This is a genomic window from Tenacibaculum halocynthiae, assembly GCF_964512825.1.
In the GTDB taxonomy this organism is placed as follows: Bacteria; Bacteroidota; Bacteroidia; order Flavobacteriales; family Flavobacteriaceae; genus Polaribacter; species Polaribacter halocynthiae.
Genome location: NZ_CAZELG010000028.1, coordinates 1 through 115,343, shown reverse-complemented (window position 1 = coordinate 115,343; position 115,343 = coordinate 1). Strand labels below are relative to the sequence as shown.

At 28.6% G+C, this 115,343-nt stretch carries 98 protein-coding genes (1 of these 98 running past the window's edge); 42 read left to right on the top strand and 56 right to left on the bottom strand.

Annotated features, from left to right (window positions below; genetic code table 11):
* On the bottom strand, nt 1–848 hold the 5' portion of the coding sequence (locus ACKTTQ_RS09775; protein WP_113787234.1) for a DUF4856 domain-containing protein. 340 nt of this gene lie to the left of the window's left edge; the window shows 848 of its 1,188 coding nt (coding positions 1–848); it begins with the start codon at nt 846–848; its stop codon lies beyond the left edge, outside the window.
* Nucleotides 849–1,064: 216 nt separating this feature from the next.
* Between ACKTTQ_RS09775 and ACKTTQ_RS09770 the strand changes: the two genes are divergently transcribed.
* From ACKTTQ_RS09770 to ACKTTQ_RS09755, 4 genes are all read left to right on the top strand, one after another.
* A complete protein-coding gene (locus ACKTTQ_RS09770; RefSeq protein WP_408049087.1) occupies nt 1,065–1,475 on the top strand; it encodes a DUF1842 domain-containing protein in 411 nt (136 codons plus the stop codon).
* A gap of 154 nt (nt 1,476–1,629) precedes the next feature.
* Nucleotides 1,630–2,382 (top strand): hypothetical protein, encoded by a 753-nt coding sequence (locus ACKTTQ_RS09765; protein WP_093871313.1) that lies wholly within the window; start codon nt 1,630–1,632, stop codon nt 2,380–2,382.
* A gap of 124 nt (nt 2,383–2,506) precedes the next feature.
* Nucleotides 2,507–3,094: a hypothetical protein gene (locus ACKTTQ_RS09760; RefSeq protein WP_408049086.1), complete on the top strand. Its 588-nt coding sequence runs from the start codon at nt 2,507–2,509 to the stop codon at nt 3,092–3,094.
* A gap of 4 nt (nt 3,095–3,098) precedes the next feature.
* Nucleotides 3,099–3,368, top strand: a complete 270-nt coding sequence (locus tag ACKTTQ_RS09755; RefSeq protein ID WP_408049085.1) for a hypothetical protein — start codon at nt 3,099–3,101, stop codon at nt 3,366–3,368.
* Nucleotides 3,369–3,416: 48 nt separating this feature from the next.
* Here the strand turns inward: ACKTTQ_RS09755 and ACKTTQ_RS09750 are convergent, their stop codons facing one another.
* The gene (locus ACKTTQ_RS09750; RefSeq protein ID WP_408049295.1) at nt 3,417–4,754 is read right to left on the bottom strand and encodes a retropepsin-like aspartic protease; all 1,338 of its coding nucleotides are present in this window, start codon (nt 4,752–4,754) and stop codon (nt 3,417–3,419) included.
* A gap of 147 nt (nt 4,755–4,901) precedes the next feature.
* Here ACKTTQ_RS09750 and ACKTTQ_RS09745 point away from each other — a divergent pair, with 147 nt between their 5' ends.
* Together ACKTTQ_RS09745 and murB are read left to right on the top strand one after the other, a co-directional pair.
* Nucleotides 4,902–6,092 (top strand): pyridoxal phosphate-dependent aminotransferase, encoded by a 1,191-nt coding sequence (locus ACKTTQ_RS09745; RefSeq protein ID WP_299134162.1) that lies wholly within the window; start codon nt 4,902–4,904, stop codon nt 6,090–6,092.
* Nucleotides 6,093–7,100: a UDP-N-acetylmuramate dehydrogenase gene (gene murB, locus ACKTTQ_RS09740; protein WP_408049084.1), complete on the top strand. Its 1,008-nt coding sequence runs from the start codon at nt 6,093–6,095 to the stop codon at nt 7,098–7,100.
* A 179-nt stretch (nt 7,101–7,279) separates the two neighbouring features.
* Here murB and ACKTTQ_RS09735 read toward each other — a convergent pair whose 3' ends face one another.
* Genes ACKTTQ_RS09735 through ACKTTQ_RS09720 form a run of 4 tightly spaced genes read right to left on the bottom strand, consistent with a single transcriptional unit; the run spans nt 7,280 to nt 10,612 of the window.
* Nucleotides 7,280–7,966, bottom strand: coding sequence for an SCO family protein (locus tag ACKTTQ_RS09735; protein ID WP_176974415.1), 687 nt, complete (start codon nt 7,964–7,966; stop codon nt 7,280–7,282).
* The gene (locus ACKTTQ_RS09730) at nt 7,950–8,519 is read right to left on the bottom strand and encodes a toxin-antitoxin system YwqK family antitoxin (RefSeq protein WP_113787240.1); all 570 of its coding nucleotides are present in this window, start codon (nt 8,517–8,519) and stop codon (nt 7,950–7,952) included. The genes ACKTTQ_RS09735 and ACKTTQ_RS09730 overlap by 17 nt, the downstream gene beginning before the upstream one ends.
* An 11-nt stretch (nt 8,520–8,530) precedes the next feature.
* Complete coding sequence (locus ACKTTQ_RS09725; RefSeq protein ID WP_299134172.1) at nt 8,531–9,298, bottom strand: YHYH protein; 768 nt, start codon at nt 9,296–9,298, stop codon at nt 8,531–8,533.
* Nucleotides 9,299–9,304: 6 nt separating this feature from the next.
* The gene (locus tag ACKTTQ_RS09720) at nt 9,305–10,612 is read right to left on the bottom strand and encodes a sulfatase-like hydrolase/transferase (protein ID WP_408049083.1); all 1,308 of its coding nucleotides are present in this window, start codon (nt 10,610–10,612) and stop codon (nt 9,305–9,307) included.
* A gap of 114 nt (nt 10,613–10,726) precedes the next feature.
* On the opposite strand from ACKTTQ_RS09720, the gene ACKTTQ_RS09715 reads away from it, so the two are divergent.
* From ACKTTQ_RS09715 to lipA, 5 genes are read left to right on the top strand one after another with little or no spacing between them, the layout of a single operon-like run.
* Nucleotides 10,727–10,930 (top strand): membrane or secreted protein, encoded by a 204-nt coding sequence (locus tag ACKTTQ_RS09715; RefSeq protein ID WP_093871321.1) that lies wholly within the window; start codon nt 10,727–10,729, stop codon nt 10,928–10,930.
* A gap of 15 nt (nt 10,931–10,945) precedes the next feature.
* Nucleotides 10,946–12,049: a glycosyltransferase gene (locus ACKTTQ_RS09710; RefSeq protein ID WP_408049082.1), complete on the top strand. Its 1,104-nt coding sequence runs from the start codon at nt 10,946–10,948 to the stop codon at nt 12,047–12,049.
* Nucleotides 12,040–12,603 carry an RNA polymerase sigma factor gene (locus ACKTTQ_RS09705; RefSeq protein ID WP_408049081.1) on the top strand — a complete coding sequence of 188 codons (564 nt, stop codon included), beginning with the start codon at nt 12,040–12,042 and terminating at the stop codon, nt 12,601–12,603. The genes ACKTTQ_RS09710 and ACKTTQ_RS09705 overlap by 10 nt, the downstream gene beginning before the upstream one ends.
* 56 nt (nt 12,604–12,659) lie before the next feature.
* A complete protein-coding gene (locus ACKTTQ_RS09700; protein WP_093871324.1) occupies nt 12,660–13,877 on the top strand; it encodes an Nramp family divalent metal transporter in 1,218 nt (405 codons plus the stop codon).
* A gap of 44 nt (nt 13,878–13,921) precedes the next feature.
* The gene (gene lipA, locus ACKTTQ_RS09695; protein WP_093871325.1) at nt 13,922–14,791 is read left to right on the top strand and encodes a lipoyl synthase; all 870 of its coding nucleotides are present in this window, start codon (nt 13,922–13,924) and stop codon (nt 14,789–14,791) included.
* 242 nt (nt 14,792–15,033) lie between these two features.
* Here the strand turns inward: lipA and ACKTTQ_RS09690 are convergent, their stop codons facing one another.
* Nucleotides 15,034–16,392 carry a pyridoxal-phosphate dependent enzyme gene (locus ACKTTQ_RS09690; RefSeq protein ID WP_093871326.1) on the bottom strand — a complete coding sequence of 453 codons (1,359 nt, stop codon included), beginning with the start codon at nt 16,390–16,392 and terminating at the stop codon, nt 15,034–15,036.
* A 49-nt stretch (nt 16,393–16,441) separates the two neighbouring features.
* Entirely contained in the window at nt 16,442–17,677 is a 1,236-nt protein-coding gene (locus ACKTTQ_RS09685) for an ABC transporter permease (protein WP_093871327.1), read from the bottom strand.
* A 248-nt stretch (nt 17,678–17,925) separates the two neighbouring features.
* On the opposite strand from ACKTTQ_RS09685, the gene ACKTTQ_RS09680 reads away from it, so the two are divergent.
* Entirely contained in the window at nt 17,926–19,167 is a 1,242-nt protein-coding gene (locus tag ACKTTQ_RS09680; RefSeq protein WP_408049080.1) for an exo-beta-N-acetylmuramidase NamZ family protein, read from the top strand.
* A gap of 336 nt (nt 19,168–19,503) precedes the next feature.
* Nucleotides 19,504–20,148 carry a hypothetical protein gene (locus ACKTTQ_RS09675; RefSeq protein WP_408049079.1) on the top strand — a complete coding sequence of 215 codons (645 nt, stop codon included), beginning with the start codon at nt 19,504–19,506 and terminating at the stop codon, nt 20,146–20,148.
* 47 nt (nt 20,149–20,195) lie between these two features.
* On the opposite strand, the gene ACKTTQ_RS09670 is transcribed toward ACKTTQ_RS09675, so the two are convergent.
* The 3 genes from ACKTTQ_RS09670 to ACKTTQ_RS09660 all read right to left on the bottom strand — a co-directional run bounded on the left by ACKTTQ_RS09670 (nt 20,196) and on the right by ACKTTQ_RS09660 (nt 24,340).
* The gene (locus tag ACKTTQ_RS09670; RefSeq protein ID WP_093871330.1) at nt 20,196–20,921 is read right to left on the bottom strand and encodes a DUF6503 family protein; all 726 of its coding nucleotides are present in this window, start codon (nt 20,919–20,921) and stop codon (nt 20,196–20,198) included.
* Between the two features lie 113 nt (nt 20,922–21,034).
* Entirely contained in the window at nt 21,035–22,813 is a 1,779-nt protein-coding gene (locus ACKTTQ_RS09665) for a cytochrome-c peroxidase (RefSeq protein WP_408049078.1), read from the bottom strand.
* A 6-nt stretch (nt 22,814–22,819) separates the two neighbouring features.
* Complete coding sequence (locus tag ACKTTQ_RS09660; protein ID WP_408049077.1) at nt 22,820–24,340, bottom strand: PhoX family protein; 1,521 nt, start codon at nt 24,338–24,340, stop codon at nt 22,820–22,822.
* A 559-nt stretch (nt 24,341–24,899) separates the two neighbouring features.
* On the opposite strand from ACKTTQ_RS09660, the gene ACKTTQ_RS09655 reads away from it, so the two are divergent.
* The 4 genes from ACKTTQ_RS09655 to ACKTTQ_RS09640 all read left to right on the top strand — a co-directional run bounded on the left by ACKTTQ_RS09655 (nt 24,900) and on the right by ACKTTQ_RS09640 (nt 29,002).
* Nucleotides 24,900–25,022 carry a hypothetical protein gene (locus ACKTTQ_RS09655; protein WP_255405213.1) on the top strand — a complete coding sequence of 41 codons (123 nt, stop codon included), beginning with the start codon at nt 24,900–24,902 and terminating at the stop codon, nt 25,020–25,022.
* Between the two features lie 1,006 nt (nt 25,023–26,028).
* Nucleotides 26,029–26,259, top strand: a complete 231-nt coding sequence (locus tag ACKTTQ_RS09650; RefSeq protein ID WP_408049076.1) for a hypothetical protein — start codon at nt 26,029–26,031, stop codon at nt 26,257–26,259.
* 72 nt (nt 26,260–26,331) lie between these two features.
* Nucleotides 26,332–28,353 (top strand): tetratricopeptide repeat-containing sensor histidine kinase, encoded by a 2,022-nt coding sequence (locus ACKTTQ_RS09645; RefSeq protein WP_408049075.1) that lies wholly within the window; start codon nt 26,332–26,334, stop codon nt 28,351–28,353.
* On the top strand, nt 28,319–29,002 hold the full coding sequence (locus ACKTTQ_RS09640) for a response regulator (protein WP_093871334.1): 684 nt from the start codon (nt 28,319–28,321) through the stop codon (nt 29,000–29,002). Before ACKTTQ_RS09645 ends, ACKTTQ_RS09640 begins: the two co-directional genes overlap by 35 nt.
* Nucleotides 29,003–29,075: 73 nt before the next feature.
* Here ACKTTQ_RS09640 and ACKTTQ_RS09635 read toward each other — a convergent pair whose 3' ends face one another.
* The 5 genes from ACKTTQ_RS09635 to lon all read right to left on the bottom strand — a co-directional run bounded on the left by ACKTTQ_RS09635 (nt 29,076) and on the right by lon (nt 34,331).
* Nucleotides 29,076–29,663, bottom strand: a complete 588-nt coding sequence (locus tag ACKTTQ_RS09635) for a porin family protein (RefSeq protein WP_408049074.1) — start codon at nt 29,661–29,663, stop codon at nt 29,076–29,078.
* A 123-nt stretch (nt 29,664–29,786) separates the two neighbouring features.
* Complete coding sequence (locus ACKTTQ_RS09630; protein ID WP_093871336.1) at nt 29,787–30,296, bottom strand: hypothetical protein; 510 nt, start codon at nt 30,294–30,296, stop codon at nt 29,787–29,789.
* Nucleotides 30,297–30,475: 179 nt separating this feature from the next.
* Nucleotides 30,476–30,958, bottom strand: coding sequence for an outer membrane beta-barrel protein (locus tag ACKTTQ_RS09625; protein WP_408049073.1), 483 nt, complete (start codon nt 30,956–30,958; stop codon nt 30,476–30,478).
* Between the two features lie 172 nt (nt 30,959–31,130).
* Nucleotides 31,131–31,628, bottom strand: a complete 498-nt coding sequence (locus ACKTTQ_RS09620; protein WP_408049072.1) for a hypothetical protein — start codon at nt 31,626–31,628, stop codon at nt 31,131–31,133.
* A gap of 231 nt (nt 31,629–31,859) precedes the next feature.
* Nucleotides 31,860–34,331 carry an endopeptidase La gene (gene lon / locus ACKTTQ_RS09615; protein WP_093871339.1) on the bottom strand — a complete coding sequence of 824 codons (2,472 nt, stop codon included), beginning with the start codon at nt 34,329–34,331 and terminating at the stop codon, nt 31,860–31,862.
* Between the two features lie 222 nt (nt 34,332–34,553).
* Here lon and ACKTTQ_RS09610 point away from each other — a divergent pair, with 222 nt between their 5' ends.
* Nucleotides 34,554–35,234: a tetratricopeptide repeat protein gene (locus ACKTTQ_RS09610; protein WP_113787253.1), complete on the top strand. Its 681-nt coding sequence runs from the start codon at nt 34,554–34,556 to the stop codon at nt 35,232–35,234.
* 25 nt (nt 35,235–35,259) lie between these two features.
* On the opposite strand, the gene ACKTTQ_RS09605 is transcribed toward ACKTTQ_RS09610, so the two are convergent.
* The 4 genes from ACKTTQ_RS09605 to pheT form a co-directional block, all read right to left on the bottom strand.
* Entirely contained in the window at nt 35,260–35,874 is a 615-nt protein-coding gene (locus ACKTTQ_RS09605; RefSeq protein WP_113787257.1) for a LysE family translocator, read from the bottom strand.
* Nucleotides 35,875–35,917: 43 nt separating this feature from the next.
* Nucleotides 35,918–37,393: a malate dehydrogenase (quinone) gene (mqo, locus tag ACKTTQ_RS09600; RefSeq protein WP_408049071.1), complete on the bottom strand. Its 1,476-nt coding sequence runs from the start codon at nt 37,391–37,393 to the stop codon at nt 35,918–35,920.
* Between the two features lie 141 nt (nt 37,394–37,534).
* Complete coding sequence (locus tag ACKTTQ_RS09595) at nt 37,535–38,569, bottom strand: quinone-dependent dihydroorotate dehydrogenase (protein WP_093871343.1); 1,035 nt, start codon at nt 38,567–38,569, stop codon at nt 37,535–37,537.
* A 93-nt stretch (nt 38,570–38,662) separates the two neighbouring features.
* Complete coding sequence (pheT, locus tag ACKTTQ_RS09590) at nt 38,663–41,089, bottom strand: phenylalanine--tRNA ligase subunit beta (RefSeq protein ID WP_299134219.1); 2,427 nt, start codon at nt 41,087–41,089, stop codon at nt 38,663–38,665.
* Nucleotides 41,090–41,259: 170 nt separating this feature from the next.
* On the opposite strand from pheT, the gene ACKTTQ_RS09585 reads away from it, so the two are divergent.
* Entirely contained in the window at nt 41,260–43,824 is a 2,565-nt protein-coding gene (locus ACKTTQ_RS09585) for an endonuclease (protein WP_408049070.1), read from the top strand.
* Nucleotides 43,825–43,859: 35 nt separating this feature from the next.
* Here the strand turns inward: ACKTTQ_RS09585 and ACKTTQ_RS09580 are convergent, their stop codons facing one another.
* The gene (locus tag ACKTTQ_RS09580) at nt 43,860–44,681 is read right to left on the bottom strand and encodes a DMT family transporter (RefSeq protein ID WP_408049069.1); all 822 of its coding nucleotides are present in this window, start codon (nt 44,679–44,681) and stop codon (nt 43,860–43,862) included.
* A 288-nt stretch (nt 44,682–44,969) separates the two neighbouring features.
* Between ACKTTQ_RS09580 and ACKTTQ_RS09575 the strand changes: the two genes are divergently transcribed.
* The 3 genes from ACKTTQ_RS09575 to ACKTTQ_RS09565 all read left to right on the top strand — a co-directional run bounded on the left by ACKTTQ_RS09575 (nt 44,970) and on the right by ACKTTQ_RS09565 (nt 49,016).
* A complete protein-coding gene (locus ACKTTQ_RS09575; RefSeq protein ID WP_408049068.1) occupies nt 44,970–47,186 on the top strand; it encodes a RelA/SpoT family protein in 2,217 nt (738 codons plus the stop codon).
* 72 nt (nt 47,187–47,258) lie between these two features.
* Nucleotides 47,259–47,708 (top strand): Fur family transcriptional regulator, encoded by a 450-nt coding sequence (locus tag ACKTTQ_RS09570; protein ID WP_093871348.1) that lies wholly within the window; start codon nt 47,259–47,261, stop codon nt 47,706–47,708.
* Nucleotides 47,709–47,744: 36 nt separating this feature from the next.
* Nucleotides 47,745–49,016: an adenylosuccinate synthase gene (locus tag ACKTTQ_RS09565; protein ID WP_093871349.1), complete on the top strand. Its 1,272-nt coding sequence runs from the start codon at nt 47,745–47,747 to the stop codon at nt 49,014–49,016.
* A 32-nt stretch (nt 49,017–49,048) separates the two neighbouring features.
* Here ACKTTQ_RS09565 and ACKTTQ_RS09560 read toward each other — a convergent pair whose 3' ends face one another.
* The 3 genes from ACKTTQ_RS09560 to ACKTTQ_RS09550 form a co-directional block, all read right to left on the bottom strand.
* Nucleotides 49,049–50,479, bottom strand: a complete 1,431-nt coding sequence (locus ACKTTQ_RS09560; protein ID WP_408049067.1) for a pyridoxal phosphate-dependent decarboxylase family protein — start codon at nt 50,477–50,479, stop codon at nt 49,049–49,051.
* A 113-nt stretch (nt 50,480–50,592) separates the two neighbouring features.
* The gene (locus ACKTTQ_RS09555) at nt 50,593–51,381 is read right to left on the bottom strand and encodes a HesA/MoeB/ThiF family protein (RefSeq protein ID WP_408049066.1); all 789 of its coding nucleotides are present in this window, start codon (nt 51,379–51,381) and stop codon (nt 50,593–50,595) included.
* A 42-nt stretch (nt 51,382–51,423) separates the two neighbouring features.
* Complete coding sequence (locus tag ACKTTQ_RS09550) at nt 51,424–52,095, bottom strand: hypothetical protein (RefSeq protein WP_408049065.1); 672 nt, start codon at nt 52,093–52,095, stop codon at nt 51,424–51,426.
* 169 nt (nt 52,096–52,264) lie between these two features.
* Between ACKTTQ_RS09550 and ACKTTQ_RS09545 the strand changes: the two genes are divergently transcribed.
* The 6 genes from ACKTTQ_RS09545 to ACKTTQ_RS09520 all read left to right on the top strand — a co-directional run bounded on the left by ACKTTQ_RS09545 (nt 52,265) and on the right by ACKTTQ_RS09520 (nt 61,651).
* Nucleotides 52,265–53,896 carry an OstA-like protein gene (locus ACKTTQ_RS09545; protein ID WP_113787265.1) on the top strand — a complete coding sequence of 544 codons (1,632 nt, stop codon included), beginning with the start codon at nt 52,265–52,267 and terminating at the stop codon, nt 53,894–53,896.
* Between the two features lie 9 nt (nt 53,897–53,905).
* A complete protein-coding gene (locus tag ACKTTQ_RS09540) occupies nt 53,906–55,081 on the top strand; it encodes an aspartate aminotransferase family protein (protein ID WP_408049064.1) in 1,176 nt (391 codons plus the stop codon).
* A 37-nt stretch (nt 55,082–55,118) separates the two neighbouring features.
* Nucleotides 55,119–56,891: an AMP-dependent synthetase/ligase gene (locus ACKTTQ_RS09535; protein WP_408049063.1), complete on the top strand. Its 1,773-nt coding sequence runs from the start codon at nt 55,119–55,121 to the stop codon at nt 56,889–56,891.
* A gap of 71 nt (nt 56,892–56,962) precedes the next feature.
* Nucleotides 56,963–58,735: an AMP-dependent synthetase/ligase gene (locus tag ACKTTQ_RS09530; RefSeq protein WP_093871356.1), complete on the top strand. Its 1,773-nt coding sequence runs from the start codon at nt 56,963–56,965 to the stop codon at nt 58,733–58,735.
* A gap of 77 nt (nt 58,736–58,812) precedes the next feature.
* Nucleotides 58,813–60,429 (top strand): RluA family pseudouridine synthase, encoded by a 1,617-nt coding sequence (locus tag ACKTTQ_RS09525; protein WP_093871357.1) that lies wholly within the window; start codon nt 58,813–58,815, stop codon nt 60,427–60,429.
* A gap of 496 nt (nt 60,430–60,925) precedes the next feature.
* Nucleotides 60,926–61,651, top strand: coding sequence for a (S)-benzoin forming benzil reductase (locus ACKTTQ_RS09520; protein ID WP_408049062.1), 726 nt, complete (start codon nt 60,926–60,928; stop codon nt 61,649–61,651).
* Nucleotides 61,652–61,833: 182 nt separating this feature from the next.
* Here the strand turns inward: ACKTTQ_RS09520 and ACKTTQ_RS09515 are convergent, their stop codons facing one another.
* The 4 genes from ACKTTQ_RS09515 to ACKTTQ_RS09500 form a co-directional block, all read right to left on the bottom strand.
* Nucleotides 61,834–62,577 carry a LytR/AlgR family response regulator transcription factor gene (locus tag ACKTTQ_RS09515; protein WP_093871359.1) on the bottom strand — a complete coding sequence of 248 codons (744 nt, stop codon included), beginning with the start codon at nt 62,575–62,577 and terminating at the stop codon, nt 61,834–61,836.
* 678 nt (nt 62,578–63,255) lie between these two features.
* Entirely contained in the window at nt 63,256–64,962 is a 1,707-nt protein-coding gene (locus ACKTTQ_RS09510; RefSeq protein WP_408049061.1) for an ATP-binding protein, read from the bottom strand.
* Complete coding sequence (locus ACKTTQ_RS09505; RefSeq protein ID WP_408049060.1) at nt 64,949–65,434, bottom strand: hypothetical protein; 486 nt, start codon at nt 65,432–65,434, stop codon at nt 64,949–64,951. Before ACKTTQ_RS09505 ends, ACKTTQ_RS09510 begins: the two co-directional genes overlap by 14 nt.
* 88 nt (nt 65,435–65,522) lie before the next feature.
* A complete protein-coding gene (locus tag ACKTTQ_RS09500; protein ID WP_093871362.1) occupies nt 65,523–66,131 on the bottom strand; it encodes an alpha-ketoglutarate-dependent dioxygenase AlkB family protein in 609 nt (202 codons plus the stop codon).
* Between the two features lie 288 nt (nt 66,132–66,419).
* On the opposite strand from ACKTTQ_RS09500, the gene dnaX reads away from it, so the two are divergent.
* A complete protein-coding gene (gene dnaX, locus ACKTTQ_RS09495; RefSeq protein ID WP_113787274.1) occupies nt 66,420–68,132 on the top strand; it encodes a DNA polymerase III subunit gamma/tau in 1,713 nt (570 codons plus the stop codon).
* Between the two features lie 76 nt (nt 68,133–68,208).
* Nucleotides 68,209–69,858, top strand: a complete 1,650-nt coding sequence (locus tag ACKTTQ_RS09490; RefSeq protein ID WP_408049059.1) for a MutS-related protein — start codon at nt 68,209–68,211, stop codon at nt 69,856–69,858.
* Nucleotides 69,859–69,881: 23 nt separating this feature from the next.
* Here the strand turns inward: ACKTTQ_RS09490 and porD are convergent, their stop codons facing one another.
* From porD to ACKTTQ_RS09450, 8 genes are all read right to left on the bottom strand, one after another.
* Entirely contained in the window at nt 69,882–70,772 is an 891-nt protein-coding gene (porD, locus tag ACKTTQ_RS09485; protein ID WP_093871365.1) for a type IX secretion system protein PorD, read from the bottom strand.
* The gene (coaBC, locus tag ACKTTQ_RS09480; protein WP_093871366.1) at nt 70,765–71,979 is read right to left on the bottom strand and encodes a bifunctional phosphopantothenoylcysteine decarboxylase/phosphopantothenate--cysteine ligase CoaBC; all 1,215 of its coding nucleotides are present in this window, start codon (nt 71,977–71,979) and stop codon (nt 70,765–70,767) included. Before coaBC ends, porD begins: the two co-directional genes overlap by 8 nt.
* A gap of 1 nt (nt 71,980) precedes the next feature.
* Nucleotides 71,981–72,301 (bottom strand): DNA-directed RNA polymerase subunit omega, encoded by a 321-nt coding sequence (locus ACKTTQ_RS09475; RefSeq protein WP_093871367.1) that lies wholly within the window; start codon nt 72,299–72,301, stop codon nt 71,981–71,983.
* A gap of 3 nt (nt 72,302–72,304) precedes the next feature.
* Nucleotides 72,305–73,126 carry an outer membrane protein assembly factor BamD gene (locus tag ACKTTQ_RS09470; RefSeq protein WP_093871368.1) on the bottom strand — a complete coding sequence of 274 codons (822 nt, stop codon included), beginning with the start codon at nt 73,124–73,126 and terminating at the stop codon, nt 72,305–72,307.
* A 122-nt stretch (nt 73,127–73,248) separates the two neighbouring features.
* Nucleotides 73,249–73,761 (bottom strand): ferritin, encoded by a 513-nt coding sequence (locus ACKTTQ_RS09465; protein ID WP_093871369.1) that lies wholly within the window; start codon nt 73,759–73,761, stop codon nt 73,249–73,251.
* A gap of 96 nt (nt 73,762–73,857) precedes the next feature.
* The gene (dapA, locus tag ACKTTQ_RS09460; RefSeq protein ID WP_299134266.1) at nt 73,858–74,733 is read right to left on the bottom strand and encodes a 4-hydroxy-tetrahydrodipicolinate synthase; all 876 of its coding nucleotides are present in this window, start codon (nt 74,731–74,733) and stop codon (nt 73,858–73,860) included.
* The gene (locus ACKTTQ_RS09455) at nt 74,733–75,245 is read right to left on the bottom strand and encodes a DUF6913 domain-containing protein (RefSeq protein ID WP_299134268.1); all 513 of its coding nucleotides are present in this window, start codon (nt 75,243–75,245) and stop codon (nt 74,733–74,735) included. The genes dapA and ACKTTQ_RS09455 overlap by 1 nt, the downstream gene beginning before the upstream one ends.
* 28 nt (nt 75,246–75,273) lie before the next feature.
* Nucleotides 75,274–76,353, bottom strand: coding sequence for an esterase-like activity of phytase family protein (locus ACKTTQ_RS09450; protein WP_093871372.1), 1,080 nt, complete (start codon nt 76,351–76,353; stop codon nt 75,274–75,276).
* 105 nt (nt 76,354–76,458) lie between these two features.
* Here ACKTTQ_RS09450 and ACKTTQ_RS09445 point away from each other — a divergent pair, with 105 nt between their 5' ends.
* Nucleotides 76,459–76,839: a DoxX family membrane protein gene (locus ACKTTQ_RS09445; protein WP_093871373.1), complete on the top strand. Its 381-nt coding sequence runs from the start codon at nt 76,459–76,461 to the stop codon at nt 76,837–76,839.
* 72 nt (nt 76,840–76,911) lie between these two features.
* On the opposite strand, the gene ACKTTQ_RS09440 is transcribed toward ACKTTQ_RS09445, so the two are convergent.
* The 11 genes from ACKTTQ_RS09440 to ACKTTQ_RS09390 all read right to left on the bottom strand — a co-directional run bounded on the left by ACKTTQ_RS09440 (nt 76,912) and on the right by ACKTTQ_RS09390 (nt 86,132).
* Entirely contained in the window at nt 76,912–77,256 is a 345-nt protein-coding gene (locus ACKTTQ_RS09440) for a DUF1801 domain-containing protein (protein ID WP_299134273.1), read from the bottom strand.
* Between the two features lie 8 nt (nt 77,257–77,264).
* Nucleotides 77,265–77,603, bottom strand: coding sequence for a DUF1801 domain-containing protein (locus tag ACKTTQ_RS09435; RefSeq protein WP_408049058.1), 339 nt, complete (start codon nt 77,601–77,603; stop codon nt 77,265–77,267).
* A gap of 2 nt (nt 77,604–77,605) precedes the next feature.
* Nucleotides 77,606–78,064, bottom strand: coding sequence for a GyrI-like domain-containing protein (locus ACKTTQ_RS09430; RefSeq protein ID WP_093871376.1), 459 nt, complete (start codon nt 78,062–78,064; stop codon nt 77,606–77,608).
* Between the two features lie 39 nt (nt 78,065–78,103).
* A complete protein-coding gene (locus ACKTTQ_RS09425; RefSeq protein ID WP_093871377.1) occupies nt 78,104–78,829 on the bottom strand; it encodes a helix-turn-helix transcriptional regulator in 726 nt (241 codons plus the stop codon).
* Nucleotides 78,826–79,482: a lysoplasmalogenase gene (locus tag ACKTTQ_RS09420; protein WP_093871378.1), complete on the bottom strand. Its 657-nt coding sequence runs from the start codon at nt 79,480–79,482 to the stop codon at nt 78,826–78,828. The genes ACKTTQ_RS09425 and ACKTTQ_RS09420 overlap by 4 nt, the downstream gene beginning before the upstream one ends.
* Nucleotides 79,483–79,532: 50 nt before the next feature.
* Nucleotides 79,533–81,527 (bottom strand): NAD-dependent DNA ligase LigA, encoded by a 1,995-nt coding sequence (ligA, locus tag ACKTTQ_RS09415; protein ID WP_299134281.1) that lies wholly within the window; start codon nt 81,525–81,527, stop codon nt 79,533–79,535.
* Entirely contained in the window at nt 81,528–81,992 is a 465-nt protein-coding gene (locus ACKTTQ_RS09410; protein WP_113787287.1) for a DinB family protein, read from the bottom strand.
* A 3-nt stretch (nt 81,993–81,995) separates the two neighbouring features.
* Entirely contained in the window at nt 81,996–82,571 is a 576-nt protein-coding gene (locus tag ACKTTQ_RS09405; protein WP_408049057.1) for a DinB family protein, read from the bottom strand.
* 119 nt (nt 82,572–82,690) lie between these two features.
* Complete coding sequence (locus tag ACKTTQ_RS09400; protein ID WP_408049056.1) at nt 82,691–83,068, bottom strand: lipocalin family protein; 378 nt, start codon at nt 83,066–83,068, stop codon at nt 82,691–82,693.
* A gap of 98 nt (nt 83,069–83,166) precedes the next feature.
* On the bottom strand, nt 83,167–84,609 hold the full coding sequence (locus ACKTTQ_RS09395; protein ID WP_093871382.1) for a glyceraldehyde-3-phosphate dehydrogenase: 1,443 nt from the start codon (nt 84,607–84,609) through the stop codon (nt 83,167–83,169).
* 143 nt (nt 84,610–84,752) lie between these two features.
* Complete coding sequence (locus ACKTTQ_RS09390; protein WP_093871383.1) at nt 84,753–86,132, bottom strand: trypsin-like peptidase domain-containing protein; 1,380 nt, start codon at nt 86,130–86,132, stop codon at nt 84,753–84,755.
* A 136-nt stretch (nt 86,133–86,268) separates the two neighbouring features.
* Here ACKTTQ_RS09390 and dapF point away from each other — a divergent pair, with 136 nt between their 5' ends.
* Genes dapF through mltG form a run of 3 tightly spaced genes read left to right on the top strand, consistent with a single transcriptional unit; the run spans nt 86,269 to nt 88,590 of the window.
* Entirely contained in the window at nt 86,269–87,045 is a 777-nt protein-coding gene (gene dapF / locus ACKTTQ_RS09385; RefSeq protein ID WP_113787289.1) for a diaminopimelate epimerase, read from the top strand.
* Nucleotides 87,045–87,569: a GNAT family N-acetyltransferase gene (locus ACKTTQ_RS09380; RefSeq protein WP_113787290.1), complete on the top strand. Its 525-nt coding sequence runs from the start codon at nt 87,045–87,047 to the stop codon at nt 87,567–87,569. The genes dapF and ACKTTQ_RS09380 overlap by 1 nt, the downstream gene beginning before the upstream one ends.
* Nucleotides 87,562–88,590 (top strand): endolytic transglycosylase MltG, encoded by a 1,029-nt coding sequence (gene mltG / locus ACKTTQ_RS09375; protein ID WP_113787291.1) that lies wholly within the window; start codon nt 87,562–87,564, stop codon nt 88,588–88,590. The genes ACKTTQ_RS09380 and mltG overlap by 8 nt, the downstream gene beginning before the upstream one ends.
* 481 nt (nt 88,591–89,071) lie before the next feature.
* Here the strand turns inward: mltG and ACKTTQ_RS09370 are convergent, their stop codons facing one another.
* The 4 genes from ACKTTQ_RS09370 to dnaA are packed head-to-tail and all read right to left on the bottom strand — an operon-like array spanning nt 89,072 to nt 91,988.
* The gene (locus ACKTTQ_RS09370; RefSeq protein ID WP_158530849.1) at nt 89,072–89,353 is read right to left on the bottom strand and encodes a hypothetical protein; all 282 of its coding nucleotides are present in this window, start codon (nt 89,351–89,353) and stop codon (nt 89,072–89,074) included.
* Between the two features lie 40 nt (nt 89,354–89,393).
* Complete coding sequence (locus tag ACKTTQ_RS09365; RefSeq protein WP_093871387.1) at nt 89,394–90,098, bottom strand: SAM-dependent methyltransferase; 705 nt, start codon at nt 90,096–90,098, stop codon at nt 89,394–89,396.
* Nucleotides 90,098–90,550: a low molecular weight protein-tyrosine-phosphatase gene (locus ACKTTQ_RS09360; protein WP_233487164.1), complete on the bottom strand. Its 453-nt coding sequence runs from the start codon at nt 90,548–90,550 to the stop codon at nt 90,098–90,100. Before ACKTTQ_RS09360 ends, ACKTTQ_RS09365 begins: the two co-directional genes overlap by 1 nt.
* 13 nt (nt 90,551–90,563) lie before the next feature.
* Entirely contained in the window at nt 90,564–91,988 is a 1,425-nt protein-coding gene (gene dnaA, locus ACKTTQ_RS09355) for a chromosomal replication initiator protein DnaA (RefSeq protein ID WP_093871388.1), read from the bottom strand.
* Between the two features lie 169 nt (nt 91,989–92,157).
* Between dnaA and ACKTTQ_RS09350 the strand changes: the two genes are divergently transcribed.
* The 6 genes from ACKTTQ_RS09350 (at nt 92,158) to ACKTTQ_RS09325 (ending at nt 99,042) form a co-directional block, all read left to right on the top strand.
* A complete protein-coding gene (locus ACKTTQ_RS09350) occupies nt 92,158–92,556 on the top strand; it encodes an acyl-CoA thioesterase (RefSeq protein ID WP_299134306.1) in 399 nt (132 codons plus the stop codon).
* Nucleotides 92,557–92,576: 20 nt separating this feature from the next.
* On the top strand, nt 92,577–93,149 hold the full coding sequence (locus ACKTTQ_RS09345) for a cob(I)yrinic acid a,c-diamide adenosyltransferase (protein ID WP_093871390.1): 573 nt from the start codon (nt 92,577–92,579) through the stop codon (nt 93,147–93,149).
* Between the two features lie 102 nt (nt 93,150–93,251).
* Nucleotides 93,252–93,473 carry a DUF2795 domain-containing protein gene (locus ACKTTQ_RS09340; protein ID WP_047789198.1) on the top strand — a complete coding sequence of 74 codons (222 nt, stop codon included), beginning with the start codon at nt 93,252–93,254 and terminating at the stop codon, nt 93,471–93,473.
* 122 nt (nt 93,474–93,595) lie between these two features.
* Nucleotides 93,596–96,946, top strand: coding sequence for a preprotein translocase subunit SecA (secA, locus tag ACKTTQ_RS09335; protein ID WP_408049055.1), 3,351 nt, complete (start codon nt 93,596–93,598; stop codon nt 96,944–96,946).
* A 199-nt stretch (nt 96,947–97,145) separates the two neighbouring features.
* The gene (locus ACKTTQ_RS09330; RefSeq protein WP_093871392.1) at nt 97,146–98,024 is read left to right on the top strand and encodes a UDP-2,3-diacylglucosamine diphosphatase; all 879 of its coding nucleotides are present in this window, start codon (nt 97,146–97,148) and stop codon (nt 98,022–98,024) included.
* Between the two features lie 7 nt (nt 98,025–98,031).
* Nucleotides 98,032–99,042, top strand: coding sequence for a glycosyltransferase family protein (locus tag ACKTTQ_RS09325; protein WP_408049054.1), 1,011 nt, complete (start codon nt 98,032–98,034; stop codon nt 99,040–99,042).
* Here ACKTTQ_RS09325 and ung read toward each other — a convergent pair.
* Nucleotides 99,029–99,694 carry a uracil-DNA glycosylase gene (ung, locus tag ACKTTQ_RS09320; protein WP_408049053.1) on the bottom strand — a complete coding sequence of 222 codons (666 nt, stop codon included), beginning with the start codon at nt 99,692–99,694 and terminating at the stop codon, nt 99,029–99,031. The two genes, ACKTTQ_RS09325 and ung, sit on opposite strands and share 14 nt — an antisense overlap.
* An 81-nt stretch (nt 99,695–99,775) precedes the next feature.
* On the opposite strand from ung, the gene ACKTTQ_RS09315 reads away from it, so the two are divergent.
* Nucleotides 99,776–101,983 (top strand): endonuclease MutS2, encoded by a 2,208-nt coding sequence (locus ACKTTQ_RS09315; protein ID WP_093871395.1) that lies wholly within the window; start codon nt 99,776–99,778, stop codon nt 101,981–101,983.
* 192 nt (nt 101,984–102,175) lie between these two features.
* On the opposite strand, the gene ACKTTQ_RS09310 is transcribed toward ACKTTQ_RS09315, so the two are convergent.
* The 3 genes from ACKTTQ_RS09310 to ACKTTQ_RS09300 form a co-directional block, all read right to left on the bottom strand.
* Nucleotides 102,176–105,556 carry a VIT domain-containing protein gene (locus ACKTTQ_RS09310; protein WP_408049052.1) on the bottom strand — a complete coding sequence of 1,127 codons (3,381 nt, stop codon included), beginning with the start codon at nt 105,554–105,556 and terminating at the stop codon, nt 102,176–102,178.
* Between the two features lie 131 nt (nt 105,557–105,687).
* Nucleotides 105,688–107,805, bottom strand: coding sequence for an ATP-dependent DNA helicase RecG (gene recG, locus ACKTTQ_RS09305; protein WP_093871397.1), 2,118 nt, complete (start codon nt 107,803–107,805; stop codon nt 105,688–105,690).
* A gap of 15 nt (nt 107,806–107,820) precedes the next feature.
* On the bottom strand, nt 107,821–108,624 hold the full coding sequence (locus ACKTTQ_RS09300) for an SH3 domain-containing protein (protein ID WP_408049051.1): 804 nt from the start codon (nt 108,622–108,624) through the stop codon (nt 107,821–107,823).
* A gap of 86 nt (nt 108,625–108,710) precedes the next feature.
* Between ACKTTQ_RS09300 and ACKTTQ_RS09295 the strand changes: the two genes are divergently transcribed.
* Complete coding sequence (locus ACKTTQ_RS09295; RefSeq protein WP_093871399.1) at nt 108,711–109,922, top strand: RsmB/NOP family class I SAM-dependent RNA methyltransferase; 1,212 nt, start codon at nt 108,711–108,713, stop codon at nt 109,920–109,922.
* Nucleotides 109,923–110,014: 92 nt separating this feature from the next.
* On the opposite strand, the gene ACKTTQ_RS09290 is transcribed toward ACKTTQ_RS09295, so the two are convergent.
* Nucleotides 110,015–115,343: T9SS type A sorting domain-containing protein (locus tag ACKTTQ_RS09290; RefSeq protein WP_408049050.1), on the bottom strand; the 5,329-nt coding region annotated here is incomplete at its 5' end.

Genomic DNA, 115,343 nt, shown 5'->3' with positions numbered 1-115,343 from the left:
TTTTTTGCAACAATTGCAGCTCTTCCTAATTTAAAAGCTTCATAAATTTCTTTAGCAATACCTTTAAAATTAGAATTTCCATCAACTTTAGCTAAATACTTGTTTAAAAAGCTATCTGCACCTAATTTTGGAGATGCACCATCAACTTCTGCACCATATAAATATCCATAAGCTTCATCCCACTTATGCTCCATGGTAGTATAATTTTTACCTGTAGCTAAAGTTCCCGCATCATTATCAGCTACATTAGTAGCTTCATCTAACACTTTCTTACTTAAATAATTATTCAACATTTGATCTACCATTAATGCACCTATTAATGATTTAGCAAATGCTTGATTATATTCTAATCCTTTAGCATTAACATAACGAGTAGATCCTCCTCCAGCTTCTTGAATTTTACCGGCAGTTCCTGCTACTGCATTTGTTGCCCAATTAGGGAATACTTCAGATACTTGACTAGAAATATAACCGTCAAATTTAGCTTTAATAGCATTTGCCTCCGTAGTATTCGACGCAAAATAATCAGCAGAAGCAGCAGTTTTACTCCTAACATTTTTAGAAGAAGTGTTTAAAGTTGCATCAGTAAAATCATTATTTCCTGCTGCATGTGTAAACATTCCATCTAACTTAGCCTTTGTATTAGTTGATACTTTTAATGCACTAACCAATTCTTCAGCCATTTTAATTCTAGTTGTTTGACCCGAATAACTAACACTCGTATTCCCTCCCCTATTGAATACATAAGTTGCAGGAGCTTCTACTGGTGGTGTTACTACTTCATCACTTGAACATGAAGAAAACATAATAGCAAAAATAGCTACTGCTGAAAATATAACCCTTTTCATCTTTATTTAGATTTAGTTTTAATAAATATTTGACGACAAAAATACAATACTAAGCAAAACATACAAAGTTTAATTAGATTTATTTTAAATAAAAACAACAAAGGTTCTATCACTCATACTTATTTTACTGACGTTCATAACATTAAACCTATTAATTAAAACTAAAAAAAGTATATTTAGAATACATTATTAACTAACTAAATGTTTTTTAAAGCTATGAATACTTCTAACGACATCTTCATTAAAAGAAAAGCTATAGTAAAAACATATAAAATAAAAGGAACCATTGGTGAAGTTAACAATCCAAAAGCTTTTGTTATACACTTTTCATTAACGGTATCCCCTTCTAAAAATATAGTTTCAGGTATAGTAAAGATTAGGCAAGAAATAAACAAACAATGTATTAAACTTAATGTTGTAGGAAAGATAGAATCATCTAATTATTATACAAATAATAACGTTGTTCATTTATTTGGTGAGTATTTAGTATCTCTCCCCCCTTTAACTATAGGATGTTATTTAGAAAAGTTTACTGCTTGCTTAGAAGTTGACAATAATTGGAATGGTATAGGTAGTTTTATTAGTGGGGCAAAAAATGAAAATAATATCCCTGTAAAGTCAATTTGATTTTTATTGCTATAAAACGATATCCACCTTTTGTTAATCAATCTTTTATAACCTTTAAAATTACGCTTGCCATTGTTTTTATATCACTTAAGGTAAAATTACAGCTATAACTAGCTATTAATTATACTTTTATATTAACGTTTAACCTACTCAAATGACTACAGTAAAAACTGATCAAAAAAAAGTACCCAAAGAAAATACTGAAGGTATTTCTCCGAAAGTTATTAGCGAATTAAGCAAAGAAATTAATAATATGCTATCTTATGCTATATACAATGGCATAATAATTAATACCCAAATAAATAATTTAATACAAAACAGTAGCGTTGATGATTTAATTAATGCTCATAATTTATTATCCAAAAATATAGCGCCAGCTACGCCAAAATCTATAGAATTTACAAAAAAACTACGTTCATCAGAAAGTGGAAAATCAATATTCAATAAACTACCTTTAGTACGTAATTTAATTTTACTAGCTCTTTTATTTTTAATTCTTTTCATTATTACTGGCTTGTCTCCTAAAGTAAATAATCACTCACTTGATGAAGGAATAATGAATAACAATGGTTTTTCATTACTACTAAATTTAACTTTTCTTTCATCAATATCTGGTTTAGGAGTCTTATTCTTTCTATTAAAAAAGGTTAGTGACTCAATTAAAAACACAACTCTTGTTGCCGAAGAATCAATATCATATATAGCTCAAATAACATTAGGAATAATCGCAGGATTAATTATGTCAGAAATTATTTCTTTTTATTCCACCGATCCAAAAAACATTGATCTTTTTAGTAAAAGTATTTTAGCTTTAATTGGAGGCTTTTCATCTGATGCAATTTTCAGCGTTTTACAAGGAATAATTGATAGGATTAAATCAATTTTCACCTCTCCAATCATTAAATAAACTTATAAAAAATTTTAGGGGAAATTGGGTAGATACAAACTAAGAACTACTTCAATTTTAAAAGTTTTCTTTATACTTTTAGTTATGATATCTACCCTTATTTTTTTATTAAAAAACTTAAAAAATGAAACTATCTATTTTAAAACTTTCTTTTACCTGCCTATTACTTACTGCATGTGCAACTGTGCCTAAATCAACCGTTACGCTAACTAAACAAGTAATTGACGAAGCAAATAGTATGCATAATTTAAATATCAGTTTAGTAAAACAACTTTTTAGTGAGCGTAAAGCACGGTTAAGTAATTTTATTGAAACTAAATATACTCCTACATTAATTAATAAATACAAAAAACTTTTGCCAGATTCAGTAAATTATAAAAACGAATTAAGCAACATTATAAAAAGTATTTTACCTGTTATTGAAACTAAAAAAGATTCTTTAAATAATTTATTAGATGCACAAGAAAAAGTAATTATTTCTAAACTAACCAATAACTATAAAACATATAGTAAAGCATCAACTTCTTTACAAAATTTAATCAATTCTATTGCAAAAGTAAATGCTACAGAAAAAGACGCTTTATTAGCTATAGATAATTTAACTGGCAACAAAATTGACGTAACAAAAGTAGAAGATAATTTGAATGATTTTTTAAACAAAACATCGACTATTTTGAATAAACTAACTCCTATTGAAAAATTATTAAAATAATATTATGAGCACAATTAACTGGAATAAAATAGCGAACGAAGCAGCCTCACAAACTGACTCTGAATTCAATACACAAATAACAAGTTTAACTAATTTAAATATTACAGAAGTAGATACATTTATTCAAGAAAGTAATATTTCTAATGCTAATGCATTAAAAGTATTAAAAATAATAGGCAATGCTACCGATAATAACAACAGTAAGGCTACTGCTATTTCTACAATTGAAAATGGTGTTAATTTCTTAGTCAAATTAGCTTCAAAAATAGTTTAATCTCTATGAAGAAAACTCCTTAAAACTTAAAAAACCTTAGAAACTTAACTATATTTTTTGTTCTAATCTAAATTCATATTTCAATTCAAACACACCTCTTTTTACTGTAATTTTAATTTTTCTATTTGGCTTTGTGCGAAACAAATTTGCTATATCATTAAAAGAATATTCATAAGCTGCTTTACCATTAAGTCTCTTTATGACATCTCCTTCAATCAAACCTACTTTTTCAGCAGGAGACCCTTTTACAACTTTATCTATTTTATACGAAGACTTAAATCTATATCTATAACTAGTTACTAGCGAAATAACTTTATTTTCAAACCCTTTTTTTTCTATACTTTGAGGAGTATTCAATCTTTCTTTCTGTTTAACTTTAACCAACTCTTCACCGTTATAAATAATTTGTAATCCACTCATATTATAATAAAAACCTTTCTTTAGTGAGCTGCTCTTTTTTAATATTATTTTTTTATTAGGGTAATCAATCCAAACTTTAAATCTTTTTAATATATTTCCTCCAATACTTCCATCTCTTTTTTTAAAATTTCTAGCATTAGTCGATGCAACAGAATCTAAAAATGAAACAGTAGGTTCCTCAATAACATATTTTCCTATTTCAAGTTTAGGTACCCTGCTTCTCTTTCCATAAATAGTTCCACTTAAACCTTCTCCAAGAATATCAACAAAAAATTTTTCAGGAACCTTTATTTCTTCTTTTGAGCCTTCAAATAACCATAAAGCATCACTTCCTCCAGAATCTATAAGCATTTTTACAGGTATATTATTTCCTGCACTATCTATTTTTATACTAACATTTATATAAGGTTTATTCCTATAAAACTCTAAATCTAATTTTTCACAAGAACGACACTTAGGTTCTTTATACTTTTCAGGTTTATAGAAATATAATTTTTTAGATGAATAATTTATTTTAACTATAACATCTTTTAATAAATCGTATCCTATAACCCCATGAATTGTTACTCCCATTTTTGAAGATAACTTAAAAGTATCATCAACAACAACATAAATATCCTGGCTTGTTCCTAAGATATTATTAACTCTAAAGTTATTATTTCTTGATAAAATAGCTTCAACAGGGTCTCCTACTCCAAGCCCTCTAATAAATACTTTTTTTGTATTATTTAAGGTTAAGCTATCTGTTTTATTTAAATTAAAAAGTATCGTTTTATTTACACCTGTATCAAGTATAAAAGAAAGCTTAACACCATTAACTTCTAATGGAAAAACAATTAAGTTATTAAACAATTCAAACTTAACAACCTGTTTTTTACTTCCTTTAAGAAACTGGAATTTTGATTGTGATTGAATATTTATAGTACATAAAATTAGTAGACATAGTAGAAATTTCTTCAAAAGCATATATTTAGGGATAACTAAATATACAATCATATTTTTACAATAAATAATTTTTGGGATTTTTTTAACCTTATTTTTTCGTGGTAAACAAGCATATATTGTCAAAATAATTTTGCAAATTTGCCCAGTAAACAACTAATTAAATTAAAAATGCCATCTATTTCTATTAAGGGAGGTTCAATGCCTCAATCACCAATCAGAAAACTGGTTCCTTTTGCTGAGGCAGCTAAAAAAAATGGAACAAAAGTATTTCATTTAAATATCGGTCAACCTGATATAAAAACACCTCAAGTTGCCTTAGATGCAGTAAAAAATAATACTATAGAAGTGTTATCATATGCTAGATCTGAAGGCTCTGAACAGTACAGAGAAAAATTAGCGAATTATTATATAAATAATGATATTCATGTATCTGCTAATAATATTATAGCAACAACAGGAGGTTCTGAAGCTTTATTATTTACTATTGGTAGTATTACTGATCCAGGTGATGAAATTATTATACCTGAACCTTTTTACGCAAACTATAATGGTTTTTCAACAGCTTCTGGTGTAAATGTAGTACCAGTAATTTCAAAAATTGAAGATAATTTTGCCTTACCAGCTATTGAAGATTTTGAAAAATTAATTACTTCAAAAACTAAAGCTATTTTAATTTGTAATCCTGGAAACCCAACAGGTTATTTATATAGTGAGGCTGAAATTGAAAAATTAAAACAAATTGTATTAAAACACGATTTATTTTTAATTGCCGATGAAGTGTATCGTGAATTTACTTATGATGGTGAAAAACATAATTCTGTAATGTCTTTAGAAGGTTTAGAGCAACATTCAATCATGATTGACTCAGTTTCTAAACGCTATAGCATGTGTGGAGCTAGAATTGGATGTATTGTTTCTAAAAATGAAGAATTTATTAGCACTGCTATTAAGTTTGCACAAGCAAGATTAAGTCCGCCAACATATGCTTTACTAGCTAGTGAAGCAGCTTTAGACACTCCACAAAGTTATTTCGATGAAGTTATTGAAGAATATCAAGATAGAAGAAATACATTAATAACTGAATTACAAAAAATTCAAGGTGTTAAAGTAGCAAACCCTAAAGGAGCTTTTTATTGTATTGCGGAATTACCTGTAGAAAATTCAGAAGATTTTGCTCAATGGATTTTAGAGAAGTTTAATCATAACAATGAAACGGTTATGGTAGCTCCTGCTGGTGGATTTTATTCTACTGAAGATGAAGGTAAAAATCAAGTACGTATTGCATATGTTTTAAATAAATCAGATTTAAAGCGATGTGTAGAAATATTAAAAGTAGCTTTAGAAAAATATAATAGTTAATTGAATATTCAAGAAAATATATCATTAAAAAAGTACAATACGTTTGGCATAAATGTAAATGCCAAACGTTTTGTTTCTGTTAATTCATTATATGAATTAAAAAATATTTTAAAAGAAGAACAAAATGTTTTTATTATTAGTGGAGGTAGTAACATGCTACTCACTAAAGATATTGAAGAATTAGTAATTCATTTAAATTTAAAAGGAATTTCTATTGATCGTGAAAATGATAACTCAGTATATTTAACTGTTAATACTGGTGAAAATTGGCATGATTTTGTTCTTTGGTGTATTTCTTTAAATTATGGTGGTCTTGAAAATTTATCTTTGATTCCGGGTAATGTAGGTACTTGTCCTATTCAAAATATTGGAGCCTATGGTGTAGAGGTTAAAGACACTATTACCAAAGTTGAAGCTCTTGAAATTGAAACTGGAAAATTAGTTATCTTTTCAAATGAAGAGTGTGAATTTGGATATAGAAATTCGATTTTTAAAAATCAGGCTAAAGGAAAATATATAATAACTTCTGTTAGTTTTGAACTTACCAAAAAAAATCATGCTCTAAATACTTCTTATGGAGCTATTGAACAAGAATTAGCTTCAAAAAATATTACTAAACCTAATATTAAAAATATTTCTGATGCTATAATTTCAATTCGACAATCAAAATTACCAGATCCAAAAAAAATTGGAAACAGTGGTAGTTTTTTCAAAAATCCAGTTATTTCTTTATGTCATTTTGAAAAACTTAAAAGTAAGTTTCCTGAAATTCCTCATTATATTATATCAGAAAGCAGTATAAAAATACCTGCAGGCTGGTTAATAGAACAAAGTGGATTTAAAGGTAAACGCTTGGGTGATTATGGCGTACACGAAAAACAAGCTTTAGTTCTAGTTAACTATGGAAACGCAACTGGTAAAAACATATACCAGCTGGCTCAAAGTATTCAAAATACTATAAAAAGTAAATTTTCTATTAATTTAGAAATTGAAGTAAATATAATCTAATACTTAATACCTTTTCTATTATTTTCAACCTTAATTTTGATAGGTTGTAAATTTCTATTTGTAAAAAAAGAGTTGAAAAAAGTTTTAATATTTTTAATTAAGATATTCATTATGCTATTTTTAAGGGGTTAAACTATTTATATGACACAGTTTTTTTTAATCGGTCACTAATATATAAATTAACTTTCTTTTTTTAGCATTTTAATATGTCTTATTAATCTTTTAGTATCTAACCCCAACGTTCCATTGTAAACTCCTCTTATTCTACCTTTTTTGTCTATTAAAACAAAGTTTTCTGTATGTACAAATGCATTTTCATCTTTTGTTTTAATAAAATCTTCATCAGCAAAATATGCTTTTCTTGCTAAATTATATATTTGATCTTTATTTCCTGTAACTAAATTCCATTTACCAGATATAACATTATTATCTTCAGCATATTTTTTCAAAACACTAACAGAGTCTTTTGAAGGCATTACAGTATGTGATAACAATAAAACATCTTTGTCATTTTTAAATTCTTCTTGTAAAATGCTCATGTTTTTTTCAAGAACAGGGCATATTCCTGGGCAACTAACAAAAAAAAAGTCTGCTACATATATTTTGCCTTCATAGGTTTGTTTTGTTACATCTTTACCATCTTGATTAATCAAATTAAAATTTGGAATGCTATGAATACTTTTATACCTCTCGCTCTCTTTAGAAATCCATTCAGGTGTAAATAATGATGAGTTAAAAAAAGGTAATGTTATTTCTTTATTTACTTTCTTTTCTTTTTTACAAGAAATTACCATTAAAATAAAAACAATAAATAATAACACACCTATTAAATTTTCTAGTCTTACTCTTTTATTTGAAATTTTCATTTGTTGTATTTACAGTGTAACATTTCTTCAATCCTATTAAACCAAACCTATCACCATTTTTAGTAACAAAATTTGCTCTTATTTTTCCATTTAATTCCCACATTTTTTGTGAACCTTCTTCTTTCCCATTTTTATAATTAAATGCCTTAAGTTGTTGACCATTTTTAAACCATTCGTTTACCTCTCCATTATACTCTCCAACATCATTAAAATGATATTCAAATTTTAACTGACTTTCACTCCACCATGATTTATGAATACCTGATTTGTTTCCTTTTGTATAAAAACGTTGTTCAGCTAATACATTATTTTCATATTTTTTTATTTCAATTCCATGCTTTTTCCCATTTTCATAAGTTGTAAAATTGTTTGTTTTATTTATTTTATCGTAAAAAAACATAGTTCCTGTAAATGGAGTGTTTTTATAATTTAACACTCCATTCTTCATAGAAAAAAGTTCTTTTTGAAATGAAATAACTTCATTATTAACCTTTACATTTTTACAAGAAATAAAACCTATAAACACTAGAAATATGAAAATATTTTTTTTCATTAAACTTTAATTTATTGAGAAACATTTCCTGGTGTACCATAATAACCACTACCATTTAAATAAGGATCATCAGAAGTTATATGATAATGATAAATTCCATTAGGAAAATCAGGGGTTACAGAAACATGTCCATGATAATCATCTAAATCTGAATTCGTAATTGTACCACCATTTTCTTCTGGCCCATAAACTGGAAAACCGTCAGCTAACAAGCCTAAAAAACTAGATTTCCCTAACTTATTTGTTAGGTATACCGGCTCTATATGATAGTGATACTGTCCACTATTTTGAGGGTGTCCTAAATATTGATCAAATGAATTAATTTCATTGGTTAAAGGCTGATTATTAGGACCTGCATATTGATTAAAAAATGCTACTCCATTTAAAGATATACCTATTGGTCCTAATGATGTTGCTTCTTTTATAGTTGCTTCTTTTGGATACAAAGGAATTTTAAATGTTATATTTTGAGCTTGAATAGTATTTGGGTTTTTATTCCAATTAGGATTGGTACCATTATATGCTTCATACATAACGTTTCCTTGCTCCCAATACGGGCTCTTATGATCTGGTAAACCATTCGTTGTAATTTCTAAAAAATCTCCATTTATACTATAGGTAACACCATCAATATTATCAAATTTACTAACTATACTTCTAATATCATATACTGTATCACTTGTTGATTGGTCATTTCCTGAATCTAAATTATCTTCGTCTGAACTACAACCAAAGCTTAAAAAAGCAAAAAGCAACATCATTATTTTATAATTCTTCATATTTTATTATTTTAAATTATTTAAAAATTCTTTTAATTCATCTAACTCTTTCTGATCATTTGTACTTAAACTACTATCTAACAAATTTGTTCTCTCAAAAAAATCATTACTTAACTTATAAAAAGCCTCATCACCATTAGTAAACTTTATATATTTATGCGTCAGATTCCTGACAGTATATTCATCATTCCCAGAAGTTTTACCATGTTCAGTATATGTAAATCCTCTAAAATTAGTAGTTGAAGAACTTGATAATAACTCTTTAAAACTTTTACTATCATTTAATTCATTAGTTCCAGTATTTGCTATATCAGCTATAGTAGCGAATAAATCAGTAGTGTTTAATAAATTTTCATCTACTTCATTAAATCTTCCTATATTTTTACCAGAAACAATCATTGGAACATTCACTCCTCCTTGATATAAAGTTCCCTTTACTCTTTGTGTTCTATAATCTTGTGCTGCTGCTCCTGGAGTACCATTATCACCTATAAAAATAATTACTGTATTATCTTTTTCGTCTTGAGTCATAGAATTCAATAACCTTCCTATTTCGCTATCCATTGCTTCAATCATAGCCATATAATATGGTAATGGATTAGCATCTATACTTCCCTGATCAGAAGGTAAATTTCCTTGAGAATGCAAATTATTTGGCGGTAAATGAAAAGGAGTATGTGGTGCATTATAGGCCAACCATAAAAACCAAGGCTGATTTTGTTGTTTTACCCAATCAATTGCTAAATCAGTAAACTTAGTTGTTGTATACTCTGTAGAAGCATTTGTGTTTTGATTACTGGTAAAATTCCAATTAGTATATGATTGAACTCCTCCATTTAAAAGACCAGCATAATAATCTATACCCATTTGAGTTGGATGAGAGGCATCTTTAGATAAATGCCACTTACCAATAACAGCATTACTATGACCACTATTTTTATCTTTTAAATATTGTTGTAATGAAATTTCAGAGGTGGGTAATACATCATCAACTTTCATTACTCCTGTTCTAAAACCATATTTACCAGTTAGGATACTTGACCTAGTTGGTGTACAGGTTGGATATGACCATAAGTTTGTAAACCGTATTCCGGTATTAATCATGCTTTGTAGGTTTGGCATATTAGGCTTAACTGTTCCTACATTAAAACCTGGTGTAGCATCTAATCCCATATCATCAGCTATAATAAGTAAGATGTTAGGGCTATTATTATTATTATTTGTTTGTCCTCCAGAATCAATAACTTGATCAGAACTACAAGCAAAAAAACTTATTAATACTGTTAGAAAAATAAAGGGGGATTTTAACTTCATAATTTTACTTTTATTATATGACCCTTAATTTACAAAATAGTTTAAAAAAGTTTTAAGATAATTTGATTAGTACTTTTAGTATCTTTGCATTTTTAAATCTATTATTTCTTTAGAATGAAGTTAATTTTTGTTACAATCGGATTGTTAGCAATTGCCTTTGCAGGAATTGCTATCAAAATATGGGCTAAAAAAGATGGAGAGTTTGCTGGTACTTGTGCAAGTCAAAATCCGATGCTTAATGAAAGTGGTGAAGCTTGTGGATTTTGTGGTAAAACACCAGATCAATTTGATACTTGTAGCGAGCCAGAACATAACTAAACATCTCTTTTTTCCATGGTATTTACTGTACTTTTCTACATTTTTGTAGCGGTTACAGTTGTTCAGGTTATTTATTTTTTATGTTTTTCTTTTTTTGCTTTTAGCAAACAAAAAAAAATAACTACTTCAACCAACAAACCTGTTTCAGTTATTATTTATACAAAGAATAATACTGATGAACTAAAAAAAAATTTACCTTTTATAATTAATCAAAATTATGATGATTTTGAAATTGTATTAATCAATCATGCTTCTTCTGATAATAGTTTAGATTTTATGGAAAAAATTCAGCAAGAAAACAATACTATAAAAATTGTTAATGTTGAAAACAAAGAAGCTTTTTGGGGAAACAAAAAATATGCGCTTACATTAGCTATAAAAGCTGCAAGTAATAATCATTTACTTTTTTTTGATATAAATGGAAAAACCGTTTCTAATGATTGGATTCATGAAATGAGTAAATGTTTACATTCTAATAAAACAATTGTTATTGGTCATAAAAAATTAGCCTTTAAAAAATATTCATTTAGCAATATGTTTTTTCGTTATGCTAATTTTTTCACAACATTAAAAATGTTTTCATATGCTAAATTTGGAAGTCCTTTCAAAGCATATCAAAATAATTTTGCTTACACTAAAAATGATTTTTTTAAAGTTAATGGCTTTATAAACCATATAAAAATTCATTTAGGTGAAAGTGATTTACTTCTAAAAGATATTTCTAATTCAATAAATACTAATATTTCAACATCTTATACTAGTTTTGTTGAAGAACAAAGTATTATTACACTAAAAGATTATTTTGTAGAACAAAGAAAACAAACAGTACTCTTTTCTCATTATTCATTAAGAAATCGTTTTTTATTATCTTTTTTTAATATCACTAAGGTTATTTTTTATTCCCTTTTTATATACTTTTTAATTCAAAAATGTCTAGTAACAATACCTTTTATAATTTGCTATTTCTTAATTCAATATATAATAATAGGTAAAGCTATAAATAAGTTAAAAGAACAAAACTTACTTTATTTTTTACCTATATTAGATGTTTGTTATGTTATATCATTAATTTTTATATTTTTTACTAATAGAATATCTAAACCTATACCTTGGAAATAGATAAAGAAATAATTTTAAAGCATATTAAAAATGCTAAAGAAGGAAGTCAAATTTCATTTAATTTTTTATTAGATAGTTTTTGGGGAAGTGTTTATTATTTTCAATTAAAAAAAACTGAAAATGACAATGATGCAGAAGACATAACTATTCAAACTTTTTCAAAAGCTTTTGATAAAATCTCCTCTTTTAATGAAGAATACCAGTTTAAGACGTGGTTAATAGCTATTTCTAAAAATGTTTTTATTGATTTTATCAGAAAGAAAAACGCTTCAATTTCAATAAAAACAACTACTGAAAAAGAATCGGAAGCTTTTGATGTAATTGATGATTCTCCTTCACCAGAAGATAAAATTATTACAAAGCAAAACCTTGCAAAACTTTTAAGAGATATCAAACAGTTAAAACCTAAATACCAAGAAGTTATAAATTTACGTTATTTTCAAGAGCTAAGTTATAAAGAGATTTCTGAACAAATTGATGAGCCAATGAATAATGTAAAAGTTAAATTACTTAGAGCTAAAAAATTACTGGCAGAGATTATTAAAAAATCATAAATAACGTTTTAATATTTTTTAATTACATTTATCGTGATTTTAACCCCCTGAAAATCATGAAAAAAACATTTTCTTCTTTAGGTCCAGGTCTATTATTTGCTGGTGCAGCAATTGGAGTTTCACATTTAGTTCAATCTACCAGAGCTGGAGCTGAATTCGGGTTTGGCTTACTTTGGGCATTAGTGTTAGTGCATATTTTCAAATATCCTTTTTTTCAATATGGTCCTAGGTATGCTGCTGCAACAGGAGAAACTTTATTAGATGGTTACAGGAAGCTAGGAAAAGGTGTTTTAATCAGCTATTATATTTTAAATTTTGCTACAATGTTTACCATTCAAGCTGCTGTAACAATTGTAACTGCTGGTTTAGCTTCACATCTATTTGGTTTTACAAATGACTTAGTTCAGTGGTCAGCTATAATAACTTGTATCAGTTTTTCTATTTTACTAATTGGCAGGTATAAAGTTTTAGATAACTTAATGAAATATATCATTGTTATCTTGACCATTAGTACTTTAATAGCTGTTACTGTTGCTATATTTAGTACAGATAAAGGTTTTTCTTTTACACAAATTATTCCCTCAGGAACTGCACAAATTACCTTTTTAATAGCATTTTTAGGATGGATGCCTGCTCCTCTAGATATTTCAATATGGCATTCTCTTTGGTCGGTTGAAAAAGACAAAACTACTTACCAAAAAATTAAACCCAAACAAGCTATTTTTGATTTTAATGTAGGATATATAGGAACACTTTCTCTAGGCATTTGTTTTGTAATACTAGGAGCTATGGTAATGTATAAATCGGGTCAAACTTTTTCTAGTAAAGGAACTGTATTTGCTTCACAGTTAATTAATTTATATACTAAAAACTTAGGAGATTATGCACATATCTTTATTGGTGTAGCAGCGTTTACAACTATGTTTAGCACTACACTAACAACTTTAGATGCATCGCCAAGGGCTATGACGAAAGCCTCCTCTCTCCTATTTAAAAAGAAAAATAAATTATCTTATTGGTTTTGGATGTTAATACTAGCTCTTGGAACTTATATTATTTTACGCTTTTTTTTAGCTGACATGGGTTTTCTCATCAAAATAGCAACCGTTCTTTCTTTTTTAACTGCTCCTTTTTATGCTATCTTAAACTATATACTAATTACTGGAAAACATACTCCAGAAAAATATAGACCTAGTAAAGAGTTAAAAATACTAAGTATTACAGGTATTGTATTTCTTATTGTATTTAGTATTTGGTTTTTACTTAGTTTCTAAATCTTTTCTTCGTAAATTTGTACTTCAAATTATTTTAAAAAAGAATGGCAAACGAATCGGTTATACTTCCTGAAAGACCAAAAAAACCAAAATGGTTACGTGTAAAACTACCTGTAGGTAAAAAATATACGGAATTACGTGGACTGGTTGACAAATATAAACTGAATACTATTTGTACAAGTGGTAGCTGTCCTAATATGGGAGAATGTTGGGGAGAAGGTACTGCTACGTTTATGATATTAGGTAATGTATGTACACGCTCTTGTGGTTTTTGTGGTGTAAAAACAGGTAGACCTGAAACTGTAGAATGGGATGAACCTGAAAAAGTAGCTCGTTCAATTAAGTTAATGAGTATTAAACATGCTGTTATAACTTCTGTTGATAGAGATGACTTAAAAGATGGTGGTTCTATAATTTGGGCTGAAACAGTTGACGCAATTAGAAGAGCAAACCCTAACACTACATTGGAAACATTAATACCGGATTTTCAAGGTGATGAGAAATTAATAGATAGAATTATTGAAGTACATCCAGAAGTTGTTTCTCATAATATGGAAACTGTACGTCGTTTAACACGTGAAGTTCGTATTCAAGCTAAATATGATAGAAGTTTAGGTGTTTTAAAATATTTAAAAGATAGCGGTATGAGAACTAAATCTGGTATTATGCTCGGTTTAGGTGAAACTGAAGATGAAGTTATTCAAACAATGAAAGATTTACGTGGAGTTGGTTTAGATATTATCACTATTGGTCAATATTTACAACCTACTAAAAAACATTTACCCGTAAAACAATTTATAACTCCAGATCAATTTAAAAAATATGAAACATTAGGTTTAGAAATGGGCTTTATGTATGTTGAAAGTGGTGCTTTAGTTCGTTCTTCATATAAAGCTCATAAGCATGCAAGCTAAAACCTAATATTAAATTAGAGATTTCTTAACATTTTAACACTTAAAAGTTAATTAATTGTAAAATATATAAATTTCAAATAATTTTAAGTTTAATATTTATAATTTTGGCACAGAATTTGGAAAACAATATTTGTAAAACAATAGATTTTGTTTTCATTGTGTAAATTATTTGAATTAGTTGATTAACAAAAGCCCGCTCTAATGAGCGGGCTTTTCGTTGTTTTGATATTTTCAATTATTAATTAAATAGCACTAATTATATCATATTTTGTAACTATATGATGCTTTCCATTTTCTAAATCTACTAATACCGCTTGGTTTTCTTTAGTAATTAGTTTAGAAACCTCATCAATAGAAGCCGATTTTTCAACTACAGGATACATAGCTCCCATTACTTCTTTAATAGGTTTATCTGCAATATTCTTATCTTCCAAATAACTATGTAACAAAGCTGATTCATCAACAGAACCAACAAAACCATTAACATCTTTTACTGGAATTTGTGATATTTTAAATGCACGCATTCTTTCAATTGCATGTGAAACTAATTCTTCAGTTTGAATTGTTACTAAAGGCTTATCTATATGAGACTTAATCAAGTCTTCAGCAGTAGTTACTTCATCTTCTAAAAATCCTCTATTTCGCATCCAATCATCATTAAACATTTTACCTACATAACGGCTACCATGATCATGAAATAATACAACTACAACATCATCTGGTTTAAATTCATCTTTTAATTGTAATAAACCTTTAATTGCTGAACCTGCTGAGTTACCAACGAAAATACCTTCTTCTTTAGCTATCTTACGAGTATATACAGCAGCATCTTTATCTGTAACTTTAGTAAACCCATCAATTAAGCTAAAATCAACATTCTTAGGTAAAATATCTTCTCCAATTCCTTCTGTTATATATGGGTAAATTTCATTCTCATCAAAAATTCCAGTTTCATGATATTTTTTAAATACAGAACCATAAGTGTCAATTCCCCATATTTTAATATTAGGATTTTTTTCTTTTAAGTATTTTGCGGTTCCTGAAATTGTACCTCCAGTTCCAACTCCAACTACAAAATGAGTTATCTTACCTTCTGTTTGTTCCCATATTTCAGGAGCAGTTTGCTCATAGTGAGCTGTTGCATTTGAAGGGTTATCATATTGGTTTACATACCAAGAATTTGGAGTTTCTTCACCTAAACGTTTAGATACTGAATAATATGATCTAGGGTCATCTGGTTCAACATTGGTAGGGCATACAACTACCTCAGCACCAACTGCACGTAAAATATCCATTTTCTCTTTTGATTGCTTATCTGATATTACAAAAATACATTTGTAACCTTTTACAATAGCAGCCAATGCCAATCCCATTCCTGTATTACCAGAAGTACCTTCAATAATTGTTCCTCCAGGTTTTAAGCGTCCATCTGCTTCAGCATCTTCAATCATTTTTAACGCCATTCTATCTTTAACAGAATTTCCTGGGTTAAATGTTTCTACTTTAGCCAATACCAAAGCATCTATTTCTTTGGTAACAGAATTTAACTTAACCAAAGGAGTATTACCTATGGTTTCTAGTATATTATTAGCGTAATTCATTATAAGTTATCAGTTTTGTATTGCAAAGAAACAAAAAGTTCTTCTCAAATTAGGCAAACTTAATAGATTTTGAAGGTTGAATTTTTGTTATAATGTATGATGGTATTATTAACATTAAAAAACATAAAATCAATGTTCCTAAGTTTAAAAATAAAATAGACCAAAAATCTATAGATACGGGTACAGTAGATACATAATAATTTTCGGGATTGAGTGTTATTATTTTCAAGTATTTTTGGATACTCAAAAATACTAATCCTATAATATTTCCGTATAATAACCCCTTTAATATTAAATAAGATGCATTATATAAAAATATCTTTCTAATACTCCAATTAGAACTACCAAGAGCTTTTAATATACCAACCATTTGTACTTGTTCTAATATTAATACTAAAAGAGCAGTAACCATATTTATACCAGCTACTAAAATCATTATACCAATAATTACCCAAACATTATTATCTAATATATTCAACCAATTAAATATTAAAGGATAACTATCTACTATTGTTGAACTATTAAGAGTTGAGCCTATTGATGTATAAATTTCATTTCCTTTTTCTTTCAAGGTATCAAAATCATCTATTAATACTTCAAAACCTCCTATTTCATTATTTTTCCATTTATTAAGCCTCTGTACTTCTCGTATATCTCCAATAAGCATTGTTTTATCAAATTGCTCAAAACCTGTATTATAAATACCTACAATTACAGGCTTACGTATTTTAAAAGGTCTTTTACTATTTTCTACACTAAATACCATTTGAACAGTATCTTTTAATGTTAATTCCAGTCTTTTTGCTATTGACTCTGATATTAAAATCTCTCTATTTCTATCAAGTGAAAAATTAGGTAAACGCCCTTCCTTTAAATATTCATTAAAAAAGGTAAAATCATAATCATTTGTAACGCCTTTTAAAATTACTCCTTCAAAATCTTTAGCAGTTCTTATAACTCCAAACTTATTAGCGAAAGTTTGTACATTTTTAATACCCGCTATATTTTTAAACTTAGGGTAAAAATCTTGGTTTTTATCAATTGGAACTATTGAAACATCTGATGTATTATTATCATAGTTTACTATTTGAACATGCCCCTTAAAGCCAGACATTTTATCTCTAATTTTTTTCTGAAATCCAGAGCCTATTGATACTGCAATTAACATAATAGCTATCCCTAAAGTAATTGCTATAGTTGCAATTTTTATAATTGGAGATGATATACTATTTTTATACTCTTTACCAGCCACAATACGCTTAGCAATAAACAACTCGAAATTCAAAAGCTATGATTTTTTTAAGTATACCAAATGTACTTAATAATTTTTGAAGATTTTGATAAAAATTATCTTGAATGAAGAGCTTTCTTTTATTATATTAATAAAAATTGAAATAATCGCATATATTTGAAACTTAAGTAGAATTGAAAAAAACTCAATAATAAGCCTAAGTCTTATTATTAATAAAAGAAACTACAATATATTGTAAAATATAACAAACAAGCTTTAATTTCACTCTTAAATATCATTAAATGAAGCATTATATAAATTACCTATTCTTATTTTTTTGTTTACAATTTACTTCTTGTGCCCAACAAAAGCAGAAAAAAGATTCTCCAATAAAAAAACAAGATGAAACTTTAAAAATTGGAGCAGATAGAGTTAATTTATACCTTTCTATTTTAAAAAACAAAAATATTGCTATTGTTGCAAACCAAACTTCTACAATTACCACTTTACAGCGTGCTGAAGTTTCTAAAAACGTTATGGGATCAAAGAGCGTAACGCAACACTTGGTTGATTATTTACATAGTTATAGTACTATTACCGTTAAAAAAGTTTTTGCTCCTGAACATGGTTTTAGAGGTAAAGCAGATGCTGGTGAAGTTATTGTTGACGGAATTGATACTAAAACTAATTTACCTATAATTTCTTTATATGGTAAAAATAAAAAGCCTAGTTCAGAACAATTAAAAAACATTGATTATGTTGTTTTTGATATACAAGATGTTGGTGTTCGTTTTTATACCTATATTTCAACATTACACTACGTAATGGAAGCGTGTACTGAAGCAAATATTCCCGTTATAATATTAGACAGGCCCAATCCTAATGCTCACTATATTGATGGACCTGTTTTAAGTTCTAAACATAAAAGCTTTGTAGGAATGCATCCTGTTCCTGTTGTTTATGGAATGACTATTGGAGAGTACGGAAAAATGATTAATGGAGAGAAATGGTTAAAAAATGGAATTAAATGTGATTTAACTGTTATTCCTCTTGAAAACTACACACATAATACTGAATATAAATTACCTATAAAACCATCACCTAATTTACCCAATCAAAAATCTATTAACTTATACCCTAGTTTATGCTTTTTTGAAGGTACAAATGTATCAGCAGGTAGAGGTACTAATAAACAATTTCAAATTTATGGGTCTCCATATTTAAAAAATTTAAATTTTAGTTTTACACCTCAACCTAATGAAGGTGCTAAGTATCCAAAACATAAAGAAAAATTATGCTTTGGTGAAAACCTAGAAGAAACCGAATATTTATCTAGTTTACAATTAAAATGGCTGCTTAAAGCTTATAAACAAACTAGTGAAAAAGAAAAATTCTTTAATCCATTTTTCACAAAACTTGCTGGTACTGAATTACTGCAAAAGCAAATAGAAGATGGTTTGAATGAAGAAAAAATCAGAGATTCTTGGAAAAAAGAATTAAACAGTTTTAAAAAAATTAGAACTAAGTATTTACTTTACAAGTAACTCCATTAAAACAAATTAATGATTTATATTTTAAATAGTATAATGTTTTAAAAGAAGTTATAAATGGGTTCTTTTTTTATGCTAATTATTTTCATAATATATGCTTGTAATTAATTCTATAAATTTACAATACTCTTTCTTTTATTTCTTATTCAGAAATACTATAAAACAACTGTTCTTCTTAGTAAATAGAGTTTATTTTTTTTAATCGTTTCATTTAATTTTATTAGTTAAAATGAGAGTCTAAACAATATCATGATAAATATCATAGTAATTATTTCTTAATACTTATAAATTTATCATTCACCAAAGTGATATCTAATTTAAATTCTAAAAATGAAACATTTTATAAACCTCTTCTTATTTCTACTAATTGCAATCTCACTTAATAGTTGTAATACAACAGAACTTGTAGAACAATGGAAAAATCCAGAAATAGATAATCTATCAATTTCTAAAGTATTAATTGTAGGTTTAACTCCAAACATTAAAACTAGAAGAAAATTTGAAAACCAATTAAAAAAAGAATTAGAATCAAGAGGAATAGAAGCTGTTATAAGCCTAGATGTATTTGATCCTTCATTTAGAATTGAAAAAAAGTCAAAAGAAGAATTAAAAGTTATTGAAAATATTTTGACTACAAACTATTTTGATGCTGTACTATTAAGTAAAGTAAAAGGAGTTGAAAACAGAGTTATATACTCTAAAAACTATATAAGTAAAGAATCTTTAGATATTAAGTTTAAAGAAGACTACTACAACCATCAAGAGATAATTGAAAACCCTAAGTATTATGAAAAATATAAAATTTATAATGCAGAAACGTCGCTATATTGTATTTGCCCTACAAAAGATAGAGAGTTAATTTGGAAAGGAAGTATTGATATAATCGACCCTAAATCAGTAGATAAAACAGTTGACGACTATATAAACTTATTAATGATTGCTTTAGAAGAACAAAATTTATTAAGAAAAAAATAAAATACCATAGATTTTTATAATAAAATCTATGGTATGTATTATTTAATCTATAACTCTATTCTAATGTTTTCTAATACTATTTCTGAAACCTTTTTCAACTTATCCTCTTCGTAAAGTTTATCTATAGTTTTAAAATCAATCTCTTTTTTTAAAGGTTTATAATTGTTATAATCTAATAAACGAATTCCTTCTACCAAATGTTCTTTCTTAATATCTCTAAATCTAACTCCTCCTTCATTCGTATGATATTTATAAGCCAAATACTCTAAATGAAACGTTTCTTTATTAAACCAATATAAAAACACATCGTCAAAATCATCTCCTCCTCCTTCTTTATTAAATGTTACCTGAATCTTATAATAACCTTTGCCTTTAATTGAAACTGGTTCTAGTAATTTTTTATTTACTGCTTTATCATTTAAACCTAAAGGTAACACAGAAAAATAGTGTACCGAATTTACTGAATTACTAAATCTATTTTCATCCTTATCTGATAACACCACCGGCTCGTTATTTTCATAACGCTTAAACCCGTTATTAGATAATACATCCTTAACTGTTAATGTATCAGATTTAGCAATTTTCGTAAATACATAGTTCCCGCTATTTCTTTTACCTTCATATAGCTTTCCTCTAAATGTAAAAGAAAGTGTTGCATTCTTAATTTTATTTACTCCTGATTTTTCTAATGATAAATCAATAATTTGTTGTGCTGTATACTCTGGTTTACAGGCAACAAATACATACAATAATAGTAGTGAAAAATATTTCATAAAGTTTTGTTTGGTTTGGTCGTAGTTATAATTCAAAATTACAAGAAAGTTTACCTAACACAACATAAAATTCTGTTAATAAAAAACTGCCTATTTAGGGCAGTTATTAGTTACTATTCATCTGTTAGAGTTTTCATAAAAGCTACAATTTCTTTTATTTCTTTATTTGATAACTTTAGTTCATCAAAAGGTAATGTTTGGTTTGGTAAATTAAAACCTAAACCAACTCCTCCTCCCTTGTTATAAAAGTCTACAACCTCTTCTAGTGTATTATATACTCCATTATGCATATAAGGAGCAGTTTTAGCTATATTTCTAATTGTAGGGGTTTTAAAAAAGTGCTTTCTTTCCTCTGTATTATATAAATAAAACCTTCCTAAGTCTTTACTTAATTTAGTAGTATCAATATCTGGAGTTCCTATGGCTTCTAATTCTGTATCATTATAATTTGGTGGCACTGTACCGTTAAAAACAGGAGCAAAATGACAAGTTGCACACAAAGCTTTTCCCATAAATAAATTAAACCCATTTTTCTCTTCTTCTGTCAAGGTATTATCTTCACCTCTTATGTTTTTATCAAACTTAGAATTAAATGTATTTAGTGTTCTTACATAAGATGCAATCGCATGTCTGATATTATATCCTATACGTTTATTCTTATACAATTTTTTAATTTTCAACTTATAAGAATCATTATTTATAACTCTTGCTACAACTGAATCCATAGACATATCAAACTCGTTATGATTTTTAACAACACCAACAACCTGACCTTCTAAACTCCCAGCTCTAGAATCCATAAAAAAACCTCTTTGATATGTAGCATAAGTAATCGTTGGAGTATTTCGAGTTTGATTTTTATTAAATACTCTTTTTCCATCAGCAAAACCTAAATCTTTTACATGACAAGTAGCACAAGACATATTAGTTTGTTTAGAAAGAGTAACATCATTAAATAAGCTTTTACCAAATTTTATTTTTTCATTTAAAAAAGTAGTATCGCTTTTTAAATCTGAAAAATACGTTTTATTTAATGTTTCTTTTGAAAAAAGAGATGTCATCGTATTAGATAATGCCATTTCAAAAGGAAACTTAACTTTCCAATCTTCTTGAATTTCCACTAATAACTTTAATTGCTTAGGAATGGTATTTTTAATAAAACTAAACCTATCAAAAGTATCAAAATCATGTGTCAAGTCTAAGTTAGCTTTATCCATCAACTTTATAAATCTTTTTAAAATATCTTTAGAAGAGAATTTTGGTTCACTAATTTTAAGGATATCTAAAATAGTATTATACGTATATATTGATTCATTTAACGATTCATTTAAAACTGGAGAATCAAAACCTGTAATACCAGTAGTAGCTATTCGTGTAATATGTTCACGTAATAACCATATTATATGGTAATCTTTTAATTGTAAGTTTAAGTTATTTTTAATCAACTTCAGCCTAGCGCTGGTTACATTTACTAAATTTGTTAATGCTAAAGTATCTAAAGAATCTTCATACAATGTTTCCTCTATAACTTGAAAACCAATTGGATTCATTACTCTAGTATCTAAACTCTCTTCACCTTTTACTATTAAAATATTAGGGGCATTTAATGATTTATAGTTATTCTTATCAGAATAAGCTAAAATAGGTTCAAGAAATTTAAAATTCTTTCTCGCATTTATATAGTACTTTTTTTTATCCTCAATATTTTCATGTGTATTTATACTGTCTAAATAATTAACTGTTGATAGCAAATGCTTTTTATAAAGTTTTTGTATTTCCTTATTTATTACATTAATACACTCGTAATTATCTTTCTTTTCATCACATGAAATAATTAAAAGCAAAAGACATACACAAAGGTATGTCTTAGCTTGATTTAATTTTTTTATCATAAAATACTATCTATCTAATCCTGTAATTATATGTAAAACAGATCCTTCTTTTCTACTATTAGCTACATCAGAGTTTGCTAATGGATCAGTAAATGCTGTTCCATCTACAGGATCCCAACCATGATTTTGAGTAATAACCATAAAAGTATTTTTCCCTGTGTTTACAACATCAGTAACATCTATCATTCCTGTAATTTCCCATGCTTTTCCAGTATTACCATATCCTTTAGTTGCTGCATAATCTTGATTACACTCTAAAACTACTTTTAACTCTCCGGTCGTTAAGTTATACTGATATAATCTTGCATAATGATTTTTTTCAGCAACATCAAAGTATCCATTTGGATCTTCTTGTATGTATGCATAATTCTCAGTAATTAAAATATTATCAGGACTATGAAAATCTTTTGCCTTTCCAGTTAATTTGTCTCCATCTAAAATACACGTAATTTTTGCTGCTCCTGTAGGATCATTTTCATTTAATACCACTTTATAAATACGTCCATAATAAGTACCTTTATCTTTTAAACCATCTTTTCTTCTTCCTGTAACACAAAAATAAATTTCTCTATTATTTTTAGCAGAACCTCTTCTCCAATCTATGTCTTCTAATCTAGAGAATCCCATTACTCCTTTAGTTTTAGCCTCAGTATCTAAAGCATTAATCTCCTTTTCAGTTAATTCAACAAATTCAGCATTATATTCAACACCTTCATTCATATCTACTTCGTAATTAATTCCTGCAGATGTTACTTTTAAGCCATATAACTTACCACCATTTAAGTCTCCTTGATTTCCTACATACATACCTAATTGACCTGAAGGTGTATTATTATCACTATGATCATCACCTATGAAAACAACAGTTTTACCTGCATAAGCATCTTTTCCTATTGCTACTGCATTTTCTGTAGACCATTGTCCCAAAGCTGTTAACATAGTAGCACTTCCTGCTGCACTTGCATTTTTTGTTGGATCTGTAGAAAAAATTCCTTTTGAAGAACCTCCCCATTCTCCACCAGACAAATACAAAGGACCAAATCCGTGTTCTTGTGGTGTTATTAAAGAACCTGAACATTGTGCTGTATTTCCTGTAGCTTGAGCATTTAAAATATAATCTCCTGAAGTTGGTCTTAATTTTTCATTTAGCTTAATTCTTGCAATTGAATAATCTGCCTCAATATTATTAATTAATGTAAAACTTCCATCAGACTCTGCTAATAAACCAGCACCATCAGCCATAGAACCATATACAAAATTAGGACTATTTGGTATCACATCTTCCGATGATAAAATCGGAGTAATTTTTAAATGAGAAAATTGTCCTGTTACTTTTAAAAAGTTAGGTGTTTTTGATGCTGTTAAATATACTGATGAATTTGAACCATCTGTTCCATTATTTCCATCCTTACCATCTTTTCCGTCAATTCCATTTACACCATCAATTCCGTCTTTACATGATATAAATCCCCCTATGATACATGTTAAAGTAGTTAATGCAATTTTACTTAAATTTAATTTCTTCATTATTCTCTATTTGTTTAGCTTTAATAATTCCACAAATCAACATCTATGAAATTACCTTATCCTTATCTTAGCTTTAAATTCATATAAGCTAAAGGTTAACAACTTTATTAAAACATGAATAACTAGAATTACTCTAAATAAGAATACTTTTAAAACAAAAAAAACGTCAATTATTGACGTTTTTTTACCCTTTCATACCCATATAAATATGGAAAAATATAAAGAATCCTCACTAATACTTAAGCAAAAATAATTCAAATAATGCTTCGATTTAAACAATGAGAAATTCAGATTCTTTATAAAGCTTTTTCATAGAAATTTTCCCCGACGACTCCTAGTATTATTTTTTTACATTGTTTATTTTAACCTTGTTTGATTAAGATTTTTAGTATGACACAAAGATATTTAGACTTTTTCTTATTGTGGTAAGTCAATGGCTTACTTTTAGTAAGTCATTGACTTACTTTTTACCATTTTTGCATACTTATTTACCATTATTAACTAAAAAGAACTTTTTAATCTTTTAAAAACCAATATATTTGCTACCGAAATGAAAGAAATGAATACTCACATATCACCAAAAGCACTAACTAATAGTCGTCAATTTCAAGGAATTGATGAAGTAATTGTATTAAAAAAGGCGCTATATGTATATTCTAGTAATTATTTTAAGATGAAATAACCCTAAAAATTTAACTATACATAAGCGTCCAAGTAAATTTGGACGCTTTTTTTTATATTTTTTTTAAGCATAATGATGAAAATTTAAATACACAAAATATAATTGAACTTGAATACTAAGCAATTGAACACTAAAACATTGCATACTCAACTATAACTTAGAGACTCTCTGAGAAGGAATCCTACACTCAAAAAACACATCTAAAATACTAAAAAACAGCACTTTATCAAAAAATAAAGTTTGTATATTCCAAAAAACAATATAATATTTGCACCATCAAATAAAATGAATAATTAAATAATAACCATATGTATTTACACAGAAAGATAAGTAATGAGTTTGTTTGGCTAAATGCAGCAAATTCTGGCGTAGTAATAAATAGGGATGCAATTTGTAAAATAAAATATAGAAAAGTGAGGTAACAAAACTCACATACTATACACAATATACCAAAGGCGTCTTTTTAACAAAAGATGTCTTTTTTATTACAGAAAAAACAACTAAACATCCAAACTAAACAGTAATCCATTTTAAAAATGTTAAAATACGTGAATTTATTGCCTATATCATAAAAAAAACGTATATTAGGTATATGAAAAATTAAAAAATGCTATGAGAACATTAAAATTGCACATACTAAATGAAAAAGGACGTTTACTCATCCAAATGCAACGCTTACTAAAATTACGAACACCGTAAGATTAAAACCCACTAATTTAGGGTTCAAATCAACTAGCGTCATTTCAAAATTACAAACGCTTCCTAATTTATCGACAAAGTAGAATTTACATGAAGTCTGTTGTACTCAATAGGCCTTATAAGTAATACATCTTCATTAAGCTGGCATTCGCCTGCTATTAATTCTGCTAACATTCTCAAATTCTGAGATGTATGGTTATGCCGTTAATTTAAAATTAGCGCATTAACACTATCGAAAAACATTCGATGTAACTATTGCTGCATATGCGGCATGGGAAACTAATGTCAACTATTAAAATTGAAAATTATGAAAACTTTAAAAACTATTCTAGGTCTAATTGCTATACTATTAATAACTACTTCTTGTACTGATTTAAGTGAAGACTTAACACTACAAGACAAAATAAAGAAAGACAACATTACAAACACTATGAATCCAGATGCTTTACCTACTGATACTGGTGGAACTCCAGGTAATGGTTCTAATCAAGATACTGGTGGAGATGGTGGTAATGATGATGGAGGTAAAGGAAACTAACATCATATAAATTAAAGGCTTTAACAAATGTTAAGGTCTTTTTTTTTAGTTTTGTTAAAAATAACAATCACATTGAAATCTTTAAAGGAACACTTTTTTTTTATTTTATTATTATACATAAATTTTTGCTATGGATACCAAAATGATAGTATTGATATATGGATAAAGCAATCTAGAAATAAAAAAATCAATGATTTTAATAGAAAAAAGTTATTACAAAAAGCTTATAATCAAATAAACATAGATAAAAAAGAATTTCCTTTAAAATTGAGTTCTATTGCATATGAGTACTATAATTTAAAAGATACTGCTTCTTTTTTTAAAATTAATAAACAAGCGTTAAAACTTGCTCAAAAAAATAATCATACCTATGCAATTGGTGATGCTCATTGGAATTATGCTACTTACTTCGTACGTTTAGATATTTATGATAAAGCCTATTTTCATTTTAATAAAGCATACCTAGCCTTTATTAGAAAAAAATTTAAAAATGAAGCTGCACAAGTACTTCTTGGTATGAGTCACATTAAAGGAAACTATAGAGACTATTTAGGCAGTGAAATATTAGATATAAAAGCTGTTAAGATATTCAAAGAACTAAAAAATTACAATAAAATTTGTTCAGTTTATAACCATTTAGGCTTACTGCAATATGATATTAAAGAATATGATAAAGCTATATTTTATTATAAAAAATCTATTAACTATTATAATAAACTAAGTTTAAAAATACGGAAAAAGAAAAAGTTCTCTATTTTTAATAATCTTGCTAATGCACTTCTTAAAAAAAAGAAATATGGAAAAGCTTTAAATTTTTATAATCAAGAATTAGATAAAACACTTAATCTTAAACAATATGCAAGAATATTAGATAATCGTGCTTATTGTAAACTATTAATGAAAGATACTCTAGGAGTAAAAGATAATTTTTATAAAGCTCTAAATATAAGGGATAGTATAAATGATAAAACTGGAATTTTAATGTCTAAAATTAGATTGTCCCAATATTATAGTTACGCTAAGGATACATTTAGAGCTATTAAATACATACAAGAAGCTAAAATTTTAGGAAAGAGAATTAAAAATGGTAGGGACTACCTAGCGTCTTTAAAACAATTATCGAATCTAGATGTTAAAAATTCAAAAAAATACTTAGATCGCTATATTGAATTTAATGATAGCTTAATAAGTGCTGAGCGTAGAATTCAAAATAAATTTACTCGTATTGAGTTTGAAACTGATGAATATATTGAAGAAACGGAACGGCTATCTCAACAACGTATTTGGATCATAGTTACTAGTATTGCTGGTGTATTTATTTTAAGTTTATTATACTTTTTACGGGTACAAAAAGTACAAAATGAAAAATTAAGTATTGAAGCTGAACATCAAAAAGCAAATGAAGAGGTATATGTTTTAACGTTACAACAACAAGCTAAACTAGAAGAAGAACGTATTAAAGAACGAAATAGAATATCTGAAGAGTTACATGATGGCATTTTAGGAAAGTTATTTGGAACTCGTTTTGGCTTAGGTTTTTTACCAATAAAAGGAGAAGAACAAACCCTTGAAAAGCATCAAAGTTTATTAAATGAATTACAAGATATTGAAAAAGAAATTAGAGATGTTTCTCATAAATTAAGTGATAATTTTAGTAATTCCAATATTAACTTTACCTCTATTATTAAACAATTATTAGAAGATAAAGGCGTTATTGGTAACTTTACACATAACATTACATTTTCTCCTGATATTGTATGGAAAGATATTAATGAAATTACAAAAGCTAATATTTATAGAATTATTCAGGAAGCTTTACAAAATATCATTAAGCATGCTAAAGCAAAAAAGGTTATCTTAGATTTTTCTTTAAAAAATCAAGATTTAGTTATCAAAATTAAAGATAATGGAGTTGGTTTTAATAGTAAAAAAGGTAAAAAAGGAATAGGATTAAAAAATATAAAAACGAGAATTGAAAAATTAAAAGGAAGCATTGAAATAAAATCCGAAATTAATGTAGGTACTACCCTACTAATTAACACCCCTTACATCCAAAAAGATGGAAAAAAAACAATTAACCGCGTTAATAATTGATGATCACCCTTTGATATCAGAAGCTTATAAAAGTGCTTTTCAATATATTGAAAGTCAAGAAAATGAATATCGTTTTGAAATTCATGTAAAACACAATTGTGATGATGCTTGTGCTATTATTAAAGAATACTCAAGCTTGAAAAACAAAATTGATGTTATTTTTTTAGATATGCGATTACCTGCATCAAAAGATGGCACTATACTTTCAGGTGAAGATTTAGGCTTAAAAATAAACCAACTATTACCCGATTCAAAAATTATTGTTTCTACTACCTTTAATGATAATTTTAGAGTACACAGTATTTTAAGAAATATTAATCCTGATGGTTTTTTAGTAAAAAATGATATTACACCACAAGAACTAGTTACAGCTATAAAAGAAGTTATTACTGCCCCTCCATACTACAGTAAAACAGTAATGAAGTTAATACGAAATCAAATTGCAAGTGATTATGTATTAGATGATATAGATAGAAAGATATTGTACGAGCTTTCAATAGGAAATAGGATGAAAAAATTGCCTGAGGTTATTCCGCTTTCTTTTGCTGGAATTCAAAAAAGAAAAAGACAATTAGCTAAAGTATTTGATGTAGATGGTAATGATGATAGAGAGCTAATTTTAGTGGCAAGAGATAAAGGTTTTTTATAAAATATAATATCAAAAAAAAACAAAAAGGGAACTATTAAAAAATAGTTCCCTTTTATATTTATGTCTTTTTTACTTAGAAATTATACCCTACAGAAACTTGAAAAACTCCGTTTTTAATATCTGTACCATTTTCTTTCGCTAAATTAGATAGCCCTAAATTATAACGAACTCCAAAATTTAGACCATTATTTAATTTATATCCCAAACCAAAGTTTAAACCAAAGTCCATATCCTCAGCGTTTTCTTTAAAATCTTGAGTATTCGAAACACTAGCGGCTTCAGCTTTAGTTTTAGCTGATAATAAAAATCCTAATTGAGGTCCTGCTTCAATACTAAAGTTGTCAATTACATAATATTTAGCCATAACAGGAAGGTATAAGTAATCTACTTTTGTAGTAAATTCAAAATTTACTCCTCCTTGCTCTCTTTCATACTTCATACCTTGTGCAGAGTATAATAATTCTGGTTGAATAGAGAATTTATCAGTTATTTTGAACTCAACAACTCCACCAACATGAAAAGAAGTTCTTACACTTGAGTTATCTGGAATATCTCCTGTTAAGTTAGCAAAGTTCACTCCTGCCTTTACACCAAAATCAATATCTTGTGCTTTAGCTGTAAAACCTAAAGCAACCATAGCAATTACTAATAATTTTTTCATAATTTAAAATTCTTGTTTTTTTTATATTTTTAAGATTGATAATTTACTTTTGAATATAAAACAAAATAAAAAAGGGAACTATTAAAAATAGTTCCCTTTTTTGTACTTGTTCTGTTTATACTACTATAAAGAAAAAGAGTAAGTTCCTCCAATTCCGAATGTAGCAGCAGTAGAAGTTACATCAATAGATAATGGTCCAATTCCAACAGTTTGGCTTACGCTAGCTGCAGAATAATCAAGGTGTAACGTAATTTTGTCAGTTACTTTGTAACCTACAAGAGCACGGTAATAAAACCCTCCATCATTAGCATCAGGTCTGATCCCAATACCGTAACCTAAATCAGCACCAATAGTAACTTTTTCAGCTACAGCGTAACGTGCAGCAGCAGATAATGGTAAAAAAGCGAAATCAGCTCCTTCTCCATTAAAGTGGATGTAAGATACAGATGGTCCTACTTGAAACTTATCAGAAACATTAAATAAATAGTTTGCTTCAATAGCTCCTGTAACATCAAATGCATCACTTGCATCTCCTACTGGTAAACCAATAGTTCCACCAACATTAAGTTGTCCTTCTTGTGCGTTAACAGCTAATCCAAAAGCCATCATTGCTACTAATAATAATTTTTTCATAATTTTTTAATTATATGTTTGAAAGGACAAATGTAGTCCTATACTTTAAATAATACCTACTTTTTTTTGTGTTTTTTTGTTAAAAATTAAGATAAAACCCATCTATATTTTAACCATTATTTAACATACTAATAGGTAGGGCTGTTAGCTCTACGCTCAATATGTACTAATAGTATATTTTACAAAGCAAACATTACACCCAATCCAAAATTAGACATAGTTGCTCCATCATTTGTAATACCTGAATATGTTGCTTGTACCATTAATTTTTGTGAAACATTATATCCTATCATTGGTCTGTAATAAAAACCTCCTTGATTTCCAGTATTCATACCTACAGCATATCCTAAATCACCACCAAAAGTAAACTTATCAGAAGGACTAAACCTTGCTGCTGCAGATACTGGCAAAAATTGAAAATCTCCAATACCAACATTACCAATTGTTTTTCCAAAATAATTTACAAATGATACTGAAGGACCTACTTTAAATTGATCTGAAACATTGAAAAGATAATTTGCTTCTGCACTAAGAGCAAAAGAAGTAGCATTACTAGCATCTCCAGTTGGAATTCCAACGTTAGCTCCAATATTAAACTGTCCATCTTGTGCATTAACTGCTAAACCAAATGCCATCATAGCAACTACTAATAATTTTTTCATAATTTAAGTTTTTATGTTTTAAGTTATTTCGTTCTTTCTAATCAAAAGAGATGCCAAAATAATTAAATCAAAAAAAAAGAGTAAAACCAAATGATAATCAATTACTTAAAATTCATATACAAAAAAAGGAGAGTAAAACTACTCTCCTTATATATATCAATAAAGTTTAATTTTAGAAATATAAAGCAAAACCTATTAAACCTTGGAAAGCCCCTTTTTGACCATCCTCTAATCCAATATTATATCTTACAGCAGGTTTAACACTTACATTTTCACCTAGAAACCAAGCATAACCAGCTTGTAATCCTAACCAGTTAACACTATTTCCTGTATACGATGTACCTGTAAAATCTACTTCAACAGGAATTTGACCATTAATGTAATATTCTGCTCCCACTTTATAACTAAAAGCATCAGAGAAACCATTATCTCCATAACCTAATCCTGCTTTAACAGCTAAGTTATCCATTACAAAATAACCTCCATCTAACCCAACATTCCAAACAGTATTACCATTAACAGATGTTAAAGAAAATGCTGTACTACCTGTAGTAGCTGCTCCAGTATTAGCCTCTATTACAAATTTACCCTTTGACGTTTGATTTGTAGTTTCTTGTGCGTTAACAGCTAAACCAAATGCCATCATAGCAACTAATAATAATTTTTTCATAATTCTAAATCTTTTATAATTTTTAAAGTTGGCAAAAGTAACATTTTTTTTAAAATTTTAACATGATTTTAATAATAAATAAACTTATTCTTTCAAACATCACAACATGTTTCTAATAATCAAAATATTATAAATCAAAAAACAGTTAAAAAGGGATCCTTTTAACTGTTTTTTATAAAGAATTACAAATTCTATTCGTGTAAAAAATTATCTATAATTGATTAAAATATTTTACTTTTCTTTTTTAGTTACTAATTTTCTTGCATTTTTTACCTTTTGCTTAGTTAATGCAATATCAATTACCTCACTCATTTCAGTTACAAAATGAAACTTCAATCCTTTTAAATAGCTTTGCTTAATTTCTTCAATATCCTTTTTATTTTCTTTACATAAAATTATTTCTTTAATATTAGCTCTTTTAGCTGCTAATATTTTTTCTTTAATTCCTCCAACTGGTAATACTTTTCCTCTTAATGTTATTTCTCCAGTCATAGCTAATTTGTTTTTAACTTTACGTTGAGTAAATACAGATACTAAAGATGTTAACATAGTAATACCAGCACTTGGCCCATCTTTAGGAGTTGCTCCTTCAGGTACATGAATATGTACATCGTAATTATCTATAACTTCAGGCTCAATTCCAAACTCTTCAACATTTGCCTTAATATATTTCATGGCAATAGTAGAAGATTCTTTCATCACTGTTCCTAAATTACCTGTGATTGATAGATTTCCTTTTCCTTTAGAAAGTATCGATTCGATAAATAAGATATCACCTCCTACGCTTGTCCAAGCTAAGCCTGTAACAACACCAGCTGTATCATTATTCTCATACTTATCTCTTTCTAAACGTGCTGCTCCTAAAATAGTTTCTATATCTTCAGTTGTTAAAGCAATATTATACGCTTCTTCCATAGCTATAGATTTCGCGGCATAACGAACAACTTTTGCTACTTGCTTTTCTAATCCACGAACTCCAGATTCTCTTGTATATCCTTCTACAATTTTTTCAATTTGAGCTTTTCCTAATTTTAAATGCTCATTATTTAATCCATGTTCTTTTAATTGTTTAGGTAATAAATATTTTTTAGCAATTTCTATTTTTTCTTCAATAGTATACCCTGTTACATTTATAATTTCCATACGGTCACGTAATGCCCATGGAATTTGTCCTAAATTATTTGCTGTAGCAATAAATAACACTTTAGAAAGATCATAACCTACTTCTAAATAATTATCATAAAACTCAGTATTTTGCTCAGGGTCTAATACTTCTAACATTGCTGAAGAAGGGTCACCTTGATGACTTTGACTTAATTTATCAATTTCATCTAATACAAATACAGGATTAGAAGTCCCTGATTTTTTAATATTTTGAATTAAACGCCCTGGCATAGCTCCAATATACGTTTTTCTATGTCCTCTAATTTCTGCTTCATCTCTTAAACCTCCTAAAGACATACGTACATATTTACGTCCTAAGGCTTCAGCTACAGATTTACCTAATGATGTTTTACCTACTCCTGGAGGTCCGTATAAACAAATAATTGGCGATTTCATATCACCTCGTAACTTTAACACAGCTAAATGTTCAATAATACGTTCTTTAACTTTTTCTAGTCCAAAATGATCTCTATCTAATATTTTTTGAGCCTTTTTTAAATCAAATTTATCTTTAGAATATTCTCCCCAAGGTAATTCTAACATTAACTCTAAATAGTTACGTTGTACACCATACTCAGCCATTTGAGGATTCATTCTCTTCAAACGATTCAATTCCTTTTCAAAGGTTTCTGCTACTTCTTTTCCCCATTTTTTAGATTTAGATTTAATTCTCATTTCATCTAACTCTTGATCATTTGAAACACCACCTAATTCATCTTGAATAGTTTTTAGTTGCTGATGTAAATAATATTCACGCTGTTGTTTATCTAAATCAGATCTAGTTTTAGATTGAATATCATTACGTAACTGTAATCGCTGAAGTTCTTTGTTTAAATTCTTTAATGTTAAAAGGGCACGTTCTTTTAAATTATCTTTTTCAAGTAAAACTTGTTTTTGGGCAATACTTAATTCCATATTAGATGAAATAAAGTTTACTAAAAACGAATTAGATTGAATATTTTTAATTGCAAAAGAAGCTTCAGAAGGTAACATTGGATTCTCTTTTATTACCTCAAGAGCTAACTCTTTTATAGAATCAATTATAGCATTAAATTCTTTTTTATCATCTATTTCTCTTTCATCAATAGCTTCTTTAACATTAGCTTTTAAATAAGGCTCTTGTTGAGTTACTTCAGTAATTTCAAAACGTTTCTTTCCTTGAATAATAACTGTTGTATTACCGTCAGGCATTTTTAACACTCTTAAAATTTGAGCAACTACACCAGTTTTATGTATATCATCAACTGTTGGGTCTTCTACTTCACCATTCTTTTGAGCAACAACTCCTACAACTTTATCTCCTTTATTCGCGTCTTTTATAAGTTGAATTGATTTATCTCTACCTGCCGTAATTGGAATTACAACTCCTGGAAATAATACTGTATTTCTTAAAGGTAATATAGGTAGTTCATTAGGAACATCTTCATTATTCATATTTTCCTCATCTTCTGGAGTTAATAAAGGAATCAACTCAGAATTTTCGTTAAATACGTCTTGAAGCGACAAATTGTCTAAATGTATAATTTTTGATTTACTCATAATTTTTTATCTGTCATGTTGGCATTTTGTTTATTTACAAAACAATTATAAAACGCCATTTTAAAAATATAAAACTCTTAAAAACAAGCAATTAGCGCAATTAACTTTTTTTAAGACACTTATATAGGTCAATTCTTATGCCAAGAGCTCCCCTACAAAACTTAATTATTTTGTAACTATTTTTGTAATATCACGTCAAATAGCTACACAAACAACTTAACTATGAAGGCTTCATATTTTTTTATTCTTACAATTTTTATTTTTTCAACTTTTAGCTGTACCTCAAAAAAAAATTCCCCAGAATTCATTAAAAAAGCTACTGGACGTTACTATTTTAATGCTGACGAAGTTATTGAAGTTCACTTTACTGACGCTAAGTTACTTTTAAATTGGAGGAATCAAAATTTAAACCCCTTAAAATTAAATGATTCTACTTTTTATGTTAGAGAAATGAATGAAAAATTAATTTTTAACTCTGTAAAAAACAACATTGAATTAGCTACCAAAAGAGAACATAAAGGCAAAAAATATGTTTTTAACAAAATGAAAGAGGGAGAAAAAACGCCAAGTGAGTACTTAACCCAAAATAATTACGAAATGGCTTTAAACGGGTATTTAAACATCAAAAAAACTGACAGTTTAAATCCTGTAATAAAAGAAAGAAATTTAAATAGACTTGGATATAGATACATAAGAAACGATGACTTTGATAAAGCTATTAATGTTTTTAAAATAAACACCATTTTATACCCAAATAGCTCAAATACTTTTGATAGTTTAGGTGATGCATATGTTAGAGTGAAAGATACGATGAATGCTATTGATAATTATAAAAAAGCTTTAGCTATAAACCCTGAAAACAGAAGTTCAAAAAGAAATCTTAAAAAGTTAACTAAAAAATAAAACCCCTAATAAAAACGGTGTTTTTTTAAATTAATATCAGAGCAGCAATACCTATAAAAACAACAATCTGTGCCCATTTTAAATACACTCCTACTTTATCATTTTGTTTTAAATAACTAGATATTGAACCTGCCAAAATTGCTATTCCTGAAAAAATAATAAAAGAAGTAATAATAAACACTCCACCTAGTATATAAAACTGTAATACTGTTGACATTGATTTAGAAAACAAAAATTGTGGAAAAAAGGCTAAAAAGAAAATCGTTACTTTAGGATTTAATACATTCATCCAAAAGCCGGTTTTAAATAATTGGAAAGTTGTTTTTTGTTGTACGTTTTCAGTTGAAAATGCAATTTTAGCATCACTTTTATATACTTTAAAAGCTAAATATAATAAATAAGCCGCTCCGAAAAGTTTTATTATAAAAAATAGATTTTCATTTCTTTTAATTACTTCAGAAACCCCAAAAGCAACCAAAGTTGTATGAATAATACATCCTGTCATTAATCCAATTACAGTTGCTAAACCATATTTTTTTCCATTCACTATACTTTGAGTAAGAACAAAAATATTATCAGGACCTGGAGAAAAAGCAAGCGTTGCTGTTGCAAACACAAAAGATATTAGAATCTCAATCATTCTTTTTATTCTTATTTTTTTGGCTAATTTAAAAAGATTCTTTTTATAATTTTAATGTTTGCTTAACTTGTTTTAGTTGTTTTTTAAATTTATCTTCTGAAATTTCAGTATTATAAAAAGGCACCATTATTTCTAACATTATTTTTGCTTTTGAAGTAGTTAATATTTCGGGGAAAGCTTTTTCTAATACCGACAACATAATTGAAGTTGCTGTAGATGCTCCTGGTGATGCTCCTAGCAAACATGTTATACTTCCGTTTTTACTACTTATTACTTCTGTTCCAAACTGTAATTTTCCACCTTCATATTCGTCTTTTTTTATAATTTGAACACGTTGACCTGCTTTTACAATATCCCAATCTTCGCTTTTTGCTTTTTTTATAAACTTTCTTAATGATTCCATTCTATCTTCTTTATCCATCATTACTTGTTCTACCAAATATTTAGTTAAAGGTAAATTATGCCAAAAAGCCCCCAACATTGAAGGTATATTATCAAACTGGATGGATTTAAATAAATCTAAATTAGAACCTTTCTTTAAAAACTTAGGGCTAAACCCTGCAAAAGGACCAAACATCAATTGTTTTTCCCCATCTATGTAACGAGTATCTAAATGTGGGGTTGACATAGGTGGATCACCAATACCAGCTTTACTATACACTTTAGCTTCGTGCTGTTTTATAATTTCTTCATTATTACAAACTAGCCATTCACCACTTACAGGAAAACCTCCATATCCTTCTTTTTCATCAATTTCTACTTTTTGTAACAATAATAAACTCCCTCCCCCAGCTCCTATAAATACATGTTCAGCATCTATATTTTTTATTTTTCCAGTTTTAGTATTTTTTACTTCTACTGTCCAATCAATTTCTGGATCAGGATCAATATCTAAAACCTCATAATTACAATGTACTGGTGTATCATATTTTTCTTCTAATATTTTAAATATTTTTTTTGTCAACACTCCATAATTCACCTCGGTACCTCTATCTATCCTTGAAGCTGCCATTACTTCATTTCCCTCTCTATTTTTAATAATTAAAGGAAACCATTCCTTCATTTTTTCTGGATCTCTTGTAAACTCAATTGAATCAAACATATAATGTTCTTTAAACACTTTATATCGTTTTTCTAAATAATCACTATTCATTTTACCCAAAACCCAACTATGGTGCTTAACTGGTTTTACAAAGTTTTCAGGAACATCTATCAATTTTTCTTCAACTAAATAAGCCCAAAATTGTTTAGATATTTCATACTCTTTACAAATTTTGATTGCTTTTTCAATAGATATAGTTCCATCTTGATTTTCTGGGCAATAATTCAACTCACATAGAGCAGAATGACCTGTTCCTGCGTTATTCCATGCAGCAGAACTTTCTTGGGCTACATCATTTAATTTTTCTAAAATTAAGATTTTGATTTCAGGGTTTAATAATTTTGCTAATAATGCTAAATTAGCACTCATAATTCCGCCTCCAACACAAATTAAATCGTATTCTTTTTTTGAATTCATAAATGATGATTTACTTTTTAAAACATGAATATAGTATTATTAATTTTCTTTATAAAAACATTTGTGTTTCAATATTATTAAAATTAGAAACCCCATAGCTTAACACTATGGGGTTTTTAATAAGAAACTAAACTTTCTTTTTTAAGATTTTTTTAGAATAGCTTTATTTATTCGCTTAACTAAACTAGGACCTTCATAAATAAACCCAGTATATATTTGTACTAAATCTGCTCCTGCTTCAATTTTTTCTAAAGCATCTTTTTCAGAATGAATACCACCAACCCCAATAATTGGAAATGATTTATTTGATTTATCAGACAAATACTTAATTGTTTTTGTACTTTTATTTTTAACTGGTTGTCCACTAACTCCTCCATTACCAATTTCTTCCAATCTTTCTTTTGACGCTTTTAACCCTTCTCTATCTATAGATGTATTTGATGCTATTACTCCATCTATTTTAGTTTCATTAACCAAATCTACAATTTCATCTAGCTGATTATTATTTAAATCTGGCGCTATTTTTAATAGAATAGGTCTTTGTATTTTTTCTTTATTATTTAATTTTTGAACTTCAGAAATCAACTCTAACAAATACTCTTTGTCGTTTAACTTTGCATGACTTCCTACATTAGGGCAACTAACATTCAACACAAAATAGTTAACATAAGGATGTAACTCTTTAAAACAAGTTATATAATCTTCTGTATAATTCTCAGGAGCAGTATCAGTATTTTTACCAATGTTTCCACCGATAATTATTTTACCTTTATTCTTTTTTAATTGCTTAATTGCTGACTCTAAACCATCATTATTAAATCCCATTCGATTAATAATTCCTTGATCGTCTTTTAAACGAAATAATCTTTTTTTAGGATTCCCAACTTGTCCTTTTGGTGTAACAGTACCAATTTCAACAAAACCAAATCCAAAATCAGCTAATTCATTGTATAATACTGCATTTTTATCAAATCCTGCTGCTAAACCTACTGGGTTTTTAAATGTTAACCCAAATAAATTTCTTTCTAATTTTTTATCATTAACTTGATATAAACCTCTAAAAACTGAAGAGACTAATGGTATTTTTGATAAAAACCTTACTAATGAAAAAGTAAAGTGGTGTATCTTTTCTGGATCAAAAAGAAAAAAAACTGGACGAATAATTAATTTATACATTTATTTTTAATTTAACACACAACCAATTAGCATTAGCCTGCTGATTGTTTTTAATTAGGTAAAAAAAAACTCCAAATCAATGGAGTTTTTAAATTATCTTAATACAGCATCTAAATTCTTCTCGAATGTTTGCTGTAACTTCTGCATTATTTTATCAATTTGTTTATCTGCTAATGTTTTACTCTCATCTTGTAATAAAAAGCTAACTGCATATGATTTTTTACCTTCAGGTAATTTATCACCTTCATACACATCAAACAAATCTACTTCTTTTAATAGTTTCCTTTCTGATTGAAATGCTAAGTTATAAATTTCTTTAAACTCAATTTTATTATCTAATAATAATGCTAAATCACGCTTTACAGATGGAAATTTAGGTAAATCAGAAACTTTAAGCTTTTTATTACCAACTAACTTTAATACATTCTGCCAATTAAAATCAGCAAACAACACCTCTTGTTTAATAGAAAACTCTTTTAAAATAGTTCTTTTTACGACTCCAAGTTCTACTAATTTTATTTTCCCTACACTTAATACAATACCTTCTGAAAAAACATCAGTTTTTACGGGTGTAGTTTTTAAAGCGGTTACTCCTAATCTGGCTAATAAAGAGGTTACTATTCCTTTTAAATAAAAGAATTCAGATAACTGATTTGTTGTTTTCCAACTATCTTTTGTTCTATTTCCAGTTATAAATAAGGTTAAATGCTTATCTTCTTGGTAACCACTTTCATATTTATGATATGTTTTTCCGAATTCATAAAATTTTAAAGCATTTTGCTTTCTGTTTATATTATAAGCTACACTTTCTAAACCACTAAACAATAATGACTGACGCATTACTTTCAAATCATTACTCAAAGGATTTAACATCTCTACATTATTATCAGAGTTTAAATTCTCAGATAAAGAAACATAATCTTCCTTTGTTAAAGAGTTAGCCATAGTTTCATTAAACCCTAATGCTGTTAATTGATTAGCTGTGATATTTTCAATTTTAGTTTCTTTATCACTATCAAATGAAATTGAAGTATTTAACTTGTGTGAAAATTCAATATTATTATATCCATAAACTCTTAAAATTTCTTCAATAATATCAGCTTCACGTTGTACATCAACTCTGTAAGACGGAATAGTTAATCCTAAACCAGCCTCTGTTGAACTATTTATTTTAATATCTAAAGATGCTAAAATATTTTTTATTGATTCTTTAGGAATTTCTTGTCCTATTAACCTATAGGTATTTTCAAAAGATAAAAACACTTGAAAATCTTCAAGTTTTTCAGGGTAAAAATCTAAAACATCAGAAGATAATTTTCCTCCTGCATATTTCTCTATTAATAAAGCTGCTCTTTTTAAAGCATACTCTGTCATATTAATATCAATACCTCTTTCGAAACGAAAAGAAGCATCTGTGTTTAAAGCATGTCTTTTAGCTGTTTTACGAATAGAAACAGGGTTAAAATATGCGCTTTCTAAGAAAATACTAGTAGTATGCTCAGTAACACCAGATTTAATACCTCCAAATACTCCTCCAATACATAAAGGATTATTATCAATATCACAAATCATAATATCTTCAGAAGACAACTCTCTTTCAACTTCGTCTAAAGTTACAAACTTAGTTCCTTCTTCTAAATTTTTAACAACAACTTTATTCCCTTTAATTTTTGAAGTATCAAAAGCGTGTAATGGTTGTCCTAATTCATGTAAAACATAATTTGTAATATCTACTATATTGTTTTTAGGTGATAATCCAATTGCTTTTAATTTGTTTTTAATCCACTCAGGTGATTCTTTTACTTCTACATCAGTAATTGTAATACCACAATAACGAGGAACTAACTCTTTATTTTCAACTTCAATATCTATTTTTAAAGTACGCTCATCTACATGAAAATCTGAAACAGAAGGCGATATTAACTCTAAACTTGTTCCTTGTTGAATTAAACCAGCACGCAAGTCTCTTGCTACTCCATAATGACTCATGGCATCTGCTCGGTTTGGTGTTAAACCTATTTCAAAAACATAATCAGTTTCAATTTCAAAAACTTCAGCACAAGGAGTACCTACTTCTAAGTTTTCTGCTAAAACCATTATACCATCATGTCCTTTACCTAAACCTAATTCGTCTTCGGCACATATCATTCCATGACTCTCTTCTCCTCTTATTTTTCCTTTTTTAATCTTAAACCCTTCTCCATTATCATTATACAACATAGTTCCAATAGTAGCTACAGGAACTTTTTGTCCTACTGCCACATTTGGAGCACCACATACAATTTGAAGAGGTGCATCACCTCCTAAATCAACAGTTGTTACATTTAACTTATCGGCATTCGGATGCTTTTCACAAGTTAAAACCTTACCTACAACAACACCTTTTAAGCTTCCTTTAATACTTTCAACTATCTCTATTCCTTCAACTTCAAGGCCTAAATCTGTTAATAGTTCTCCCGTACTTTCAGCTTCTTTTTCTACTTGTAAAAATTGTCGTAACCAATTATATGATATCTTCATCTTTTAAATCTCGGATTTAGCCTGCAAATTTACATAAATTAAAACAAAAAACCATTCACTTAAACCTATGTTTATACTTGTCTCGTTATTAACCTTTTAATAACATTAGACAGCTTTCTTTTTCTTTACTTTGTGAGCATTTTTAAAAAATTTAACAAATAGATTTTCACATGAAAAAATTATTACCCTTCTACACACTGCTCTTAATGTCATTTGCAGTTTTCTCTCAAATTCCTTCTTATTATAATGATGTGAATTTGAACCAAACCGGAACATCTTTAAAAGATGCTTTGGCTACAAAAATTATTAGCACACACGCTACAAACTTAACTTACACCCCAGGTGTTTGGGATGCTTTAAAACAAACAGACCTTGATTTAACCAATAACTCTAAAGTTGTCTTAATTTATGGTTATAGTGATTCTGATGGTAATTATGTTACTGACAGAACTAGAAGTAAAGATGATAATGGTGGTAGTGCAGGATCTCAATGGAACAGAGAACATGTATATCCAAAATCATTAGGAAATCCAAACTTAGGTACTTCGGGGGCTGGTGCTGATGTTCATCATTTAAGACCAGCAGATATTTCTTTTAACTCACAAAGAAGTAGTAAGAAATTTGCTCAAGGTTCAGGTAACGCAGGAGATTCTTCTGGAGGATGGTATCCTGGAGATGAATGGAAAGGTGATGTTGCTCGTATGATGATGTATATGTATTTAAGATACGGTAGTCAATGTTTACCAAAAAATGTTGCTATAGGTACTGCTGCTGCTTCAGACGCAAACATGATTAGCTTATTATTACAATGGAATGCTGAAGACCCTGTTTCTAATTTTGAGAAGCAACGAAACCCAATTATTCAAAATTTACAAGGAAACAGGAATCCTTTTATTGATAACCCAGCCTTTGCAACTAAAATTTGGGGAGGTCCACAAGCAGAAGATTTATTTGGAAATGGAAACTCAAATGATACTCAAGCTCCTACAGCTCCTACAAATTTAACTACTTCAAACATTACTGAAACAACTGTAAACCTATCATGGAATGCAGCAACTGATAATACTGGAGTTACTGGCTATGATGTTTATAGAAACTCAAATAAATTAACTACAGTTACTTCAACAAATTATCAGGTAACTGGATTAAACGCTTCTACTAGTTATAACTTTTATATTAAAGCTAAAGATGCTGCTAACAATATATCAATAGCTAGTAATATTGTAAATATTACAACCACATCTACTCCTACTTCTGGAACTGCAACTGATTTATTAATTTCTGAATATGTTGAAGGTTCTTCTTATAATAAAGCAATTGAGCTTGCGAATTTTACAGGAAACACTATCAATTTAAGTAATTACACTCTTAAAAAAGCGTCTAATGGTGGTGGATGGACTAGTACTCTTACATTAAGTGGACAATTAACAAATGGTAAGACATATGTAATTGCCCATTCAAGCGCTTCTGCAACTGTAAAAAATAAAGCTCAAAAAACTGATACTAGTGTATTATCATTTAATGGTAACGACGCTGTTGGCTTGTTTAAAAATAATGTTTTAATTGATGTAATAGGTAATCCAACTAGTTCTTCAACATTTGCTAAGGATAAAACTTTACAAAGAAAATCATCTATCAAATCACCTAATTCAAACTATACAACTTCAGAATGGAACAGCCTTTCTAAAGACACATTCAATGGTTTGGGTTTGCATTCTATTGATGGAGGAACCCCTGCTGATACGCAAGCACCTACTACTCCATCAAACTTAACTGGTTCTACTATTACAAAAACATCTGTAAATTTATCTTGGAATGCTTCAACTGATAATACTGCTGTTACAGGATATGATGTATATAAAGGATCAACAAAAATAACTACAGTTACAACTACAAACTTCAATGTTACTGGCTTATCAGCTGCTACAAGTTATAACTTCTATGTAAGAGCTAAAGATGCCGCTAACAATGTTTCTTCTTCAAGCAACACCATTACAATTACAACTTTAGCAAATACTGTTACTTATTGTTCTTCAAAAGGAAATAATGCTAGTTATGAATATATTGACAACGTAGCCATTGGAGGTATTTCAAATGTTACAGGAAATAATAATGGGTATGCAGATTTTACAGCTCAAACTGGTAATCTTACCTATGGAAATAATACAATTATTGTAAGCGCTGGTTTTTCTAGTTCTTCATATACTGAATTCTGGAAAGTTTGGATTGATTTTAATCAAAATGGAACTTTTGAAACTAACGAAGAAGTTGTTAGTGGCTCATCTTCTAGTTCTGCAAACTTAACAAGTACTTTTTCTGTTCCTTCTTCAGCTATTGCTGGTAAAACTAGAATGAGAGTTTCTATGAAGTGGAATGCAGCACAATCTTCTTGTGAAACTTTCTCTTATGGAGAAGTAGAAGACTACTCTGTTAACATTGGAAGTTCTTCAGCTAGAAATGATAAAAACTTAACTACTAAAAATTACGCTAAATTAAGTAATGAAGCTCCTTTATTTAATGCTGACATTTACCCTAACCCTGCTTCTAATTCTATTTCTATTAAAATAAATGATTTTAGAAAAGCTAACTACAGAATATCAAATACTCTGGGTCAAATAATTAAAAAAGGACGTGTTTCTAATTCTATTAATGTTTCAGAACTTAACAAGGGAATTTATATCCTTGATATAAATGATGGAAATAAATCTATCATTAAAAAATTCATAAAAAAATAACAATTATAATTAAATAATTTTCAAGGGTAATAGTTTTAACTATTGCCCTTATTTTTTTTAACTACTATCCTAACTCCTACAACAACAATAATTGCTCCTATAAATTGCCAAAAACTCATTGATTCATTTAAAAATATTATAGCTAATACTATAGTAGAAAAAGGTCCAATACTTCCTAAAATGGAAAAATTAGAAGCTCCTATTTTTTGAATAGCATATGACACTAAAAAAGAAGGAATCAAAGTTGCAATAATAGCCATTAGAAATCCTAAATAATAAACTTCTTTAGGGTATATAAAAATAGATGTTCTATCTACTAGTAAATAATGTATAACTACACAAATTGTAGAAACTATCATTGCATAAGAAGTAAATGTTTTTACTCCAAACCTAGGAATTAACCAACCACTTCCTACCAAATAAGAAGCATAAGTTAAAGCACTTAAAAACACCAATACTCCTCCTAATAGTATGGTGTAATCAAAAACTTGACTTCCACTACCAAAGGCTAAAACAACTCCGATATATGTTAATAGAATTGCCCAAACTTGATGCTTTGTAACTTTTTCTTTAAAAAACAACCTATTAATTAGCAATACTAAGGTTGGATATACAAATAAGATAATTCTCTCTAAACTAGCTTCAATATATTGTAACCCTAAAAAATCAAAATAACTAGCTAAATAATAGCCTATAAAACCGAAAAAAAACAACCATAAATAATCTTTATTTTTTAGAATTACTTTAACTTCCCTCTTTCTATTATCTAGTAATAAAATGATTATATAAAAAGGTAATGAAAACAACATTCTAAATAATAACAAGTGAATTGAACTTACATTATATTGATACGCCATTTAAACCATAACTGCTTTTGAAGAAAACATTACAATTCCCAAAACACCTAAAAACACTCCTGATAATTTCATTAAAGCTATTTTACAACAAAAATAATGAGTAACTAATTTTATTAAAAAATATTTTAATTAGTCATACGATGTTCAGTGTACGTTTATTTTAAACATTCCCTTGTATTACTAGTTAAAATTTCAAGTTAAAAGAACATTTTCAATTAATCCTTGCTCAATAAAATTCTTTATACTATTTTTCATTTTGAAACCTTATAAACATTAAAGTTTACGTGTATGAGTTATAATGCAACGATAGAAGAGGAAAATAAAGAAATAGCCAATAGATATAAAGATTTACTTAAAGGAACTTATCAAACACTTTCAGAAGATGATAAAAAGCTTATACGTAAGGCCTTTGAAATTGCTGTAGAAGCACACTCTGAACAACGAAGAAAAACTGGAGAACCTTATATTTATCATCCAATTGCTGTTGCTAAAATAGTTGCTTATGAAATAGGCCTTGGAGCAACTTCTATTGCTGCTGCACTACTCCATGATGTTGTAGAAGACACACATTATACTCTTGATGATATGGAGCGTTTGTTTGGTGAAAACATTGCTCGTATTGTTAGTGGATTAACTAAAATTTCTAGCTTAAGAAAAGAACAAGACTATTCTATTCAAGCTGAGAATTTTCGTAAAATGCTACTTACACTCCATGATGATGTACGTGTAATTTTAATTAAAATTGCTGATAGACTTCACAACATGCAAACAATGGATTCTATGCCACCTCATAAACAGGTAAAAATAGCTTCCGAAACTTTATATATATATGCTCCTTTAGCTCATAGACTTGGGTTATACAACATAAAAACTGAACTTGAAGATTTAGGTTTAAAATATACTGAACCTGATGTATATAATGATATACTTAGTAAAATTGAACATAGTAAAGAAGATCAACAAAAATATATTGACAGCTTTACAAGTGTTTTAAAAGAAGCTTTAAATAAAGAAGCTTTTTCTTATGAAATAAAAGGTCGTTTTAAATCTATTTTCTCTATTAGAAGAAAAATGCGCAAACAAAATGTAACTTTTGATGAAGTATACGACAAGTTTGCCATTAGAATTATATACAAACCAAAATCTAAAGATGAAAAATTTGATGCTTGGAAAATATATTCTATTGTAACAGATTTCTTTAAACCTAATCCAGCCCGTTTACGTGATTGGATTTCACAACCAAAATCTACTGGGTATGAAGCATTACATATAACTGTTATTGGCCCTCAAGCCAAATGGGTTGAAGTACAAATTCGTTCGCAAAGAATGGATGAAATAGCTGAAAAAGGGTATGCTGCTCATTTTAAATATAAACAAGGTAATGTTAGTGAAAACGGATTAGATGGTTGGTTAAACCGTTTAAAAGAAACTTTAGAAAACCAAAGTATAAATGCAGTTGATTTTGTTGAAGATTTTAAATTAAACCTATATGCTAAAGAAATATATGTTTTTACTCCTAATGGAGACTTAAAATCATTACCCAAAGGTGCTTCTGCTTTAGATTTTGCTTTTTCAGTTCATACAGATGTAGGTCTTAAATGTCGTGGTGCAAAAGTAAATGGTAAACTAGTTCCTTTAAGTCACGAATTAAAAAGCGGAGATCAAGTTAAAGTTCTTACAGCTGCAATTAATAAACCTAATGTAAGATGGCTCGATTTTGTTTTAACAGCACGTGCTAGAACAAAAATAAAATCTGCCTTAAAAGCAGAAGAAAAGAAAATAGCTGAAGAAGGAAAAGCTATATTAATGCGTAAACTTCGACACTTAAAAATCAATACTAGCGAAAAAACAATTCATGAAATTGCTAATTACTTTGGCTTAAAAACAAGTTTCGATTTATTTTATAGGGTTGGTAATGGAGCTATAGATAATACCAAACTAAAAGAATTTTTAGCTCAAAGAAGTGGTCCTTTAATGAGCTTTATTAGAAGTACCTTTAAAAGAAGTCCTAGTAAAAACGTTACAGATAAAGAAGAAGTAACTAGCAACTTTGACTCTTTAGTTTTTGGTAAAGATGAACAAGTATTAGATTATACTTTATCTAAATGCTGTACTCCTATACCTGGTGATAAGGTATTTGGATTTGTAACAATAAATGAAGGTATTAAAGTTCATAAAAACGATTGTCCTAATGCTATTTCATTGCAATCAAATTATGCTTATAGAATAATGCCTGCTAAATGGATAGATTCAACTCAACAAGAATTTAAGGCTTCTTTAGAGTTTTCTGGTATAGATAAAAAAGGCATCGCCAATAATATTACTCGCATTATTTCTAATAGTACTGATGTTTATATATACGGAATAAACATTGCTGGTGACGATGGAGTATTTGAAGGAAACTTAACATTAGGAATAAAAAATAAATCTCAATTAAATAAATTAATTGACAGTATAAAAAGAATTGATGGTGTACAAAAAGTAGAACGTGTTAATACTTTGTAAATATCATTTTAATATCATCCTTTTTTTATCAATAAATAAACGTAAATTTGCCCTTTCGTAAAATTCTAATTAATGAATAACTCTGCAGAAAATCAAGAAATTGTAAAAAAAGTATTTACTTCTTACTTAGAAGAAAATAAACATCGTAAAACGCCTGAGCGTTACGCCATTTTACAAGAAATTTATGATGCTGAAGAACATTTTGATATTGAATCATTATACATCAAAATGAAAAATAAAAACTATCGAGTGAGTAGAGCTACGCTATACAATACAATAGACTTACTATTAGATTGTGGTTTGGTGAGAAAACATCAATTTGATGGACAATCTATGGCTAGATATGAAAAGAGCTATTTTGACAAGAATCATGACCACGTAATTTTAACCGATACTGGTGAAGTAAAAGAGTTTTGTGATCCAAGAATACAAATTATCAAAAAAACAATTGAAGAAGTTTTTGATATTGATATTCATAACCATTCATTATACTTCTACGGAACAAAAAAGAAACAAAATTAACAACAACAAAATAACTTATTAACAATACACAATTAGATGGCAGTAGATTTATTACTCGGATTACAATGGGGAGACGAGGGAAAAGGTAAAATTGTAGATGTACTTACAAAGAACTACGATATTATTGCACGTTTTCAAGGGGGGCCAAATGCTGGACACACTTTAGAGTTTGATGGTATTAAGCATGTTTTAAGAACTATTCCTTCAGGAATTTTTCATGACAAATCAATTAACGTAATTGGTAACGGAGTGGTTATCGATCCTGTAGTTTTTGTACAAGAATTAGACGGATTAAATAAATTTGATCTTGATTATAAATCAAAATTAATTATCTCTAGAAAAGCACACGTAATTTTACCAACACACCGTTTGTTAGATGCTGCTTCTGAGGCTTCTAAAGGGAAAGCTAAAATTGGTTCTACATTAAAAGGTATTGGTCCAACATATATGGACAAAACTGGTAGAAACGGGATTAGGATTGGTGATTTAGAACTAGATAATTGGAAAGAGAAATACAGAAGTCTTGCTAATAAACATGAAGCTATGATTAGCTTTTATAATGTTGATGTTCAATACGATTTAAAAGAAATGGAAATTGAATTCTTTGCTGCTGTTGAGCGTTTAAAAGAATTACAATTTATTGATAGTGAGGAATATTTAAACAAAGGTTTAAAAGAAGGTAAAACCATCTTAGCAGAAGGAGCCCAAGGTTCATTATTAGACATTGATTTTGGAACTTATCCTTTTGTAACTTCTTCTAACACTACAGCTTCTGGTGCCTGTACTGGTTTAGGAATTGCTCCTAACAAAATTAAAGAAGTTTTTGGTATTTTCAAAGCATATACTACACGTGTAGGTTCTGGACCATTCCCTACTGAATTATTTGATGAAGTTGGAAGTGAAATGGCTAAAATTGGTCGTGAATTTGGTGCTGTAACTGGTCGTCCTCGTAGATGTGGGTGGTTAGATTTAGTTGCTTTAAAATATGCAGTTCAAGTTAACGGTGTTACACAGTTAATGATGATGAAAGGCGATGTACTTTCAGGTTTTGACACTTTAAAAGTATGTACTTCTTACAAATATAAAGGTGAAGAAATTTCTCATTTACCATATAATATTGAACCTGAAAACATCGAACCAATTTATACTGAATTTAAAGGTTGGGATGATGATTTAACAGGAATGACTACAAAAGAAGAGTTACCTAAAAATTTATTAGATTATATCTCTTTTATTGAAAAAGAGACTGAAGTACCTATTAAAATAGTATCTGTAGGTCCAGACAGAAAACAAACAATTGTTAGATAAAAAAAAAGAGCTCTTAAAAGAGCTCTTTTTTTTTACTTTTTACTTAAAATTTCATCTGCAAAAGAATTACACAATAAAAAGGTATCCTCAACATCTTTAAATGTAGTTTTAGGGTTTATTAAACACATTCGTAAAACTACCTGCTTATTTAAAACTGTAGTTACTAACAATGCTTCCCTAGACTCCATTACCTTTTTAGAAATTTTTTGATTTAATTCATCTAATTCTTGTTCAGATAAGTTTAATCCAAGTGGATTGTATCTAAAATTAATAACAGCTAAAGTTGCTGGTGATATAATTTCCCAATTTCTACTTTTACGCAACATCTTCTCAACGTCATCAGTTAATTGAATATTATAAGTAACTGCTTTTTTAAACGTATCTAATCCATAAGTTTTAATAGACATGTAAAATTTTAATGCTCTAAAACGTCTTGTTAATTGAATTCCATAATCATAGAAATTAATTTCAGATTCATTTCCTTCAATATCACGTAAATACTCAGGCTTTTCACTAAATGTATTACTCAACCATGAAGCATCTTTTACTAACAAACACCCTATTTCATAAGGCTGATAAAACCATTTATGTGGATCAACAGTAAGTGAATCTGCTCTCTCTATCCCTCGTAAAGCTTTTGCTCCCTTTTCAGCTAAAATGGCAGCGCCACCATAAGCACCATCAACATGCATCCATAAATCTTCTTCTTCGCATATATCAGCTATATCGTTTAAAGGGTCAACAGTTCCTGTATTAGTTGTTCCTGCAGAAGCAATGTAACAAAATGGCTGTAAACCTTCTAATCGATCTTTAGCTATTGCATTTTTTAATTTATTAATGCTTATTCTAAATTCTAAATCTGTAGGTAAAATTCTAATCTGTTCTTTCTTAAACCCTAAAACACGAATAGCTTTTATATTAGAAGAATGAGCTTGATCTGATAAATAAATAACAGCTTTAGAAAAATCATCTCCACATTTTAAACGTCTTGCAGTTACTAAAGCAGTTAAATTAGCCATAGAACCACCACTAGTAAAAATACCACCTCCTTTTTCTACGGGAAAATCGTACATTTTAAGTAACCAGTTCATAGTTACTATTTCTAGTTCAGCTGCAGCTGGAGAAACCATCCAACCTCCTGAAAAAATATTAAATCCAGTTGCTAAACTGTCTGCCATAGTACTAATAAAATTACTAGGACCAGGCACAAATGAATATGACTTTGGATGTGATGTTAAAATACTATTAGGTATCACATTATCCATTACAAAATCTAAAACATCTTCAGCTGGCATACCCTCTCCTGGGGCTTCTTGTAAGAAAACAGTATCCATTTCTTTTCTTGAAGCACTAACTACAGGTTTTTTGCTTTCAAGCGTATCCCAATGTTCAGTAATTAAGTCAACTATTTTATATCCATAAGACTTCATTTCTTCTTTTGATAAATCAAAATGAGCACTCATATCTTTATATATTTTTAATTTATTGCAAAATTAAAACATTTGAAATCCTTAATCACTCTTAATTTTTAAAATTAATAAGATAATTTTTGCATAAAACATCAATACAGAAAATACTATCTAGTTGATAAAAAATAAGGTTCAGGGAAAGTTTTAACCTCTAAATTATTTACTATGCTAAATAATATATTACAAACTAAAGCTGCTGATAAATGAGATCCAACAACTAATTGTGGGGGTGTTATTTTTTCTGAATTTAACTTATACAATTCAAAAAAACTATAAAACCAATCCAAGTTAATATCCTTCCTGTTTTTTAAATATGTCAACATATTTTCAATTAGCACCAATTCAAACCTGCCGTCATTTCTTTCTACATTATAAATTTGTTTACTTGTTGGAGTTACCAGATAAGCTGCAGCACCCCAACCAAAATTTAAAGGGTGTATTACTGGTATACCTTTTTCTTTACATATTTCATCAAATGCAAAAGGAGTATGTTTAGTATCAAAATCAATAGCATTTATTGCAATATCACACCCTTCTAAATATTTTGATATTGTAGTTGGCTCTAAAAAAAGGTGATGATATTCAATACTAACATCAGGGTTAATAGCCTTTAATCGTTTAGTTATTTCTTTAACTTTAGATTTATTTACAGATTCATTATCATAATTCTGCCTATTTAAATTAGATAACTCTATAGTATCACCATCTATTAATACAAAATTCTCAAAACCTAACCTTAAGGCTGCTTCTGCTATTACACTACCTAACCCTACTCCTGCAAAAACAATTTTAATATCTCTTATATTGTTTTGCTCTTTTGGAGAAATATATAACACATTTTTATGATACCTTTCATTTTCATGCATTTCTGGTATAACTTTTAAAGCTTTCATCATTTTATATTCTAATTTTTTATTAAAATTCTTTTCTAAAAATTATTATGACACTAATTCTAATTCTTCTATCTTATTTCTAGTAAGCCAATTCTCAACATCTGTAATAATTACAGGGTAAGTAGGACTTCCCAAACATTCCTGACACTCGCCTATTATTTGCATATTCACTCCTAAATCTCTAAAAATATGATATATTAAAACATCAGATTCAGCTATAATTAAGCTATTAGGTTGCTTATTAATTACGCCAAAAATTTGAACTAGTAAATTATGAATTAACCTCTTTGATGTAAGTGACGAATCATGTTCTTTAAGTTTTTTAGAATTTACTGCTAACCTTCCTAAGTGCCAAATTTGATTAACCTCTAATTGTTTTTCTTTAATTACTTCAAAAACATTAATGTTAAATTCATATTCTACAGCAAAAAGTGTCCTACCAGTTTTTAAGGTTGCTTTAATAGTACCTATTAAAATATTTTCTAAATTTTTAAATCCAAAATAAATTGAGTTTTCAAATTGTTTAATATCTTGATTTCTCATATCATTCTGTTCATTATCCATAGGAATCCATGAATATTTTTTATAATAATGATAAGAATACATTTTAAAAACAAAATCAGAAAAATTAGTAAGGTCCTCCTCTCCTATTTGAAATAAATTTAATTGCTTATAAGAACTAACAAGTTTACTTTTAAATAGTTTTTCGAAATACATTTTTAGAATTATTAATAGATTACTGAATACATATATTTTCAGCAAAATTAGTAGGATATTAAAACAGGAAATCACCCATAACGGGTGATTTTTTATTATAAAAACTTTCACTTTTCAAACAACTTCATTCAATGAAGTTTTCCTTATTTTTGCTGAAAACAATATTATTTTGAAAAAACTATTTATTTTATCACTTTTACTATTAGCCTTTAATAGTTTTTCTCAAACAAAAAAAATTAGAATTATTTCTAGTGAATTTTCTGAAGCTGATGAAAAAAAATACCCTGGAGCAACCATTTTAATTGGAAATGTTAAAATTGCCCATGAAGGTGCAACTCTAGACTGTAAACAAGCTTTATTATACAAAAAAGAAAACTTATTTAAAGCTGCAGGTGAAGTGGTTATTGAACAAGGTGATAGTATTATACAATATAGCGATTTTGCAATTTATAATGGAAATACCAAAAAAGCTGTTTCTTGGGGTAATGTAGAAATTAACGACAAAGAAATGAAAATGAATACAGATACACTTCATTTTGATAGAAAAGAACAAGTGTTATTTTACCAAACTGGTGGTACTATAAAAGATAAGAAAAACACTTTAAAAAGTTTAAAAGGAACTTATTTTTTAAAAGAAAAAAAGTTTATTGCTAAATCAAAAGTAACTGTTGTTAATCCTGAAAATCATTTAGAATCTAATCATCTTGATTATTACACCAATACAAGTCTAGCTTATTTATATGGACCTAGTACTATTACCAATTTAAAAGATAGTACTAAGGTATATTCAGAAAGAGGGTTTTATGATACCAATACTGAAATTTCTTATTTTGTTAAAAGAGCTAAACTATTCTTAAAAAACAGAACCATAGAAGCTGATAGTTTGTATTATGATAAAAGAAAAGGATTTGCTTCTGCTACTAACAGGATAAAAATAATAGACACTTTACAAAACACTGTTACCAAAGGAAATTATGCTGAATTGTATGAACAAAAAGACTCTTTGTTTATTATTGATAGAGCTGTAGCAATTACTGAGCAAGAAAAAGATTCTATGTATGTTCATGGTGATAAAATATTAATTACTGGTAAGCCTGAAAAACGAATAGTTAGAATTTTTAATAATGTAAAAATTTTTAAATCCAATTTACAAGGAAAGTGTGACTCTATACATACTAGTCAAATAACAGGTTTAACAAGAATGTTCAGGTCTCCCATTTTATGGTCAGGAAAAAGTCAGATTACTGGAGATAGCATTCATCTAGTGTCAGATAAAAAAACAAATGAGTTGGACTCTCTACGTGTATTACAAAATGCTTTTATTATTCAAAAAGACTCGTTATCCGACGATAACTATAATCAAATAAAAGGAAGAAACATCTACGGTAAATTTATTGAGAATGATTTAAGAACTATGCTTGTAAAAGGAAATGCAGAATCTTTATATTACAATAGAAATGATGAAACTCAAAAATTAGAAACTATAACAAAAGAAATTGCTAGTGATATTGAGTTTAAACTAGAAAATAACGAAGTTGTAGAAACAAAATATTTTAAAAAATCAGAAGGAAAAACATTTCCTCCTTCTGAATTTCCTAAAGGAGAAAAGAAATTTAGAGGCTTTGTATGGCGTGGAGATGAACAACCCTTGGTTATGGAAGATATTTTTATTAAAGATAAAGCTTCAATTTTTCTTAAACCTAAAAGAAATAATAAAGCTGTTATAAAAGCTAAGAAAAAACTAAAAAAGGAAAACGAGAAAAGAAGAACTTTACCAAAATATGATTTTAAACGAGAATAGTTTTTTTTAATGAAAAATGATTTTTTAAAGTATCAAGCACAAACAACGCCTCACCCATTAGCAATTGAAATTTCACGCGCTAAAGGAAATTATATTTATGATAACTCAGGTAAAAAACTTTTAGATTTTGTAGCTGGTGTTTCTGCGAATAGTCTAGGACACAATCATCCAAAAGTAAACGAAGCTATTCAATATCAATTAACACAATATACCCATGTAATGGTGTATGGTGAGTTCATTCAAAAACCACAACTAGAACTTTGTAAAACTTTATCTAAAACATTACCTAAAAACCTTTCTTCTGTTTATTTAGTTAATTCTGGAACTGAAGCAACTGAAGGTGCTTTAAAACTTGCCAAAAAATTTACTGGTAGAAGTGAAATTATTGCTGCTAAAAATGCCTACCATGGAAATACACAAGGAGCTATGAGTGTTTGTGGTGCTGAGCAACAAAATCAAGCCTATAGACCATTACTACCTGGAGTTAAATTTATTGAATTTAATAATGAAATTGATTTACATAAAATAACAAAAAATACAGCTGGAGTAATTTTAGAAACTATTCAAGGAGGTGCTGGATTTATTGAACCTAAAAACAATTATTTAACCAAAGTAAAAAACCGTTGTAAAGAAGTTGGAGCTTTATTAATTTTAGATGAAATTCAAACTGGAGTTGGTAGAACTGGAACCTTTTGGGGCTTTGAAAATTATAATGTAATTCCTGATATTATTATTGCAGGTAAAGGACTTGGAGGAGGAATGCCTGTTGGTGCTTTTATTTCTACAAATGAGATAATGAGCTGTCTTAATAACAATCCTAAATTAGGACATATTACTACTTTTGGTGGTCATCCTGTTATTGCAGCTGCTAGCCTTGCTACTATCAAGGAAATTTCTGAAACAAACCTTATAAAAGAAACTTTAAGGAAAGAACAATTAATTCGTAGTATTTTAGAAAAACACCCTAAAGTGAAAGAAATTAGAGGGCGTGGTTTAATGCTAGCTTTAATTGTAGAGAGCCCTGAATTAGCTTCCGAAATTATTTTAAATTGCCTTGATAAAGGATTAATTTTATTTTGGTTACTTTTTGAAGGAAAGGCTATTCGAATTACCCCACCATTAACCATAAGCGATGAAGAAATACATGAAGGATGTAACATCCTATTAAATGTATTAAACAAATAATTATTTTTTTTAGTAGATTTATAGCAAACAACCCTATATGCAAAAATCTACTTCAGTTAAACGACTTTTTGATTTCCCATATTATCAACTAGATAAATACCCTCAAAAAAAATGTTTTGTTTATAAAAATCTTGATTCATGGAAAAGTATTTCAACACATGAATATATTGAGCAAGCTAATAAAGTGAGTCGTTCATTACTTAAACTAGGTATAAAACCAGGTGATAAAGTAGCTGTAATTACAGCAACAAATCAACCTAAATGGCATATTTTAGATATTGGTATATTACAAATAGGAGCTGTTAATGTTCCATTATATCCTACTTTTTCTGAAAACGATTACGGATATATCTTACAACATTCTGATAGTGTTTTTTGTTTTGTTTCAGATAACGAATTATATAAAAAAGTAAAAAGCGTACAAAACAACACAAATTTAAAAAAGATATACTCTTTTGAAGAACTCGGTACTGAAAATGGTTGGGAATCCTTTTTAGAATTAGGAACGAATAATGAACTTCAGCCACAAGTTGAGTGTCTTAAAAAAGAAGTTAAACCTAATGATTTAGCAACTATCATTTATACATCAGGAACTACAGGAACCCCTAAAGGAGTTATGCTTTCTCATAACAACATTGTAAGCAATGTTTTTGCTGTTGGTAATACTTTAAATTTACACGATAATAAAAAAAGAGCTATTAGTTATCTTCCTGTTTGTCATATATTCGAAAGAGCATCTTCCTATTATTGTCAATACATGGGCTTCGAAATTTATTTCGCAGAAAGTATTGATAAAATTGGAGATAATTTAAAAGAAGTTCAACCCCATTTTATGGCTGTTGTTCCTCGATTACTAGAAAAGGTTTTTGATAAAATTGTAGATAAAGGAAGTAATTTAAATGGGTTAAAAAAACAACTCTTCTTTTGGGCTTTAAAATTAGGAGAAGCTTACCAACCTTATAAACAAAATGGCTGGTGGTATGAAAGTAAATTAAAAATAGCTCAGAAAATTATTTTTTCAAAATGGAAAAATGCATTAGGAGGCCATCTAGAATTTATGATTGCAGGAAGCGCTCCTATGCAATCAAGATTAATAAAAGTATTTACCGCAGCTGGAATACCTGTTTTAGAAGGCTATGGCTTAACGGAAACTTCACCAGCCGTATCTGTAACAGATATACGAAATAATGGCTTTAAAATAGGCACAGTAGGTAAAGTACTTAATGACGTTACAGTTAAGATAGCTCAAGATGGTGAAATATTGGTAAAAGGCCCAAATGTAATGCTTGGTTATTATAAAAACATTGAATTAACCAATAGTGTAATAAAAAACAATTTCTTCCATACTGGTGATATTGGAGAATTAGATAGTAATGGTTTCTTAAAAATTACTGATAGAAAAAAAGAAATTTTTAAAACATCTGGAGGAAAATATATTGCCCCAGCAGTGCTTGAAAGTGAATTTAAAAAATCTCGCTTCATAGAACAAATAATGGTTATTGGTGAAAGTGAGAAAATGCCTGCTGCACTGATTCAAATTTCTCAAGAATTTGTTCAGAAATGGGCTAAAAGACATAAGTATCAAATTTCTAGTTTTACTACTAATGAAAAACTTATTGAAAGAATATCAAAAGAAGTTAATTTTTATAATAAAAAATTTGGAAAATGGGAACAAATAAAACGTTTTGAAATTACTCCAGATGAATGGAGCATCGAAGAAGGTCATTTAACACCAACACTCAAAATGAGAAGGAAAATTATCTTAGAAAAATACAACTATTTGTATAAAAAAATATATAATCAACAATAAATCAAACATTAAAGCTTTATTTGTGCAATCGACTTAATTTTTATAATTTGCAGAGCCCTAAATATGAATTTATGCCGATTGAAATTACACGTCTTTTTGACTTCCCTTATTACCAATTAGAAAAATATAACTTACCAAAAGCATTTACCACAAAATATAATGGTAAATGGGAATCTATATCAACGAAAGAATATATAGCCCAAGCCAACACTTTAAGTCGTGGTTTAATTCGTTTAGGTGTTCAACCAAACGATAAAATAGCTGTTATATCTACCAATAATAGAACTGAATGGAACATTTGTGACATTGGTATTTTACAAACTGGAGCACAAAACGTTCCTATTTATCCAACAATTTCTAAAGAAGACTATGAATATGTGTTAAATCATTCTGAAGCTACTTATTGTTTTGTTTCAGATACCACTATTCTAGCAAAACTTAACCAAATAAAATCAAACACAAAACTTAAGAAAGTTTTTACTTTTGATGATATTCCTGGAGAAGAAAGTTGGACTGAAATTTTAAAACTTGGTAAAGATGAAAGTAATCAACCTGAAGTTGAAGAAAGAAAAGAAGCAGTTACCTCAGAAACTTTAGCTACCTTAATATATACTTCAGGTACTACAGGTAGACCTAAAGGAGTTATGCTTTCTCATGGTAATATTGTATCAAATGTATTAAGTAGTGAACAACGAGTACCCTTAACCTATGGTAAAGAAAAAGGGTTAAGCTTTTTACCTGTTTGCCATATTTTTGAACGTATGATATTGTATTTATATCAATATTGTGGTGTTTCTGTGTACTTTGCTGAATCTATAGAAAAATTAAGCGAAAATGCACAAGAAGTCAAACCTAATGTTATGACTGCCGTTCCTCGTTTATATGAAAAAATTTATGATAAAATTTACGCTAAAGGAGCTGAATTATCTGGCATAAAAAAGAAACTTTTCTTTTGGGCTATTGATTTAGGTTTAAAATATGAACCATATGGAGCCAATGGATGGTGGTATGAAAAACAATTAGGTATTGCTCGTAAATTAATCTTTTCTAAATGGCAAGCTGCCTTAGGAGGCGAGTTAAAACTAATGGTATCTGGTTCTGCTGCATTACAATCAAGATTAACAAGAGTTTTTGCTGCTGCTGGAATGCCAGTAATGGAAGGTTATGGACTTACTGAAACTTCTCCTGTAATTTCTGTAAATGATGTTAGAAATGGCGGATTTAGAGTTGGAACAGTAGGAAGAATAATTAATGGTGTTGAAGTAAAGATTGCTGAGAATGGAGAAATTTTAGCAAAAGGACCTAATATAATGATGGGATATTATAAAGATCCTGAAAAATCAGCTGAGGTACTTAAAGATGGTTATTTTCATACAGGTGATAAAGGTGAAGTTTGTGAAGAAGGTTTTCTTAAAATTACAGGTAGAACCAAAGAGATGTTTAAAACATCTGGCGGTAAATATGTTATTCCACCATTATTAGAAGGTGAATTAAAGCAATCTCGTTTTATAGAACAAATAATGGTTATTGGTGAAGGTGAAAAAATGCCTGCTGCATTTATTCAACCAAATTTTGCATTTGTTCGTGAATGGGCTAATCGTCATAATATTAATTTAGATGACAATAAAGACCTTATAGCAAATCATAAAGTAATTGAACGTATTCAAGAAGAAGTTGATGCTTGTAATGCTAAATTTGGTAAATGGGAACAAATCAAGCGTTTTGAACTTACCCCTGAAGAATGGTCTATAGATGGAGGGCATTTAACTCCAACTATGAAAATGAAACGTAAAATAATCAAGCAAATCTATTCAGATTTATATGATAAAATTTATAGGTGCTAATTTATTAGAATACTAACACATACTATCACTGTATATTTGTAACGACAAACATACAGTGATTTTTTTTGCGAAACTCTATGAACAAGCTACATTATTTTAAATCTGATACAACAAATATTCAGTTACCTAAAAAAATAGGATACCCTCATAATTACACACCTCATTCAATAGCAAAAATAGCTGCAGAAGAACTACAAGAATATCTATTAACACAATCAGATTTTAAACATGATTTTGGTTTATCTAATAATAGTACTAAAGCTTTAGGTAAAATGTTTGGAGTTTTAGTTGTTAAGCACCCTACAGGTAAAATAGGTTATATAGCTGCTTTTTCAGGTAAGATGGCTAATAAAACACAGCATAATTTTTTTGTCCCTCCTGTTTTTGATATCCTGGCTCCTAATGGTTTTTATATACAAATAGAAAACAAATTGAATATTATAAATGAACAAATACATTTATTAACTAATAAAAAAGAATACTTAGAATTAAAGAAGCAATACTATACACAAAAAAAAAATCATGAAGAGCTATTAAATCAAGAGCATTCTAAAGTTAAAAGAAATCGTAAACTTAGAAAAAAACAACAGTTAGTTAACAACCAACTAAATATTAATGAAGAGTTTTACTTACGCGAATACGAGGTTTATTTAAATGATAAGATAAACTCATTAAGACAAACTTTTTTGAATTATGAAAATAAAATTGAGTTATTAAAAAAACAACGAGCGGAAACTTCAGCAAATATTCAACAAAAAATATTTAAACATTATCTATTTACAAATGCAAACCTGCAATCTAAAAATTTATTAGATATTTTTAATAATACTCAAAATATTCCAGCAGGAAGCGGTGACTGCTGTGCTCCAAAACTTTTTCAATACGCTTTTAAACATCAACTAACTCCTATTGCTTTAGCTGAATTTTGGTGGGGTAAACCGTTAACTACTTCTATAAGGAAACATTTACACTACTATGTAGCGTGTTCTGGTAAATGTAAACCTATTCTAAATCATATGTTACAAGGATTAATAGTTGAAGAAAACCCATTGATAAAAAAATTAAATAAACCACAAGAGTTAAATATTATTTATGAAGATAAATATATGTTAGCTATTAATAAACCTGCTGAGTTTTTAACCGTAGCTGGAAAAGAAATCTCCTATACAATTGAAAGCTTAGTCCGTGAAAAATATCCAAACGCTACTGGGCCTTTAGTTGTACACCGATTGGATATGTCAACATCTGGTATATTACTTATTGCAAAAACAAAAGAAACTCATAAAGAGCTACAAGCTCAATTTATTAATAAAACTATTCAAAAACGGTACGTAGCTATAGTAAATGGTATTCTACCAAATCAAAAAGGTACCATCAATCTTCCGTTACGTGTAGACTTAGAAGATCGTCCAAAACAATTAGTATGTTACGAATATGGAAAGGAAGCTCTCACTCATTGGGAAACAGTTAGTGCTAACAAAGGAAGGACTAAAATTTATTTATACCCTATAACTGGTAGAACACATCAATTGAGAGTACACATGGCTCATCATTTAGGACTTAACTCTCCTATTGTTGGTGATGACTTGTATGGTACAAAATCAAATCGTCTTCATTTACATGCAGAAAGCATTTCTTTTATTCACCCAGTTACTAAAAAAGAGATGAAATTAACAATTCCAGTTCCTTTTTAGATGTTTACTTAATTTTATACAACAAAAAATCTCCCTTCATTTCTGAAAGGAGATATCCCTTAAATATTAGCAGAATGTATTGTGTTTGAAACTCTTAGACAAACACACTGCAATTTATACAAAATAAAAACAACAAACACTAAGGGTTATCCCTATAAGTAAGCTAAGGGTTTACCCTTAATTTACTACACACTAACCATTAGTTAACAATAAAAAAGCTCTCCGAAGAGAGCTCAAACTAAAAACTAACTTAAAAAATCTATTAATGAAATAACTTTTTATAAAAATACAACAGAGGCTACCTTCATTCTTATAAATTAAGTTTACTTACTTGTAAGCTACGGTAAAATGATAGAAAAGTGTAGATAAACGAATTTCTCTCTTTTTATAAAACTATTAAACAAATGCTTATATCTAAATTGCTTTTTTAACTTAAAAAGTAAACAATTATTCAGAAGCATTTTATCTATAAATACACTTTATTTATATTTACACTATGGATGTTATTATTATTACAGGAGGAAGTAAAGGTATTGGAAAAGCAATAGCTAAGAAATATGCGATTGAAAACTATAAAGTATATTCTTTAGCTAGAAGTACTTCAGATATAAAAAATATTACTCAAATTACTGTTGATTTAAGTAATTTAAAAGATACAGAAACTTGTTTTAAAAATCTTCTAGAAGAAATTAAACAACTTGAAATTACCTCTATCACATTAGTAAATAATGCAGGTAGATTAGGTAAAATAACAACAATTGAAAATTTAACATCTAACGATATTAATACTACTATTCAATTAAACATAACTACTCCAATTATATTAACTAGTTTATTTATCAAATTAACACAAAGTATTACTTGTAAAAAACAAATAATAAATATCTCATCAGGAGCTGCTACTAAGCCTTATGAAGGTTGGAGTGTTTATTGTACATCTAAAGCTGCTATTGACATGCTTACCAAAACAACTGCTTCTGAACAAGCATCGATTAAAAATGGAGTGAAATGTATTGCTCTATATCCAGGTGTAGTTGACACTAATATGCAATCACAAATAAGAAATACAAGTGAAAATGATTTTAAAAACCTACAACGTTTCATTGATTTAAAAGAAAACAATGAGCTATATACCCCTGAATTTGTAGCTAATACTATTTATACAATTGATATAGAAGACAGGTTGGTAAACGGAGCTATTTTTGATATTAGGAATATTTAATTTTAGTAGAAGTAAATGTAATGAAAAATTCAAACGTCATAGCGAGAGCAATGAAGCTATCTAAAAAATCTAAGCTACAAACTGATAAATTACTTCAGTCGTTATCATTCTTTCGTAATGACAAATAGTAACGTCATAGCAAGAGCATCAAAGCTATCTTAATATACTATATTTAACCTGTTTTATCTAAAAATAGTATTATCTTTTATAAATGCATTTTTGTAACGCTCACTAAAAGGTATTTGCCCTTTGTTCTGAAGAATAATTAAGTTATCTTCAAAGTAAATCTCTTTTATTTTTTTAATATTTACCAAATAATTACGATGTACCTGCTTAAAGTCAGGATTTGATAACATCTCTTTTAATTTTGTTAATGATAGTTTTATTAAATAATTCCCTTCATCACAAAGTAAACTACAATACTTCTCTTTAACTTCTATATAGTTTATAGAACTAACATCTACTTTAACAACACTCCTTTTCTTTTTTATAAATAAAAAAGAAGGACTTAATACTGCATTTTGCTCATTAAAACTGATACTATTAGATTGCTGATAACACGATTCAATAGCTAACTCTAATGAATATAAAAGCTCTAATTCATTATATGGCTTCAATAGATAAACCATAGGATTGGTAAGCTTAGCTTCATCAAAAACAGTTTTACTTTGCATACTTGTTAAAAATAAAAACGGAACATTCATATCACGTTGATTCAAACGTTGAGCCAACTCTATTCCTTCTGGCCTACCATCAATCATGATGTCTAAAATAATCACATCAAAAAATCGATTTTTAATCTCCTTCTCTGCCTCCTCTGCATTTGCCACTCTAACAACCTCATAGTCATTTGTTTCTAAAAAAGAAATTAGCGCATTAGCTTCTTTATCTAAATCTTCTAGTAGTAATAGTCTTAGTGTGTTCATAGTATAAAAATATAGCTAATTTGTTAACAAAACCAATTTTTCTACTTCTTTATAACAAGTTTTAATCTATACGTTTGTTTTTCTGATTTTTACCCTAAATGATTTAAATGTAAAAGTTAGAATGGTTATTACTTTAGTTCTTTAATCTTAATGACAAATTATTAACATCACAACGAGGCACGAAGTTGTCTTTGTATTACGTGTTCCTGACTAAAAGATTACTTCACTCCACTGTATTTCGTTCGTAATGACACAAGTATAACGTTATAGAGAGGCACGAAGCTATCTTTATATAATGTACTTCAAATGCAAAGATTACTTCACTTCACTGTGTTTCGTTCGTAATGACAAATTATAACGTCATAGCGAGGCACGAAGCTATCTTTATATAATGCACTTCAAATGCAAAGATTACTTCACTCCACTGTGTTTCGTTCGTAATGACACAAGTATAACGTTATAGAGAGGCACGAAGCTATCTTTATATAATGCACTTCAAATGCAAAGATTACTTCACTCCACTTCGTTTCGTTCGTAATGACACAAGTATAACGTCACAACGAGGCACGAAGTTGTCTTTGTATTGCGTGTTACTAACTAAAAGATTATTTCAATCATTACAACTATTTCGCAATGACATAAAAAAAGAGATTGCAAATTACAATCTCTTTTTTTAATTTAAACTGGTATACTTGGCAGTAAAATAGTAATTTTTGTTCCTTTACCAACTTCACTGTCAAAAGTAAGTGTTCCGTTATTTTTCTTAATTAATGTTTGACAAAGTATTAATCCGAGTCCAACGCCTTCAGAGCGATCTATTTTATCAATACTTAAATCTTTAAGTGCATTAATTTTCATTAATCTATCTTTAGGTATTCCAACGCCAGTATCTTCTATTGATATAAATGCTTCTGTTTCTGATTTAACTCCACTAGTTACCTTTATCTCTCCTGCCCCATTCATATACTTTACAGCATTGTCAAGCAGGTTTCTCAATACTATTTTCAGCGACTCTTTATCTGCTTTTACCAAGGCATTTTTTAAATCACTTTCAATACGGATGCTCTTAGCTTCTACTAGTATTGTATAATCATGCAATACATGTTGCACCATAGGACGTAATGCATACTCTTTTTGATCAAATATTAACTGATTACTTTGTTCTAATGACCAATGCAATACATTATTTAATAAATGACTGGTACTATTAGTTACAGCAATTGCTGCATTAGTAGCTTCTTTTATAGCTACTAAATCTTTATTATCTATATGATTTTTTAACTCTTCATGCTGATACCGAATAGTATTAATAGGTGAACGTAAATCATGAGAAACTACAGAAAATAAATAATCTTTGGTTTTATTAGCTACATTTAAATCTTCTTTCTGTTGCGTAATTAACTTATTTTTCTTTTTAAGTTTTCTATAAAAAAGGCCTAAGAATCCAATAAATAATAATAAGCCTGAAGAGCCTATAATCAAACCATCTCTTTGTACTTTTTGACGTTTAATCTTTTCATCTTGTACAGCTATTTCCTGTTGCTTTTGAGCAACTGCTAACTTTTTATCACGTTCTGTAAGCTCCCAAATACGATCTCTATTTCCTATTGAATCTTTCCACTTTCCATATTCTATATAATAGCCAACACTCTCTTTATAGCGTTTTCGATTTTTCTCTACAACCGCCATGTTTTTGGCTGTATATTGTTTTAATTCGATATCAGAAAATGATTTTGCAAGAGTATACGCTTCTTCAAATAAAGGGATAGCTTCATCATCTAGGTACTGGTTATAGTATACATTTGCTAAATCCATTTTAGCTCTTACCAAAGCTAATGTATCTTTTGGAGGTATTAAAGTAAACTCTTTTTTAAAATATTCTTTAGCCTTTGCATATTTTTTTTTATGAATATAACATAATCCTATATTGTGATACGCACCCTTACCACGAGATTTTTTAGTTCTCTCTTTAAATTTTTCCCACTCTAAATAGTAATATAAGGACTTATCATAATTCTTTAAACTAAGATATATCCTTGCTATTTTTAACCTCTTTAAATTTAAATAATTACCTCCATCAGAAATTTCACTAATACTTAGTAACCCTTTTTTAAGAAGTCTTTTTCTAATAGCACTAACACCTAATATATAATTTAATATATCTTTTTCGTCTTGAGTGTTAGCAAAATTTAAAGCTTTAGAACTATATACATAAGATGAGTCATACTGCTTATTTTTGTAATAAGAATAAGCAGTACAAAAAATTTCCTTATTAGTTTCACATATTTTAGATGAGTTTATTTCAAAAATTTCCTTTTCAACTACCTGTGAGAAAAGATAATTTGTGAAAAAAAATAAAAAAAAATAAAAACTAATCCTCTCCATCAGCTGGCATTGTTACAGTACCTCTATCTGTTTCAGGATCTTCATCTTCATCTCTAACCCAGATAACATCAGCTGAAGCTCCTGATTCTACTCTATAGGTAAACTCAATATAGTATAAATCATAATTAGTAGCCTCTTCTTTACAATTAAACTCTACACGGAACTCTCTACCTTGAAGAGTATCAGTTCCTCCTTGCTTATTTAAAACTTTTACTGGGTTAATTCCATAATAATTTAAATAAATTTGATCTCCTTGTAACTGAAGTCCACTTGTATTTTCTACTCTGTTTAACTGATTATCTGGTAAATAAGCTAATACGGTTACAGTATAAGGAGTACCATTTGCTCCTTCAGCTCCTGACATATTTACTAAAGGGCCTGAAGGCCTATTTGCCGCTGGAATATTAGTTACAAATTTTTCAAATTTTACTAATGATAACGTTACATGATTAACTGTTACTGGGTTTCCCATAATTTTTATATTGTTTGGTTTGTCTATAGAATCAAAAATACAATAAAAAATGAATTATGAAATAAAAGTAAAATATAGTTATTAGCTATTACTTAACAATTGTTCTAAATGTTAAGTTTACTCGAGGTCTATGAACTTTTTTTGTAGGAGGTAATCTATGCAGCCAATTACTTTGAGTTTCACCTTTCATTACTAATAAAGAACCATGTTGTAGTATTAATGACACTACTTCTTTTGTTTTTTTATGTTTAAATCCAAATTTTCGCTCAGCTCCAAAAGTTAATGAGGCAATAGCTCCATTTTTCTTTAAATCTTTTTCGCCATCAGCATGCCAAGCCATTCCTTCTGAACCATCATGGTATAAATTTAGTAAGCATGAATTATAGGTTTCATTCGTTTCTTCTTCAATAAGTTTCTTTAGCTCTAATAACTCTTTAGTAAAAGTTAATGCTACTTTAGTAGTATTAGAATAAGAATACTCAAAAGGTTCTGTTGCATACCAAGCAACTTTACGTTTGGTTACAACACGCTTTCCAAAAATTATAGCTTCATCATTTCGCCATTCAATAGCTTCTAACAAATGTTTATAATACCAATCCGCTTTGGCTTTAGAGGTAACTAATCCATAATACAAAACTGTTCCCTCTTTAGGTAATAAGTTTTTAGGCTGTTCTTCAAATTGTGAAAACAAATCCATTAATTTTTTTATATCAAAGATACGTGTTTTAATTATCTAGTATTAAATCTAACATAATTTCACCAATAAGCTTTTCATATAGTTCTAGCTTATAGCAATTAAAAATGCCACTAAGAAGAATGATATAGTCTAACTGCAAACAGATTACTTCAAACCTTTATAACCTTACAAAGACGATTTAGTTATAATGATTTAAACATTGTTCACAACTTTCATTTTCACTTTATAAATTTGTTTGTGTGTTGTTGCTGGGTTTTCTATTTTTGTTCAAGTAAACAATAAGAGTTAATGGAGCATTTTATAGTATCAGCACGTAAGTATCGTCCTCAAAATTTTGAAGATGTAGTAGGGCAACAAGCCATTACTAATACGTTAGAGAATGCTATAAAAAATAATCATTTAGCACAAGCTTTATTATTTACGGGTCCTCGTGGGGTTGGTAAAACTTCTTGTGCTCGTATTTTAGCAAAACGAATTAATCAAGAAGATGCTACTACAGATGATGAAGATTTTGCTTTTAATATTTTTGAATTAGATGCTGCTTCAAACAACTCAGTAGATGATATTCGTAGTTTAACAGACCAGGTTCGTATTCCTCCTCAAACAGGTAAATACAAAGTGTATATTATTGATGAGGTTCATATGCTGTCTCAAGCGGCTTTTAATGCTTTTTTAAAAACATTAGAAGAGCCACCAGCACATGCTATTTTTATATTAGCAACTACTGAAAAGCATAAAATTATACCTACTATTTTATCACGTTGTCAAATTTTTGATTTTAAACGTATTGGTGTTTTAGATGCTAAGGAGTATTTAAAAACTATTTGTGCTAAAGAAAGTATAACAGCTGATGATGATGCTTTACACATTATAGCACAAAAAGCAGATGGTGCTATGCGTGATGCATTGTCTATTTTTGATAGAGTAGTAAGTTTTTCAGGAACTAATTTAACGCGTGAAGCGGTTACTCAAAACTTAAATGTTTTAGACTATGATGTTTATTTTCAAATAACTGATTTACTATTAGAAAATAAAATTCCTGAAGTTTTAATGGCCTATAATACAGTTTTAGGTAAAGGCTTTGAAGGACATCATTTTATTAACGGTTTAGCTAGCCATTTTAGAGATTTATTAGTTGCTAAAGACACTGCAACAATAGCACTTCTTGAGGTAGGCGACTCAACTAAAAAGAAATATTTAGACCAAGCAACCAAAGCTAATATGCAGTTTTTAATACCTGCAATTGATAAAGCTAATGATTGTGATTTAAAATATAGGGCTAGTAAAAACCAACGTTTGCTGGTTGAACTAACATTAATGCAAATAGCCTCTATCACTTTTGATGGAGCAAAAAAAAAATCTAGCAACTACATAATTCCAGCTACTTTTTTTACATCATTATCTCCAGCCAAGCCTAAAGTGGTTAAACAACAAGTTGATACAATTGTAAAGGAAGCTGTTTCAAACGCTAAACCTGTTTCTCCTAAACCAAAGGAAATTAAACCTAAAGAGGAATCAACTAAACCCCTACTTAAAAATATAAAGAGACGTACCTCTGCCCTATCTCTAAAAAGTATACATCAAAAAAAGGAGTATAAAAGTACTCAGGAAGAAGAAAACTATGATAATCACCCTAGAACACCTTTTACTCAAGAAGAGCTAAAAGATGCATGGAAAAAGTATTATTTTAAGCTACAAGATATGGGTGAGCGTAGTATTGCTGCAATTATTGCTTCTGATGAACCTCAATTGAGAGAAAAGTTTCAAGTTGCAATATCTTTACCTAATGATTTAATGAAATCTCAGTTAGAAAAAGGTAAACGTAAATTATTAACTTTTTTACGTGAAAAACTTAATAATTATGGTGTTCAAATTGTTATAACAGTTAATGAAACAGTAGAAAAGAAATTTGCTTATACTCCGCAAGAGAAATACTTAAAGTTAAAAGAAAAGAACCCTCTTCTAGAAAAATTGAAAAGTACTTTTGGTTTAGATGTTTAATTTTTTTTAGTAACAAAACAACTTTTTGTGATACTAATAATTTATACTATTAAATTACTTTAAAAATTAAAATACTATGAATTATATTTTAGGTGTTGCTTTTATATTAATTCTACTTTTTTTAATTAATAACTTTCTAAAAAAAAGACAATTAATTAAATTCAGAAAACATCTTTATAATAATTGGGGTAAGAAAAAAGAAAACGAATACTACAATTTTTATGTAATAGAAAAGTATTTTAAAAACAATCCCCATAAAGACAAAGCGTATCATATAATTACTGAAAAAAGTAAAATAGATATTGATATTGATGATGTATTTAAATTTATAGATAGGACAGTTTCAAAAGTTGGACAGCAATATTTATACTTTAAATTAAGAACCATTGATTCAATAGATAACTTATTAAAATTTGAAAGTTTAACTTCATTGTTTCAAAAAAACAAAGACCTTAGTATTTCATGTCAATTAGAACTTTCTAAACTAAATAGTAATAATTCATATTACTTAGAAGAATTAATTAATGGGAAACAACTTACAAAACCCAAATTTTTATGGTTAGTTAAATTATCAACTCTAATATCTATTACTTCATTTGTTGTAATGTTCTTCTATCCTATTGTAGCTCTATTATTAGTACCTGTTTTAGCTGTTAACATGGTTTTACATTATAAAAACAAAAATAATATAGGATATTATTTAAATGGTGCTTATCAGCTTTCAAGAGCATTAAAAGTAAGTAAATCATTAAGTAAAATAAATGAAATATCATATCATTTTGGAAACTTATCCTTTCTAAAGAAAATAAATTCAATAAAATTCAAAACAGAATTTATTGCTTTTGAAAAAAACATTGATAATGAATTTTTATTTACTTTTTGGTTTGTTGCTGAAATTTTTAAGATTTTATTTAATATTGAATACTTAGCTTTCTATAGCTTTGTTGGAGCCATAGAGAAAGAAAAAGAAAGTATTGATGATATGTTTGTTTTTATAGGTAAAATAGATGCTGCTATATCAACCGCTTCTTTAAAGTCAGGAAATCTTAAAACCTGTACTCCAGAATTTAATAAAAATAATGTTTTAAAAGCTTTAGATATCTATCATCCACTTATAGATAATTGTGTTTCTAACACAGTTAACTTAACTAATAAAAGTATGTTGTTAACAGGCTCTAACATGTCGGGAAAAACTACATTTATTAGAACAATAGCTATAAATAGTATTTTGGCACAAACATTACATCTTTGCTTTGCTAAAGAATATTCTGCACCATTTTATAAAGTATTTTCATCAATTAGAATAACTGATGATTTACTAGATAATACGAGTTACTATTTACAAGAAGTTTTAACTATTAAAGATTTAATTAAAGCTTCTGAAGATAAACATCCTTGTCTATTTGTTTTAGATGAAATTTTTAAAGGAACCAATACAGTTGAAAGAATATCTGGTGGAAAAGCTATTCTTAAGTATTTAAATAAATTACAACACACAGTTTTGGTTTCTACCCATGATATTGAACTCACTGAATTATTAGTAGAAGAAAACTATGATTTATTTCATTTTAGTGAACAAATAGAAAATGAAAAATTAGTTTTTGATCATAAAATAAAAAATGGAAAGTTAAAAACTAGAAACGCAATTAAAATTTTAGATTTATACAAGTACCCTAAAGAAATAATCGTAGATGCTAGAGAGGTAGAAACTACTTTTAACAAATAAATTCTAAAAAATATAACTAAATACTAGTTAATTTTTTTCCATTTATCTTCATAAGTTGGAGCTATCTTTTGTAATACTTGAATCATTTTTTGCTGATTTCTAGTAGGCTTACCGTCAGAAAAAACATTTACTATTTCATCTCCTTTGGCATCTAAAAAAATTCGAATCATGTAATTACCAACCGTAATATTATGAAGTCTATCTAGTTGAATTACATTAGTTTCAATTGTTTCTTTTGCTTTATCTTTATTTTCAGCAAAGCTATCAAAACCATTTCTATGGTAATTATAATATATATTTCTAAGTACAGTAAACTTTTGTGATAGTAAATTATCTATTAAACTAAACCTATTCTGTTTACCTATATTATTTTGCCATCCACTTTCTCCATTAGATTGTGCTTGTAGCATAGCATTTTCAGCTTGTTTTAAATACTTTTCACCACCTTTTTTGGCAAATGTATCTGCATCAACTCCTACAATTACATACGCATAAAATGCTATTACAGAAACTAAATTAGAGTCGTATGAATTTGGGTTGTAAATTAATGGATCAAATTCATTATACTTAAAGTTAAAATTAATATCATTAATATTCAATATAGGAGTAGTATATGAAGATTTATATACTGGTCTAGTAGCTTGAACTTGTAAACTTGCTGAAAAATTATTGCCGTTTTGTTCGTTTATGATAATAGTAAAAGCACAATTTATACGTTCTTGAATTTTAAACGTTTTATTGGTCCATTGCTTTTGATTTATAAACTCTGTTAAAGAACTTTGTAAAGTTTCATAAACCTGCTTATTAGAACTTTGAATTTTATCAGAATTAATAGTTACTAGAGCATTTAATTCTTGTGAACTAACAGCTGTAGTAACCAATAATGTTAAAGCAAAAATGAAAAACTTACGCATATAATTTGTTTATTATTTCGTTAATAATGTCTTTAGAAACTTCTTTTTTAGATTTTAATTCAAATACATTTTGATTAAAATCAACATCAATAATATTAATTTTATTAGTATCAGTTGCAAATCCGGCTCCTTCATCTCTTAAAGAGTTTAATACAATCAAATCTAATTTTTTTCGCTCTATTTTGCTTTTTGCATTTTCTACTTCGTTATTCGTTTCTAATGCAAACCCTATTAATAACTGATGCTTTTTTATTTCTCCTAATGATTTTAATATATCTTTAGTAGGTTCTAATTCAATAGTTAACGCTGCATCCTTCTTTTTTATTTTCTGAGTAGCAATATTTTTTGGTTTGTAATCAGCAACAGCTGCTGCCAAAATAGCAACATCAACGTCAGCATAGTACTTGTGACAAGCGATATACATATCTTCAGCAGACTTTACGTCTATTCTATGAATCAGTGAGTGGTTTACTTTTTGAAATGATGGACCTGAAACTAAAAATACTTCAGCACCTAAATTAGCTGCTGTCTTTGCTATTTCAAACCCCATCTTTCCTGAAGAATGATTACCTATAAATCGAACTGGATCAATTGCTTCATATGTAGGTCCAGCAGTTATTAAAATTTTTTTTCCTTTTAATGGAAGTGTTGATAAAATATCATTTGTAATAAACGATACAATATCTTCAGGTTCTGCCATTCTTCCCTCTCCTACCAATCCACTAGCTAATTCACCTGAAGTAGCTGGTATCATAACATTTCCGTAGGATTGTAGTTTATCCAAACTGTTTTTAGTTGACGGGTGCTTGTACATATCTAAATCCATTGCTGGAGCAAAATATACTGGACATTTAGCTGACAAATAAGTTGCTAATAATAAATTATCGCAAGTTCCATTAGTCATTTTAGACAATGTGTTTGCTGTAGCAGGAGCTATAATCATTATATCAGCCCAAAGACCTAAATCTACATGGTTGTTCCATAGTTCATTTTCTTCTTCTTCTTTATCATAAAAAGTAGAATGAACAGGATTTTTAGATAAGGTTGATAAGGTAAGAGGTGTTATAAAATCTTTAGACGCAGGAGTCATAATTACTTTGACTTCTGCGCCTGATTTTATAAATAAACGAACTAAGTTCGCCGTTTTGTATGCGGCAATTCCAGCAGTTACGCCTAGTAATACTTTTTTACCGCTTAATACAGACATATTATTCTGCGTCTGGTGTTCTGTAATATACTTTACCATCTAACCACTCATCAACTGCAATAGCATGTGGTTTTGGTAAACGTTCGTAGAATTTAGAAACTTCTATCTGTTCTTTATTTTCAAAAACTTCCTCTAAACTATCATTGTAAGTAGCAAACTCATCTAACTTATCAACTAACTCCTTTTTTAAATCAGAGTTAATTTGTGTAGCTCTTTTTGCTATTACAGAAATTGCCTCATAGATATTATCTGTAGAAGCTTCGATAGCTTCTTTATCATAAGTTATTGTACTTACAGGTGCTTTCGTTTCTTTATAATCCATTTTTTAACTTTTAACTAATTGTTCTTGTGCCTTTTGTAATGCTGATAGCATATCATTAGAATCTGTCATGAATTTTGATTCAGGAAAGTTTCTTTTTAATTTATCATATGCTTTTACAGCACTTTTTATTCTTTCTGCTTTTCTTCTAGCAGTACTTTTCATTGCAAAGTCATGAGCCGCTTTTAAACGGTAAAACAATGCTTCTTCTTTAAAACTTGTACCTAAATAATCAGATAACAAATTATCAAAAGCTACTATAGCTGCTCTATAATTTCTGGTATCATAATCAGCTGTTCTATAATATGTTTTTGCTATTTCAAATGCCTTCTTTTCTAATTTATAACGTAATTCAGCATAATACTTGTTTGCTTCTGGTAATTTATCTGAATTAGGATAGTTATCTATAAATCCTTGAAAAGACTCCAACGCTTTGTCGGTATCTGTAGGATCTAAACTAAACCTTGGCGCTGCCTTATAATAACTTAAAGCTGATAAAAAAGCTGCTTCTTCTTTTTTAGAACTCTTAGGATAATTTCTTGTAAACCTATTAAAATAATACCCTGCTAAACTATAATTTTTTTCATTAAAGTTTGATTGAGAAACCATAAATTGGATACGTTCCATTTGTGGTTTACCTCTATAAGAAGGTGTTATTTTTTCAAATAAACGTAAAGCCTTACTGTATTTTTGAGATTCATACATTTTTACAGCCATTTTATACTGCTCTTCTACTGTACCTCTATTTAATACTTTTTGATATTGGCCACATGATGTTAATACCAATAACATTACAATTATATACGCTAAATTTTTATTTTTTTGCATCTGGCAAAATTAATGATTAATTATGGATTATTAAAACGATTTTTTTACTCAATGTAAAGTATTGCAATAAACCATAAAATCTGCTATAAAAATCGTAAACAACTCCTAAATCTTTGTTAATCTTATTGAGGCGCATCAGGTGCTTGCCCTACTAACTGCTTTACATCATTATCAAATAAATATAAGCCTCCTTTATCATCACCAATTAAATTAATTTTATCTAAAATGTTTCTTGCTAAAGCTTCCTCTTCTATTTGTTCTGATACATACCATTGTAAAAAGTTATGAGTTGCATAATCTCTTTCTTCTAATGTAATGTGAACTAAATCATTAATAGATTTAGAAACCATAACCTCATGATCAAATAATGTTTGAAACATATCTTTAAATGAACCAAACTCAGTTGGAGGCGCTGCTAATTCAGAAATTTGAGCATGACCACCACGTTCATTAACAAACTTTACCAACTTTAACATGTGCATGCGTTCTTCATCTGAATGTGCGTACATAAACTGAGCAACTCCTTCAAAACCTTGAATTTCTGCCCAACATGCCATTGATAAATATACCTGAGACGATTCTGCTTCTATTTTTATTTGTGTATTTAGTACTTCTTCTATTTTTTTTGATAACATACTTGGGTGTGATTTATTTCTTATACAAAGATGCTAAAAAAAGACTACAATTAAGTTATTGTAGCCTTTTCTATATATAATTTTTGTTTAGACAAATTATAGATTATCTATAAAGTCAGATATTTTAGTTTGTAATTCTTCTGAAGCCTTTACTAACGGTAAGCGAACTTCATCTAAACAAATACCTTTTTTCATTAATACTGCCTTAATTCCTGCTGGGTTATTTTCTTCAAAAATATAATCAACAATATCCATTAATTTATAATGAATATCAAATGCTTCTTTATTTTTACCAGCTAACCCCAATTGAATCATTGTAGAAAACTCTTTTGGTAAACCTTGACCAATTACTGATATAACTCCTGCTCCACCAGCTAAAACAACTCCTAAAGTTAAATCATCATCACCTGATATAACTAAAAAGTCTTCTGGTTTGTCTTTAAGTAAAGAATAATATTGCTGCTGAATATTTGCTGCTTCTTTTACTCCAATTACATTATCAAAATCATTTGCTAAACGTAATGTAGTTTCTGGCAGCATATTTTTAGCTGTTCTTCCAGGTACATTATATAATATTATTGGCTTAGGGCTAGCTAATGCAACTGCCTTAAAATGTTGATAAAAACCTTCTTGTGTTGGCTTACTATAATATGGAGCTACTGATAATATTGCATCAATATTAGATAAATCTAAAGTTTGAAGTTCTTCAACAACTGTTTGAGTATTATTTCCTCCAACTCCTAATACTAAAGGTAAACGACCTTTGTTTGTTTCTGCAATTACTTTTATTATTTCTTTCTTTTCCTCTTTTGTTATAGTTGCACTTTCAGCTGTTGTACCATTAATAACTAAATAATTTATTCCGTTATCAATATTATAATCCACTAACTTTATAAGTGCATTATAATCTACTGTTAAATCCTCTTTAAAAGGAGTTACTAAAGCTACTCCTGTACCTATAAACTTTTGCATTATATTTTATTTAAAATCGTTAAATATTTTTTTAATTCTTGATTTAAAATTGCTTCATTAAATGTAGTATCTGCTACAACTAAATCGTATAATCTATCATCAACTTCAGCAAACCCTACTTTTAGTTTTGCTTGCGATTGCAAAGTTATTACATTAGTGTATAAATTTGATGATTTTGTATAATTTATAAGCAAGTCATACTCTTTTTTAACAAAGTTTTTTAAATTGTCTGATTTTAAACTAGCTTTATACCCTAATTCTTCTTCAGTAAAAAACATTGGTGTTATTTCTTGTTTTTTTGAAAACTCTCTCTGCACTAAAAAAGTTATATCTTCCTTTTTAAAAGGCAATTTATTTGTTAAGTTAGCTTGAATTACGTTGACTAATGATTCATTATCAAGAATTACAGCTATTGATTTTACTTTTCCATTCTTACTATTAACTATAGGTTTTCTTTCTATTAATTTATTATAGTACTTTTCTATTGACTTCTGCTTAAGTTTACCTATCATTTCACTTTATTTCTTCTGCTAAAATAATTTATTTATTTACAATTTCTAATAATATAAACTGATTAAGTTGCTTACCATATTTTTGAAAATTATCATCAGAAACTAACAGTAAAGATTGATTTCCATTTGGTAAAGTTGGTCCAAAAGTTATTCCCTCTATATTGTCTATAATACCACCTGTTAATTTTTCTTTCACCGATGTAAAATCAAATAATAATTCTTTCTTTAAAGAAATAAATTTTTCTTTTTTCAATGATTGAATTTCTAAAGTATTTGTAGTATTACTTTGAACCGTTGCTTTAAAAATTCTTACAGTATTACCATGACTCCCGTAACCACTTTGATATATTCTTTCAACAACAAAAAAACTATCATTAGTATATTGTAAAATAGCTGTTACACCATTAAGATTTATATTTCCTTTTGCTGGTTTGTCAATTTTTTCTAATTGATAAGCATATTGTTTTGTTGCTTTGTTTGAAGTACTATCAAAATAACTAATTCTAATTGGTGAATTGGTTACTTCAAAAGTAGGTTCTTCTCCATCTACCCCTAAAGGCCCTTCCATAGCAACCCAAAAACCGCTTTTGTCTATACTCTTAGTCGAACTTTCAAAAGCTGCATTATGTTTTGGCTTTCCTAAATCTATATTTTTAAAATAGCTAGGTATTTTTACTTCTTTTTTAAACTTTCCTAATGAGTCAATTACAAAAACTGAAGGCCTTTTTCCTCCATTTATATTCCCTTCACTAGTTAAATTTATATTATTCTCATTATCAATAAAAATAGATTCTAAATCTAACGCATTGTTTTTAAAAAAAAGACTAGTAGTATCTTTTACTGATATAACATCTATAAAATTAATAGTTGAAATTTTATTTTGCTCAATAGCTATTTTACTAACTAAAATCCTTGGATTAGAAGAATCATCAACTACCATGTAGTATTTATTATTTGAATAATCTATACCAGAAAGGCCTCCAACCATATTATTTTTAAATAGTATAGAATCACCAACTACGTGCTCATCTAAATAATTTAATTTAATAGATTTTTTTTTACAACTCGAAAAGATTAATAAAAATATAATTAATAGGTTATAACGCATACAAAAACTATATAAAAAAGGATTGTTTTCTTAAAAACACAAAAATACTATTTTATACTTGTAAGAATTAAAGTTTTAATCGTCTAAATCAAAAAAACAATTATCATGAATAAATACTTCCCCTTTATTTTAAAATTAATAATTGCAGTAATTATGCTACAAACGTTATTTTTTAAATTTACTGGAGCTCAACAAAGTATTAATTTATTCACCAAAGTTGCTGGAGAGCATGAAGCTATCGTAAGAATCGGAACAGGAATTTTAGAACTAATAGCTTCAATTTTATTATTTACACCAAAAAAAACTTGGATAGGTTGTTTCTTAACTATTGGATTAATGAGTGGAGCCATCATGGGACATCTTACCAAAATAGGTATTGAAAATAATGGTGATGGTGGTCTTTTATTTTCACTTTCCATATTTACATTACTTTCAGCAATAGTATTACTATATATACATAAAAAAGATATACCCTATTTAAAATAAGAATTTGTAATTATTGTTTGTTTAATACAGTACTTCATTGAGTTTAGAAAAACTAAATCAATGAAGTACTTTTTATTTATATAGTTTTAAAGCCATATCAAAAATTTGATAAATTTTGTTTATGGGAATATCTTCATTTGGGTTTATATACAACAACTTTACAAATGTTCGATTGCCTTGTACTAAATCAGGATGCTCTATTTCTACACCCCTTCCTATAGCTATATATGGGAATTGTGTTTTTTTATCAACCCATAAATAACAAAACAATTTATTTTCATACATAAAGCATGGGAGTTTGTAATACCATTTTGAAATAAACTCTTTATTATAAGTTTGTATAATGTTTTTTAAAGCTAACAAACACCCTTTTACTGGCTCTTCTTTATCAAAATAAAAGTGATCAATATCAGTCATAAACCTAATTAATATAATTTTAAAGCTTCTTTTAAAAGTGATTGAATAGTATCAATTGGAATATCTTGATTTGCATCCATTCTAAATATTTTCATTTTTGAACGATTTCCTTTTTCTAAACCAGGAAAATTAAGATCCTCTCCTTTCACCATTAAAATATAAGGCTCTAACGTTTTTTTATCTATCCATAAATAACAAAAAAGTTGTTTCTTATACAAAAAACAAGGCATTCCCCATTTTTGAGTTTCAGTTATAGCATCAATATCTAAAATAATTTTCCTCAATGCTAGTAAACAACTTTTAATTGGTTCTTCTTTTTCTATATAAAACGTATTAATATTTATCATATTTACTTTACAGCTATATAAATATCTACTTCACCATTTGTAGGGTCTTCAGCTTTTTTACCATATAACTCAAAATCGGCAGTATACGTTCTATTTAAATCCATCTTCCAAATATCCATCCATTTATCAATTACTGCGTTTTTAGTTAAATCTCCTTTAGCCACAAACCTCTGGTAATTGGATTTCAGTATGGTTACACCAACCATTCCTTCAGGGATACTTTTTAAGTCGGTTACTTGAAACCCAAGAATTGTATCATAAGGTTTAGTGTGATCTGATTCATAATTGGTATAAACTGCACAAATAGCATCACTCATTCTATTGTGTATTATACCAAACATATCTTTATTCATAAATTGCTCCCATAACTTACCTATGTCTTCTTTTGCTTCTTGGTTTTCATTAGTTGTTCTAACTGAAATTCCAATTACATAAAACTCATTTTTTTGTACTACTTCCATTGTATTATTTTTTAATGTTGATACAAAAATAAATGAGGCTTATGACAAGGGTTTGTCAAGGGTATTCAAATATTTTTCTTTGCATATTTCAAAATATTCTTCTAAGCTCATTTTATGAGGCTCAAAAGTGTCTTTTAAATTCATTATACTCTGAATGCAATCTATTCTAAACGCTCTAAATTCTTTACGAAGTCTGCAATATCCTATTAGTAACCAATTTTCGTTAGTACTATACAATGCAAAAGGTTCTACTACTCTTTTTGTAAATTTACTTTCTAATGACAAATACTCTATCGTTAATAATTGAAATCTAGTTATTGCCGATTGTATTTGCATTAAATGATTACTTGTTTTTTCTTGTTCTTTATTAACCCTAAAGATAATTCTTTGCGATAATAAGTTTACTTTATCTTTTTGTGAATATTGAAGTACAGCTTTAATTTTAGTAATCGCATTTGTATAATTTTCAACAAATGAAGTATCTTTATTTTTAAGTATTAACTGTTCAGCAGTTATTAGGGCATTTGCTTCATTTTCAGAAAACATTACCGGAGGTAAATGAAATCCTTCTTGCATTGAATATCCTTTACCTTCTTCTGTAAAAATAGGAATACCTGAATTTTCTAATGTTTTAATATCTCTGTATATCGTGCGTAAGCTTACATTATATTTTTCTGCTAATTCACGGGCAATGACAATTCTTTTTGACTGAAGTTGTGTAAGTATTTGAGTTAACCTGGTAATTCTTGGCTTTTCCATACTTATTCATTTTTAGCTATCATGGCTTTACAAATTAAGTACTGAGAAATTATATACAACACTATAATTGCAATATCAAAAAGATGTTTAGCTGCATAAAAATTATTCAAGGCTATTAAACTATCAGATGCAATAAAAATAATAGCCCCTAAAAGCAACCATGAATTAGCCATTGATTTTTCTTGTCGATAATTTAACAGTGCTGAAGCTCCAAAAGTTGCTATTGTTACTCCGTAAACGATAACAGGAATAAGCATTTCTTCTAAGTTATCATAAATTAAATATAACAAGCATCCAAACAACAAAACAAATGGTATTGCAGATGTTATCATTTTAGCTGTTAAATCTTTTTGTAAAAAACCAGTTGTTATTTTTATATATATTACATGAGCTAATAAAAATGACCCCAATCCGAATACAAAAAAAGCTTCTTTATCTAAAAGAAAAACATCACCCCAAAATGAAAAAAACAAACCACTTACAAACCAGAAGTTAGGCTTTTTTACAGATAACAAATACACCATAACCAATGTTGTCATTAATAATGGCTTAAAAATCATTTCGATGACTTTATTTTGAGTTATTACTGCATAAATATCAGCAATAGCTACTAGTAAAAATAATACTGAGGCTATTGTTATTTTAGTTTGTTTGGTCATTTTTAATCTAATTTAATAATTAAAAAAATTTTAATACAAAAATGTTATTCTTATATCATATCAATAAAATCTTGCTCAGATATAATAGGAATACTTAAACTTTCTGCTTTAGTTAATTTACTTGGCCCCATATTATCACCCGCTACAATATATGTTGTTTTCTTAGAAATTGAAGAACTTACTTTACCTCCATTATCTTCAATTGCTTTTTTAAGTTCATTTCTACTCATTTGATGAAAAACACCAGAAACTACAAATACTTTTCCAGCAAGTTTATCAGTTTGTCCTTCCAAACTTTCTGCTGAAACTTCTAATTGTACTCCATACAATTTTAATCGTTGTATTAGCTCTTTATTACCTTCATCAACAGAAAAATCAAGAATACTTTGTGCAATTCTATCTCCTATTTCATCAACCCCAATTAAAGTATCAAAATCGGCTTGCATTAAATTATCTATTGACTTAAAGTGTTTTGCTAACTTTTTAGCTACAGTTTCACCAACAAATCGAATTCCTAGTGCAAATAATACTTTCTCAAACGGAATTTCTTTTGATTTTTCAATTCCTTCAATCATATTTTGAGCAGATTTCTCAGCCATTCTTTCTAAAGGAATAACTTGTTCTACTTTCAAATCATATAAATCTGCATAATTCTTTATCAACCCTTCTTTACGAAGTAAATCTACCGTTTCTCCACCTAAACCATCAATATCCATTGCTTTTCTACTAATGTAATGTTGAATTCTTCCAGTTATTTGTGGGGCACAACCAAATTCATTCGGGCAATAATGCTTAGCATCTCCTTCAGTTCTAATCAATTCTGTACCACATTCAGGGCAATTAGTAGCATATTCAGTAGGCTTAGAATATTCAGGTCGTTTTGTTAAATCAACTTTTATAATTTTAGGAATAATCTCACCTCCTTTTTCAACAAAAACAGTATCATCAACACGAATATCTAACTTTTCAATTTGATCAGCATTATGTAAAGACGCTCTTTTTACTATAGTTCCTGCTAATTGTACTGGCTCTAAATTTGCAACCGGAGTTATTGCCCCAGTTCTTCCTACTTGATATGTTATTTCATTTAAAACTGTTGATACTTGCTCTGCTTTAAACTTATATGCAATTGCCCAACGAGGTGCTTTTGCCGTATATCCCAATTCTTCTTGTTGTTGTAAATTATTAACTTTTACAACAACTCCATCGGTTTCATATGGTAACTCATGACGCTTCACATCCCATGCGCTCACAAAATCAAATACTTCATCTATTGATTTTGCTAAAACGATAGTATCAGGAACTTTAAAACCAACTTTTCTAGCAGCTTCTAAACTTTCAAAATGTGTTTTGTATTTACGTTCGTTCGTTACCACTTGATACAACAAGCAATCCAACGGACGTTTAGCAACCTCTGAACTATCTTGAAGCTTTAAACTTCCACTGGCAGTGTTACGAGGATTCCTATAAGTTTCTTCTCCATTAGCTATACGTTCTTCATTCATTTTATTGAAACCTTGCAACGGTAAAATTATTTCACCACGCATTTCAAAACTTGAAACATAATCTCCATTAGGAACTAAAGGAATAGATTTTATCGTTCTAATATTAGTAGTTACTTCATCTCCTTGAAAACCATCACCACGAGTTACTGCTCTTATAAATTGTCCATTCTCATAGGTTAAATTTATAGAGGCTCCATCGTATTTCAACTCACAAGTATATTCTATATCTTCAGTTCCAAGATTCTTTTGTACTCGTTTTTCCCAATCTAATAAATCATCTTTGGAGTATGAGTTATCTAACGAGTACATTCTATTTTTATGAGTAATCGTTTCAAAATTTTTAGTAACATCTCCTCCTACTCGCTGAGTTGGTGAATTAGAATCAAAGAAATCTGGATTTTCTTCTTCAAGTTTTTCTAACTCTTTTAGTTTAATATCAAAATCGTAATCAGAAATAGTAGCATTGTCTAATACATAATAATTATGATTATGCTGACGTAACTCTTCTCTAAGCTGTTGTATTTTTTGTTCCGTGGTCATTTAATTTTTCTTCAAAAAATTTTCTATCTGTCTTCTATGTCTTAGAATGTGTACAATGGCATGTTCTAGTAATTGTTCTAAATCATAAGTAACATTCCAACGTGTTTTAAATGAATACTCTTCTAACTCTTTTGTTGCTTTATACCAATTATTATGAAATGATTTTTTGGTATATGCTATCATTCCTTCTATTTCTTGAATAGCTTTATTAGTTGTAATAACTTCTGTATTGTATTCTAACCAATCTTTTGTGCTTATTGATTGAATATAGTTAGCATATGTATAACCTGACTGAATAACGTGAAAAGTTACTGTTTGTAATGATTTACAGTCTGGGTCTTCTGCTACTCTATCTCTAATAATTGTAAAATCTTCTTCTGAAATACTTTTTAAAATTAATTTATAGTCCATTATCGCCCTTTCATATTCTTCCATCAAAGCAACTAACATTCCATTTTTTTTCATTTATTATTTCCTTACTTTTCCCGTTAGTAAACTAACACCTTTAGGAAGCGGATTTCCAGCTGTGCGTCTAAAAGTAACTACTTGACCAACATGCCAAATTGCATCAGCTATTGGTCCGTTTAATTGATTCCAAAATGGATATTCTTCAACACTTCCATTTCTTCTTTTTATTTTCATTTTAAAAGATGACAAATCTTTGGCGTTCTTTAAAATCTCGCTCGACTTCTTAAAATTCTCTAATGTCATTTTACGAATATCTTCAAATGATAATGTTTCGTCTTTAGAAAAATCTACTTCTTTACCCTCTAACGCGCTTAATGTCATTACAGATAGTACTAATATATGATCTATCGTTTCTAAGGTTGTTCTTGCTTCTTTTGTAGGTTTATATTTTAAGTCTTTAACTGTTAACCCTTCCGTTGCCCAATAGTAACGAAAACCTAGTCCATCTACCATCCTACTTGCTACTGTCCCCGCTGTATATTCTTTAGGTACTTCCTCTAATTCATAGTATGGTAAATTTTGTGAATTCATGCTAAATGTTATTAATAAAATTAAAAAAGTTACAATTGATTTCATCTAAATATTTTGATGCTAATTTACAGAAAAGTTTTTGAGATTATTACCATCTTTTGATTTGGTTATAAACAAAAAACCGAAGCAAAGGCTTCGGTTTTTTGTTTATATGCGGAAAGTTTTTACTTTTTTAATGTCATTGTATAAACCACATCATTTTCTTTTGTTGAAAACAACAATTCTTTATCATTTAATTTAAGTATTTGAAAACCATTAGTATCATCACCTTCGTTTTCAAATTTTATTGTTTTTTTATCTTCCAACAATTTCCATTGTCCTTTTTTTTCAGTTTTCCTTATCACTAATTGATAGTTACCATCTTTTTCAAAAACCATCCAACTGTTTTTACAATTTGAAAGATCTTCTTTTTCTTCTCCAATTTTAAGCGATTCTATACGCCATTTTCCTGAAGTTAAAGATGCTGATTTTTTTATTTCTTGAGAATACATTAGAGCAGAAAAGCTCAATAAAAATGCAATTAAGAGTATTGCTTTTTTCATTATTTAAGGGGAATTAGGGTTACTTTAAATCAAATATAACAAAAAAACCGAAACATTAAAAATGTTTCGGTTTTTTATAATATGAAATTAACGGTCTGTTAATAATATGTATAACGACGTACTTTTGCTATGTGTTTTGCTAAACGCATTACTTGATGAGAATATCCATATTCATTATCATACCACACATAAATAACAATCGTATCTCCATCAGCAATAGTAGCTTTACTATCAAAAATTGATGGTGCTGTAGTTCCTACAATATCAGAAGAAACTAACTCATTACTCATTGAATATTGTATTTGCTCTACTAAATCTCCTTCTAAAGCATATTGTTTCATAATAGCATTAACTGCTTCTGCCGTAGTAGTTGAATTTAATTGTAAATTTAAAATTGCTAATGATCCATTTGGTACAGGAACACGAATAGCATTTGATGTTAATTTACCTTCTAAAGCTGGTAACGCTTTTGATACTGCTTTACCTGCTCCTGTTTCAGTAATTACCATATTTAATGCAGCAGCTCTACCTCTACGGTATTTGTTATGCATATTATCTACTAAATTTTGATCATTAGTATATGCATGAATAGTTTCTAAATGCCCTTTTTTAATTCCGAAATTATCTTCTAAAACCTTTAAAACTGGCGTTATTGCATTTGTTGTACATGATGCAGCTGAAAAAACATCAACAGTATCAGGGTTATTTTCTATATGATTAACTCCATGTACAATATTTGGTATTCCTTTACCTGGTGCAGTTAATAAAACTTTACTAGCACCTTTTGGCACTAAATGACGATTTAAAGCCTCTTTATCTCTAAAAGCTCCGGTATTATCAATAATTAAAGCATCATTAATTCCATACTCAGTATAATCAATATCTTCAGGTTTGGCGGCAGATATCATATATACAGTTGTACCATTAATTATTAATGCATTATTTTCAGCATCTACCTGAACAGTTCCTAAGAAGTCTCCATGTACAGAATCGATACTTAATAATGAAGCTCTTTTTTCTAAAACAGACTCATCTATTTTTCCACGAGTAACAACAGCTCTTAAACGTAATTGAGAACCTTTACCCATTTTACTACTTAACTCACGAGCTAATAAACGACCAATACGTCCAAAACCATATAAAACTACGTCTTTAGGTTTAATTCCATTAGCTTCTGTTGCTCCTTCTAATTGTTTTTTTACAAAATCAACTTTATCTATATTTTCGTTTTCAGATAAATGAAACTCATAGGCTAATTTACCGATATCTAATTTAGAAGCAGGTAATTCAATTGACTGTATTGCTTTAGCAATATCTAACGCATCTTGAATAGAGATTGGTTTAGCTACAAACTCTTTTGCATAATCTATTAAATTTAAAACTTCACTAGCTCTTTTATCTACTAATGGGTTTCTAAATAATACTAATTCAATAGATTTATCGTACCATAAATCATTAACAATGTTAATAAATTCAACGGTAGCTCTTCTTGTTTGAGCTTGATTTACTACCTCGTTTTCGTAATTTGTTATTGTTGACATAGTTGTGTGTTAACTAAGATTTAAAAAATTTGGTGCAAAAGTAATTGTTTTCAATTAATTTTAGAATTATTTTAAAAAGAAAAAAACGCTTTTAACAAAATATTAAAAGCGTTTTCTTAAGTTCTTTATTTATCCTGAATAATTTAAAAACCGTACCTCACTGTTTCTCCTTTTAAATTAATTACTTCAATAACAAATGAATTGTTATTTCCTAAGTTTAATAATTTCTGTCTTGCATCAACTGAATTTAAAACTTCTTGATTGTTTATTTTAGTAATAATAAAACCTTCTTTTATTCCTAATCGATTAAGAACCCTGTTCACATTTGAAATTACTTTAGCTCCAGAACTTATCTTGTTTTTTTTAATTTCATTTTCAGAAATATCTTTCAGAACTAACCCTAAACTTCTTACTTCTACAAAATCTTTCTTACTTAAAGTAACAACTTTTTCTACCTTTTCGCCATCTCTTAAAACTGTAACTACAACCTTTTCTCCTGGTCGTTTAGCCGTTAACTGACCTTTTAACTCTGAAAATTTGGTGATTTTTACACTATTTAATTTAGTTATTACATCTCCTTCTCTTAAACCTGACTTTAAGGCTTCACTTTCTTTTTCTATTCTTTTAATTTTCACTCCTTCAATAGCTCCTTCAGTATCATTATAAGGCTCAAAGCCTATTAAAGCCTCTTGAACATCTCCATACTCTAATAAATCATCAATAATTTTTTTAGCAATATTAGATGGCACTGCAAAAGAATACCCAATAAACGAACCAGTTCTTGATGAAATAGCTGTATTAATACCTATCAACTCTCCTCTAGTATTCACCAATGCTCCTCCACTATTTCCTGGGTTTACTGCTGCATCTGTTTGAATAAAAGACTCTATATTTCTATTCCCTTCTAAATCTCGTCCTTTAGCGCTGACTATCCCAGCAGTAACTGTAGAGGTTAAATTGTAAGGATTTCCTACTGCTAATACCCATTCTCCAATTTTTACATTATCAGAATTTCCAAATGAAACTGTAGGCAAAACAATGTCAGATTCTACTTTTAATAAAGCAATATCTCTTTCTTTATCTGCTCCTATTAATTTAGCTTTTAACTTTTTACGATTATTAAGTGTAATCTCAATCTCCGATGCTCCTTCAATTACATGATTATTAGTTACAATATAGCCATCAGGAGAAATAATAACACCACTTCCTGTACCTACTTGTTCATATTTTCTAGAACCACTTCCTCCAAAGAAAAAACTCATAGGATCTTGCTTTGTCCGTATTGCAGTATTTTTTACGTGTACAACCGCATTTACAGTACTTTCTGCTGCATCCGTAAAATTTGTAGGTACAGATGATGTATTCATTACTGGTGTTGTATAACTTGCCTTTACTGTTTGTAAAGTTGGCTCATTAGATTTTTGAATTACAACTTGAGGTTTTTCAATTAATACTTTGTAGCCTGTAAGCGCAACTGCACCACCTATAAACGCTACTCCTAGAATTCCTAATATTTTCTTCATATGCTTATAAATGTTTTAATTACTCAAATATACAATTTTAACATTTTAACAAAATGTGTTTAACTTGGTTTTAACGATTTTTAACCACCATTTAACACTCTTTTTTACTCTATGAAATATGTATCTTTGCCTATCTATGGAAGTAATTTTTTATAAATATCAAGGAACAGGAAATGATTTTGTTATAATAGATAACAGATTAAATACATTTCCAAAAGAACAAACTAATACAATTTCGTTTTTATGTGACCGTAACTTTGGCGTTGGTGCTGATGGTTTAATTCTACTAGAAGAAGATGAAAGTACTGATTTTAAAATGATCTATTTTAATGCTGATGGTAATGAAAGTACTATGTGTGGTAATGGAGGTAGATGTATTGTTGCTTTTGCTCATAAATTAGGTATCTTTAAAACTAAAACAACTTTTACTGCAATTGATGGTTTACATCATGCATCCATTAAAAATAATATAGTATCATTACAAATGATAGATGTAAATACTATTGATTTGTATGATAATTATTGTTTTGCTAATACCGGATCTCCACATCATGTTCAGTTAGTTGATAACCTAGATAATTATGATGTATATAATTCGGGGAAAAGTATACGAAATGATATTTATGGAAAGGAAGGTAGTAATGTAAACTTTGTAGAACAAATTAACAATACTACTTTTAAAGTTAGAACTTATGAACGTGGAGTTGAAAATGAAACTTTAGCATGTGGTACTGGTGTTACTGCAGTAGCAGTTGCAATGCATAAAACAAACAAAACAAACAGTGCAACTATTAATCTTCCTGTAAAAGGAGGAGAATTGGAAGTTAGTTTTAATGAAAATAATGGAACATATACCGATGTTTTTTTAACAGGACCAGCTACCTTTGTTTTTAAAGGACAAATAACTATTTAATGCAAACTTTAAAAGGGCAACATATAAGTTTACGTGCCTTAGAACCTGAAGATTTATCTTTTCTTTTTTCTATAGAAAACAATGAAGCATTTTGGGAAATAAGTCATACACAAGCACCTTTTTCTAAGTATTTACTAAAACAGTATTTAGAAAATGCTCATCTAGATATATACGAAGCTAAACAATTACGATTAGTTATTCAACTAAATAACACTAATCAATCAATTGGTACTATAGATATATTTGATTTTAACCCACAACATAAAAGAGCAGGCATCGGTATACTTATTGATCCTCTTTTTCAAAAAAACGGACATGCTTCTGAAGCTTTAGATTTATTAATTAAATATTGTTTTTCACACCTACAACTGCATCAATTGTATGCTAATATTACTGCTGATAATATAAATAGTTTAACTTTGTTTCAGAAAAAACATTTTTCAAAAATTGGATTAAAGAAAGATTGGATATATAGCCAAGGTAAATTTAAAGACGAAATTCTATTTCAATTAATTAATGAATAAAAAAAATATATACGGAAGCATTATTACTCTTTTTATTGTTGGAGCAATAATTGGATTTAATTATTATCAAAAAATTTTTGGTAAAGCAGTAACTAAAGAAACAATATTATACATAGGCTCAAAACACTCTTTGGATGATGTAAAAAAACAACTTAGTACAAGTATTGAAAGTCCTGAAAATTTCATTTGGGTAGCCAATCGAAAGAAATTTACAACTCCAAAAGGAGGGAAATATATTCTTAAAGAAGGAATGAGCATGAATGATCTTGTTAACCTTTTAAGAAGTGGAAATCAAACTCCCATTAAAATTTCTTTCAACAATCAAGACACTTTAGAGAAACTTGCCGGTAGAATTTCTGAACAAATAGAAACTGATTCAGTTTCATTGCTTCAAACAATGCTTGATGATACATTTTTAAAGACTAATGGTTTTACGAAGAAATCCGCTTTAGGTATGTACATTCCTAACAGCTATGAATTTTATTGGAATACTTCTGCTAAAAAATTTCGTGCTAAAATGTTACGAGAGTATAAGCGCTTTTGGAATGAATCAAGAATAAAAAAAGCTAAAAACTTAAACCTAACTCAAGATCAAGTTATCACTTTAGCTTCTATAGTACAAAAAGAAACAGCACAAAAAGTTGAACGTCCTATTGTTGCTGGTTTATATTTAAATCGTTTAAAAAACAATTGGCCTTTACAAGCTGATCCTACCATAATTTATTGCGTAAAAGAGGTAAACGGACAAGATTTTATAGTAAAAAGAGTATTAACTAAAGATCTTGAAATAATATCACCTTACAATACCTATAAAAATACTGGCTTGCCTCCTACTTTAATTGCAATGCCAGATATTTCTGCTATCGATGCAGTATTAAATTATAAAAAACACAGCTATTATTATATGTGTGCCAGTGTAGAAAAGATTGGTTTTCATGAGTTTGCAAATTCATTGGCACAACATAATAGAAATGCTGCAAAATATCAACGATGGATTAGCAACAGAGGTATTAACCGATAAATTTTAACAAAATTTTATTTATAAAAATTAACTCATTTCATTTTGTTTTAAATAAAAAAAGAGGCATTTATGTTTTTTTTTCATAAAACATTCAACGAATTACTAAACAAAATACAACCTTCCTAAAAACACAAATAATTAATACCCAGTTATTTGTGTTTTTTGTTATATCTTTGCCCCCGCTAAACAGAAAGTAACTAATTATCAGACATTTAGTTTTTATATTTTTAGGATTTGTTTTACTAACTAGCTTTACTGCAAATCCAACTAAGAAAGAAAAAATTACTATAAAACCTTTAATAGAGGTTACAAATAAAAGGGATTTTAACTTTCCTTTTTTACAGAAAAATTTTATTGGTTTTCGTGAAGCCTTAGCATTCAAAGAGTCACAAGGTAGATATACTGTTGTTAATAAGCTTGGTTATCTTGGAAAATATCAATTTGGAAAATCAACCTTAAAAAGGTTTAGAATATATAACACTCATAAATTTTTAAAAGATCCTGAATTACAAGAAAAAGCATTTATAGCACTTTGTAAAGTTAATAAATGGATTTTAAGAAAAGATATTAGAAGAAGTGTAGGAAAAAGAATTAACGGTATTAAAATTACAGAATCAGGTATTTTAGCTGCAGCCCATCTTAGTGGTGCTGGTAACGTTAAAAAGTTCTTACGATCAAATGGTAAAATAAAATTTAACGATGCTTTTGGAACATCTATAGAGCAATATTTAAAGAAATTTGGCGGATACAATGTATCCAACATATCGCCTAATAAATCCCCGATTATTTAGCAGAAAGCCGGTTTACTTGTGCACTATGAAAATAGCTGGACGTTTATGTAAATCGGTTTTTACATTTTTCCACTCTCTTACTGTCAATGTTTTTATGTACTCAGTTGGTAATGTAATATCACAAGCCACACAAACTCTAGTTTCTGGAGATAATACAGCACGTAAATCTTCTAACATTTTTTCATTCCTATAAGGTGTTTCTATAAAAATTTGTGATTGATTTTTATCTCTAGAAAGTTTCTCTAAATCCTTTATAGCTTTTTTTCTATCAGATTTATCAATCGGCAAATATCCATTAAAGGTAAAGCTCTGTCCATTCATACCAGAAGCCATCATTGCCATTAATATTGATGACGGCCCCACTAATGGAACCACTTGAATTCCTTTTTGATGTGCTAGTTTTACAATAGTAGCACCAGGATCAGCTACTGCAGGAACCCCAGCTTCAGACAATAAACCAACTGATTTACCCTCTTCACAAGCATCTAAATAATTTCTAGTTTCCAACTCATCTGAATATTTATCTAACAACATTAATTGTAATGATGGTTGAGCTTTAGTTGGTGTTATTTTTTTTATAAATCTTCTAGCAGATTTTTCGTTTTCAACAATAAAAAAATCTAAGTGCTCTATAACTTTTTTTACAGATATAGGCATTACTTCTAAAGGCTCAGTATCTCCTAAAGTAGTTGGTATTAAATACAGTTTACCTTTCATTATTTGTTTATTTTAGAGCTAATTTCTTCACAAGCATTATTAAGCATTTGATATACATTTTCAAAACCTAATTCACCTCCATAATATGGATCTGGCACATTCAATTTTTGATCAGGATCTAATTCTTGTAGAATCATTTTTACCTTACTTTTATCTTCATAACTTCTAGATAAAGCAACTATATTATCATAGTTACTTTCATCCATTGCATAAATTACATCAAAGCTATCAAAATCTGTTACTGAAAATTTCCTAGATCGCTGATCTGTTATATTAATACCATATTTTTTTGCTACTGCAATAGACCTTTTATCAGGTAATTCACCTTCATGGTATCCAGCTGTTCCAGCAGAATCTACTTGCACATAGTCTGAAGAAACTTTAGATTTTAAAATACCTTCGGCTAATGGAGAACGACAAATATTCCCCAAGCAAACCATTAGTATTTTCATTTTATATCTATCTTTATAATGTTAATTTCTTAGTAAGATCTTCTACATACTTCTTAAATTGCTTGTCAGTTTCTGTCAGATTATCTACTGTTTTACATGCATGTAATACTGTAGCATGATCTCTTTGACCTATTTGACTTCCAATACTAGCTAAAGAAGATTTTGTCATACGCTTAGCAAAGTACATAGCTAATTGACGCGCTTGGACAATATGACGTTTTCTAGTTTTTGATTGTAGAGTAGCAACATCCATATCAAAATATTTAGATACTACCTTTTGAATATAATCTATAGAAAGTTCCTTTTTGGTGTTCTTTACAAACTTATCAACTATTTGCTTAGCCAATTCAATTGTAAATTCTTTTCTATTAAAAGAAGCTTGAGCAATCATTGATATAATAACCCCTTCTAACTCTCTAACGTTCGATTTAATATTCTTTGCTATATATTCAACTATTTCTTCAGGCATTTCAACACCATCTCTATATAGTTTATTTTGAAGTATTGAAATACGCGTTTCATAATCAGGTGATTGTAGTTCTGCTGACAATCCCCATTTAAAACGAGATAATAATCGTTGTTCAATATCTTGCATATCAACAGGAGCCTTATCAGAAGTTAAAATAACTTGCTTCCCATTTTGGTGCAAATGATTAAAAATATGAAAGAATACATCTTGTGTACCTGACTTACCAGATAAAAACTGAACATCATCAATTATTAATATATCAATCATTTGGTAAAAATGAATAAAATCATTTCTAGTATTTGATTTTACAGAATCAATAAATTGTTGTGTAAATTTTTCAGATGAAATATATAAAACTGTTTTATCAGGATATTTATCTTTTATCTCTACTCCTATAGCATGAGCTAAATGAGTTTTTCCTAAACCAACTCCACCATAAATTAATAATGGATTAAAAGAAGTACCCCCAGGCTTGTTAGCCACAGCCATACCTGCTGAACGAGCTAAACGATTTGAGTCACCTTCAATAAAGTTTACAAAATTATAATTTGGGTTTAATTGAGACTCTATTTTAACCTTCTGTAAACCAGGTATTACAAAAGGATTTTTAAGTTCACGTTTAGATTCTAAAGGAACCGTTACCTTTTGCGGTTTTAAAGGATTTCTATTAGAACTAGGTATTTTTACAGTTTGCGGACTATTACTACTATACGTATTTTCCATACGTACATCATATACCAACTTTGCATCATTACCCAATTGCCTAACCAAAGCAACTCTTAACAATTTAATATAGTGTTCTTCTAACCATTCGTAAAAAAACTTACTAGGAACCTGAATAGTCAAAGCCTCCCCTGATAATTTTATGGGCTTTATAGGTTCAAACCAAGTTTTATACGCTTGAGGTTTAATATTATCTTTAATAAAAGACAAACATTCCATCCAAACTGAATCAGCTGTTTTAGTCATACTGGTTAAAAAACGATTTTTTTGTTAAAATTATTTAGATTATAGGGGATTCTAAACTTACATATTTGGATGAACAAAAGTGTGAATAAATTTTAGTATAAAAAAACCAAATCACTATTGATTATTATTTATTTTTTACGTATCGTTAGCTACATTTAAAAAAATACTTTTGCACGAACATATTTCAACAATACGAATTCGATATTCAGAAACAGACCAAATGGGAGTAGTATACCATGGTAATTATGCACAGTTTTTTGAAATTGGTCGTACCGAATGGTTACGAACTCTTGGTGTTACCTACAAATATATGGAAAAAACAGGGGTAATGCTTCCCGTTATTTCATTAAACTGTAATTTTAAAAAATCTGCTTTTTATGATGATTTTATTACTATTAAAACGTACCTTAAAAAAACACCAACAGTTAAAATTGAATTTAACTATGAAATAGTTAATCAGGATAACGATATACTATGTACCGGAAGTACTGCACTTGCTTTTATTAATAGTGAAACAAAAAGACCTATTCGCTGCCCTGAATATTTACTTAACAAATTAAACAGCTAAACTAAGAACATTATTAATTTATGAAAATATATACAAAAACAGGAGATAAAGGAACTACCGCATTGTTTGGCGGTAGTAGAGTACCTAAACACCATCTAAGAATAGAAAGTTATGGAACCATTGATGAACTTAATTCATATATAGGTCTTATTAGAGATCAGGAAATCAGTGATCATTTAAAACAGAGTTTAAATAAAATTCAGCACGACCTATTTACTTTAGGAGCAATGTTAGCAACTCCACCTGAAAAGGAAACACTTAAAAATGGTAAGGAAAGATTAAATATTCCAAAAATCGATACTACATCAATTGAATTTTTAGAAAATGAAATAGATATAATGAATGATTCACTTCCTCAAATGACTCATTTCATTTTGCCTGGTGGTCATCAAACTGTGTCATTTTGTCACATTGCTCGTTGTGTATGTAGAAGGTCAGAGCGCCTATCTGTTGCTTTAAACGAAGAAGATACAATTAGTGATACTATTTTAATGTATTTAAACCGACTTTCTGACTACCTTTTTGTGTTGGCACGGAAGTTGTCACATGAATTACAAGCAGAGGAAGTTAAATGGATTCCTGAAAAACTGTAAACTAAGTTCTTTAATTTATTTTTGCACATTTTATAAAAAAAACTTGACTTTTTAAAAAAAAAATTTATTTTTGCGAGAATCAAAAAACAAACCGATAAAGAAATGTATTGGACACTTGAATTAGCATCATATTTAGCAGATGCACCATGGCCTGCAACCAAAGACGAATTAATTGATTATGCTATTCGTACAGGAGCCCCTTTAGAAGTAGTGGAAAACCTACAAGACATTGAAGATGAAGGCGAAGCATACGATTCTATTATTGAAATTTGGCCAGATTATCCCACTGAAGAGGATTATCTTTGGAATGAAGATGAATATTAAAAAAATAACAAAAAAGTCTCTTTTTAGAGGCTTTTTTTTTGCTTACTTTTAAGCACAAACTTAATAACTATATAAACATGTTAATTAAAATTTTTAATTAACTGTAAAACAATATTTTAAAAATGAGTATTTTAAATTCGATTATAAAAGCTTTTGTTGGAGACAAACAACAAAAAGATCTAAAATCACTACAACCCATCGTTGAAAATGTAAGAGCTTTTGAAAGCTCTCTAGGTAACTTATCTAATGACGAGCTTAGAGCAAAAACTATCGAATTTAAAGAAGCTATAAAAGAAGCTACTCAATCTTTTAACAAGCAAATTGCTACTTTAGAAGAAGAAGTTTTAACTGCTGATATTGATAGACAAGAAGAAATTTACACAGAAATTGATAAATTAAAGGATGAAGCCTATGAAGCTTCTGAAGTAGTTTTAGAAAAAATAATGCCTGAAGCTTTTGCTGTAATTAAAGAAACAGCGAAGCGTTTTACAACTAATTCTGAACTTGAAGTAACTGCAACTCCTTTTGATCGTGAGTTATCAGCTACCAGAGATCATATCGCTTTAGAAAATGACAAAGCTTTTTGGGCAAACTCTTGGGATGCTGCTGGTAAAGATGTTACATGGGATATGATTCACTATGACGTACAGTTAATTGGTGGTTCAGTATTACATAAAGGAAAGATTGCTGAAATGATGACAGGAGAAGGAAAAACATTAGTTTCTACCTTGCCTGTTTACTTAAATGCATTGACTGGAAATGGGGTACATGTTGTAACAGTTAATGACTATTTAGCAAAACGTGACCGTGCTTGGATGGCTCCTATTTTTGAGTTTCATGGTTTAAGTACTGATTGTATTGATTTTCATCAACCTAATTCGGAAGCACGTAGAAAGGCTTATAATGCAGATATTACTTATGGAACCAATAATGAGTTTGGTTTTGACTACTTACGTGATAACATGGCTAGTTCTAAAGAAGATTTAGTTCAACGAGCTCCAAACTATGCTATTATTGATGAAGTAGATTCAGTATTGATTGATGATGCTCGTACACCTTTAATTATTTCAGGAGCAGTTCCACAAGGAGATCGTCATGAATTTAATGAATTAAAACCATTAGTTTCTGATATTGTTTCTTTACAAAATAAACATTTAGTAGGTGTTTTAGCAGAAGCAAAAAAATTAATTAAAGAAGGCGATACCAAAGAAGGTGGTTTTCTTTTATTAAGAGTTTATAGAGGTTTACCAAAAAACAAAGCATTAATCAAGTTTTTATCACAAGAAGGAGTTAAACAAATTCTTCAGAAAACGGAAAACTTTTATATGCAAGACAACAATAAGCTAATGCCTGAGGTTGATGCTGAATTGTGGTTTACTATTGAAGAAAAAAATAACCAAATAGATTTAACAGATAAAGGTATTGCTCATTTATCAGATGTTACAAAAAATGATACTTTCTTTGTTTTACCAGATATTAGCGTTAAAGTAGGAGAAATTAATAATAATGACGCTACTCCTGAAGAAAAAGCAGATCAAAAAGAAGAATTATATAGAGACTTTAGTATCAAAAGTGAGCGTATTCATACGATGAATCAACTTTTAAAAGCATATACTGTTTTTGAAAAAGATGTTGAGTATGTTGTTATGGATAATAAAGTAATGATTGTTGATGAGCAAACTGGACGTATCATGGATGGTCGTAGATACTCTGATGGACTACACCAAGCTATAGAAGCTAAAGAAAATGTAAAAATTGAAGACGCGACTCAAACCTTTGCTACAGTAACTTTACAAAACTACTTTAGAATGTATCGTAAGTTATCTGGAATGACAGGTACTGCTGTTACTGAGGCTGGTGAATTTTGGGAAATTTATAAATTAGATGTTGTAGAAATTCCTACAAATAGACCAATTCAAAGAGATGACAGACAAGATTTAGTTTATAAAACTACTCGTGAAAAATATAATGCTGTTATTGATGAAGTTGTTGAATTAGTAAATCAAGGAAGGCCTGTTTTAGTAGGTACTACTTCTGTAGAAATTTCAGAGTTATTAGGAAGAATGTTACAAATGCGTAAAATTCCTCATAATATATTAAATGCAAAACTACATAAAAAGGAAGCTGATGTTGTTGCCGAAGCAGGGAATCCTGGAGTGGTAACTATAGCTACAAATATGGCAGGGCGTGGTACCGATATTAAATTATCTGATGAAGTTAAAGCTTCAGGAGGTTTAGCTATCGTAGGTACTGAGCGTCATGATTCTCGTCGTGTTGACCGTCAGTTACGTGGACGTGCTGGTCGTCAGGGAGATGTTGGGTCTTCTCAGTTTTTTGTAGCCTTAGATGATAACTTAATGCGTAAGTTTGGTTCTGAAAGAATTGCTAAAATGATGGATAGAATGGGATTAAAAGAAGGTGAAGTAATTCAGCATTCTATGATTTCAAAATCGATTGAGCGCGCTCAGAAAAAAGTTGAAGAAAATAATTTTGGGGTTCGTAAACGATTATTAGAATATGATGATGTTATGAATGCACAACGTGAGTTTATTTACAAACGTCGTCGTCATGCCCTAGATGGACAACGTTTACAAATTGATATAGCAAACATGTTATATGACACTTGTGATTCTGTTGTTAAGCAAAATAAACCTACTAAAAATTTCCAAAACTTTGAATTTGAATTAATTCGTTTTTCTTCAATGACTTCTCCTGTTTCAGAAGAAGAGTTTAATACTTTATCTGAAGAAGAATTAACTGATAAGTTATATAAAATAGTTTCAGAAAATTATAAAAATGATACTCAAAGAAACGCATCACAAGCATTCCCAGTAATTAAGAATGTTTTTGAAAATGAGGGTGATCGTTATGAACGTATTGTTGTTCCTTTTACAGACGGAAGTAAAACATTACAAGTAGTAACTAACTTGAAAGAAGCTTATGAGTCAGAAGGGAAATCATTAGTTAATGATTTTGAAAAAAATATTACCCTTGCTATTATTGATGAGAACTGGAAAGATCATTTACGTAAAATGGATGAATTAAAGCATACAGTTCAAAATGCAACTTATGAGCAAAAAGATCCTTTATTAATTTATAAGTTTGAAGCTTTTGAACTTTTCCAAGTTACTATAGACAAAGTAAACAAAGAAGTATTATCGTTCTTATTTAAAGGAAGACTTCCTTCTGAAAATGAATCTCAAATTTCAGAAGCACGTGAACAACAACGTGAAAAACTAGATTTACGTAAAGACGAAGTACAAAATTCAACACAACAAGAAATTAGTAATGCTCGTAACAATCAAACTCAAGAACAACAAGTTGTTGAAACAATTGTAAGAGATCAGCCTAAAATTGGACGTAACGAACGTGTTATTATCAAAAATGTAATGACAGGTGAAGAGAAAGAGGTAAAATTTAAACAAGCTATTCCTTTATTAGATCAAGGAACTTGGGTATTGTATAATAAATAATACTTATTAAAATATTCACAAGTAAAAGCTCGGTTATACCGAGCTTTTACTTTTTCCTAACAATCTACTTACAAAAAAGTAATCTTTTAATTACCAACACTTCACAATTTACTATCAGTAAGAAAACATAGAAAAAGTAGTTTTGAATTAAGATAAAGTATTATTAATAATTGCTTTATACGTTCAATATACTTTTAATATGAAGAAAAATAAAAAACGTAAACTAGATATTGTAGTTATTTCTGATGTTCATTTAGGTACTTTTGGTTGTAGAGCTACTGAATTAAATAACTACCTTAAAACAATAAACCCTAAAACAATTATTTTAAATGGGGATATTATTGATATCTGGCAATTTAACAAACGTTATTTTCCTAAACCTCATATGAAGGTTATTAAACAATTAATGTCTTTTATTACCTCAGGTACTAAAGTGTATTACATAACAGGTAACCATGATGAAATGTTACGAAAATTTAAAGGTTTTCGTCTAGGTAGTTTCGAAATCGTAAATAAAGTAATATTAGATATAGATGGTAAAAAAGGGTGGTTTTTTCATGGAGATGTATTTGATGTAACAATGCAGCATTCTAAATGGCTTGCTAAATTAGGAGGAATTGGATACGATACACTAATAATGATAAACACTGCTGTGAACTGGATTAGTGAAAAACTTGGTTACGGAAAACTTTCTTTTTCCAAAAAAATTAAAAATAGTGTAAAAAGTGCTGTAAAGTTTATTAATAATTTTGAAACTATTGCCTCTGATATTGCTATTGAAGAAAGCTATGACTATGTAGTTTGTGGACATATTCATCAACCAGAAATAAAAGAGATTGAGAATAATAATGGTAAAACATTATACTTAAATTCTGGTGATTGGATAGAAAATTTAACTGCTTTAGAATACCATGATAAAAAATGGAATTTATATGAATATGAAAAAGATGAAACAGCCAAAAGTATTCATCTTAATTATAAAATAAAAGACCTTGAGTTAATTGAAACTGAAAATGATAATACAAAACTCTTTGAAGAGCTTTTAATTGAATTTAACCTTAATAAAAACGTAAAATAAATACCATATGAGAATATTATACGCAATACAAGGAACAGGAAACGGTCATGCAAGCAGAGCTATTGAAATTATTCCATTTTTACAACGAAAAGCAACTGTTGATGTTTTAATAAGTGGGTATCAATGTGAATTAAAATTCCCTTTTGATATAAAATATAAATTATATGGGTTAAGTTTCATTTTTGGAAAAAAAGGAGGAATAGATGTTTGGAAAACACTACAAAAAATAAAGCTTAAAAAGCTATATACTGAAATACAATCAATTCCTGTTCAAAATTATGATCTTATAATAAACGACTTTGAACCTATAACTGCATGGGCTGCAAAATTAAAAAATGTTCCTATTATTTCTTTAAGTCACCAAAACGCTGTTTTAGATGACAAAGCCCCAAAATACGGAACTTATAAGTTTGAGCGTTTAATTTTAAAATATTATGCTCCAGCTAACGTAAAATTCGGGTTTCATTTTAAACCATATTCTTCTGCCACCTTCTCTCCTATCATTAGAAAAGATATTAGATATAGAAATAGTACAAATAAAGGACATTATACTGTATACTTACCCGCATATAGTGACAAGAAAATAATTAAAGTTTTATCTGAATTTAAAAATGTTAAATGGGAAGTATTCTCTAAACATACTGATACCCATAAATACAAAAACAATATAGCAATTAAACCTATTAATGGTAATGACTTTATAAAAAGTATAGCATCTTCTGCAGGAGTATTATGTGGAGCTGGTTTTGAAACACCAGCAGAAGCTTTATATTTAAGAAAAAAACTTTTGGTAATACCTATGAAAAATCAATATGAACAGCAATGCAACGCTCTAAGTTTACAAGAAATAGGTGTTACGGTACTTAAAAAATTTAATAAAAATCAATATTCAAAAATTGCAAAATGGGTAAAATCAGCAAAAATTATTGAAGTAAGTTACCCAGATATTACTGAGGATATTTTAGATGCAATAACCTTACCTTTTTACAATCAATCTATACTTCCTACCATTGTATAGTTAACATATTTTTATTTTCTAAAAATATGTTTGTCTTGGAAAAATGTTTATTTCCAAACCAATAACCTCTGTTGGCACTTAAAGGTGATGGGTGCCCTGAGGTTAATACACAATGCTTGGAAACATCTATTTTTGCTCCTTTCTTTTTTGCATAACCTCCCCATAATAAAAAAACCACATCCTCTCTATGTTCAGATATTGCAGAAATAACCGCGTCGGTAAAAAGCTCCCAACCTTGTTTTTGATGACTTCCCGCTTCTCCTTCTCTTACGGTTAATGTTGCATTCAATAAAAGCACTCCTTGTTTTGCCCATCTTGACAAATCACCAGATTCTGGATATGGGATGTTTATATCTGATTCAATTTCTTTAAAAATATTAATTAATGATGGTGGATGCTTTATATTTTCATGAACTGAAAAACACAAACCATTCGCTTGGCCTTCTCCATGATAAGGATCTTGCCCTAAAATTACCACTTTAACATCTTCAAAAGAACATGCTTCAAAAGCTTTAAAAATAGTTGAATTTTCAGGGTAGCAGATAAAAGTGTTGTATTCATTTTTTACAAATGAAATTAACTTCTTAAAATATTCTTTATCAAACTCTTCTTTCAAAACATTTTTCCAACTATCAGCTATTTTTACTTCCATTGTTTCTTATTTTTGTTCACCTAAAAATCTGAATTATCTATTTTTTGGATTTTTGTAATTAAATTTAATCAAAAATAAACATTGAAAACCGCAATAACTGACAAAACACTACAAGATTTAGAATTCAATTCTGTTCTAGAACAAGTGAGTGAGTTTTGTATTTCTGATTTAGGAAAAGAAAACGTTTTAATATCAAAACCATTTTCTCATGTAAAAAAACTTTTTTTTGAGTTAAACATGGTAAATGAGTATGTAAGTTCATTTGAAAACGAGAACCGAATACCTAATCATAGTTTTGAAAATATTACCGAACATATTAAACGATTAGCTATTGAAAATAGTTTTTTAGAAACTGAGTTTTTTTTAAAATTAGCAACTACTACAGAAACTGTAAATGAATTAAAAAAGTTTTTAAAAAAATTCACCGACTACTATCCTAAATTAGCTCAGTTAAGTGATACTGTTGAATACACAACTTTTGTTTCTGATGCTATTACAAAAATAATTACTTCTTATGGCGAAGTAGCTGATAATGCCTCACCTGCATTAAAACAAATTCGAAAAGATATAAATAATGTTAGAAGTAAAATATCAGAAAGTTTCTCTCGAGCATTAAGTAAAAATATCGCAAGTGGTTATTTAGATGATATTAAAGAAACAATAGTAGATAACCAACGTGTTTTAGCTGTTTTAGCTATGTATAGGCGAAAAGTTAAAGGAAGTTTATTAGGAGCTTCAAAATCAGGTAGTATTGTATATATAGCTCCGCAAGCAACTTTAGCATATAGTAGAGAACTACAAAATTTAATATACGAAGAGAAACAAGAGGTTGTAAAAATTTTACGCGCTCTAGCTGAAGAAATTAGACCTTACACACCTCTATTAGAGCAATATATTTCATTTTTAACACACATAGATGTTATTGGTGCAAAAGCAAAATATGCTAAAGAAATTAATGCCATTTTACCTAAAATAGGAAAAACTAAAAAGGTATTTTTTAAGAATGCCTATCATCCTATTTTATGGAGAAAAAATAAAGAGAAAGAAATAGAGACTATTCCTCAAACAATTGAATTAAATGAGAAGCAACAAATAATTGTTATTTCTGGACCAAATGCAGGAGGAAAAAGTATTACTCTTAAAACCATTGGATTATTACAATTAATGCTTCAAAGTGGATTATTAATTCCTGTTCATGAGCGGAGTGAAACTTGTATTTTCAGTACAATATTAACCGACATAGGAGATAATCAATCTATAGAAAACCAACTAAGTACTTATAGCTATCGATTAAAAAACATGCGCTATTTCTTACGAAAATGTAATGAAAACACATTGTTTTTGATTGACGAATTTGGTACTGGATCTGACCCAGAGTTAGGTGGTGCTTTAGCTGAAATATTTTTAGAGGAATTTTATGAGAAAAAAGCATATGGTATTATAACAACACATTATGCAAACCTAAAAGTATTAGCTAATGAATTAGATAATGTAACCAATGCTAACATGCAATTTGATGAACGTACTTTAGAGCCTCTTTATAAATTATTTATAGGTCAAGCTGGAAGTTCTTTTACCTTTGAAGTAGCTCAAAAAAATGGTATTCCTTATAGTTTAATAAATAGAGCTAAAAAACGTGTTGAAACTGAAAAAGTTCGTTTAGACAAAACAATTTCTAAACTTCAAAAAGAAAGAAATAGGCTTCAAAAGACGTCAGATACCCTTGAAAAACAAAAAACTAAAGAGTTAGAACATCTTGAAAATTTAAAAGAAAAAGACCAAAAAGTTCGTAAAAAATTAGAAGGTTTTCAAGAGCTATATGATAATAATCAACGTATGTTATCTTTAGGTCGTTCTGTTAATGAGCTTTTTAATAAATATTTTCAAACAAATAATAAAAAAGAGCTTTCTACAAATTTTTTTAAGTGGGTAATGGCTGAAAAAACTAAATACACTAAAAAAAATCCACCTAAGAAAAAAACAAAGACTGAAAAAAACCAAGAGAAAATTATTGAAAAAGAACAGAAAGAGATTATAAAAAAAGTAGAGCAAGAAGTTTTACAAAAAGTAGTTAAAGTTAGAGAAGAAAAGAAAAAAGAAGCAGAGAAAATTGCCAAAGAAAGAGCTGCTTACGTTTTTAAAATTAATGATAGAGTTCGATTAATTGATGGAAATTCTGTTGGTAGTATTGATAAAATTGAAAAAAATACTGTTTTTATTAATTATGGAATATTTACCACTAAGGCCACTATTAGCCAATTAGAATTAGTTGAACGCGCAAAAAAATAAATTAAACTTCAAATTTTTATTAGGGTATTTTATTATTTGATTGTTTTATAGCTGCAAAATAATATTCTCTGAAAAATGAAGGGGTCAGAAAATATTTAAATGCTTAAATTGTTTGGTTAAGCCTCTCGTGTATTTGAGAGGCTTTTGTTTTTTATATTAAATTAAAGCTTCTTTAATATTTTCTAAATTTATTTAGTTAAAAATCACTTCTCCTAAATCTAAAATTTCTTTAACATTTGTAAGCCTTACTAAACGTTGTTTTTTTACTTCATTTTTACTTCCATAAAACTTATACATTGTTATTTTAAGAAAAGTAGGTCCAGATATTTTTTCTTGACCAGTTGAATAATACTTAATTTTAATTTTATATTTCCCCTTTAGCCCTTTTTTTAATATGAATTGTTCTGGTCCAAAACCATCAGTCATATCGTTTGACATTAATCCTCCTATTTTCGTTTTTTTATGTTTATAATAGCACTTTTCTCCATTTGGATCAATAACCCATAAATCAATATCTGTATCATTATGATTCCAATCAATTAATACTCTTATGTCTGTATTTATTTTTTTTAAAACTCTTTTATCTAAATGAGATGTTACTAATTTATCATTATACAAGTTAATCATTCTATTTAACTCATTTAAAGTTATCGTTTCAATTCCTGAAAAGCGTCTATTTTCATCCTTACTTAACAATTCTCCATTAACTATTTTATATAATAAATCAACAGATTTTTGATACTCTCCAACATATTCATATACTAATGCTAAATCTCTATACGATTGAATATCTTCTGGTCTTAACTTTAAAATTTCTTTATAAATAAAAGCTGCATACTCATATAACTTATATTCTTCAAATTTATAAGCTAAAGCTTTTAATAACTCATAATTATCTAAATCAATTTCTGCTACGTTTGTTAAAACTTGAATAGCTAATTTCAAATTCTTACTCTTTTTAAAAAAATCCGCAACATCTATATAAAAAGAAGGAGATTTTCCATAATTTTCTCTTAACTCTAAATATTTAGTATATGCTTCTTCTATATTTTTGCACTCATCTAACAATTTTAAATAAGGCGTTTTAGGATTCCATCCTTTTAACTCAATTTTTTCTTTTACTAATTCTTCAAAATCAAGAATATCATCTGAATCGTCTTCATGTCCTTTCTTTGTAATATATACTAGAATTCCATTTTTTCCTTTCTGTCCATAAATACTTATCCCTTGATCTGATGTTAAACTATATAAAGAGTGAATCTTATCTGCATTTATACTAGGCTTTTTAATAACTTGTATACCATCAACTATATACAAAGGCTCTTTATTTTCTATATTTAAAGAATTGACACCTCTAGTATTTATTCTACCACTTTTATTTATATTAACTCCTGGCGTAACTCCATCTAAACCTTGATCAACAACACTTTCTGCTCTAATAACACTTACTGAAGCCCCTAATGCTTTTACCTCTCGTCTAGCTCCATAAGCAGTTACCACAACTTCATCTAAAACATTATCATTCTCCATTAATATATTTACTCTATTAGATACTCCTATTACTTTTTGAATAGTTTTCATACCTACAAAGCTAAAAACAAGTTCATCTCCTGTTCTAACCTTTATGGAATACTTCCCATCAAAATCAGTTTCGGTTCCCGTAGTTGTTCCTTTAACTAATACAGTAACACCCGGTAAAAGCCCAGATTCATCTCTTACAACACCTCTTGCAAAGAACTCTCCTCTTTGTAAAATCGTATCACTAATTATTTGAACAGTACGAGGAGTAATGATAGGATTCTTATTTTTTTTTATTGCTACTGTTTTAATTATTTTAATTGGTTTAAAATCTTTATCATACAATCTAAAAAGTGTATTATACTCTCTAAATAAATCATCTTTTAAATTATTTAATAGCTGTTTTTTATTGTTCACTTTTTGTGCTAATAATTCTTCATATTTTTCTTGTAGTTCACTAGGTGGTTTTATATTATGAATCACATAATCTTCTACTCTATCTAAAATAAGCATAGAAGTAAATGGACTTATTATATCATACTTCTTACTTAGTTTAAGAATTTCTTCTTTATTTTTTTCTGACTCTAATACTAAATCATTCATCTTATTTTGAGCCCATATTTTTGACACTAATTTATTTCTATTTTTCCTTTTTTTGATTTTAAATGATATTGTTTTTACAGTATCAAATCCATTACCTAAATAAATTTGTATTTTTTTATTAATGAAGTTTCCTTTGCCTGATATAAAAAATTGATTATCAACAACACTTCCTTTTTTAGGATAAAATTCAATCTCTTCACCTGCTAAGTTAGTTCCTAATATTTGTATTTTTTTTTCTAAAAACTTATTGAATGCTTGTTTTATAGATGTTTGAGATAAATTTAAATAAGCTCCTCCACTTTTTTCTGCCTTATCTTTCAATAAAATATGATTAGCTGATTCACTACTGTTTATGATATATGAATTTTTATTAAAATTGAATTTTAAAGTACTTAATGTATTTAAACCATCAGTGAATACCATGTTTATAGCACTAGTACTTTTATGCTTTGATAAAAAATTAAATGATGATGCTCCATCATAAACTGTATTTTCAAGTTTCGTTTTTAACTTATTCCAATTTCCATTAACTACCGAAAACCTTTCTTTAGCCCTGATTTCTGTATTAAATAATAATAAATCTACCTTACAATTTTTTACTTCTTTAAAATACAAATTTAGCAATGCTAATTCTCTTTTTACATTTTTATTTTTTTGAGACAATGATTTATCCCATAAAATGGTAATCTTCTTTTTTAACTTCCTACTTACTTTTTCAATATTCAAACTTTTAGTAAAATATAAATAGTTTTTATAAGTAAGTATTTTTTCTTTGTTATGATTTAATGGTATCTCTATTAATACAGGTTTTGATACCCTTTGTTTATTTCTATTTATTTTTAAAAAGAACGTGTTTTTATCTGAATCAAAAACAAATTCTTTATTAAACCCCTTTTTTAAAATTGGTTTATTTTTTTGATTTAAAACTTTTATTGATAATGAAAACTCCTCTAATTTATTTTTAAAATTAAATGGTAATTTATAATAATAAGAACCAGAGTTAACTATAAGTTTTTGCTGAAATTCAACAACTACTCTTTTATATCCTTTAGCCGGTATTGGGTAAATTCTTGCTTTATAATTGTTTCCTTTAGTTTGTTCTAATAGTGCAGGATCTATTTTAGTTCTGACTGTAGTTTCAAATGCTACTCTTGCTTTTTCTTTTTCAACAATTACTGCCTTTCTTAGTTTGTCATTTATTTCAAGGAAAAAACTAGTAACTGATTGATTTTCGCCTAAAGGAAATACAAACTCTCCCTCTAAAACTCTATTATTAGGATTGTAAAAATGCATATCAAAAGTAGTTGTTGCAATATCTCCTGTAATGATAGTTTTTACTTGTAGTTTTTTTACAGAAATATGCTTTTTTCCTATTTTAATTTTTGGAATTTCCTGTGCTTGAAGTATTACTGAAGTTAGTAATAAAAATACGTATAATAATTGTTTACTCATAGTGCTTCATTTTATTTACACTAAAAGTATTTGTATTAATTATCGTAAAAAAACAGCTATGAGTAAACTATAACTTTTTATTAGTAAACTGACTCTTTTAATTAGTTTATTGTTTTATGTTCATATAATAGCTAACTAATATTACTCCAAATACCTGTTTTCTTTTGTAATTGTGTGTAAATTTTTAATAAACCAGAATTCTTAGGTTGAGACAAAGCTGGGTCTTCTTGTAATAAATTAATAGCTGTTTGACGAGCTTTATATAGTATAGGAGAATCTTTTATCACGTCTGCTATTTTAAGGTTTAACACACCACTTTGTTGAGTTCCCATTATATTTCCAGGACCTCGAAGTTTTAAATCTACTTCTGCTATTTTAAACCCATCAGTAGTATCTACCATTGTTTTTAAACGTGTTTTCCCGTCAGAAGATAACTTATAACTAGACAATAATATACAATAGCTTTGATCAGCTCCCCTACCTACTCTTCCTCTTAATTGATGTAACTGACTTAATCCAAATCGTTCAGCGCTCTCAATTACCATAACAGATGCATTAGGTACGTTAACACCTACTTCAATTACAGTAGTAGCTACCATAATTTGTGTTTCACCATTTACAAAACGATTCATTTCATAATCTTTATCAGCTGGCTTCATTTGTCCGTGAACAATACTAATTTGATATTTAGGTGAAGGGAACTCTCGTGAAATACTCTCATATCCATCCATTAAATCTTTATAATCCATAGCTTCAGATTCTTGAATTAACGGATAAACTACATATACCTGCCTTCCTTTAGTAATCTCATCTTTTAAAAACTTAAAAACTCCTAAACGATTGCTATCATACCTATGTATTGTTTTTATTTCTTTACGCCCAGGAGGTAACTCATCAATAACTGAAATATCTAAATCACCATATACAGACATTGCCAAGGTTCGAGGTATTGGAGTTGCTGTCATTACTAAAATGTGAGGAGGTACTATTTCTTCATTTTCTTCTTTTCTTCCTTTATTCCATAGCTTAGAACGCTGAGCAACTCCGAAACGATGTTGCTCATCTATAATAGCTATTCCTAAATTTTTAAACTGTACTTTATCTTCTAATATAGCATGGGTTCCTATTAAAATATGTAAACTTCCATCTTCCAATCCTGCATGAATCTCTCTTCTTTTTTTAACTTTTGAAGAACCTGTTAATAAATCAACTTTTATTGTTGTATTCTCTAAAAGCTCAACAATACCATTATAATGCTGTATAGCTAAAATTTCAGTAGGGGCCATTATAGTAGCTTGAAAACCATTATCAATAGCTAACAACATTGTTAATAAAGCTACAATAGTTTTTCCTGACCCTACATCACCTTGAAGTAACCTATTCATGTGTGCACCTGAACCTAAATCTTTTCGTATTTCTTTTAATACTTTTTTTTGTGCATTTGTTAAATCAAAAGGTAAATTATTATTATAGAAACTCGTAAAATTCTCTCCAACTTTTTCAAAAACAAATCCTTTTATTTTTGATTTTCTAATCAATTTTTTTTGTAATAATTGTAATTGAATAAAAAATAGTTCTTCAAACTTTAATCTAAATTGAGCTTTAGTTAATAGCTCTTGATTTTTAGGAAAGTGGATATTTAATAAAGCTTCTCGTTTTGCTATTAGTTGGTGCTCATTTAATAAATAAGTAGGTAATGTTTCTTCAATTGATCCAAATACTTGCTTAAATAGGTATTGGATCATATTTCCAATTACCTTATTACTTATCCCTTTATTAGTTAATTTTTCAGTTGAAGGATACACTGGCTGCATAGCCATTTGTAATTTGCTTTTATACACTTGAACTGTTTCCATTTCCGGGTGTGGCATGCTAGCAGTTCTATTATACCAATTTAGCTTACCATAAATAACATAAGGTACATTTACTTTTAAATTATCTTTAATCCATTTCGCTCCTTTAAACCAAACTAACTCCATAGAACCTGTAGCATCAGTAAATGTAGCTACTAACCTACTTCCTCTTTTTTGTTTTACATTTTTAATACCTGTTATTTTACCTACAATTTGTACTTCAGAAGAATTTTGTTGTAGTTGATTAATTGTATAAAACTGAGTTTTATCTACATAACGAAATGGAAATAAATGCAGTAAATCTCTACACGTTTTTATCCCTAATTCAGAATATAATAATTCTGCTCTTGCAACACTAACTCCTTTTATATATGTAGTAGGATGATTTAAATTCATAGAATTTAATAACGACTATTTTTTATTAGTATCAATAATTAATTCTTTTCCTTGCCAAACAAATTGTTTAGTTTCTATTGTTATTTTTTTATGTTCTGTAACTTCATCTATCATTTCTCCACGTTCACTTTTTAAAATAATTTTATCTTTTTTACCACCAAAATCAGAAGGAAAAACAACATCTTCCTTTAACCAATATAAACCACCATCTGCTACTGAAGACAATTCAATGGCTTTTATTAAGGAACTTCCTGTATTAAATAAATAATAACCTCCTCCATCAACACCACAAGCTTCTGCTAAATAATCAATATAAATCATGTTTTTTATTGATTCTACTCCTTTATTATCTGATACACTTATTGAAAAAGTAGTTGTAGCTATTCTTGTGCTATTTTCTATATAATCTTCATTTCCATTAACAACTCTTGTAAGTACAAAATAGTCATCGTTTATCTTTTTTAAAGAAATTAAATATATAGAATTTTTTATTTTTTTAATGTCTTTTGATATCAATCCTCCTAATAAAAAACCTTCTTCTCCATTACTGGTTTTTATCTTATACCAAGGCCAATCAATTCCATTATATAATTTTATTTTATTAGTCTTTTCTATAACAAATACCTCTGTACTTATTTTTAATAATGAAATTACTTTAGAGCTAGTATTGGGTTCTTCACGTAACTTAACATCATTCCCAAATAAATATACTTTTTGATTGGCTTCAAACTCCTTAGTCGGTGTAATATATACCTCTTGAGCAACCATTTGAAAAACAACACTAAAAAAAAATAATAGTATTAAATTAAATAACTTCATGCATCGATTCTTTAGCTTTTTTTACTCTTAACGAAAATACAAAAAACCAGTAAATTCAACTATCTTTGCAGTCTTAAATTCATCAAATGAGATTACATAGAAACTTAGTGTACACGGTTATTGATAGCTTACGTGACATTTTTAATGAAGAGGTTTATGCCGATAAAGCTGTTGAAAAAGCTTTGAAAAGAGATAAGCGTTGGGGGGCTCGTGATAGAAAATTCGTTGCTGAAACCATTTATGAAATTGTACGATGGAAACGATTATATGCTGAAATTGCAAATGTTAAAACTCCTTTTTCACGACCTGAATTATGGAGAATTTTTGCAGTTTGGTGTGTATTAAAAGGAATTAAATTACCTGATTGGAATCAAATAGAACCTACACCAAATAGAAGAATTAAAGGTAAATTTGATGAGCTTTCAAAAATTAGAAAATTTAGAGAAGCTATTCCTGATTGGATTGATGAAGTTTGTGTACAAGAATTAGGTGAAGAACTTTGGACGAAAGAGATTGCTGCTTTAAATAAACAAGCCCAAGTTATTTTACGTACTAATACATTAAACATTTCTAAAGAAAAATTACAAAAAGAATTAGCTTCAGAAGATATTGACACTGAATTTATAAAAGGACATGATGATGCTTTAAAGTTAGTAGAACGTGCTAATGTTTTTAAAACTGAAGCTTTCAAAAAAGGTTATTTTGAAGTACAAGATGCTTCTTCACAACTTGTAGCTGCTTATTTAGATGTTAAGCCAGGTATGAAAGTAGTTGATACTTGTGCTGGTGCAGGTGGTAAAACACTTCATTTAGCTTCTTTAATGGAAAATAAAGGGCAAATTATAGCTATGGATATTTATGAGAGTAAACTAAAAAAATTAAAAGTTCGTTCTCGAAGAAATGGTGTTCATAATATTGATACTAAAGTTATTGATTCTACTAAGGTTATAAAAAAATTACACAATAAAGCAGATAGAGTATTAATTGATGCTCCATGCTCTGGACTTGGTGTGATAAGAAGAAACCCTGATAGTAAGTGGAAATTACAACCTGAGTTTTTAACTAAAATAAGAAAAACACAACAAGAAGTATTACAGCAATACTCTAAAATGGTAAAACCTGGAGGTAAACTTGTTTATGCAACATGTTCTATACTACCTTCTGAAAACCAAGAACAGGTTAACACTTTTTTAGCTTCTGAAGCAGGAGCAGAATTTTCTTTTGTTAAGGATAATAAAGTATTGGCTCATCTTTCTGGTTTTGATGGTTTCTATATGGCTTTACTAGAAAAGAAATAGTCTGTTTAAGTAAAAAAATAAATCTAATTAAAAACCCCTTTTGAAAAATCTCAAAAGGGGTTTTTAATTATGAATAAAATATAACTAGGTTATTATTTAATTATTATTTTCTTTACTAACCTTTCTTTATCAGATTCTATTAAAACTACATATATTCCAGTTACTAAAGTTAAATCATAATCAATTGTATATTCAGACTTACCATCAAGCTTTTTAGCACTGATTAGATTATTCTTATACATACCGAAAATCCTTACATTAACTTTATTTTCTTTTTTAAGTTTTACATCTAACTTAAACTTTCCATTTGATGGATTAGGATAAACTACAAAGTCTTTTATCATAGGTTGACTTCCTGTACTATCTTTTACATCTTTATCCGTATCGTTTTCTATAACATAAATAGTTTTTGTAATATATTCTTCACATTCTCCTATCCTTGTTACAAGTGTTATTTCGTACTCACCAACCTTATCAAAAAGAACTTCTACATAACTACCTGATTCGTCTATAATTTGTCCTTCATTAGGTACAATCCAAATAGACTCTTCAGGCTCAGGAGAGCTTACATTAACAGCAATAAAGCTTTCATTAACAAAAACTTGTGTAGAAACAATAAAGTTAGCTGAAATTTCTGTATTTGTAGTTTTTACAATTATTTCATCAGTTACTGAACAACCTTTCTTATCTGTTGAAATTACTTTATAGGTTCCCGATTCATTTACTTCAACCATTGAATCTGTACTTGTAAACCCATTACTTGAAGTCCATGAGTAATTTACACCATCTTTAATACTTCCGTCTAAAATAATTTTTTGTCCTTTACATAAAGTAACATCCTTTCCTAAATCTAATTTAATTTTCTCTGGACTTGTTATTTTAAAAGATTCAGTAATACTACATCCCTTATTATCGGTTATTATAACACTGTAGGTTCCTTCAATTAAGTTATTTAATGTATTAGAAACACTTCCATTACTCCATTTATAACTATAAGGCATAGCTCCTCCAGCTACTTCAAGTTTAATTTCCCCATCATTACCTTGATAACAAGTTGGGTTAATTAAACTGTAATCATCTAATTTTAAAGGTTCAGGTAAAACTATAGTTATATTATTTGAAACTTTACATCCATTAACATCAACTACTGTTAACTTATATGCCCCAGTTTTTATATCTTTTAAATTTGATGTATTATCACCAGTACTCCATAAATAAGTGTAGGGTGCGGTTCCTCCACTTATTGTACTTTTAACTTCCCAATCATTTCCTATTCCACAGTTTACATAATCAGAAGTTAATTTTAATTCAAGTATTGATGGTTCTTTTAATTCATACTTCGAACTAGTAACTATATTATTATTCGCATCTGTTATAATAACATAATAAGTACCTCCCGATAAATTACTTAAAGTAGAAGTTGTTCCTATTACAGTAGCATTTCCATCTTTATACCATTGATAAGTATAATTTTTGACTCCTCCATTTACTACTGCCTCTATTTCTCCATTTGAAGATCCATTACAGCTTATTATTGAATTACGTTTTATACTAACTTCTAGTTTTTCAGGCTCAGATAATTCAAAAGTCTTTTCTGTACTACATCCCTTTGAATCTTTAACCTTTAATTCATACGTACCTTTCTGTAAGTTTTCTAAATGTAAATTAGATGGTAAACTTATTCCATTACTAGCTACCCAAGTATACGTATAAGGCGCTGTTCCTCCTTTTATTGAAGTTTCAATATGACCATTTGATAATCCAAAACCTGTTGGATTTGCTAATGATAACTCAGTTATCTCTAAGTTCAATGGAGCTATTAACTTTACCTCTTTTGTAATTTTGCATCCATTTACATCTACTACTGTTAACGCATATGATCCTGCTTTAACATTCGTTAAATTTGATGAATTATCACCTGTATTCCACAAATAAGTATATGGTGCAGTTCCTCCCAATACTGTAGTTTTAATTTCCCAATCATTACCTGTTCCACAATTTACATAGTCAGCATTTAAGGCTAGTATTAAAATTGACGGTTCAATTAACTCGTATTTCGAACTTGTAACAGTATTGTTATTAGCGTCTGTTATAATAACATAATAAGTACCTCCTGATAAATTACTTAAAGTTGAAGTTGTTCCTTGTAATAAAGGAGTCACTTCTTTATACCATTCATAAGTATAACCTTGAACCCCTCCATTTACAATAGCCTGTAATTCTCCATTTGAAAAACCATTGCAACTTATAACTGAATTACGTTTTATACTAACTTCTAGTTTTTCTGGTTCTGTTAATTTAAAAGTCTTTTCTGTACTACACCCTTTTGAATCTTTAACCTTTAATGTATACCTACCTTTCTGTAAGTTTTCTATTCGTAAATTAGATGGTAAACTTACGCCTGAACTAGTTACCCACGAATACGTATATGGTGCGGTTCCTCCTTTTATTGAAGTTTCAATATGACCATTTGATAATCCAAAACCTGTTGGGTTTGCTAATGATAACTCGATTATCTCTAAGCTCAATGGAGCGACTAACTCTACCTCTTTTGTTATTTTACATCCATTTACATCTACTACTGTTAACGTATATGATCCTGCTTTAACGTTCGTTAAATTAGATGAATTATCACCTGTATTCCACAAATAAATATATGGTGCGGTTCCTCCTGTTACTGTACTTTTAACTTCCCAATCATTACCTGTTCCACAGCTAACATAACCTGAAGCTAACCCTAGAGTTAATATTGATGGTTCTGTTAATTCATACTTAGAACTAGTAACAGTATTGTTATTAGCATCAATTATAATAACATAATAAATACCTCCTGATAAATTACCTAAAACAGCTTTCGTTCCTACAACAGAAGGACTTCCTTCTTTATGCCATTTATAAGTATAACCTTTAACTCCTCCTTTTACTACTGCTTCGATTTCTCCATTTGAAGATCCATTACAGCTTATTATTGAGTTACGTTTTAAACTTACTTCTAGTTTTTCTGGCTCTATTAATTTAAAAGTCTTTTCTGTACTACATCTTTTTGAGTCTTTAACCTTTAATGTATACGTACCTTTCTTTAAGTTTTCTATACGTAAACTAGATGATAAGCTTACTCCATTACTAGCTTCCCAAGAATACGTATAAGGCGCTGTTCCTCCTTTTATTGAAGTTTCAATATGACCATTCGATAATCCAAAACCTGTTGGATTTGCTAATGATAATTCTGTTATCTCTAAATTCAATGGAGCTACTAACTCTACTTCTTTTGTTATTTTACATCCATTTACATCTACTACTGTTAACGTATATACTCCTGCTTTAAAATTCGTTAAATCTGATGTATTATCACCAGTATTCCACAAATAAGTATATGGTGCAGTTCCTCCTGTTACTGTACTTTTAATTTCCCAATCATTTCCTGTTCCACAACTAGTATAATCTGAAGTCAATTTTAGTACCAATACCAATGGTTCTGTTAATTCATACTTTGAACTTGTAACAGTATTATTATTAGCATCTGTTATAATAACATAATAAATACCTGCTGATAAATTACTTAAAACTGATTTAGTTCCTAGAACTGAAGTATTTCCTTCTTTATGCCATTTATAAGTATAATTTTTAACTCCTCCTTTTACTACTGCTTCGATTTCTCCATTTGAAGATCCATTACAGCTTATTATTGAATTACGGTTTATACTAACTTCTAGTTTTACCGGCTCTGTTAATTCAAAAGTCTTTTCTGTATTACATCCTTTTGAATCTTTAACCTTTAAGGTATATGTACCTTTTTGTAAGTTTTCTATACGTAAACTAGATGATAAACTTACTCCATTACTAGCTTCCCAAGAATACGTATAAGGCGCTGTTCCTCCTTTTATTGAAGTTTCAATATGACCATTCGATAATCCAAAACCTGTTGGATTTGCTAATGACAACTCAGTTATCTCTAATTGTAAAGGCTCAGTAATTTTAATAACAAATTCATCTTTTCCTTCAGAATTTAAAGCAAAACAATTATTACCATCCTTCAATTGGATTTTATGATTTCCTGGCTTTAAATTTTTAACTTCAGCAGTATTTGAATTTACTATTATCCAACTTGAATACCCTGTTCCTTCAAAAGCATATCTATATTTATATATATTATTACCTCCTTTAACATTAAATGTAAAACTTCCATTGTCAGCTTTATTACATGACACGTTTTCACTTAAAAAGTCTAACTCAATCTTTGTAGGCTCTTTAACTTCATAAAGAGGACTTTTTTCTTTAATTCCTGCTGCATTATCTACAATTACATAATAGGTACCAGCTACGATGTTTGTTAATTGTTTTTTATTGCCAACAATTGAATCATCTGATGCATTGTACCAAGTATATTTATTACCTCCAGCTCCTCCGATAGTTATAACATCTAAAATTGCACTTTTACCATTATAACAAGTTATCTCTTGCAACTGTTCAACAGATACTAATAATTCACCTGGATTAGCTAAATTATATGTTTCTTCAACAATACATCCTTTAGAGTCTGTAACTCGAATAGTATATGTACCTTCACCTAGTAAATTGATCTCATCGTCTTTTAAACTTGAATTAGCATCTTTTATAATATCACCTTTTTCATTTTTCCATAAATAATTATACGGGCTAACTCCACCAACTATTTTAATACTAATCCTTCCGTCATTAATTAAATCTGATGTTGGTCTAAATAAATTGGTTTCTGAAATTTCATACAATTCAGGTTCATTAACTTTTATTGAATCATTAGTTATAGAACAACCATTTTTATCAGTAATCGTAACTGAGTAAACACCTTGTTTTAATCCACTTATTAATTTATTAGTATCTGTTGAATGTTTCCAACTATATGTATAAGGTGCTGTTCCTCCTTTGGCTTCAACTAAAATACTTCCTGTAGAACCTCCGTAACAATTAATATCAACAACTTCTAATTTTGAAAATTCAAGCTTTAATGGTTCACTTAAATTAATAGAAGATACTTTGGATTTGTTATTATTCTTATCCGTAACTTCTAAATTATAAACTCCAGATACCTCTTCTATAAACGTTGAAGTTGAAATTACCTTTCCTGTTGAATCTGTCCATTTATAAGCATATGGTAAAACTCCTCCAGTTACTTTTGAGCGTAACTGGCCTGTTCCTCCATTACATAAAATAGATACTTCCTCTACTTTTGCTTCTAATAATAATGGCTCTTTGATTATATGAGTGCTAGTTGACGTACAATTTCCTTTATCTGATAAAAGCAACGTATACGTTCCACCACTTATATTTAATAACTCATTTGTAGTGCTTCCTAATACTTTTCCTGTTGAATCTTTCCATTGGTAACTATAACCTGGAGTTCCTCCATTCGCTGTTATTTTTATTGATCCATTTGATAATCCA

Bases quoted from the DNA above. Each gene is read 5' to 3' on its own strand.
- ACKTTQ_RS09770 (WP_408049087.1), top strand. From the start codon at position 1,065: ATGAATACTTCTAACGACATCTTCATTAAAAGAAAAGCTATAGTAAAA.
- ACKTTQ_RS09765 (WP_093871313.1), top strand. From the start codon at position 1,630: ATGACTACAGTAAAAACTGATCAAAAAAAAGTACCCAAAGAAAATACT.
- ACKTTQ_RS09760 (WP_408049086.1), top strand. From the start codon at position 2,507: ATGAAACTATCTATTTTAAAACTTTCTTTTACCTGCCTATTACTTACT.
- ACKTTQ_RS09755 (WP_408049085.1), top strand. From the start codon at position 3,099: ATGAGCACAATTAACTGGAATAAAATAGCGAACGAAGCAGCCTCACAA.
- ACKTTQ_RS09750 (WP_408049295.1), bottom strand. From the start codon at position 4,754: ATGCTTTTGAAGAAATTTCTACTATGTCTACTAATTTTATGTACTATA.
- ACKTTQ_RS09745 (WP_299134162.1), top strand. From the start codon at position 4,902: ATGCCATCTATTTCTATTAAGGGAGGTTCAATGCCTCAATCACCAATC.
- ACKTTQ_RS09735 (WP_176974415.1), bottom strand. From the start codon at position 7,966: ATGAAAATTTCAAATAAAAGAGTAAGACTAGAAAATTTAATAGGTGTG.
- ACKTTQ_RS09730 (WP_113787240.1), bottom strand. From the start codon at position 8,519: ATGAAAAAAAATATTTTCATATTTCTAGTGTTTATAGGTTTTATTTCT.
- ACKTTQ_RS09725 (WP_299134172.1), bottom strand. From the start codon at position 9,298: ATGAAGAATTATAAAATAATGATGTTGCTTTTTGCTTTTTTAAGCTTT.
- ACKTTQ_RS09720 (WP_408049083.1), bottom strand. From the start codon at position 10,612: ATGAAGTTAAAATCCCCCTTTATTTTTCTAACAGTATTAATAAGTTTT.
- ACKTTQ_RS09715 (WP_093871321.1), top strand. From the start codon at position 10,727: ATGAAGTTAATTTTTGTTACAATCGGATTGTTAGCAATTGCCTTTGCA.
- ACKTTQ_RS09710 (WP_408049082.1), top strand. From the start codon at position 10,946: ATGGTATTTACTGTACTTTTCTACATTTTTGTAGCGGTTACAGTTGTT.
- ACKTTQ_RS09700 (WP_093871324.1), top strand. From the start codon at position 12,660: ATGAAAAAAACATTTTCTTCTTTAGGTCCAGGTCTATTATTTGCTGGT.
- lipA (WP_093871325.1), top strand. From the start codon at position 13,922: ATGGCAAACGAATCGGTTATACTTCCTGAAAGACCAAAAAAACCAAAA.
- ACKTTQ_RS09690 (WP_093871326.1), bottom strand. From the start codon at position 16,392: ATGAATTACGCTAATAATATACTAGAAACCATAGGTAATACTCCTTTG.
- ACKTTQ_RS09680 (WP_408049080.1), top strand. From the start codon at position 17,926: ATGAAGCATTATATAAATTACCTATTCTTATTTTTTTGTTTACAATTT.
- ACKTTQ_RS09675 (WP_408049079.1), top strand. From the start codon at position 19,504: ATGAAACATTTTATAAACCTCTTCTTATTTCTACTAATTGCAATCTCA.
- ACKTTQ_RS09670 (WP_093871330.1), bottom strand. From the start codon at position 20,921: ATGAAATATTTTTCACTACTATTATTGTATGTATTTGTTGCCTGTAAA.
- ACKTTQ_RS09665 (WP_408049078.1), bottom strand. From the start codon at position 22,813: ATGATAAAAAAATTAAATCAAGCTAAGACATACCTTTGTGTATGTCTT.
- ACKTTQ_RS09660 (WP_408049077.1), bottom strand. From the start codon at position 24,340: ATGAAGAAATTAAATTTAAGTAAAATTGCATTAACTACTTTAACATGT.
- ACKTTQ_RS09655 (WP_255405213.1), top strand. From the start codon at position 24,900: ATGAATACTCACATATCACCAAAAGCACTAACTAATAGTCGTCAATTT.
- ACKTTQ_RS09650 (WP_408049076.1), top strand. From the start codon at position 26,029: ATGAAAACTTTAAAAACTATTCTAGGTCTAATTGCTATACTATTAATA.
- ACKTTQ_RS09640 (WP_093871334.1), top strand. From the start codon at position 28,319: ATGGAAAAAAAACAATTAACCGCGTTAATAATTGATGATCACCCTTTG.
- ACKTTQ_RS09635 (WP_408049074.1), bottom strand. From the start codon at position 29,663: ATGAAAAAATTATTAGTAATTGCTATGGTTGCTTTAGGTTTTACAGCT.
- ACKTTQ_RS09630 (WP_093871336.1), bottom strand. From the start codon at position 30,296: ATGAAAAAATTATTATTAGTAGCAATGATGGCTTTTGGATTAGCTGTT.
- ACKTTQ_RS09625 (WP_408049073.1), bottom strand. From the start codon at position 30,958: ATGAAAAAATTATTAGTAGTTGCTATGATGGCATTTGGTTTAGCAGTT.
- ACKTTQ_RS09620 (WP_408049072.1), bottom strand. From the start codon at position 31,628: ATGAAAAAATTATTATTAGTTGCTATGATGGCATTTGGTTTAGCTGTT.
- lon (WP_093871339.1), bottom strand. From the start codon at position 34,331: ATGAGTAAATCAAAAATTATACATTTAGACAATTTGTCGCTTCAAGAC.
- ACKTTQ_RS09610 (WP_113787253.1), top strand. From the start codon at position 34,554: ATGAAGGCTTCATATTTTTTTATTCTTACAATTTTTATTTTTTCAACT.
- ACKTTQ_RS09605 (WP_113787257.1), bottom strand. From the start codon at position 35,874: ATGATTGAGATTCTAATATCTTTTGTGTTTGCAACAGCAACGCTTGCT.
- mqo (WP_408049071.1), bottom strand. From the start codon at position 37,393: ATGAATTCAAAAAAAGAATACGATTTAATTTGTGTTGGAGGCGGAATT.
- ACKTTQ_RS09595 (WP_093871343.1), bottom strand. From the start codon at position 38,569: ATGTATAAATTAATTATTCGTCCAGTTTTTTTTCTTTTTGATCCAGAA.
- pheT (WP_299134219.1), bottom strand. From the start codon at position 41,089: ATGAAGATATCATATAATTGGTTACGACAATTTTTACAAGTAGAAAAA.
- ACKTTQ_RS09585 (WP_408049070.1), top strand. From the start codon at position 41,260: ATGAAAAAATTATTACCCTTCTACACACTGCTCTTAATGTCATTTGCA.
- ACKTTQ_RS09580 (WP_408049069.1), bottom strand. From the start codon at position 44,681: ATGGCGTATCAATATAATGTAAGTTCAATTCACTTGTTATTATTTAGA.
- ACKTTQ_RS09575 (WP_408049068.1), top strand. From the start codon at position 44,970: ATGAGTTATAATGCAACGATAGAAGAGGAAAATAAAGAAATAGCCAAT.
- ACKTTQ_RS09570 (WP_093871348.1), top strand. From the start codon at position 47,259: ATGAATAACTCTGCAGAAAATCAAGAAATTGTAAAAAAAGTATTTACT.
- ACKTTQ_RS09565 (WP_093871349.1), top strand. From the start codon at position 47,745: ATGGCAGTAGATTTATTACTCGGATTACAATGGGGAGACGAGGGAAAA.
- ACKTTQ_RS09560 (WP_408049067.1), bottom strand. From the start codon at position 50,479: ATGAGTGCTCATTTTGATTTATCAAAAGAAGAAATGAAGTCTTATGGA.
- ACKTTQ_RS09555 (WP_408049066.1), bottom strand. From the start codon at position 51,381: ATGATGAAAGCTTTAAAAGTTATACCAGAAATGCATGAAAATGAAAGG.
- ACKTTQ_RS09550 (WP_408049065.1), bottom strand. From the start codon at position 52,095: ATGTATTTCGAAAAACTATTTAAAAGTAAACTTGTTAGTTCTTATAAG.
- ACKTTQ_RS09540 (WP_408049064.1), top strand. From the start codon at position 53,906: ATGAAAAATGATTTTTTAAAGTATCAAGCACAAACAACGCCTCACCCA.
- ACKTTQ_RS09535 (WP_408049063.1), top strand. From the start codon at position 55,119: ATGCAAAAATCTACTTCAGTTAAACGACTTTTTGATTTCCCATATTAT.
- ACKTTQ_RS09530 (WP_093871356.1), top strand. From the start codon at position 56,963: ATGCCGATTGAAATTACACGTCTTTTTGACTTCCCTTATTACCAATTA.
- ACKTTQ_RS09525 (WP_093871357.1), top strand. From the start codon at position 58,813: ATGAACAAGCTACATTATTTTAAATCTGATACAACAAATATTCAGTTA.
- ACKTTQ_RS09520 (WP_408049062.1), top strand. From the start codon at position 60,926: ATGGATGTTATTATTATTACAGGAGGAAGTAAAGGTATTGGAAAAGCA.
- ACKTTQ_RS09515 (WP_093871359.1), bottom strand. From the start codon at position 62,577: ATGAACACACTAAGACTATTACTACTAGAAGATTTAGATAAAGAAGCT.
- ACKTTQ_RS09510 (WP_408049061.1), bottom strand. From the start codon at position 64,962: ATGGAGAGGATTAGTTTTTATTTTTTTTTATTTTTTTTCACAAATTAT.
- ACKTTQ_RS09505 (WP_408049060.1), bottom strand. From the start codon at position 65,434: ATGGGAAACCCAGTAACAGTTAATCATGTAACGTTATCATTAGTAAAA.
- ACKTTQ_RS09500 (WP_093871362.1), bottom strand. From the start codon at position 66,131: ATGGATTTGTTTTCACAATTTGAAGAACAGCCTAAAAACTTATTACCT.
- dnaX (WP_113787274.1), top strand. From the start codon at position 66,420: ATGGAGCATTTTATAGTATCAGCACGTAAGTATCGTCCTCAAAATTTT.
- ACKTTQ_RS09490 (WP_408049059.1), top strand. From the start codon at position 68,209: ATGAATTATATTTTAGGTGTTGCTTTTATATTAATTCTACTTTTTTTA.
- porD (WP_093871365.1), bottom strand. From the start codon at position 70,772: ATGCGTAAGTTTTTCATTTTTGCTTTAACATTATTGGTTACTACAGCT.
- coaBC (WP_093871366.1), bottom strand. From the start codon at position 71,979: ATGTCTGTATTAAGCGGTAAAAAAGTATTACTAGGCGTAACTGCTGGA.
- ACKTTQ_RS09475 (WP_093871367.1), bottom strand. From the start codon at position 72,301: ATGGATTATAAAGAAACGAAAGCACCTGTAAGTACAATAACTTATGAT.
- ACKTTQ_RS09470 (WP_093871368.1), bottom strand. From the start codon at position 73,126: ATGCAAAAAAATAAAAATTTAGCGTATATAATTGTAATGTTATTGGTA.
- ACKTTQ_RS09465 (WP_093871369.1), bottom strand. From the start codon at position 73,761: ATGTTATCAAAAAAAATAGAAGAAGTACTAAATACACAAATAAAAATA.
- dapA (WP_299134266.1), bottom strand. From the start codon at position 74,733: ATGCAAAAGTTTATAGGTACAGGAGTAGCTTTAGTAACTCCTTTTAAA.
- ACKTTQ_RS09455 (WP_299134268.1), bottom strand. From the start codon at position 75,245: ATGATAGGTAAACTTAAGCAGAAGTCAATAGAAAAGTACTATAATAAA.
- ACKTTQ_RS09450 (WP_093871372.1), bottom strand. From the start codon at position 76,353: ATGCGTTATAACCTATTAATTATATTTTTATTAATCTTTTCGAGTTGT.
- ACKTTQ_RS09445 (WP_093871373.1), top strand. From the start codon at position 76,459: ATGAATAAATACTTCCCCTTTATTTTAAAATTAATAATTGCAGTAATT.
- ACKTTQ_RS09440 (WP_299134273.1), bottom strand. From the start codon at position 77,256: ATGACTGATATTGATCACTTTTATTTTGATAAAGAAGAGCCAGTAAAA.
- ACKTTQ_RS09435 (WP_408049058.1), bottom strand. From the start codon at position 77,603: ATGATAAATATTAATACGTTTTATATAGAAAAAGAAGAACCAATTAAA.
- ACKTTQ_RS09430 (WP_093871376.1), bottom strand. From the start codon at position 78,064: ATGGAAGTAGTACAAAAAAATGAGTTTTATGTAATTGGAATTTCAGTT.
- ACKTTQ_RS09420 (WP_093871378.1), bottom strand. From the start codon at position 79,482: ATGACCAAACAAACTAAAATAACAATAGCCTCAGTATTATTTTTACTA.
- ligA (WP_299134281.1), bottom strand. From the start codon at position 81,527: ATGACCACGGAACAAAAAATACAACAGCTTAGAGAAGAGTTACGTCAG.
- ACKTTQ_RS09410 (WP_113787287.1), bottom strand. From the start codon at position 81,992: ATGAAAAAAAATGGAATGTTAGTTGCTTTGATGGAAGAATATGAAAGG.
- ACKTTQ_RS09405 (WP_408049057.1), bottom strand. From the start codon at position 82,571: ATGAAATCAATTGTAACTTTTTTAATTTTATTAATAACATTTAGCATG.
- ACKTTQ_RS09400 (WP_408049056.1), bottom strand. From the start codon at position 83,068: ATGAAAAAAGCAATACTCTTAATTGCATTTTTATTGAGCTTTTCTGCT.
- ACKTTQ_RS09395 (WP_093871382.1), bottom strand. From the start codon at position 84,609: ATGTCAACAATAACAAATTACGAAAACGAGGTAGTAAATCAAGCTCAA.
- ACKTTQ_RS09390 (WP_093871383.1), bottom strand. From the start codon at position 86,132: ATGAAGAAAATATTAGGAATTCTAGGAGTAGCGTTTATAGGTGGTGCA.
- dapF (WP_113787289.1), top strand. From the start codon at position 86,269: ATGGAAGTAATTTTTTATAAATATCAAGGAACAGGAAATGATTTTGTT.
- ACKTTQ_RS09380 (WP_113787290.1), top strand. From the start codon at position 87,045: ATGCAAACTTTAAAAGGGCAACATATAAGTTTACGTGCCTTAGAACCT.
- mltG (WP_113787291.1), top strand. From the start codon at position 87,562: ATGAATAAAAAAAATATATACGGAAGCATTATTACTCTTTTTATTGTT.
- ACKTTQ_RS09370 (WP_158530849.1), bottom strand. From the start codon at position 89,353: ATGTTGGATACATTGTATCCGCCAAATTTCTTTAAATATTGCTCTATA.
- ACKTTQ_RS09365 (WP_093871387.1), bottom strand. From the start codon at position 90,098: ATGAAAGGTAAACTGTATTTAATACCAACTACTTTAGGAGATACTGAG.
- ACKTTQ_RS09360 (WP_233487164.1), bottom strand. From the start codon at position 90,550: ATGAAAATACTAATGGTTTGCTTGGGGAATATTTGTCGTTCTCCATTA.
- dnaA (WP_093871388.1), bottom strand. From the start codon at position 91,988: ATGACTAAAACAGCTGATTCAGTTTGGATGGAATGTTTGTCTTTTATT.
- ACKTTQ_RS09345 (WP_093871390.1), top strand. From the start codon at position 92,577: ATGAAAATATATACAAAAACAGGAGATAAAGGAACTACCGCATTGTTT.
- ACKTTQ_RS09340 (WP_047789198.1), top strand. From the start codon at position 93,252: ATGTATTGGACACTTGAATTAGCATCATATTTAGCAGATGCACCATGG.
- secA (WP_408049055.1), top strand. From the start codon at position 93,596: ATGAGTATTTTAAATTCGATTATAAAAGCTTTTGTTGGAGACAAACAA.
- ACKTTQ_RS09330 (WP_093871392.1), top strand. From the start codon at position 97,146: ATGAAGAAAAATAAAAAACGTAAACTAGATATTGTAGTTATTTCTGAT.
- ACKTTQ_RS09325 (WP_408049054.1), top strand. From the start codon at position 98,032: ATGAGAATATTATACGCAATACAAGGAACAGGAAACGGTCATGCAAGC.
- ung (WP_408049053.1), bottom strand. From the start codon at position 99,694: ATGGAAGTAAAAATAGCTGATAGTTGGAAAAATGTTTTGAAAGAAGAG.
- ACKTTQ_RS09310 (WP_408049052.1), bottom strand. From the start codon at position 105,556: ATGAGTAAACAATTATTATACGTATTTTTATTACTAACTTCAGTAATA.
- recG (WP_093871397.1), bottom strand. From the start codon at position 107,805: ATGAATTTAAATCATCCTACTACATATATAAAAGGAGTTAGTGTTGCA.
- ACKTTQ_RS09300 (WP_408049051.1), bottom strand. From the start codon at position 108,624: ATGAAGTTATTTAATTTAATACTATTATTTTTTTTTAGTGTTGTTTTT.
- ACKTTQ_RS09295 (WP_093871399.1), top strand. From the start codon at position 108,711: ATGAGATTACATAGAAACTTAGTGTACACGGTTATTGATAGCTTACGT.